Source organism: Peribacillus sp. FSL K6-5616 (genome assembly GCF_038008245.1).
Classification (GTDB): Bacteria; Bacillota; Bacilli; order Bacillales; family DSM-1321; genus Peribacillus; species Peribacillus frigoritolerans.
Genome location: NZ_JBBOYT010000002.1, coordinates 1 through 115343, shown reverse-complemented (window position 1 = coordinate 115343; position 115343 = coordinate 1). Strand labels below are relative to the sequence as shown.

Genomic DNA, 115343 nt, shown 5'->3' with positions numbered 1-115343 from the left:
CCTGATTAAGCCATAAATCGGCATGCAGAAGATCAAAATCTTCCGCGATAGCTCCATCTGCTTCAAATGGCCCTCCGACTGTACCTGTAGAAATAATCACGGGCTTTTGTTCGAAGACCCATGTACGATGACCTTCTAACATCACAAACCACCCCACTGTATAAGAATTGTTTTAATCAAGGCAATGACAAACGCCGAAAAGACGCCAAATAGAATAACCGATCCTGCGAGTTTAAACATATTACCGCCTACCCCTAATACGAACCCTTCAGTTCGGTGTTCAATCGCTGCTGAAATGACGGCATTGCCGAAACCAGTAACCGGTACAGCCGTCCCAGCCCCGCCAAATTGAGCCATACGATCATAGACCCCGAAACCTGTAAGAAGCATCGTAATAAAAACTAAAGTCCCTACGGTTGGATTTCCAGCTGTTTGGTCCGTAAAATCAAAATAATAAATATAAAAGGCAGAAATGAGCTGTCCGATCAGACAAATAAGGCCTCCTGTTAAAAATGCTTTTATGCAATTTTTAACCACTGGTCTTTTTGTTTCTCGATGTTTTTGAATCCCTTGATATTCTTGTTGAACAGGTGTCAATTGTTTCTTTTGTTTATTCGACATGGTCCGACTCCTCTTTCTCCTTAGGTTTTTTCTTTCATCAGACTTTTGATTTTATTAAAATCCTTTTCTACTTCCTTCCGATTTGTGTTATCCTTTTGGATTTTTTGTTCTAATTGATCAAGTTCCAAATACATTTTTGAATCGGTCGAAACCAAGATTTTATGATCTGGATAGTCTTTTTCCAAGTCTGATTTCACGCTCTTTTCGATTTTCTTTAATCGAAAACGATCAAAGTTTTCGACTTTGATCGCTATCAATAGCTCTTTATCCGTATTCACAGCCTTCACATCCGAAATGTCTTCCTCTGTGATAACCATCTTTTTTGCTTGATTCGCCACGGATTGATCGATTGACTTGCTTGTATGTACCTGTGAAATATTTAAATCCTCATGGCCCTCATCGGATTGAGGATTTCTATTACAACCTGAACCTAATCCGATAATAGTTAGTAATAAAAGAAAAATGATGAATTGGTTTATTTTATCTTTCATGAGATCACCCTTTGTTTATTATCATTGAAGGTAAAAAAGGTTGGTTGACACTCAACCAACCTTCCTTCTTAGCTTTTACATTATTGTTGTTTGTATTGGGGTTCTTCTTGTTCGATTTGTTGAATACGTGGTTCAATGCTGTCTATAACGGATTGAGTTTGTTTAGCAGCATCTTGGTAAAGCTGCTTTGCTTGTTCGTTGTCTGTCCCAAGAGAGAAGGTTTCAAAGCTAGCCTGAGCACTTTTTAAACCGGCAACAGTTGTCTTAACGTCATTAATTACTGTCATGAATAACACCTCCTTGTTTTATAAAAGGTTATTACTCTTTTAGAATGGTGAAAACAGAGCTTTATATACCTTCAAAATTTATCCACATTTTACATTTAAAATCCGCCATCAGAAGTAATTAAAAATAAATGACAAAATATATAAGAGCAACCGTATTCAAACGGTGCTCTATTTTATTGCTATAAACGATTCCAAACCCTCTTTAAATCTAATGGCACGAATACCTTATTACCATGTATTTCCTTATGTATGATGAGTTGTGAAAAGCATGGATCTACACTTAACCCTTCTGTTTTATGCCTAGCTGGATTTATTCCAAATAAATGTTTAAAGTCTTCGGGTAACTGCATAACATTAGCTCCTTTTTTATTTTTTATAAAGAACAATTCTTAATATATCCATCAAGAATATTTTTAGTGCAAATTTGAGTGAACAACACATCAATTTTCCCAAATAGTCAAAACCAACCAATAAGGGGGGTGAAAATTGAACAAAGTACATTTGACATTTATTGTTCCTTATGTGGGTACGTTAACCAGGACCACATGCAATATTGGAAGTATTCAGGCTAATGCCTAGTCCATGATAGTAATGGAACATAGTATAAAATTGTGGTCATTATAAATGGGGAAATCATAAAGAGGAGGTTTTTTGGAAATAGAAGAACAAAAACAATACCGGGAAGATTTGTTAGAATGGTCTAATCACATTTATTATCATTGGGAAAGTATGAAGCCGAGGTTTTCAAAACTCTTTGATATAGAAAGCTTAGAGGAATGGGAAGAGTCTTGTCGTGAATTAAAAGTAAAATTACAGGAAGATTTAAATGTGGATTTCGATGACTATCAGAAAGCTAAAAGCCTATATGAAAAGTGGGAACTGCTACATGGAGAATCACAGGGTTATGAAGAAAAAGAAGGGGTACTCGATGTGAGAAAGGTAGCTGAGCCACATGATTCTGATAAGGGAATAATAATGGTAAGTCAGGAGGTAAACGATACAGTGGAAGAACTTGATAAAGAATGGGTTGAACTTATTCAAATGGTTAATAACTTGAAAATACCGATACAAGAAATCAGAAATTTTGTATCAGACTATAAATGGGAATAAAGTTGATAAAAAAGAGAGTAACATCCAGATAACTCATGTTTTTCATATTCTTATCATTCATCTAAAACCATAACTGTTCATTTTTAGTGATTGATTGTACCAACTGATAAATACTTATCTATAAACAACAGTGAAAAGCTTTACATTTTTTCATTTTTCTAATAGTCAGTTATACTAAAATATTAAGAAGCATACATTAAAAAACCCCCGCCTGGATTTGGGGGCTGAACCCAAGATGGAATGTTTGAATAATTAATTGGGGTTGGAGAGATATTATTTACTGACCTTTCATCACCCTGTCTCAAGCCTGGAAATTTGATACAGGGTTTTATTTTTTTCCAAGGTTAGTGTGCAGGAGTGTCCTGGTCCCCCCGTAAGTATAAATAACTATTTAAATACTCGGTGGCAGGATATTTTAACATAGAACTTGGAAGTACAAGTTGGAGTTGTTATGTATATTTAAAAAAATTAAGTGTATTAAGCTAATCTTAAGTATTTACGTCCCTTTTTATGCGAGTAAACAAAAACTTAGAAATGTTTATTCTACGGACAGGATTGTGAAGGATTGTACTTAAACTAACGGGTGCGTTAGTTCATTAAAAACGGTTTTTAAACGACTTTATTATAGTTGATTTTGATAAAATTAGTATAGTATAAGGAAATATTTAACATCGTTCACAATTACTTGAACGGTGTTATTTGTGTTTAAGATCAAATTAAACAACTTTTATTGTCACTAAACAGGTGCGTTTTTCTTTGTTTATATGTGAATAAAGAATGGACAGTTATCCTATCACTCTTTTAGTTGTTTAAGATAAAGATAATTGCCTCAAAATCAGGCTTTCCTTGTTGGTCAGTTACGACAATTTCACCGTCAAGTACAGTTCCTTCCTGAATATTTACCTGAAGCAATTCAGAAAATTTAGAACTGACCTCATTGATGTGACGAGTGTACAACTTTACTCGATCATCAAACTTAGAAAGTATTAATCTGATACCATCAAGCTTGAGCTCAGTTATGAAATTATTATCGTCCTCGAAGGGTTGCTCTGTTTTGTGCAATAGCATAGGAGAAATAAACAAAGATACCACCTCTTAATAATTGTAGCATTGTTCGTTGAATAATTTTTAAGGTAGATAATGTAAAATCAAAAGACACATTTTCTAGCTAGTGATTAGCATTATTGGAAAAAGCAAGGTTCAAAATAATTCCAATCTAATGAAAAATCATCATAAATATACACTTATCTCCATTTCACTAACTATATTAACTGATTTATCATTTGACAATATTAAAACATAATCAACAAAACACAATATATAGTAGATTAAATATTTATTACATACCACATATTGTTTTTTAAGTTTCACTATGTTAAATTTAGGATAACTTGTTAAGCGAAACGGACATGTAAGACTACATATTGATTTTTGCAGCAGGAACGGATCTTGAACCATTTCTAATGAAAGGAGAAAATCGCAAATATTAGAATTGATAACGTTAGTTTATTTAGAGATAAATTAATTTAAGTTGGAGGGGTATAATGTCAATTCCCAAAGGTACTTTAGAAGCTTGGTCAAATCAAGGAGCAACAGCTACACCTAAAGCATTAAGAGAAAAAATAGAGAAAAAGTTAACAGGTGAAAAATCTAAAATTCAACGTAAAAATCAACTTGAAATATATTTACAGGGGTCCTATCGGAACAATACAAACATCTATGGTAATAGTGATGTAGATATCGTAGTTCAATGTGACTCAACTTTTTTTAGTGATTTATCTGAATTGAATACCCATGAAGTAAGTTTATATAAGAGCGCTTTTTCTGATGCTACCTATACATGGTCGGATTATAAACGTGAAATCATTGAAACATTAGAAGACGCTTTTGGGAAAGAAAGTGTAGAGATAGGAAACAAATCCATAAAAATTGACGATGGAAGCTACGAAGCTGATGTAGTGCCGTGCTTTGAATATAGAAAATATACATCATTTGGAGAGCTTGGATCTCAAAGAGAATATATCCCCGGTATTAGGTTCTTTACAACTAATGAAAACCGATCAGTTGTTAATTATCCTAAAGAACATTATTCCAAAGGTGCTAAGAAGAATCAAAGAGTAGAAAAACGATTCAAACCAACAGTTAGAATCTTTAAAAATATGAAAAGAAAGTTAATAGAAAAGGATATGATTAACAAAGAAGAAGTACCATCCTATTTTTTAGAAAATTTACTTTATAATGTACCAGATGAACTATTTGATAACAGTGAAACTAATAATAGAGTTTACAATATTCTAAAATGGCTTGGTGACAACAGATACTCACTCTCGGAATTTATCTGTCAGAATGAGCAAATTCACTTATTTGGCTCAAGCCAAGAACAATGGAATGAGGCAGATGCACAAAAGTTTATCAATCAAATCATCATACTATGGAATGAGTGGAGTTAATGCATGAGTATAGCATCGATGTAAATCATAACAAAATCATTTATTATTTAGCAGCATTATCCATTGGAATTTCTACTTTAATAACTAAAGTACTCAATTATTTTTTCCTAACCATACCATTTATTGAATTTACAGTATCACTTACTGCAATTTCTGTATTTGGTTTACTTTATACCCTTTTCGATAAATTTATTTGGAAATGGAAATGGCTTAATAAAATAGGGGTTGTGCAAACTCCTGATTTAAATGGAACTTGGAAGGGAACTTTTGTTTCCTCTTTTCACGATTGGAAAGAAAAATTTCCGGCCACTCTTATCATTGAGCAAACTTGGTCCGAAATATGTATTAGTGGAAAATTTAATGATTCTACATCTTCAAGTTATACAGCTTCAATTAAAGTGAGAAATGGGGGAGGTGTAAAGGTTTTCTATTCTTATCGAAATGATAAGAAGCCTGAGCGATCCGAATCAGTTTTTTCTGATCACAAAGGATATGGCTCTTTAGAATTAAATAAAGAGGAATTTATCCTTGAGGGGCAGTATTTTAATAATCCTTCAAATAACAAGAACCATGGAAAATTGAACTTACAGCGCATCTCTTAAAGTACGTCTTCAGTAATCCCTTTTATTATCGGGATAATTTGTAGCTATTTTATTTTATCGCTAATTACTATAAAAAAAGTAAAAACAAGTATAGGAACGTTCAAACTTTATTTCTAAGTTACACATGCCTAAAGGCACAAAGCAGGGTTAACCCTGCTAACGCCTTTAGGCTATTTATTATTCTTCAACATCCAATAATTTAATGATTTTCTTAATGACTTCCGTAGTATCTCCTTTTCTAAAGGCATCAATAAAATCCATGTAAAGGAGTTCAAGCACCCTTTCAATGGTGAAGCCATGGTTAGGATAAGTTTCCTCCATATCTGCCAGTATGATTTCACCACGAAGGGCATATTTCCGCCTCATCCTTACATGCAGGGGTTTTAGTTCCTCATGTTGTTCTTTGTGAATGAGTTTAAAAATGGAGTCCGATTTCTTTTCCAAAACAGCAGTCTTTCCAGATTCATGTTCTAATCTAGTGAGCACTTTAAAAATCTTCTTTAAATCGGGGTTTATCTTTGCCTCATAAAGAAAATCTTCGTATAGAAGCGTCAATAAAGTTCTTTGATCAAATGGTGTTTCAGTTATATCTTGAATATCTTCACAGAATACTTCGGCTCTTAAATAACTATTTAGGGGAACCTCTATGGATAATAAGATCATGGATGATTTATTCATTTTATGAAGCATTTTTCCGATAAAGTTAGTTGAACCTATAAGGGATAGTTCTTCATCTATAAGATTTACATGACTATATTTCCCCATCTGTTATGCCTCCTAATTGTTTCTTCCTTATAGCTTCCATAAAAATGCGATGTGCTGCCTGTCTGGTACTACAATTCCATTCCGTAGCATGTTCCCCTATTTTCTGAAAAGTCTCATGATCCACCTTACAATGGACGGTGGAGGGATGGTCTATATAGGTGACGTCAGGAAATACAAAAAGATTTTCAAGGCCGAATAAAATCAATTCTGTTCCTGTTTTGGTTTTAGACCCATGCCAATGTTTCCTAGATTCACGCAGTATAATTGTATTCATTGTTTCAGAAACAGGGATTTTGATATCATGCAGCTTATCAGACCGGACCTTTCTTTTTTGAGGTTCCGGGTTTCTTTTTTTGTTAGGGGAAAGGCTGGGATTCAAAGGCTTATCTCTTCTCATTGGCTTTCTCCTTTCAAAAAGCGTTTTACGTTTGGGTAGGTTGGTAAGTTGGTAACTCTATCCTCTAATAAAGAGGGGAGGGAGGTATATTATAATGGCTAAATGGCAAGGCTCTTGGTATGTGAGGTGATAGGAAATGAGTAAAGACATACCCAAGGAATTAGCTCAAGCATTAGCGAATAAAGGAGCAGCATCCCATGCTATTAAGAGTGTCAAGGAACAAAAAAATAAATAATCATCCGATAACGAGTTTAATGCCACCTTGTTCAATGATTTTGACCTGGGGCGTATCTTCTTTTTTAATATAGCTTTGTTCCTGCCAACATTTCTCTTCGTCTATCCTCCATGCTGGGCAGGGGAGAGGGACGTCACCCTTCTGATATTTTTTAAGGATATCGTTATATTCTTTTGAATGGGCGGCTATAAATAAGGCCAGACGGAAAATTTGGTTGCGATCTAATGAAGTGGCATTATGAACTTCACTTACATAGTCCTGATAAATGGACGGATATCTTACCGTAGGTCGGTATGTCATTTTGAATTACCCCCTTTATAAAAGGTATGACGTCAGTTAGTTAAAATGCTTGTAGATTAGCTATATATAAGTTTTTTCAAAACAAAAAACCAGTATCATTCGTTTGTTCGTATGTTTTTAAATTTAAAAATGGCCAGTAACAGAAATATGCTCTGTTACTGGCCAGAAGTTTAGAGATATCAAACTTTATCGAGAATATAAACAATTTTTTTATTCTTTCTTCCCTCTAAAACCTTGGAGTATTTCATATTACATGCCTTTAATGCATCTTCTAAAAAGAATTGAAGATCGAGATCTTCCAAAGGAACCGATATTCTTCTTTTCTCTTTTAGGTTATTAAAAGAATCCGCAATTACGTCAACTGTTAACATGATCAATACCCCCAGTATAGAATTTATTTATACCAATACAAAAGGTGCTTATCTGCTTTTTTACGGGAACAAATGGATTTTCACCTTCATTATCATAAGCGAAATGTTCATCTACTTCATTTCCTAAAAAGTCCCTGTCTACGTCCATATAACCGAAACAGCATAGCGTAATCAGATCAGTAGCAACCTTTCCATACAAATCATTAAGCACTTTATCTCTTGCTATCAATCAATGAATAAAGCTAGCTCCATTATGTTTATGTTTATCTCTATCTCTTAAATGAAGGTTGAAAAGTTTTTCTGGATCCTATACCCCAAATAATATTTAGACTCTTTAGAAAAATTAACACCTACATGTTTGTTACTAATTAATTCTTTATTAATCATATAAATTCCCCCCCCTATAAAATAAAGTTAATATAATCGATAAACTATACACATACGGGGTGAATAAGGGGTACGAAAAATAAAGCCTGTATCCAACGATGATCAGGCTACTTTTCTACTTATAATCAGTATTATGTAAACTGGCTTTCAGGTAGGTACAACATATGACGAGGATCTACTAAAATAAATTAAGTGACTACCGTCAGTACAATAAGAAAAGGCTATCAAAAAGTAAGTCATGTTTTTCCGCTAATGCATCCGTAAGTTTAATTCTGCCCCATTTAGTTACAATTAAAAAAACCACCGCTTGGTAGCTATATCTATACATTCTAAGATTACATTATTGAACTATTAAGGGCATTAAACTTATATTTAATTTAACAATTTCAATGAATAATATTTTTTTCCATTAACGAATACATAAGCACCAATGTTACAATCTTCAGGGGATTTGCTCCCTACAATGATTAAAATAGGTTCAGGACAATTATATGCTTTGTTTTTCGAAATTTGTTTCATTTCAGATATATCGTAACTACTTGGCGTTGGAGCACCATCTGGATGATAATGCCATTCTCCTAAGTAAAAGTCACCTTGTTTCTTCCAGACGTCATCCAACAACTGTTGCAATCCTTTTGTTCCTCTATGAAACCATGTCTTACCACCTTTTGAGTCTGTAGGTGCTCCAGTTACTATAGTAACTACAGCTCTTTTTAAGTCAGGAGAATAATTACCAATTAATATTCCACCTGTTTCTTTTGGATAGGATTGTCTACACATATTATAAATAATACTAATCAATTCTTTTTTAATTTCCGCACCGAAAGAGCCATCTTCATTTACGTACAATAATTCACTCATCCAACTCCTCCCGACTAACAAGAGAAATACCTGTGAAATATTCCCCATCCCATTGTTGTTCATAAACAATAAGCGTTGGCTTATTTACTTTTGGCATAAAAGCTAGTTCAATCGATTTAAATGCGGTGGATACCATTAGCCAGACATCATCAGCTCTGGCTGGAAATACAGGATGCCAACAACCTAATCCTTCCCGAGGAAAAACAATATTTGCTGTATCATTTTGTTCCTTCTCCAACCATGGTTGCATTAAAGTAATGTAAGCGGAGTGATTAAATTTATACCCTTTTGAGTAAAAAACAAATAAACGCTTAGCTCCATAACCTAAAGATATCGATATAAAAGTCTTTAGATGATTGAATTCATATTGTGACAAGTAAGCCATTGTTTCGTCTTCCCCAGTACAATCCAAAAACAACTCAAAATCCTCTGGATCAATTGAATCAACTATAGTGGAGAATTTATCTCGATTCCCTTTTATTATACTTTGGGATGATATACGATTTAATCTTTCCACTAGAGAATCAACCTTGAACTGCAGTGAATCTTTTAAGGTTAATGTATGACGTACTATATTGCCAGCCTTCAAAATGTCATCGTCCATGATAGTTATTTCTTTTTGTCCACCTCGTACTAGCAATTCTGAAATCATAGATCCAACAGCTCCGGCTCCCAACTGTAGAATGGATATATTTCTGATATTGCTATTAAGTCTGCCTCTGTTAAACATTTCATCCTCATGCCAATTTTCTGAACGAAGCCAGTTTATTTGTTTATTAAACCTAAATACTCTCTTTGTATCTTGAAACCAATTATGTTTCTCAATATCCCGAAAACCATTGAGATTCTTGGTTACAGTACTTAACTTAGGTACAAGGATTGGTTGCCAATAGATTAACTCAGGAATACCTTTCACTTTTTCAGAAATAGGAAAACCAATTAAAAGTACATGAGGCCTACCATCACGGAGCTTTGGAGCTATTTTAGACAACAATTTCAATAACTCTATCCCCTGCTTTTTACATATCAGATTCAGTTCTCCCCATGACATAGGTGCCTGCCAAGGTAATATAAAGGGTAATTCTTTCAAAATCAACCAAGCCCCAATCAATGTTTTTGTTGAGGATTCATCACCACTAATAACTGTGCGCAAAGAAGCTTGGGACACTACTTCTCCATCTAATGTAGAAAATTTAGTGGGCACCATAATAACAGGTTCTTCCTTTTTATATAAAAAAAGCTCTAAAAGTCCATATGTCTTTTTACTTTTCTGCCAATTTATAAACGATTCGTTATTCTCGTAAAATGCAACAGTATCTAGAGAACTTTCATTAAAGTCCGGCAATTCAAATGGATCTCCAGAAGTACTTAGTCTCCCTTTTTCAGCTTCCTGTAACCAGTTTAACGCTCTTTCAAAGTGCCAAAGTAATCGGAGATGAGAATCAAATGGCTCGTTGTCTAATCCCATACTCTTAAATTTTTTGTTAGTAGTTTCTAAACAAAGATTACCATTTCTCCATGGAGACTCCTCTTTGCCTTCCCCATTATAATTCTGGTGTGGAAAAGTTCCTTTTAGTCCCCCTCTCTTAGCAGGTAAAAATTTTATATTACCCCATGGATATGAATCATCAATATGAACATACCAATTTGTGGTTTTTGGAATTAATTTACTTGATTGATTTTTAAGTGTGAGGCTGCAAAGAAGGACCCATTTTTCAATTAATGAGTCCCATTTTAGATCATCTATAATTTCAACACTATCTAATTCTTCAACCATTCTCCTTGCCATTAGCAATTCATCTTTAGGTCTATATTGTCGTCTATTAAGCAAACCTATTTCCTCCAATAGTAGTCTTATCAATCCGTTGAGTAAATCCAGAATTTTCATTACTACCTTCAGTTTTAGGTTTCGGAGGTTCAGGAAATTTGCTTCCAAATAAGTCTCTCCAAGCAATAGCACTATCATAAACCGTTTCAGCATCTAATGCTTTACGAGCTATTTTGGCTGCTTCCTTCACGCATTCATAAAAAGATGCATATTCTTCATCTGTTAACCGATCAAATACATCATGTTCAGGGACTCCATGATCGGTCATTTCTGGTTTTGTGGGATAACTATCAACAATCATCTCAAGTGTTGATGTAACCCCATTAGCAACTGAAACAATACCGTCTGGACAACATAGGCCAATTAAGTGTTCAAAAGGATAACTTTTTGGGTGACTTCCTTCTGGATCGTCAATACGCCTCCACCATTTTAAAGCTTTCACAACATTAACGTAATGCTTATTACACTTTTTATTTTTATCCCATGTCCATTTAATTTGTGCTAAGGGATTAGTAGGTTCCCATATTTCTGCATCCCTATTTGGAATAAACAAAGGTTCTGTTTTCCACTCTGCTTCATTAGCTGCTCTTTCAAAAAGCAAAAATGATTCTGAGCGAATATCCTCTGGAAAGGTGATTGATTTTTGCAAATTCCAATCCATTAATTCAGCAATTGTGTAATCAGTAGCGACGCCTTCTTCTTCCAATATTTCTTTTTGACTTTCAGAAGGAGCTGAAGTTACCACTAAATCCAAATCAACGTAACTGAGCTCAATACCCAAAGATCGTCCTTGAATTCGATATTTATCCTTATAATATTTGTCTAAAAAAGGAATAAAAAGATCATGAGCTTGTTTCGGAGTGTATTCTTCTTTATCAAGATTCGTTACTACAACGACATCCACATCCGAACGTTTACCGTTTTTCGGTCTAACTGCAGTTGCGCGACGGTAACTCCCTTGCAAGAAGGTATTAACAATAATCTTAGAAAGATCTTCATCTTCTTTTAGTCGGTCACGCAACGTTGTGTGACCTGTGATTAGATCGTCAATTTGATTGTCTGTTAAGCGTATATTTGAAAGAAAGTCATTAAAATATGTCGGTAAAGAAGCCATTTTATTCCTCCAATAAATTTATATTTTACAGGAATGAACATAACCTGTTCCATCATACTCAAACGTTTGAATTGGACATGTAGCAGTTAACCAATGTCCAGTAATAACAGCCAAACTTAGTGGAGCATTAATAAACATTAAAACCTCTTTTATCCCTTGAGATTGTAAAGAATCGATTGTTTCTTTTACTTTAATTGCATATGCCACTGCTTGTCTTTCATTTTTTATACTTTCTTGTCCCGTGCCATTCGGTGGGAGTATGTTAACAATTTGTTTGTATTGAGTATCAGCTAATCCTGAAAGAAAATCCTTTACTTGATTTTGAATATTATTTGTAACACTTAAAATCACTACTGCTGTATTGCTTTCATCACTATTTCCAACCGAGTAATTTGGAGTAGCTTTAAATGAGGGATCTGAATCATTTCCTTTCCAAATTGCGGAATAATGTTCGACCTCTAGCTTTACACCTTTAGTCCGCGAGAATCTGCCGCCAACCAGTAAACCCCCTGTTAAGCAAAACTTACCATAAAAACGTATCTTCCCGCCTTTATGAGCCCACTTCTCATTCCACATATCCAAAGCTGGTTTAATGGTAGGAATTAAGTCTCTTTCCCATGCATTAATGTCAGGAAGTTTTCTTGGTTTTGAAGTAATATCAAAATAATCACTCCAATCGATTGTATAGTCTGCACCTTCTATTGTTCGTTTATCATAGCCATTAATTCCTAAAATCATCGTTCCTTTATCTTCATTGATAATGTTTACTAGTAACTTCTTAATATGTTTAAAAGTCGGACTTCTCTCATCACCTTTACATAAAGAAGTATGAGTATCATCCACTTCAAAAACATGCTCAGCATCAATGTGAAAAGGGTTTGAGGAATCAGGAGTTACGACTCCATCTCGTACACCTATAATGGATAATCTATGAAAATTATATTGCAGATCCAAAGAAAGTGAAGCAATACCACCTCTAGTAACATATTTTTGCCAATTCTTTCTTAAATCTAAAAGTAACTGATTATCTTTTCCTAAAGATTTTATTTGCTTGTTAAAAGGAATTTTAGCCCATTTTGACCCTTCAAAAGGAACCCCTAAAAATACAATTCCCTTAATTTTATTTAAATTTTGTTTGTCAAAAACTTCGTACCGATCTAGAATATATTGCTGTGCAGCTAAGCCTCCCATGCTATGAGTTACAAAAATTAGATTATGATTTGGAATATCTGCTTGAATTTTTGAATACAATAATCCTGCAACCGCCTTAAAGTCATATTGTTTAATAGATAAACCAGTACCGTAACCAAAAGAATAAACATCAAACCCTCTTAATTCGTTATCATGTATGACTGCTTCTATTAATCCAGTAGAATTTCTATCTTTTCTCCAAGTATCTTCATGGTGACCAGTAAACCCATGAATAAAAATAACAGCGTATTGATTTTGACTAGATGATCTTTTAAATAAATTTGCTATTGTTCTTCCCACTTTGATTACTCCTTCTATGTTTAACCCATTATAGGTAAATGGCAGTGTCGACCTATTTTTAATTGAGGATAAACGAACGTTAGTTCATACATTTTAACCTGATTAGTCAGCAATAGTCAAATATTGTATAAAATATAAATACTACAAAAACAAATCCGAAATACCTACGCTAACACAACCTTATTCACATCAATTCATAATATTTTACTAGCCTTTATCATTTTCGCATGTTTATCAAAAAGGTTTCTATATACGGCGATATAAATAAAGTTTTTGTTAACCTGTCCCTGTACACTTACTACAATAAAAAAAGGCAATCACCTACCTGAAGAATAACTTCTATAAATTTGAAAAGTGTTCGTAAATCCCATTAATTGAATACTATAGTACTATTCAATTAAATATATAATTGCTCATCAGAAACCTTTACCTCAACTCAGTAATAATGCCGAGCCACTTCTGGTACTAAAAAATACAACCGCCTCCCCTTTCTCCCGTGGAAAAAGCTACTTTTTTTGACGAGTTTCTTCTATTATATAGTGACTTTTTTAAAGTCACTTTCATATTCCTTAACCAACTTATAAAAAGTCGTCTTTTTAACACCTAATTCCGCCATGGCTTTAACGGCTGTCATCTCTCCTGCTTTCCAAAAATCATAGACTTCTTTAAACTCTTCCGTTACTTGAGCTTTCGGTCTGCCGAAAGGCACACCCTTTTGTAGAGCTACATCAATTCCTTCACGTTGCCGTTTTCGTATACGGTCCCGTTCCTCTTCCGCCATCCAGGATAGTATTTGTAAAACTAAATCAGCGATAAATGTACCTAGGCTATCCTTAAATTGTGTAGTGTCCAACAATGGCATATCCATGACCACGATATCTGCTTGGATATTTTTCGTGATGTCATTCCATTCTTGTAGAATTTCTTCCTTGTTCCGGCCAAAACGATCGAGTGAATGAATATATAGGACATCCCCTTTCCGGATCATACGTTTTAACAATTGATATTGAGCCCGGTCAAAGTTTTTCCCACTTTGTTTATCTAGGAAGATATCTCGTTCATCTAATCCTTTTTCTTTCATGGCCTGAAGTTGACGTCCTTCATTTTGATCTTTGCTACTAACTCTTATGTATCCGAATTTACGAACTTCCATCTTTTTACTCCTTTTTCTACTTACTTTCCTATTATTCTACCAAAAGTGTTCGTAAAAGTGTATGGAAAATCACGAACGTTCATAAAGTGTTTTTTAACTTTAACGAACGTGAAAATGAGTTGATTTTATAAAAAAAAGAACCGTTCGTAAAAGTGCACTTTTACGAACGGGGTATGTAACTACTTTGAACAACTCAACCGAACAACTTCAATCTGTTTTTCGAGTATTACAGGGTGTACCATATGGGATACCCTCTTTCATAAAAAACAATGAATTTTCTATCGCCAAATTATTTTCAATATAATTTATAAATTAAACTGCTTCTTCCGCTTCTTCAAAATTTATTTCAGGCGGTTGCTTTTTAAAAAATTTTGTTAAGAACAGCAAATAAATAAAACCGATAGCTGCCCAGAGACTGCCAAGTATTAAAGCGTTTTTATCCAGGTTCAAAAACAACCAAATATCAAGGGAAGCTCCGATGGCTGGTAAGAGTAAATAAAGCACAAAATGTTTCCCTCCGCGTTTTTTTCCTTTCACATAATAATGGGCAATGACAGAAAGATTTACAAATATAAAAGTAGCAAAAGCTCCAAAGTTAATAAAAGAAGTCGAGGTCGTAATATCAAAGGTCAAAGCTAATAAAGCAATACAGCCTATAAAAAATAAATTAAACACTGGTGTATGGGATGCTGGATGAATATATCCAAAAAGCTTTTTTGGAAGAACAGAATCTCTTCCCATTGCGAGCATAAGACGAGCCGCACTTGTTTGAGCTGTTAAACCGGAAGCAAATTGTGCAATGATTAATCCTGCGAGGAAAAGGGCACTAAATAAATTTCCACCAATTAGACGGGCAATCTCAAAAGCTGCGGAATCAATATTTTGAAATTCTGTATAGTGGGGGAAAACAAGATAAAGAAAGTAGGAGGAGAAGATGAAAATCCCTCCACCGATAAACGTAATGAGCAAAATCGCTTTTGGAATTGTTTTTTTCGGATTGATCGTTTCTTCTGAAAGAGTGGAAACTGCATCAAACCCTAAAAATGAGTAGCAAGCAACAGAGGCTCCTGCCAATAATAGGGAGAACGATGCATCACCGCTCATAAATGGCTCCATAGAAAACAGCGTTCCTACTCCCGTGCCTTGGATAATATTCACGGAACACAAAACCAAAAATAGGAAAAGAACAAGCAATTGAAAAGCCATCATTAAAAGGTTTACATTCTTCATCACTTTTGTTCCAATTAAATTAATCGTTGTGGTGAGCACTATAAAGGCAACGATCCATACCCAAGATGGAACAGATGGAAAAACGGCGTTCAAGTAAACGCTTCCAATCAGCCAGATTACCATCGGCAAAAATAAATAATCCAATAAAACGGACCAGCCTATAAGAAAGCCGAGTTGCGGGCTAATTGATTTCCTTGTATACGTATAAGCGGATCCTGAAACAGGATAGGCTTTCACCATTTCACCATAGCTGTAAGCAGTGAAGAGCATGGCGGTTAAAGCAATGATATAGGCAACAGGTACAATCCCTTTTGTTAGCTCAGCCATTACCCCATATGTCCCAAAGACAACCATCGGTGTCATGTAAGCAAGGCCAAATAATATAACATGCGACAATGTTAATTTTCGTTTAAATGAAACCCGTTTCTTTTCCATTTAAAATCCTCCTTTTCGTTTAAATAGCCTTGTTCTTTTAGAAGAGACTGTTTTTAAGATTGGGTAGACGTTTGATGTAAATTGGTCAATTTTGAGTAGATTTGTTTGTTCACATTGCCAATATAATTCAACCGGGGATCTTTTTTGGGTTTTACGTCAATGTTCTCGGAAACGATACCTTCCTTACCTTTTGCATCAACCATCACACGGCCTGTATGGTCAACAATCATGCTGCTACCGAAAAACTCTAACTCTTCTTCTCTTCCAATTCTGTTACAAATGGCAATAGGTATTTCATTTTCAATTGCCCGGCTTTTTAAGAAAATGGATTGGGCTTCTTCGTATGGTTTCATATTGGCTGTGGTAATAAAGAGAATTTCAGCTCCGCTTGTTCGTAAAATTCTTGCCACTTCCGGAAATTCAAGGTCATAACAGATCATCATCCCCACTTTTCCAAACTTGGTAGAAAAAACAGGGTAATCCGTTCCTCTTGAAAAATAGTCTGTTTCCGTATCGAATAAATGTGTTTTTCGATACTTTCCGAGAATGTCTCCATTTTCATCAATATAAAGAACAGATATATAGTAAAACTCCTTTTCTCTTTCAGGAAAGGAAAGAACCAGTGCGAGCGACAACTCTTTGCAAATTGCCTGTAATGATCGAATGCTTGGACCGTTCTCCTCTTCCGCAAATTTGCTAACATCATCTTTTAACAAATAACCTGTCAAAGCCAACTCTGGAAACACAATCACATCGGCCCCAGCTGTTTTGGCTTCCTTCATATAGGCTTCTATTTTTTGTGAATTCCCTTGTTTATCTTTTAGCTTTGGTTGGAACTGTGCTAATGAAATTTTAATTTTCTTTGAAAGGAGTGGGCAACTATTGGAGCAAAGGAATAGTTTTAGCTGTTTACTAAATGACCATGGGATAATTATCAAAATGTTTGGAGATATGAGTAAAGTGCTGGAAGAAAGCAGCCATCTGCTAGCAGAAGGAATTAACTTTTCCCATGTGAAATGGCAAGACCTTTTTCTTGGAGGATATGACCTAAAGCAAGACGTCCAGCTTCTTCAAACTCTGCAGGGGACAAGTGTGATCGTTCATTCCATTTCTCTTTTACTTCATGATGCTTCAAAGAAAAACAAGTTGGTTACCTTTATTAATTTATCGAACGTTAATTTGTTGGTCTCCAAGCAAAAACGACCAGTATCCGAGTTGATTATTAATTCCCCGTCCATGCAAAAAATCATCAATATCATTGAAAAGGTATCTGATGTTAATTCTACCGTTTTGCTGCTGGGAGAATCAGGAGTTGGCAAAAGTGCGATTGCCAAACTGATACATCAAAAGAGCACAAGGAATAAAGGTTCTTTCATTTCCATCAATTGCAGTACGCTGCCTGAAAATTTGGTGGAGTCTGAGCTGTTTGGATACGAAGCCGGCACATTTACAGGAGGAAAAAATAAAGGGAAAACAGGTTTGTTTCAAGCAGCTGAAAAGGGAACCATTTTTCTTGATGAAATAGCAGAATTACCGCTGAATGCTCAGTCTAAATTACTTGATGTTATTCAGGAAAATCGAATTCGGAAAGTGGGAGGGACGACGTTTCAAATGATTGATGTTCGTCTCATCGCAGCAACAAATAAAAACCTTTCCACTTTAGTCGAAAAGCAACTGTTTCGAGAAGATTTATTTTATCGATTAAACGTAATTCCATTAACTATTCCGCCTTTAAGAGAGAGGAAAGAGAGCATCCCTGAACTTGCTCAAAATTTCTTGCATAATTTCAATCGGAAATATAACCGAAACTACATGTTGGATCAGCAATTGTTGGAAGAGTTTATGGATTCTGATTGGCCAGGAAATGTCCGGGAGCTGGAGAATACAATAGAAAGGCTTGTGGTTACCAATTTGTCAGTCTTAGATACGCCATCCCATGATGGCAAGGAAAGCAACCCGCCTCCTTTCACCTACAATCCTGATCGCTATCGGAACGCCGCTTCCTTTTCTTCTTTAAAAGAAGCAAAAGAAGCGTTAGAAAAGGATCTTATTTTACAAACTTATCATGTCTTTCAAAACACATATAAAACGGCTCGGTACTTAAATGTTGATCAATCAAAAAAACTAAAAAAATATAATAGTGAAAATTGATCTGACTATAGGAGGATAGTAAAATGGCCAGGACACTTCGTATAGCACTTGCCCAATTAAAGTGTGAACTGTTGAATAAAGGATACAACTTGAAAAGATCTTTAGAAACGATAAAAGAAGCAAAACAAAAACATGCAGATTATGTGCTGTTTCCGGAATTGTTTTTAACAGGGTATATTATGAATGAACAAATTAAAGATTTTGGGGAAACAGTCGAAGGAGAGAGTATGCAAGCAATTTGTGCCTGTGCGAAGGAGTATCAAATAGGCGTCATCTTTGGATTTCCAGAAAAACAAGAAGATTGTCTATATAACTCGGCTGTTTTTATTAATAAAAACGGAGAGATTGTCGATGTGTATAGAAAAACGCACCTTTATCATGAAGAACAAAAGCACTTTACATCAGGAGATCGCTGTGAAGTGATTGAGGCTCCGGAAGGCAAGTTCGGTTTATTGATCACCTATGATCTCGAGTTTCCCGAAATGGCGCGATTGCTGGCACTGCAAGGCGCAGAGATCATCTTTATTTTGTCCGCCAATATGGTTCCCTACCAAATATATCAACATGCTTTTGTTCATTCTAGGGCTATTGAAAACCATCTATTTACTGCAGTGACAAATAAAGTCGGGTTGCATATTGATAACATCTTTTTTGGTGAAAGTCAGGTGGTTGCACCGGATGGGAAAACAGTATACAAGGCAGGTAACAATGAAATACTGCCTGTGGTTGAAATTGATTTAGAAGAGAACGAACGGTCGAAAGGAATTTTGAATTATTTGTCCAACAGAAGGCCGGAGTTTTATCGCGGTCATGGTTTATAAACCAAAGACACTTGGGTGGAGTTAATTTGGTGGGCAACCAAGTGAAAATACACTACCAGGATTTCCCTCGATAGGTACGTGTTACTTAATATAGCAATTATGATTAGCCTATTAGTGCTTTTTATGCAAGTAAAGCATGTTTCTTTTATAAAAGGGCTTTACTGATTTACTAAAAGCCCGTATTCTCCACCATCAATTTAACTTGCTTCACTACCCGTCTCCATAGCTATCTTCCGCAGATCAAGTGAAAAATCATATTTTTCCAATAATAGTCTGACGGTAACTCGTTTTTTAGTACAGCTGATACTAAACATAAAGTGATGGAAATATACGGCGGCATAGCCATGTGGTAAGGCCAAGGTCTACAAAATCTTTATCATTGGTTCGATCCCAATTGCCGCCTCTAAAATAAACCTCCTACGGTTCCAGAGGTGTCTTTTTATTTTTCGTTATACTGTGGTTTCATTCCTCCCACTCATAATCGGGATTAAATTCTTGCGGCTCCATTTCTGCTTCTTTATATGTAACGGACTTTTCATTTGGTAACGTGACAGTTATTTCGGTTTTTTCTTTATTTAGTTCTAAGGTTAGAAAAGAAGTCTTGTTCTAGATATTATACCGGTTAGTTTTGATCCAGTTGATTCTGATAACTGGCTTTAGGATTTTCCCTTTTCCCTTTTTCGGGATTTTTTCCAGTGTAAACTTGGATCTATCCTCACCACCGGCATCGTCACTTTTGATAAGTATATAAGATTCATCGTTCATCCAACCTCCATATATATGATACCTTGGTGCTTTGTAAGATGGCACATTGTCTTCTGGTGTAGTCTTTTGCACCTCTTTTTTTTCTTGTACATCTACCCTTTCAGGTTTGATGACCATTTCCTGTTCGTTGTCACAAGCAGCGAGACTCCATATAACCAGGAAAGTCCTGAGTAATCAGGTTTTACCATTCGTCGAATATCCGTAAATGGCTTCGTGCCCCCCCATCATCTGCTTAAGCTAATTACAAAAAAAGAACCATTTCATTAAGAAATGATTCTTCCTAGACGAAAATATCTAAGGGGGGAGCTTGCGTGACACACCACCATATTCTAATAATGTATATATATATAGGAGTTTTTTTAAAATTCAATTTGTTTTCTGTTACTGTAAACAATTATTAGTTTTTATCATCTTTTGATTTTTTTATAAAATGAAATCACGGATTTCAAAACAAACTTGTGCTGTGAAGTGGTTGGAGACGTGCTTTCGGATCCAAATATGCCTTTGCGTTGTTAACGGCAGTAGGTGCTTCTCCGAAACCACTTGCGATTAGCTTCACTTTGCCTTCATATGTACAAATGTCTCCAGCAGCATATATTCCCTCGATGTTTGTTTCCATTTTGCTATTTACGACAATAGAATTTTTCTCGATTTCTAGACCCCAGGTTTTGATGGGTCCTAATGAAGAAACAAATCCATAGTTCACAATAACATTATCAACATCCAATATTTCTTTACGATTTCCTTTTACTTCTTCTAAAACTACTTGCTCAATTCTTTCACCACCAGTTAATTCCTTTGGAATGAAAGGAGTACGTACGTCCACTTTTGAGTTATAAAGATTTTCAATACTATGTTCATGAGCACGGAACTTATCTCGTCTATGAACTAGTGATACTTTTTCGGCAATCGGTTCAAGCATAAGAGCCCAGTCCACTGCTGAATCTCCGCCTCCACATACCAGTACTCTTTGTCCAGCAAATGTATTCAGGTCATTTATAAAATAATGGAGGTTACTATTCTCAAAATGAGCAGCTTCCTCAAGTTCAATTTTTCGAGGTTGAAATGCACCGTTCCCAGCAGTAATCACAATCGTTTTTGAATAGTGCACTTCATTGTTTGTTGTTAATTTAAATACCCCATCTACTTGTTTTTCAACCGTTTCTACAGCTTGTTCAAGGCAGATTGTTGATTCAAACTTAGCCATTTGCTCCTTTAAATTATTAATTAATTCTTGTGCTCGGACCTTAGGGAATCCAGCAACATCATAAATGTACTTTTCAGGATATAATGCTGTAAGTTGCCCACCAAGTTGCGGCAAGCTTTCAATTATTTTCACACTCGCTTGACGCATTCCACCATAGAAAGCAGTAAACAATCCTACAGGTCCACCACCTATGATTGTTATATCGTATACTTTAGTGTCTTCTTTCACACATATCCCCCCATTTTAATAGTTATCTTGATAACAATAGTAACCGTACTCCACCAATTCAACTGTTGGATTCATAAAAGGCACCTGTTCTCAGCAGGTGCCTTTTTTTACCTCACCATTTTATAAGTATCTGTTATTCGACTACCGTACCGATTGACTCTAAAACGTAATTGTAAAATCGGGAAACATGATGTTCAATCGGAACTAAGATTCCACCATCTCTGTATGCTTTTGATCCCATGTTTTCTTGACACCATTGACAAGCTTCGAAATCCTGCTCATTTACGCGATGGAATAATTCAACTGCGTCCATTGGATCAAAATCTGGTTTGGCCATTTCATCCGGATCAAATAACCAATCACAAATCACAATCGATCGATTCGTACTAATCGGAATGATCCGGTGAGTGATCACATGATCCGGCGTTAAGTTGATGAATACATGAGGAATAATGGTCATTCCATAATAGATACGGTCATCTTCAGGAAGCAGCCCTTTTAACATTGGTCGATTTCCTTTTCCAGTTATGGAGAATGCCTCCAAATTTTCATTGAAATCTGCCCCTATACCGACTGCATTTTGTGTTCCAATACCTGTTTTGAATTCAGGAAGTGCCGCTGTCAGTTCAGGGTGAATGGCCGAACAATGGTAACATTCCTGAAAGTTTTCTACAATGATCTTCCAGTTTGCTTTCACATCATACTCTTTGCGATGTGCGACTCTTAGATTTTGAATTTGATATCTACCGAATGTCTCAAGTTCGCCGAAGCGATCAAAAATTTGTGAGTCTAATTGTTGTTCAACCGGCATTGGATTTTCAGAAAAATTCAGCCAGATCATACCGTGCCATGTTTGTAGGTTCACTTCTTCTAAACCGTAAGTATCATTATTTATTAACTCTTCACGGCATTCACTCGATTTTGGTACTCCCAGCAAGGAACCGTCAAGTCCATAACTCCACGAATGATATGGACATCGGATGATGCCTGTCTTTCCTGAAGGGTCACTGCAGAGTGTTGCTCCACGATGACGGCATACATTTAAGAAAGATCGCAGCACACGGTCTTTACCCCTAACAATCAGAATATTTTCGCCTTCAACCTTCGTTGTAATGTACTGACCTGGTTCCGCTACCTCATACTCATAGCCAACGAAAAGCCAAGATTTCGCAAAAATATTCTTTTTTTCTAGTTCAAAAACTTCCGGGGATGTATAAAATTCTCCTTTTAAGGTAGATCTGACTTTTCCTTTATCATTTAAGATACTCTGATCCATTGCCATCTATTATTCCTCCTTGGTCCTTTTGGAATCATGTAACGTCAGTCTGACACAAGGTGTTTTATCTATTGTCAAAAACTTACTGATAGGCAAAACGCTGCGGGCTGAATAAATCAATGGGATGATTTGTTTTTCCATCTATCACTAAATCTGCTAATATTTCCCCTACAACACTTGCAAACTTAAATCCATGTCCAGAAAATCCTGCTGCAACTGCCACTTGCGGATGATTGGGATGTGCAGAAATTACAAAATGTTCATCCGGTGTGTTTGTATACATACATGTTTTTCCTTGTAAAAAGCGACCGTTTAATTGTGGAATGCCTTGGGCCAGATACTCTCTCATCATGTCCACTTCATCGCTATGCACGTTTCGGTCAATGGTTTCTGGTGTACATGGTTTTCCCTTACGGAAAAAGGCGACTTTTGCTCCTTCTGCACCTATTCCTACAGAAGGGAAACCATATAATTGTACATTGTCATCTGCTTCCCATATATAAATCGGTTGATTTCCAACACGGAACGGCTCAATTCCTCTTGTTGGCTCAAAGAACATTTGAATATGACGCTCTACTTGTAAGTTTACCCCTAAGTCTTTCAAAATTTGTGGTGCCCAGGCTCCTGCAGAAATGACCACTTTTCCAGCTTCGTATGTCCCGTTATTTGTTACAACACGGACACCTTCACCAGAAGGGTGTGCTTCCCACGATTGAACAGATTCGAAGAATCGAAGGTCGGCACCATGCTTCTCTGCATGAAGAAGATGGGTGTATACACTACGTTCTGGTCTGACAAACCCAGCCTTTTCTTCGTATAATGCGATTGTGTTAGGTGATGGGTTAAACACCGGGAAACGTCCGCGAATATCAGTTGCCTCCAGCACTTCGTAAGCAAGGTCCCACTGTTTCGAACTTTTAATACTGCCGGATACAGTTAAACTATCTGGAGGCCCCATCATTAATCCTCCCGTAACCGTCATAATCTCTTCCCCGCTTTCTCTCTTAATCTCATCCCATAATTCATAGGCACGAAGTAATAATGGAACATAAGCTGGATCTTCAAAATAAGATTGTCGAATGATTCGTGACCCGCCGTGGCTGGATCCTTGATCATGTGCGGGACCAAACTGCTCAAGGCCCAGAACACGTTGACCTCTCTTTGCTAATTGATAAGCAGCTGTACTGCCCATGGCTCCTAATCCGATAACAATAACATCATAATGTGTTGACATATATAATCCTCCTGGCTGTTTTGATTTTATTGATGAGCCCTCACAGCGGATTGGGTCATTCTTGTTGCTGTATAGCGTTTTCCAAAGTATTCAATACTCAATTGGCTACTTTTATGGACAGTTTCAGGTGATAACAGGGCATACACAATCCCCTTACCAAAGTTGTATGCATAGCCAGCACTTGTTACAAAACCAGCTACCTTATCTTCATCAAATACTGGTTCATACCCCATAACAACCATTGAAGGATCATCCAGTAGTAATGGAGTTAACAATAGGTTAGGTCCATTTGCCTTGCGGTCAAGCAATGCTTGTTTCCCAATAAAAGTTGGTTTGTTAAGGTCGACCAAATGGTCGAGTCCTACTTCATAAGGATTATGTTCACTCCAAAAGTCCTTACCATTTCTTAGTGAAAGTGATTCGATTCGAAGACTTTCAAGTGCACGATCTCCTGCAGCAATGATCTGATAGGGGCGTCCTGCTTCAAATAAAACATCCCATAACTTTAATCCTTGATCGGATGTTGTGAATAGCTCCCATCTTTCTGTTCCGCCATAAGAATCGTACACTGCGAGAACTGGAACATTCCCGATAAATCCTTCTTTGGCTTGTCCAATCTCCCATTCACTTTTAACAAAAGCCTGGGAATCAAGAGAATTCATTATTTCGCTCGCCTTACCACCTATTACGCTAAGACCACACATTCCGTTCGTTAGATCTTGGATCACAACCCGGCTGGATACAGGTACTTGTTTTTTAATCCAGCTAGCTTCAACTGCTCCTGTGCAAAGAACAAAGAATGTTGAAGCTGCGGTACGAATCACTTTTATTTCATCTTTTATACCAGCTAATTCATGAAGCATCAGTGTACTCGTCACCTGTCCGATTGGAATATCAATTGTGCTTGTTGTGAGGTGTTGTAGAAACTCAAGCGCTCCTTCTCCACTTATTTCCAACCGTTTTTTGACTGCTGTCACATCATAAAGTCCAGCATATTGACGAGTATGCAGATGTTCAGCTTCGATGATTGGTGACCAATACTGGGCAGCCCACCCTTTGCGCTCCAAGATGTTTTTTTCATATGTTGCAACAAGCGAATCATTTGCTTCAAACCATTGTGGCTGTTCCCAGCCCGATTTTTCGTTAAAATAAGCCCCTAATGATTGTTGACGCATATAATATGGACTTACACGCATGTCTCGTGATGATTCCGGCTGCATGAACGGATGATGAATATCGTATACTTTTTCATAATTTTCAATGGAGCGTTTCTTATAATAAGCGGGGCTTTGTGCATAAGTGTCAAAACGATTAATATCACACAACTCCAAATCCAGGGTTGGTGCTCCATTTACAATCCATTCAGCCATTTCTTTCCCAACACCGGCAGAATGCGTTACCCATATAGCTTCTGCCGCCCAAAAACCACGAACTTTTTGTGATTCTCCTAGTAGTGGCATCCCATCTGGTGTAAAGGAGAATATCCCGTTTATTCCTCTTTTCACGCCGGCTTGTTTTAATGCAGGAATGAGTTCCTGAGCATCTTCCCATGGCTTTTCAAAATCTTCAGGTGTAAAAGGCTTTACAGATGGCATTTCTTTCGCTTCGCCATATTTTGTAATTTCACTGACCTCAACAGGCAATGCTCGATGTTGATAAGAACCAATTCCTATCCCATTGAATACTTGGCGATAATACATGGCACTATCCTGATGACGGATAATCGGCATTGATACTTCTTCGGTTTCAGCACCTAGTTCTTGTAAGTCATTCGAAAATACATATTGATGAGCGATTGGTTGAAGAGGAATGGTGACCCCTACCATTTCTCCAATGCGAGGTCCCCAGAATCCGGCACAGCAAATAATCAAGTCCGCTTCAAATCGTCCTGCACTTGTTTCCACTGACTTTACCTGGTCATCCACTACCTCGATGTCCGTAACTTCTGTGTGACCATAAAACTTAGTTCCACAAGATTTAGAGAAATGAGCCATTTGGTCAACGGCCCGAAGAGGTTTGGCAATTCCATCTGACGGTACATACAGACCACCATAAATGTTATCCGAGTTGAGTAACGGGTTTTTTTGGGCACATTCTTCTGGTGAAAGAACAAAAGTCTCCATTCCCCATGATTTTGCAACGCCTGCTTTTCGTTTCAAATCGTCTAAACGTTCCTGAGTATTTGCAACTTCAAGACTTCCTACCGAATAGAAAGAAGGTTGACCTTCATGACTTAACTCTTTGAACGCTTCTACTGTTTGAGAGGCCAAAGTTGTCAGCACTTTGGAAAAACCAAGTTGAAACACAAGCCCTGGAGCATGCGATGTGGATCCCCCTGTTTCAAATAACGGTCCTTGTTCAATAACAGTTATGTTTCGCTGCCCCATTTTATTTAAATAATAGGCTGTACTACATCCAACAACACCTGCACCTATGATGACAATTTTCTTTTGTCCCATAACTCTCCGACCCACTCCCCTCTTTTACCTTCATAGTAACTAGTTGGGTTTTTCTTAATCTGTTATAAGAATTACTATGTTCACATTCAAAACCGATCTCCTTGTACATCAAAAGGTATTGAAAATTGACCTACTAAAAACGTTGACTAATTTTTCTAATTGACCTGTTCGATTACACTAAAAAAATATTGTTGTACAATGTTCCTTCTTAAATTTTTTAATAGTGACATTGTTTACAGACTGATAGGCTAAAATTTAAGATGGGGAAGTTTGTAGTATCTTGAGGAAGTTGCAAGATGTATTCTAGGAGGATGGTAAACTACTTCACTTTGAAGATCTGCATAACGATGTACTTACACTTCTCATAAATAAGAAGGATTAGCCGCCACATTCTTAAAATAAACTGCTTCCCCATCACTTTCACCATCGAAAATAACTGTTGTCTTAGGAGAAAAGATTAAAACATCTCCAACTTCTGCTACATATTTATTCCCTTCGACATCACGCACTACCATTTTCCCTTTTGTAACTACTTTTATCTCTATGAAATTAAATTCTGCTGAATAATCTACTGAAGGTTGCAATGCAAAGTAACCCATTGTTAATACTTCTTTTTTGTCTGTGACAGGTGCATCAATAATTTGTCCCTTTAAATCCGGTGTTCCTCGCAACTCACTCAATTCATTTAAAATATAAGAACCTGCCTTAATTAACTTAATACCTGGCTTTTCATCTAAAAATTTTAACTCGTTTTGGGTCAAAGTTTTTTCGCTCATTTTAGCACCTCAAATGTTTTAGTTTTTTAAAGTTCCTAAATTTCAACCGACTTAAACGTAGGTTCATAAATCTTTCACAGGAAAGTATCTAATGGTACTGAGTGGTTTGCGGGAGTTTACTTTCCATCCTCGCTCGCCATAATAAATTTCATGAAAAGAGGAATATGGCAAATATACGCCGCACTCCTCTTTTTTTAATTTAACCGATTTCTACTGGAATTTTAGTAGTTTTAGTTTCTAATGTAGGTTTTTCCAAGTTAAAGCAACGACGGTATATCCATTCATATCCTTTTACATTAATATCTCGTGGATTACCAACCGTTTGAGGATCATTAAATGCTTCCTTGGCTAAGCGCTCAATCTCTTCAACAGGTACACCTTGTTCTGCAAGTGTTGGAATTTCAACGTCTTCAACAAGTTGATATACTGCTGTAACTGCGGCTTTTGCTGCTTCTTCCAAACTCATACCATGAATATTCACACCCATAGCCTGAGCAATACGAGCAAATTTTTCTGGCTCACCCATCCAGTTATACTCCATTACTGGTCCAAGCATGGCGGCAACACAAGGTCCATGAGCAACAGGATGAATGCCTCCAAGAGTTTGTGCCATTGCATGTGCAGCACCGGCAGACTCACTGCCATATGATAAGCCTGCAAGCATGGCTGCTTGTGCCATTCCATAACGAGCTTCAATGTCTTTACCATTTGAAACAGCACGACGTAAATATTTGGCTACGTATTCGATTGCAAGCAACGCGACTGCATCAGTTATTGGTTGTGAATAGTGACATGTATAACACTCAATTGCATGTGAAAGGGCATCAACTCCAGTGCCTGCAGTAATATGCGCTGGCATTGAGACATGGAGTTCAGGGTCAATGATTGTTAAATGTGCAGCGATTAATGGACCGCCCGTATTAAATTTAAATTCACGAACAGGATCAGTAATAACCGCCCACTGAGTTACCTCACTTCCTGTACCGGCTGTTGTTGGAATTGTTGTTAATGGCGGGATCCGTTTTTCAAGCGGTTTTTTACCTTCAGCTGCTTCATAGTTTAATACAGGCTCGCCATGAACGACCTCCACACCAATCGCTTTCGCTGTATCCATGGAACTTCCTCCACCGACAGCAACAAGCCCATCACAAGATAATGATTTATAAATAGATGTTCCTTTTTCCACTACATGAACAGAAGGGTTCGGTTCAACTTGGTCAAAAATAACAACTTCTATTTGTGCCTCTTTTAAACTTTTAACAACTGGATCTATTAATCCTACTTTTTTAACACCGGGATCCGTAACAAGCAGAACTTTGCTGACGCCAAGATTCTTGACCTCTTCACCTGTATGTTTGGCTGCACCTATCCCGTGTTTTAAAACGGTTGGAACTTCAAAGCTTTTTAATCTTCCCATTCTCTCAAATCTCATAAACATCTAGATCACTCCTTCATCTATTTTTATAAAATTAAGTATAGTAATCTTCTTATTTATACTAATTCGACTTTTGCATTTTCTTCTTTAAACCAGTGCATAGGTTCAGGATTTGTATTCATATATATATGTTTAATTTCTGTATATTCTTCAAGGCCCACATGGCTCAATTCGCGGCCAATACCGGATTGTTTATAGCCACCCCATGGCGCTTGCGGAAAGTATGGATGAAAATCGTTAATCCAAACAGTTCCCATACGTAGTTTTTTGACAATCCGTTCAGCACAATTCATATCATTTGTCCAAACCGCACCAGCTAATCCATACAAACTATCATTAGCTAGACGAACAGCTTCCTCTTCTGTTTCAAAAGTCTCCACTGTAATGACAGGACCAAAGGACTCTTCTTGCACGATCCGCATTTTCGTATGACAGTTTGTAAAAATCGTGGGTTCGATAAAATATCCCTTTTGTAATTCAGGTGCAGTCGGACGTTTTCCACCGACGACAAGTGTAGCTCCTTCTTGGATTCCAAGTTGAATATATTGTTCTATAGATTCTAAATGCTCGGCTGAGATAACAGGACCCATTTCAGTCGCCTCATTGAAACCGCTTCCAATATTTATTTTCCTTGTCCGTTCTACAATCGCTTCTACAAAGCGGTCATGAATTTTCTTTTCAACTAACAAGCGAGCTCCAGCAGAACACACTTGTCCAGCATGAAAGAACACAGCATTAAGTGCATAGTCAACAGCCGTATCAAAATCTGCATCAGCAAACACAATGTTTGGATTTTTCCCTCCAAGTTCCATCGAAATCTTTTTAAAGTTACCGCTCGCTGCTTTCATAATGTGTCGACCTGCTTCTCCTCCACCTGTAAATGAAATAAGGTCGACGAGAGGGTTTTCAGCCAACTCCGAACCGACTGTTGAGCCTGGACCCAATACAAGATTCACAACACCTTTTGGAAAGCCTACTTCTTCAAAAATCTCGCACATTTTAATCGATGTAAGAGGTGTAATTTCGGCTGGTTTTAACACAACTGTATTCCCAGCAGCCAATGCTGGAGCTAGTTTCCATGAAGCCTGAAGCAATGGGTAATTCCAAGGTGCAATCAATCCACAAACCCCAACCGGTTCACGTACCACTCGACTGACCGAGTTTGGATTAGGTGATTCGATCATCAGACCGCCGTCTTTATCAGCAAGCCCGGCATAGTATTGAAACACACCTGCAATCCCATCCATATCAGCAAGACTTTCTGTCAACGTTTTCCCTGTATTCAGTGACTCCAACTCTGCCAACTCTTGTTTATACTCTTTTATTTTTTGAGCAACTTGAAAAAGAAGATCACCTCTTTCCGCCGCCGTTAGGCTACCCCAAACCCCTTCATCAAAAGCACTTCTTGCTGCTTGAATTGCTTCTTTAGTATCTTCCCGGCTCCCCCGCGGAACCGTTTCAATGACTTCTTGATTAAAAGGATTGATAATCTCCCTTTTTTCATTACTCTTAGCCTCAACCCATTTACCATTGATGTACATTCGTTTCATTGCCAAATCAACACCCCCAAAAATTGGAATTCGTTAAAAAAATTTTTAACGTTTTTAATATATCGAAAGTATAGTACATAAAATATTGTCAGTCAATACGAAATATTCAGATTATTTTTACGTTGACATTCAAGCTTTCTCTGTTTATATTAAATTTATATTTTATGTATTATTTTGATGAAATAAGGAGGTGATATAATATGGTAGAGAGGGCGTGTGTCTATATGGAAGAACAGAAGAATCACATAGAAATTCTTGAAGAAGCGGAATCACTTGTGATTGATGCTATAGCAGAAACGATGGACCTATATGGGGTAACACATTCCATTGGAAGGCTTTACGGAGTTCTTTATTTTAGTGAAGAACCGATGACATTAAATCAGATGAGCAATAGTTTAGGAATGAGCAAACCAAGCATGAGTACAGGAATCCATTCTCTTGTTGATATAGAAATGGTCCAAAAGGTTTGGCGAAAAGGGGAACGAAAAGATTTATACAAAGCAGAGAAAGACTTTTTTGAATCGTTCCTTTCATTTTTTTGTAAAAAATGGGATCGGGAACTCTCTGTCAATATGCAAGCCATTGAAAAAGCAACTGAAAAATTAAATTCTCTATTGGACACCCCTGCTGTCCCCGATGCTATACAACAAAAAGCAAGAAAAGATCTTCAACAACTTCAAGATTCAACCCAATATTACTTGTGGTTAAAAAAATTGGTCCATGCATTTCGTTCGAAAGAATTGTTTAAAATGATTGAAGAAATTGATTGTGATTAATAGGTTCTCTACTCAAAATAGAGGAAAACAACGATGTGTAAGACATCTAATCTTTACCGATCTTTAGTGTTACTATCCAGTAATGCTTGGTCGGTAAAAAAATGCTGAAATCACCAAAAACAACTATCAAAACCACCTACTATCTATAGAAGAATGGATCCTATTTCTCCTTTGAATGTGAAGCCTAAAAGCCCCACGTTCATTAGGAAGAAAATGAAAGAGCAACTAAACAAAAAACCTCTAGTAGGTAAAACCTTACCCCTATAGAATATACTCCAATAGACAAAGAAGCTTCCACACCTTAAAGAGGCAACCTTAATTTTTTATTCCTTAAAAAGTAGTTTAGTAGTTTGATTCATAGAACTGTTTATTAGTCGAACCTTCCTGCACAAAAACAAATTCTTAATCTCAAAATTTAAATACAATTGGTGGGAAAACAGTTTTTGTGATATTAGTTGATACTATTAAAAAGATTTAGAACAAAGGGTCGAACGAAGTAACAGTTTGCAATATACATGTTCACCCCCTAAAATAAGATGTTCCTTGAGTCAGACCGTCTTATTTTAATATCAAGGTCGCACATTTTCTCCTATCCTTTCAAAAACATACTGAAAAGTAATAAGATGAAAGCGCTTGCAATATTAGGCACTATACCTAATTTTAAGAAAGCAGGGATGCATTTGAATGGAAATCAGGCCAGACAAGACCAGGAGCAGATAACTATTGATCCTTCAGTAAGTTCAAAGCGACAATTTTGGACTCCTTTAAAAACAACGATTGCCGGTTTTATTGTTTTTACAAGCTTTACGATCTTTTATTCTCTTATCGTTAAGAAAAGTATTTATTGGCCTGGTCTACTAATCATGCTGGGTTTATATTGCATTTTCTATTACATCGGTGCGACAGCAGTCGAGAAAAGGCGAGGGAAAACCGATGATATGCTTGTTGCTGGAAGGTCGATGCCGCTATGGTTATCCATGTTTACGATGACAGCGACCTGGGTTGGCGGAGGTTACATTGCCGGAACCGCTGAAACGATTCATTCTTCCGGAATTGTTTGGACACAAGGGCCATGGGCATATGGGCTTAGCTTGATTATTGGAGGGATTTTTTTCGCACGAAAGATGCGGCGTATGGAGTTTATGACCATGCTGGATCCTCTTGAGTCTCGTTTCGGATATAAGATGACTGGACTTCTCTACTTCCCTTCTCTTCTTGGTGAATTGTTTTGGAGCGCTGCGATGCTAACGGCTCTTGGGACGACATTCAGCGTTATTCTCGGTTTAAGTTTCACTGTTTCAATTATTATTTCAGCGATCGTAGCAATTGCCTATACCGTAGTCGGTGGTCTTTGGGCGATCGCTCATACTGATGTCCTACAGCTTTCTATTATGTTCTTCGGTTTGATAATAGTCTTACCCTTTGCCTTTTCCAATGTTGGAGGCTTTCAAGTGGCTTTTGATAATTACGCCGAAAACATGCAAGGAATGATGAGTCTTTTTCCTCCTCTAACAGGATGGAATGATCCTAATTGGGGAAATTCTTTCTGGTATTGGTGGGATTACACACTTTTATTAGTGTTTGGAGGGATACCTTGGCAAATTTATTTCCAACGCGTTCTATCTGCAAAAAGCGAAAGTGTGGCGATGTGGTTATCGATTTGGGCTGGAATTCTTTGCTTCTTCTGTGCGATTCCACCTGCATTAATCGGAATTGCAGGTTTTAATGCTGATTGGGCATCACTCGGGACTGCAGCTCCGGAAAACTCTTCAATGATCCTAACCTACGTATTTAAATATATGACACCTAGCCTTGTTGGTGCCATTGCCCTTGGTGGATTGGCTGCAGCAGTTTTGTCAGCAGTTGCCGCATCACTCTTGTCGGCATCAGGCATGGCAGCTTGGAATGTTTATCGTCCGCTTGTAAAACCAAAAGCAAGCCCTCGTCAACTGCAACAGATTATTAAACGCAGTATCATCTTGATTGGTATTGGTGCAACATTGATAGCTTTAAACGCTAAAAGTGTCTATGCGTTATGGTACTTATCGAGTGACCTGGTCTACTGTATCTTGTTCCCTCAACTTACCTGTGCCCTGTACTACAAATGGGCGAACTGGTACGGAGCACTCTCTGGATTTATTGTCGCCTTATTATTACGGGTCGGTGGTGGAGAACCGTTACTGGGATTACCTCCTATCATTCCGTACCCTTTGATTGAGGACGGGACAGTATATTTCCCTTTCCGTACCGCTTCCATGCTTGCGGGCTTAATTACGATTCTCGTCGTTTCTTATTTAACACGGCATAAATGCCCGCCACTACCACTGAGCAACTTACATGGAAAAAAGGATGAACAAAACCCTGCTAGTTAATATGTAGTTAATAGAGGTGACGTTTTGCCACCTCTTACTAAAATGGTAAAGGAGATTCTATCTATGTCACAAGCAATTAATGAACAACCATCTATAAGGAACGCTTCTTCTATTGAGAATCCATTCACATCTTCAGCAGTAAGCCAAGCGCAAATAGACGTGCTTAATCAATTGTTAAAACCGGAAGTACAGGAATCTTTGACTGTCCTTGTGGAGAATTTACCGAAATTGGCAGAAATGGTTCCCTATCTGACCAAATCCTATGATTTAGCGCAATCCATAATGACAGATCGCGTGCTCATTAATGATTTAGTTGGTGGTATACAGGAATGCGTAAAACCGCTGGAAGGAAAGATAAAGGAATGCGCAGCAACAGCTATAGAAGCAAATGATTGGGCCCAGGCAAATCAGGAAACTACTATCGGTGTGTTTGGTTTATTTCGAATGTTAAAAGATCCGCAAATACAAAAAGTGTTTCGATTTGCACAGGCTTACTTAGATTTAACATCTAAAAAACAGGAGAAACAGTAAAAATTTCTGAGGATAAAGTAATGAACGGAGGAAAATTATGGGTAAAGATATTTTAATTTTGGGCGGAGGTTATGGCGGTTTGCTAAGTGCCTTGACAGCACGACAACATTTAGGAACTGATGAAGCCTCCATTACACTTGTCAATCGCTTTCCAACCCACCAAATTATTACGGAATTACACCGTCTGGCTGCAGGGAATTTGTCCGAAAAAGCAGTAGCATTGCCGCTAGAAAAAATACTACGTGGTAAAAACATTGATTTAAAGATTGGAAGTGTTCAAGAGATATCCCCTGACGATCATCAAGTTTTTCTTACAGATGGAACGAAACTGACATATGACTTGCTAGTAATTGCGTTAGGTAGCGAAACGGCTTACTTTGGTATTCCGGGCCTTCAAGAGCACAGCTTTATACTAAAGTCAGTAGAAGATGCTAATCGTTTACGTGACCATGTCGAATCCTGTATTCGCACATATAGCAAAACCCATAGTAAGGAATTTGCAACGATTGTGGTAGGAGGTGGCGGACTTACTGGTATTGAATTGATTGGTGAGTTTGCTGATTTAATGCCACAATTATGTCGACAATACGGTGTAAACTCTCAAGAGATTTCCTTGCTTTGTGTCGAGGCCGCACCGACTATTTTGCCAGGATTCCCAGCTGAATTAGTGGAACGTGCACAAACTAGTCTTGCCGCACGTGGTGTAGAGTTTGTAACCGGGACACCGGTTACAAAGATGGAACAGTCCACTGTAGAGCTGAAAAATGGAAGAACGATTGAAACGAAGACGATGGTCTGGACAGGCGGCGTTCAAGGTAATTCTGTGGTTGCTAATTCGGGAATAGAAGTGAATCGCGGACGTGCGCTCGTTAGTGAATATCTTCAGTCTACCTCTCATCCAAACGTGTTTCTTTCCGGCGACAGCGCCGTTGTTATGGGACCCGAGGGACGTCCGTATCCCCCAACTGCGCAGTTAGCTTGGCAAATGGGCGAAACAGTTGGCTATAATTTGTTCGCTCACGTTACAGGCGGTGTGATGGAAGAGTTTAGTCCTGTCTTTTCCGGAACATTGGGCAGCCTTGGTCGTAAAGACGCAATCGGCACGATTGGGGAAAATAAAACCCAATTGAGAGGCTTGCCAGCATCATTAATGAAGGAATCAAGTAACATTCGTTATCTGTCCCAGATTAATGGACTATTCAGCTTAGCGTATTAATAGAGAAAATGATCTTAATCGAAGCTATGTTTACCCATCAACTAAGCTGCTTGAAAAAAAGTTAATGATGCTCTTGATACAAACATAAGCCTTATTTCTTGAATGATAAACTCAATATGCAAATTCAAGACTACAATCTCAACCCAACGTAAAGCCATCATGGAATATTTAGCAATTTCAAATTCTCATCAAACAGCTGATGAAATCTTTAATTCATTAACAAAGAAGTTGCCACATATAACAATTACAACTATATATAATAATTTGAATGCTTAAAAAAATTAGGCATTATAAATGAACTCACTTTTGGTCAGGCTTCCAGCCGTTACGAATGGGCAACCTCTCTTCATTACCATGTTGTATGTTTATCTTGTGGAAAATTACATGATTTTAACTATCCTACTCTAACAGAAGTAGAGCTATTGGCTGAAAAAAAAACGGGCTATACTATAACCCGACATCACTTTGAAATTTATGGAAACTACTCAGACTGTAATCATACAAATATAGCCCTTGAAAACAGTGAGAAAATATCGAACTAATTAATCTTAAAAAATCTTCATAGAATTCTTATGCTTACTAACTCATGCGCATTCACACATTGAGAATAGAAAAAAGTTATGCGGTTCTAGTGACTGAAGAACCAGTTGATAATTAGATCAACTTTTATCACAAGTTTGAAGAATCTAGTGGATAATGTCATTCTCTAGTTCCTAGTTGTTTCATCCAATTTCCTTTAGAAGAACATGGCCATCTATCTGTCAAACTAGCAATGTTATAAAATAAAATATATCCTTATACTAAAAAATCCATCTACCTCTTTTTAGAGGTAGAGTTTTTTCCCATTAATCAGGAAAGAGGATTATAAATTCTATGTAAGGATAAACAATATTAGAAAGAATTAACAAACAAAGCTTTAAAAAGGACATTTTTATTGCCCTGTTCCCTGTATCGGCCCCACCTACGCCAAATACTATGACGGCCACTCATGCCATCCAACCCACTTTCATTATAAAAGAAAGCGTTTACAATCGCAATGCCTAACAGGTAAAAAAAGTTATTTATTTTAAATCTTGTATGTTGCATATTGTTTTCTAGGGATATTTAAGATAGACAGTTAGAAGGCTAGTGCGTGTACTTACGGACAATTTGTGTTTATTTCTGTTGAGTAAAGCTTCTTCTTGACGAGTTTCCTCTATTATATAGTAATTCTATTTATTGGTTCATGCTGTTGGCGAAAAGGAATCCAGAAAAACTCTCCCTTTTCCGTTTACTGACTTCTTTAGTTTGTGAAGCTTGGTGTGTATTTGTTAATTGTTCATAGTAAAATCAACACTATTATTATTTGAAACTAAAAGTATATAAATTTGTATAACTGGCAATACTGATAAAGTATTCCCCCTATTCATAAAAGGCCTTTGCTCCAGTTGAGCAAAGGCCTTCTTTTGATGAGTTTCTTCTATTATATAGGTTACTTTAAACTCCCTTCCTACCATTGCCAAATAGAGTGCAACCTATTACAACTTTTCTGCCTATTGCCCAGTCAACTATTTAGAAATCCAGATGGAGAAAACCCCCATAAGAGATGATGAACATTGATAGTAAGCTACGTTTTATCGAATGTTGCCCTGTTTTACGAATTTTAGCTCTTTATTTTAGTTAGTTTATTGGATAAATCAAAAGAGTGAAAGCCCTTTTAATCCTTACTCTACTCGTAAATAAGTCATGGGAATCAGCACTGTTCGATATGACTTATTTCAACAAACGTATCACTAATTATTAAATGAATTACTGCTTAAGAAATTTTTTCTTTTTGAATCGAGGTAAAGTCTTCTTTGATCTCTTCCTTTAAAGCCTTGAATAAAGACCAACACATGACAATCATAATAATCGCAAAGGGAAATGCAGCTGCGATGGAGGCAGTTTGTAGTACCTGCAAACCACCTGCCAAAAGTAAAACAGCGGCAACCATTGACTGAATGACCCCCCACGTAATTTTAATCTTATTTGATGGGTTTAAATTACCTCTTTCGCTTAGCATACCCAACACAAAAGTTGATGTATCAGCTACCGTTATATAATAAATCATCATGACTGCAAAACCTACGATACTTAATAAAGAACTTGCAGGAAGATAATCAAAAAAACTGAACACTGATAAATCAACATTTGAAGTAATTTGTGTTGCTAATTCCTTTTGACCTAAGTTATGGATCATATTGAGAACCGATCCCCCAAAGATGGAAAGCCAAGCAAACGTACCAAGCGAAGGGACGAATAATACTCCAATGACAAACTCCTTTATCGTCCTTCCTTTAGAAATTCTGGCAATAAACATGCCTACAAAAGGTGCCCATGCAATCCACCATGCCCAGTAGAATAAAGTCCAACTCCCAATCCACTTACTGTCACCAAAGGGCTCTAAGTTTAAACTCATATCAACGAAATCACTTACATAGCCGCCCATTGTATTAAAAAACACTTTAAAAATCATAGAAGTAGGGCCCAGTACTAAAACTAAGAACATGATCAAAAACGATAGGATCATGGCCGTGTTGGATAAATATTGAATGCCCCTTTTTAATCCAGTGGATAAAGAGATTAAGAATAGAATGGTTGCAACAGCAATAACGATGATTTGAATCAGAAGAGTATTTGGGATTCCAAATAAGGCATTAAGTCCACCTGAAATTTGCTTGGCACCCAAACCGAGAGAGGTAGCAATACCGAAGATGGTTGCAAAGACTGCAAGGATATCAATGGTTTTACCAATCGGACCATGAATTTTTTCCTTTAAAAGAGGATAAAAAGCAGAACTCACTGATGCTGGCAATCCTTTGTTGAATTGGAAAAAGGCAAGGGCCAAACCAATGACCGTGTAAATAGCCCAGGGATGGAAACCCCAATGAAAAAATGTATACTCCATCGCTAAATTAGCAGCTGCTTCTGTATGTCCTTTTCCAGTAGGTGGACTCGTATAATGAAATACAGGTTCTGCAACACTCCAATAGATAATTCCTACTCCCGTACCTGCACCAAAAAGCATAGCCAACCAAGATCCTGTCTTAAATTCCGGTTTGTCAGTTTCCTTTCCCAACCTAATATGACCGTATTTAGAGAATAATAAATAAACAGAAAATAGGACAAAAAAGATGGCTGCCCCAAGATAAATCCACCCGAAGTAGTCAATGGTACCATTAAAAAAGGTAGTGGTAATAATTGAAAGGCTCTCTGTAAAAAAGATCCCCCAAATAATGAACGCGACTGTTAGTAGTACTGAAACATTAAAAACGATATTTTCGTTTTTCCTCTTTTTACTCATAATAGCTCCTCCTTTACTTCGATAAAAGTGGTTACTGAGTATTCTGGGGTGCGCTTCATCCATTAAACGTTATTGGATCCCTACAGAAGCCTATTTTGTAATTTAAACCGATTATTAGGATATAGATTTCTACCACATTATTTTTGGTTTTAGCTTTACAGTCTACAAATTTGATTGGTTTATAGCAAGCACCAGACCCATCCATGAGATAAAACGTTGGTTACATAACATCTACCAATCAGGGATGGGCCCTTGCAATTCTCCAGAAATTATTTAATCCTTGGGTCTAAATTATTTACGTTCCCTTTTAACGTCTATTTAACACTTGATTTTCATTTCTAATATTTGCAATTGCCTGACTTCGATCCTTTTGATTATATATGGCTGAACCTGCAACAAGGACATTTGCTCCTGCTTCGATACAAAGTTTTGCCGTTTCAATATTTACACCACCATCTACTTCAATTTCAACATTCAATTTTCTCTTTTCCACAATGGCAGCAATTTGTTTTATTTTTGGTAGAACAGAATGAAGGAAAGATTGTCCCCCAAACCCTGGATTTACTGTCATAAACAACACAAGGTCAACATCTTCTATCACATGCTCGATCATTGAAACCGGAGTATGAGGATTTAATACCACTCCAGCTTTCATGTCTTCAGATTTAATATGTTGAATGGTTCTGTGTAAATGATGACATGCTTCAACATGAACCGATAATAAATCGGCACCTGCTTTGGCGAACGCCCCAATATATTGATCTGGATTTTCTATCATTAAATGTACATCTAATGGTAAGTTTGTGACTGGTCTAATTGCCTCGACAATTAATGGACCAATTGTAATATTTGGCACAAAATGGCCATCCATCACATCTACATGGATGTAATCGGCTCCGCCCCGTTCAACATCTTTTATTTCTTCCCCAAGCCGTGCAAAGTTAGCTGATAGAATGGAAGGTGCAATCTTAATCATAATTTAATACCTCTACTTTCCTTTATGTGTATAGAAAAATTCAACCTAATAGAAAGAGTAGCTGTGATATTTTTTGAATATACTGATTATTTAATCTCTACTTCTCCTGAAATAAGACCCAGTAAAAATTTCCCTGTGCTTAATTTATTTATAATGCTTCATACGATGCTATTTTATTGACACGCCTCTCGTGCCTACCAGCTTCAAAGGAGGTTGTTAACCATGTTTTCACAATATTTCGAGCTAAATCCGGGCGAATGACACGCTCTCCCATTGCTAATATATTAGAATCATTATGCTCTCTTGTTACCCTAGCACTATACAAATCGTGCACAAGCGCACAGCGTATACCATTTACCTTGTTGGCTGCAATACTCATTCCAATGCCTGTACCACAAATTAGAATACCACGTTCTACCTCACCACTTGCTACCTTATTCGCTACTGGAATCGCGTAATCTGGATAGTCAACAGAGGATCTAGATTCACACCCTAAGTCTATATACTCAATATTCAGCTCTTCCATCAGGGAGATTATTTCTCTCCGAATATTCACACCACCATGATCAGATGCAATTGCTACTTTCATTTTTTCTCCTCCTATCTTATTGGGATTCCTTCTTGTAATTAAGATTGTAGTTCCCACATATCCCTCTAGAGCATTTCATAAGCAATTCTTATTTTTTCCTGATTTCCAATCATATCTTTTCTGTATTCAATATAAACAAATCATCCCTTTTATATAGAAAGACTTCTTGCTAAATGATAGATGGACAAATCAATGGTATGCTTATCTTTGGCTGCTTCCCCAAAAGATGAATGAATCAGTTTACCATTTTTCAACCCCACCATCACACCCTTTTCACCTTCAACCAGTAAATCGACGGCTTTTGCTCCCATCTGACTGCTCATCATACGATCGTAAGCGCTAGGAGATCCCCCACGTTGAAGATGACCAAGGATAGTCACCTTTGTGTCAAATCCTGTTTTTTCTCTAATCACTCTACCGATTTCTATCCCTTTTCCTACACTCCCATTAAATGCCCCTTCAGCGACCACAATAATGCTGTGTGTTTTTCCACGCTGATATCCTTGCTTTATACGGTCAATTACATCTTCCACATCATGGTCAGCTTCAGGGATAATAATCGATTCTGCCCCTGCACACATTCCTGCCCATAGAGCAATATCACCTGCATCACGGCCCATTACCTCAATGACATAGGTACGCTCATGTGAGGCTGCCGTATCACGAATTTTATCAATAGCTTCCACAGCTGTGTTCACAGCGGTATCAAATCCAATCGTATAATCTGTCCCTGCAATGTCATTGTCAATTGTTCCTGGTATACCAATGGTTGGAAATCCTTCTACAGTTAATTTTCTCGCCCCTTCAAAAGAGCCATTTCCGCCGATCACGATTAAACCACCAATGCCCTCTTTTTTTAATTGCGCTAGAGCCTGTTGCTGTCCTTCAGCTATCTTAAACTCAGAACAGCGTGTGCTTTGTAAGATGGTTCCTCCCCGGTGAATAATATCACGAACACTTCCAAGGTTCATTGAAACAAAATCCCCATCCATTAAACCTTTGTAGCCATTTTGCACACCAAAGACATCCAGTCCCTTAAAAATCCCTCTTCGAACTACCGCACGAATAGCGGTATTCATTCCTGGTGCATCCCCGCCACTAGTTAATACTGCAATCTTATTCATTAATGTTTCCTCCATATTTTTCACATCTTATATACAAGTCTCTATATGAATCTACAGTCCTACCCTGCTATTACCCTTGTAAATCAACGGGTTTAAAAACAAAAAAATAAGAGGATCTCTTCAAAATCTAGAATAAATACAGACGAAACAAATGTGTGTTTTTTTGGTTTGTTTATTTGTCCACCACTACTATAAATAATAATTTATGAAACTTTTTTAATAGCCTTCATTAATTCAAGAAAGGAAATATCCCTATTCCTTTTTTCTTCAAACAAAATTTGCTGATATTTATATAAAAGCTGATCCAATTCTTGACTACAGGTTATCGTTTTTTCATCCATATAATCTCCTGCCATAGCACTTTCAATCATTTCTTCACGCTTAGCGTCTATATTAACAAGTAATTTTGATTTTAATATTTCAATCGTCATCTTTTTCTCCTCCACAGACAATTGCTCCTTCGTTGGAAATAAACATAGTCTTTTTGAATGTGCTGCTTATTTAATGTCTTTCAGAGATTCACATGAAATAAAGTCTAAATCTATTTGAATGATTTGAATGAATAGTTCTATTTATAGATGTGATTCAATTTATATGTTAGAAAAAGGGCAGGCTCACCAACTGGTGCAGTCTGCCCGTAATCAAAAGGTGTCCATTCATAAAATAGACCGTTGAGATTAGTTACTTAACCCCCTATGTTTCAAATATATAAGGAAGCTATGTTTCTAGTAAATGTTTTTAAGCCCCACAATTTATTCGATAATAACCAGGGAACAACATTGTTTCTATTTTACAACTGAAAAAATCGATCATTTCTAAGTTAAACAAGGTAAAATTTAGAGTAGTTTTTTTAATTGAGAAATGACATTTTCAACTGTAAAGCCGTATTCCTCAATTATTTTCTCTCCTGGGGCTGAGGCTCCAAATTGATCAATGGTGAGGACGTGACCGTTATCACCAACATATTTACTCCAACCTAAGGAAGCCCCCATCTCAATACCTAGACGTGTTTTTACTTTTTTAGGCAGTACACTTTCTTTGTATTCATCCGTTTGTTTATCAAAACGATCCCAGCTTGGCATACTAACAACCGAAACAAAAATACCTTCTTTTTCAAGTGCCTTTTGTGCATCAACAGCAAGGGGAACTTCAGAACCAGAAGCTAATAACAAACCATCAAGATCATTTTTTGCTTCTGAGATCACATATCCACCTTTTTTAACACCCTCATACCCTTTTTCAGGATTTACAAGTGTTGGTAAATCTTGACGTGTAAGGACTAGAGCTGTTGGTTCGTCTTTACTCTCTAACGCCAACTTCCAAGCTGCTGCTGTCTCATTGCCATCAGCCGGACGAATTGTAGAAAGACCAGGCATTGCTCGTAATGAGGACAATTGTTCAATTGGTTCATGTGTTGGTCCATCCTCACCCACAGCAACGCTATCATGTGTAAAGACATAAATTACAGGTAGTTTCATTAATGCTGAGAGACGAATTGCCGGACGTAAATAATCAGAGAATACAAAGAATGTTGCTCCAAATACTTTCACTCCACCGTGTAGGGCCATTCCGTTTACAGCAGCACCCATTCCAAATTCACGAACCCCAAACCAAATGTTACGTCCGCCATAATTTGAACTGCTAAAGTCACCTTCACCTTTTAGCATCGTTTTATTAGAAGAGGATAAATCAGCTGAACCCCCAAATAACTGTGGAACGTTTTTCGCAAGTGCATTTAATACTTCACCGCTGGAAGAACGTGTCGCAAGTTTATCTTCACCCACACTATATTGAGGAATATCTGCATCCCAGCCTTCTGGAAGCTCGGCATTGATTGATTGCAATAATTCCTTTGCTAGTGCTGGATATGTTTTCTCATATTGGGCGAACAACTTATTCCAAGACTGTTCCTTCTGCTCTGATGCTTCTTTTAGTTCTGTAAAATGTGCTTTTACTTCTTCTGGAATATAAAAATCTTCTTCATAGTTCCAGTTGTAATGTTCTTTGACCAGTTTTATTTCCTCTTTTCCAAGTGGTGCACCGTGCGAGGCAGATTTACCCCCTTTATTCGGTGACCCATATCCAATTGTTGTTTTGACTTCAATTAATGTAGGTTGATTTTCGTTTGTCTTTGCTTTAACTAAAGCTTCCGCGACTTCATGAAGATCATTGCCGTCCTCAACACGAAGTACCTGCCAGCCATATGCTTTAAAACGATCAGCAGCGTTTTCACTAAATGACATATGGAGATCACCATCAAGAGAAATATCATTTGAATCATACAATACAATCAAACGGCCCAGTTTAAGGTGGCCTGCAAGTGAAGCTGCCTCTGCAGATACACCTTCCATAAGATCACCATCGCCACAAATGCTGTATGTGTAATGATCAATTACATTTAAATCATCACGATTGTACGTAGAAGCTAAGTGCCTTTCAGCCATTGCCATCCCAACTGCCATGGCGATCCCTTGGCCTAATGGGCCAGTTGTGGCATCAACTCCAGGTGTATGGCCGAATTCAGGATGACCAGGTGTTTTGCTTCCCCATTGACGGAAGTTTTTTAAGTCATCCAATGATAGGTCATATCCAGTTAAATGCAATAAGCTGTATAATAGCATGGATCCATGACCTGCAGATAACGTAAAACGGTCACGGTTAAACCAATTCGGATTGCTTGGATTATAGTTCATAAACTTAGACCAGAGTATGTATGCCATTGGAGCAGCGCCCATTGGCATTCCTGGATGACCTGAATTCACCTTCTCAATCGCATCGATTGATAGGGTTCTAATCGTATTAATGGCTAGCTGATCAACCTTTACTTTTTCTTCAATCATGATTTTTCCCCTTTCTAATAAATTAAGTTAAACTCTTTTCTTTTTGCTCTACCTGAGCTCTACCTGAAGAACCAAATTCGCGCATTTTACCTTTGACTGTATCTTTAATTGCTTCACGCGCTGATGCAAGGAATTTACGAGGATCGTATTCATTTGGCTTCGCTGCTAATACTTCCCGAACGGCTTTGGTAGCAGAAATTTGGCTCTCAGTATTGACGTTAATTTTCGCCGAACCAAACATAATGGCTTTTTGAATATCCTTTGTTGGAATACCTGTACCACCGTGAAGAACGAGAGGGACACCTGTTAATTCCATAACTTCCTTCATCCGATCAAATCCAAGATTTGGTTCACCTTTATATGGACCGTGGACAGAACCTAACGCAGGGGCAAAGCAGTCTACTCCTGTTTCACGAACTAATTGATCACATTCAGATGGGATCGCATAATATGCAGATTCGATATCAGCGATAATGTCATCTTCTTGTCCGCCAATACGACCAAGCTCCGCTTCAACAGATACACCAACAGCATGTGCCACTTCAACTACTCGTTTTGTTAATTCAATATTTTCTTTTAATGGATGATGGGAACCATCAATCATAACGGATGTAAATCCAGCATGTATGGCTTGTACACATTTCTCAAGGCTTGAACCATGATCAAGATGAATGGCAACTGGTACTGTCACTTTATATTCATCCATTAATTCTTTAACCATCGTGACAACCAACTTAAATCCACCCATGTAACGTGCAGCACCTTCTGATACCCCGAGAATAACAGGAGAATTCTCTTCTTGCGCTGCTTGTAAAATGGCCTGAGTAAACTCGAGATTATTGATATTAAACTGTCCTACAGCATACTTATTTTCTTTTGCTTGAATTAACATTTCTTTCATTGAAACTAATGTCATAATTTCCCATCTCTCCTTTTCCTCTTTATATAAATGCCCTTATAAAGGGCTTCTATTGACTATCTATTTAGACAATCCATTGACAGTAAACATCATTTTGTTAGTTTTAATATCGATGATACGCTTCAATGAATTGAATTTTTTCATCCATTCCTCCAACTGTAAGGAAAGAATGAGTTAGTATTGACCCATCTTCAGTTTTTCGGATACCCTTCATAAGCGTTCCATCCGTAATTCCAGTTGCTACAAAGAAGCAATCATCAGATTTTACAATGTCATCTATTGTTAATACTATTTCAGGATTTGATAATCCCATCTTAATACAGCGATCAAATTCTTCTTGGTTTTGAGGGGCAAGTTTCCCTTGGAAATCTCCTCCCAAACACTTCAATGCAGTCGCAGCAATTACTCCTTCTGGGGCACCGCCAGTTCCTACTAATATATCAACGTCTATTTCTTCGAGTGCAGTACCAATTGCTCCTGTAACGTCACCATCAGAAAACAACTTGACTTTTGCCCCCACATCGAATACTTGTTTGATCAAATGATCATGACGTGGTCTATCCTGTATCATTACCGTTAATTCTTTTATGTCTTTTCCTAAAGCATTTGCAACGGAAATCATATTATCTGTTAAAGATGCGTCTATATTGATATGGCCTTTTGCTTTTGGACCTACAGCTATCTTTTTCATATACATATCCGGTGCATGCAGTAAACTTCCTCTGGAGGAAACAGCAATGACTGTTATTGAATCATCCTGTCCTTTTGACATTAAAGTAGTTCCTTCAACAGGATCAACCGCAATATCTACATGGGGCCCATTTCCAGTTCCTAGCACCTCATCAATATAAAGCATGGGAGCTTCGTCCAGTTCCCCTTCCCCAATAACAATAACGCCAGTCATATCAATGAGGTTCATTCGATCGCGCATAGCTTTCGTTCCAGCCCCATCGGCTTCATTTTTTCTTCCTTTTCCTATCCAAGGATAGGACGCAATGGCTGCTTGCTGTGCTACAGCGAGAAAATCCATAGCTAACGACAGAACGGGCTCTTTACTAACGACTTTGGTTTTTAATTCACTCATTAGATCACCTCCTGTGTTCTTTGTACCTATACAAGCCAAACAAACTATTTTTTGTACACGTTTTACCTGTATAGAAACAATTATAATTTGTATAATATAAATTTGTAAGTATGCACTTTTTTAATACATAGTACTTAAAAGTATACTGTTTGTTTATACAAGCTATTTTCATTTGCACGCATTTTACACTTGTACGTAATAAATTATTGTGTATAATTTAAAATCATAAGTACATACCTTTTTAACATATAGTATTAAAAGTATACTGTTAATTTGACAAGCCGTATTATCTTTTATATTTGTTCTAGTATAATGCGTAAATTATTGGTACGTAAGTAAGCACTTTACAAACATATAGTATTAAAAAGTATACTTTTACATGGAGGCGAACCAATGAGGATCATTCGTGATAAGGAGTTTAGCTGTGAAAAAGAATTGTCACTTGCTGTTATTGGTGGGAAGTGGAAAATGCTTATTTTATGGCATCTAGGCAAAGAGGGCACCCAACGGTTTAACGAACTGAAGTCACTCATGCCGGGAATTAACCAAAGAATGCTGGTTAATCAACTACGGGAGCTGGAAGATGACCTAATTGTTCATCGTGAAGTCTATCCTGTTGTACCACCAAAAGTTGAATACTCACTGACCGAACATGGGGAAACTCTAATTCCTATTCTAGAATCTATGTATGAGTGGGGGAAGAACTACATGGACGTGGTCTTGAAAACTAATAAATAAAGAGACAAATGAACCAATAGTATACAAGCTACCTCAATTAGATTTGATGTTTGATCTAAATCGATTTGCGAGGATATTGCAGCTACCTTTAATGTCTTAAAAAAGGTTGCTGTTGCCTCAAAGATTGTCGAAGTTAATCATAAGATCATTGATAACCATAAAATGCCTCAACAACTAGCTCGGTAGCATACTCAATCAGATGAAGGAGCTAGTTTTTTCACCCAGGTGGATATCTGACCACCATTTCCCTTTTACGGGACCTCAATTAATTCCTTTCTTTGTGATTTTCTTTTAGTTTATATCTTTACGGTATACTTTTTTTCACTATATAACATAAAAGTGTGTACTTGTTAAAATTTATTATGTGTCTAATAATAACAATAGCCATAATCAATAAAACATGATGAAGTGAAATCTTTATAGAGTATTGATAAGAAAGGATGAGACTATGAAACTAAGGGTTTCAGCAGTGCAATACCATCTCCATACTATAAGTTCCTTTGAGGAATTTTCCAAACAAGTGGAACATTATATTAAAACCGCTGAGGAATTTGGATCAGACTTTGTCTTGTTCCCGGAATTCTTCACCACACAATTAATGTCCATTGGCAATAAACAGGGACAACCTTTGACCATTCAAGATCTACCCGATTTTACAGAACGATATCGGTCTTTATTTATAAATTTGGCGATGCAAACAAAGATGCATATTATTGGGGGAACCCATGTCATTCGTAAAGGTGATCGATTGTACAACGTCGCTCACTTATTCTATCCAGATGGTAAGGTCGCAGAACAGTCAAAACTTCATATCACTCCAACGGAAGTGAATGACTGGAAGCTGACTCCTGGTGAAAATTTGGAAGTGTTCAAGACTGACAAAGGCACAATTGCCATGTTGACTTGCTATGACATCGAATTTCCAGAAATCGTTCGGATGGCGAAGGCCAAGGGTGCTGATATAATTTTCTGTCCTTCTTGTACTGATGACCGTCATGGATTTCATCGCGTCCGTTACACGAGCCATGCGAGGACAGTAGAAAATCAGGTCTATGTCGTAACCACCGGAACAGTCGGTTCCCTTCCTACGATTGACTTTATGCGAGCGAATTTTGGGCAAGCTGCCGTCATTACACCAAACGATATTCCATTTCCTCCAAATGGGATCCAAGTAGAGGGCGAAGTTAACCAAGATATGATCGTAACCGCTGATTTGAATTTAGAGCTGTTATACCAGGTTCGTGAAAGTGGTTCCGTCACGACATGGCGGGATCGTCGTACAGACCTTTATCCAGATTGGGAAACAAATAAAGAACTCACTTCGCAAATATAAAGGAGGATCATTTTGTATCGAAAAGAGCTTTTTGTCTTCGACCATGATAAAACTGTCCCTGCCGTGATTCGAAATTATGAAGAAAAAGACTTTCCCGGCTTAATTCGCGTTCAACAGGAAAGTTTTCCACCACCATTCCCGTCTGAATTGTGGTGGAATACGGAACAAATGCATAATCATGTTACCATGTTCCCAGAAGGAGCCTTATGCATTGAAATCAATGGTGAAATTGCGGGTTCAATGACTGGATTGTTGGTTGACTTTGATCCCAAGCATCCGGAACATACATGGGAGGAAATCACGGACAATGGGTACATTCGAAACCATAATCCAAATGGTAATACGCTCTATGTCGTGGATATTGGCGTAAGTCCCTCCTATCGAAAATTAGGATTAGGAAAATGGCTGATGTTCTCGATGTATGAAGTTGTAGTTCATAAAGGATTGGAACGATTACTGGGAGGAGGAAGAATGCCTGGATATCATAAAAAAGAGTGTGAGCTGACGCCGGAACAATACCTTGAAGCTGTCGTAAAAGGCGAACTGAAAGATCCAGTCATCACCTTCCTGCTCCGCTGTGGTCGTACTCCCGTTCAAGTAGTGGCAAACTATTTAGAAGATGAAGAATCACATAATTACGGAACACTGATGGAGTGGAAAAACCCTTTTTTTCCATCAAAGTCAAAACAAAAAGGAGACTAAAATAAAAATGGAATATATCAGAATTACAAGTATAGATGATCCTTTATTTAAGCAATTGCATCAATTAATGCAAGACGTATTTCCTCCAGAAGAAGTATTAGAATTCGATCTTTGGAAAGAACCTTTAGAAGACCCAGGAATCCGTGTTTTTGTTGCCGTTCACAATAGGAAAGTAATAGGTGCTACGGAGTACCGTTATTATGAGGATTTTAATGTTGCGATGACAGATTTTACGATCATTGGTCAGGCTGGACTTGGCATCGGTCCATTTTTAGCCAATAAGAGATTAGAAGATTTAATTTACTTGGCCTCGATTAATGGCAATCGTTTATATGGTATGTTTGCTGAAATTTACGATCCATATCGAGTAGAACACTATGAGTTTGGCGGGGTTAAGCCTATGAATCCATATGTCCGCCGTGAAGTACTGTCTCATCTTGGTTACAAGCGTCTTGATTTCCCTTATGTCCACCCTTCCTGGAACAATGATGGAGAGGCTGTAACAGGACTCGATCTTTGTTTTCTTCCAATGGAAGCTAGAGTCAATGAAGTACAAACAGAGCTGATTGTAAAATTTTTAAGACGTTATTACTCTGTCTTATCTAACAAACCGGAATCCTGGCATGCAATGATTGAGAACTTAGGAGCAAACGATAAAGCAACACTATTACCCATTTAGAATAAAGGATATCTCCAAGTGATAATTATATCCCCAAAGAAACTGGAAACCCACCATTGGATTCACTCATCTAACACCTAAAGTGAAATATAACCTTTAAAGGTCTTTGAAACATCCAAAAGCTTCGGCGTAAATATGAAAACGCGTTCATATATTGGAACAATTCGAAGGTTGACCCAAGTTCCACGAGTTTGTGGTTGGATCAAATAAAACCTTAAGAAGGAGCATGGAAAAAAACATGGTAGATATTTTATTTGAGGAAAGCGGAAGCCAATCCGTCCATTATTATTGTATAGCAACGGAACATCATCGATATGACTTTTCAATCATATTTACAAATAATTTTTTTGGGAAAGCAATGGTCGTTTCTATTCAAAGTGGCACAATGGTCTTAATGTGCAATGAAGATATCGAAAACGATTGCTATTGGGCAGAAAAATTAGGCATCCATCAAATTGATGTTGATGAATGCCGAATCTTTCTTCAGATGATTTTAAATCAGAAACTTTTCGTAAATCAATATTAAACTCTACTTTGAGCGGTACCCCTTATATCAAACCGGAAGGAGATTACTTATGATTCAACATGAAATGGTTATGAGCTCTTGTTATGGAACCATCCAAGAAGTTTCCATTGAAAATCATTCACGAATATATGAATGGGAACCTTTGTTTACCATAGAAACTGGTAAAGGAAATCTTGAAACCATAAGTATTGGGATAAGTGGTGAAGTGTATTCTTTAGAAGTGCAAAAAGGGGATAAAGTAATTCCCGGAATGGTGCTTGCATTAATAAAAGAGGATTTGATTGCCAGTGGAAGCGACTAAATGATAATAGTTTGTCGATAGGTCCTTTTATTATTTATCGAGCAAGGGGTTTTGAGATTCTTGAACGGGAAATGTTCAGCGACTTGGTTTCTTCCTAATATCATTGTTTTATAATCTAAAAAGCTTAAATTATTCTAATCTGTCAACATAGACGGACCATGACTTCAAGTGAAGTGGTCATTTAAATCAATACCTTCATAACAAAGGGGGTAACCAGATGAAAGGGGGCAACACAATGATAAGGAAAATAGGCATTAGTGGCACGGGGAGAATCGGTCGGCTATTGATTAGAAAAATGTTATCCAATAAACATGACCAACTTAAGTTAGTGGCGATTAATTCCATTTATCCTGTAGAAACAGTAGCTCATCTATTAAAATACGATACCATACACAGATCTTGGAATGCAGATATTTCAATAAAAGATGGAAATCTCTTAATTAATGGTGATATTATTCAGGTCATTTCTGAACGTGAACCTGAGAGGATTCCATGGGGAACAATGGGTATAGACATTGCGATTGATGCTACAGGAAAATTCAATGACCGCCAAGGGGCACAAAAGCATTTATCAGCTGGAGCATCCACTGTCATTGTTACTGCACCTGGTAAGAATATGGATTTTACAGTGGTTATGGGAGTGAATGATCATCTGTTAGATCTTTCGAAGCACACTATTTTATCCGCAGCCTCCTGCACGACTAACTGTGTTGCCCCTCTTTTAAGTATCATGGACCAATCTTTCCAAGTTAAAAGGGGATGGATGACCACTATTCACTCTTATACTTCTGACCAAAATCATTTAGATAACCCGCATAAAGATTTACGAAGAGCCCGCTCTTGTACTCAATCCATTGTTCCGACGACAACCGGAGTGGGTAAAGCCCTTGTTGATGTTCTTCCGAATCTGGCTTCATATATTGAAGGAATATCAATACGTGTTCCTACACAGGATGTTTCATTAGTTGATCTCACTGTTCAAGTCGCCCGTGAGGTATCACTTGACGAAGTGAAATCAGTATTTCATGCAGCAGCAAATGGAAAACTGTCTCATTATGTCGGCTATATTGAAGAGCCGTTAGTATCCTCCGATTTTATAGGGAATGAAAAGTCAGCGATTGTAGATGGACTTTCAATCATGACAGTGGAAAATCAAATTAAAATATTGGCCTGGTATGATAATGAATGGGCGTATGCTTGCAGGGTCATTGAGTTGGCTCAAGCAGTAAACGAAAGGATGGATAAAAAATGGAAATCTCCAGTCGCCCTCAAGCATTAGGTACAGTTATATGTAAATACTGTGGAGAGCTCATAGACACTGTCGATACGGAAAAAGTCATGACTTATTACTCTAACTGCAAGCAAGAACAATGCCTCAATCAAGATTCAGAATTTCAACGCGAGGAATTATAGGTAGAATAAAGGTGTGTTGCAAAAAGCATAAGACGAGAACCAATGTGAATATCAAAAGATACCCTTTTATTCGAATATAAACTTTATGCCGAACTTTTCATGATAAAAACTAGGAAGTTCGGTATTTTGTTTTTTATTTGATAAAATAACTAGAGATTTGAACCAAATCTTTTTATCTATCAAAAAAACAAATAAAAATAGCCAAATCCAAAATCTTTTTAGGAGTATAATTGTAAAAATTTTCAATTTAGGGAAAGGGCTGAAACAATGAAATGTATTTCGATTGATTTAGATGGTACCTTATTGAATTCTCGACATGAAATATCCGGGGAGGATTTGAAAGCCTTAGAAGAACTGCAAGAAAAAGGACATACGGTCATTTTGAACACAGGTCGATCTTATGCAGATGTGGTAAAAATTAAACCTATACAAAACATGGAGGTTCCAATCTTTTGTTTAAATGGTTCGCTTTTATACTCGAAAACTAGAGAACTGTTGTACGAAGTTACTTTACCAATGTCTACATATAAAGAGATATTCTCCGTTTTGCAAAAATTAGGAGTTAGAATTCTCGTATATACAAATTATGGCGGTTTCCCTTCCACTTTGCCTCCATTACATCATAAAAGCAATGAGGAGCTAGACACTCTTTTTCAAACATACAATTACAATGAAATTCTAAATCAAGACAATCTTAAAATCTATAAACTAATTGCATTGGTACAGTATGATCAACTAGATAAAATTGAGGTAGTAAAAAAGACATTAGCAAATAAGTTTGATGTTTCGTTGGCTTCTTCCTTTCCTAATAACGTTGAAATCACTTCAAACGAAACACATAAAGGAAAGGCTATATTGCATTACCAACAGATGATGAATCTAGCCTTTGATGAGATTATTGCTTTCGGTGATGGGGGCAACGACCTCGCCCAATTCGAGGTAGCAACCACTTCCGTTGCGATGGGTAATGCCCCTCTGAATATTCAACAAAAGGCTGATTTAATAACACAAACAAATGATGAAGATGGATTCTCCCATGCAGTACGTCATCTTTTAGATTTACTAAATACACAAGGAGTCAAATCCGTGATTTGATTTTAAATGTTTTTCTAGTCGGCTTTTTGATAACATAACCAATCCCCCATAAAAAGTAATGTTATCTTTATTATACAAAAAAAGCTTGTAGACAAAGACCCTACAAACGGACTCTGTCTACAAACTGAAGCAGCCAAATGGCTGTTTTTTTATTATCTTTTCTTTGCCTTCCGAATCGTAAAACAGCGCAGTCCGACTAGCTCCAGCCCCTTAGTTTAATAATCTATAACCTCTTCTATTAATAGGTTCGATTAGAAAACTATACAATTAGGAAGAACCAAGACCATTAATCAACCTCTATTGAACATGCACTTGAAGCAAAGCTTTCTCCCACAAGAAAGCCATGCTCTTCTGTATAATCTATTTGTGTCTCTTCATCTAAATAGCGCTTTGTAAAACGATCGATTCGAATCTGGATATCACCATATTCAATAATCGTATCGTTTCTTCGTAGTTCTTCAAAAACAAGCGTAAACTTTATAGACATCCCACATCCACCTGCTATATTGGCATCAATCCGAGGAGATTGATCTTCTTTCAACTTCATTGTTTCCAGCTTGTTCACTGCTGATTTCGTTAGTGTTATAACCATCAAATCCCCTCCTTCTCTCCATTATCATGTTTTTAATCCTCAAACATTTTATTTTACACAAACATAAGCCTGGTAGGAGAACGATTGAGTGGATGTTGAAACCACCAAGAAGAAAACCCCAAGAAAAAACAAGTTCTCTCCTATTCATTACCGACGGACCATTACAACCTGAAATTAAATTTATTATGTCACCACTTCATTTTCTCTCACAGCTTCCTCTTCTTTTGTGTAACGCAATATAGGTTGTCTTGCTGCTTGCACTTCATCTAATCGTCCTATGATCGTTGTATGCGGTGCTTCTAGTACAACACCTGGATTTTCCTCTACTTCTTTAGCAATTTGAATCATTGTATCTGCAAAGGTATCGAGGGTTTCTTTTGACTCTGTTTCTGTCGGCTCAATCATCAAACATTCCTCTACATTTAACGGGAAGTAGATGGTCGGTGGATGGTAACCGAAATCAAGCAGCCGTTTGGCCATATCAAGGGTTCTTACACCCAGTTTTTTCTGTCTTGAACCGGATAACACAAATTCATGCTTACAAATTTGTGAATAAGGTGCTTCGAAATATGGTTCTAGCCTTTTGCGAAGATAGTTTGCATGGAGGACTGCACTTTCCGATACTTGACGTAGGCCTTCAGGTCCCATTGTACGAATATAGGTATACGCACGAACAAGAATCCCGAAGTTTCCATAATAACCTTTTACACGGCCAATGGATAATGGTTGATTATAGTTCAGTACATAGTGATCCTTATCTTTTTCAATGTGTGGCACCGGCAAATATGGAATCAGCTTGCTTTTTACACCAACAGGACCAGCACCAGGACCACCTCCACCATGAGGAGTTGTAAATGTTTTATGCAGATTTAAGTGCACGATGTCAAAGCCCATTTTTCCCGGTGTTGTTTTCCCTAAAATCGCATTGGCATTGGCCCCATCATAATACAGTAAGCCACCTGATTCATGCACCACTTTAGAAATTTCCACAATTTCTTTTTCAAAAAGTCCAAGTGTGTTTGGATTGGTCAGCATTAGGGCTGCTGTATCATTATCCATATGTTTCTTTAATTCTTCCAAATCTACTAATCCATATTCATTAGATGGAATCGTAACCGTTTTATATCCGGCCACTGATGCACTGGCAGGGTTGGTACCATGAGCTGTGTCTGGAACAAGTACTTTTGTTCTTGTTTCTCCTTTTTGTTCATGATAGTTTTTAACCATCATTAAACCGGTCCATTCTCCTTGAGCTCCTGCTGAAGGTTGTAATGTCACAGCATCCATACCTGTAATTACAGCTAAATCTTCCTGTAATTCATATAAAAGCTTTAGTGCTCCCTGCACCGTTTCGGCTGGCTGATACGGATGAATACGGCTAAAACCGTCGAAACGAGCCACATCTTCATTGATCTTCGGGTTGTATTTCATCGTACAAGAACCAAGTGGATAAAAACCATTATCAATCCCATAGTTTTTATTGGAAAGTGCTGTGTAATGGCGAACAAGCTGAAGTTCTGATACTTCTGGGAGTTCTGCTGGTATGTCACGAATCAAATGCATGGGAAGCTTATCTTTTAAATCGATTTTGTTGACGTCACTTTCTGGAAGGCTTGAACCAATTCGACCAGGTCGACTGATTTCAAAGATTATATCGTTGTATTCAACCATGTACAATCGCCTCCAATACATTTACAAATTGGTCAATCTCTTCTTTTGTCCTTTGCTCGGTTACCGCAATGAGCATTTGATGTCCCAAGCCGTAATCACGGTCTAAATCAAATCCTCCGATGATTCCTTCTTTTAGAAGCTTGTCATTGACTTCCTTAGCCGGAAGTGGGAGCTCGACAATAAATTCATTAAAAAATGGTGCTTGATTCATAATCTTACATCCTATTTCTTTAAGACGTTTTGCCATGTAATCAGCTTTATCGAAGTTTAGCTGTGCCATATGGCGAATTCCTTGCTTTCCAAGTGCGGTCATACAAATGGAGGAAGCTAGTGCATTTAACGCCTGGTTAGAACAAATATTGGAAGCTGCTTTATCACGGCGAATATGCTGCTCACGTGCTTGCAATGTTAGTACAAATCCTCTTTTGCCTTGTTCATCTGTTGTTTGACCCACGATACGTCCGGGTATTTTGCGCATAAACTTTTTATGAACCGAAAAGTAACCACAGTGCGGGCCACCAAAGCTCATTGGTATCCCTAAGGGCTGCATATCACCTATCACAATGTCTGCTCCAAGATTACCTGGTGGTTGCAAAAGCGCTAATGCCAGTGGATTAGCGCTAACGATCAACATAGCTCCTGTTGTCTCGGCAATTTTCTTAATTTCTTTCAAATCTTCAATAGAACCAAAAAAATTTGGGTATTGGACAATAACAGCTGCTGTGTATTGATCGATTTGTTCTTGCAGTTTCTCTAAGTCTGTACAGTCCGTCGCAAGATTCACCTCTTCCACTGCATACCTTTGACCATCTGCTACTGTCTGTAAGATGGCACGGGATTCCGGATGAACCGCCTTTGATACAAGTACTTTCGAACGTCTTGTCGATACAACAGCAAGGGATGCTGCTTCTGCAAGGGATGTAAAGCCATCGTACATAGAAGAATTGGCAACATCCATTCCTGTCAGCTCACAAACCATTGTTTGAAATTCAAAAATGGCTTGTAATTCACCCTGGCTAATTTCAGGTTGGTAAGGGGTATAAGCTGTATAAAATTCAGAACGGGAAATCATATGATTCACAACGCTTGGAATGTAATGATCATAGGTACCGGCACCAAGAAATATTGGGTAGTGATTGGCATGTTTGTTTTGCGAAGCAAGCTGATGCATCTTTTTCAAAAGATGTGGTTCAGGAATCGCATTAGGGATATTTAACTCCCCTTCCAAACGAATATCATCCGGTAGATCTTCAAACAGCTCCTCTGTCGAAGAAATTCCAAGAAAGGTTAGCATTTCCTCTTGATCTTGTTTTGTATCAGGAAGATAACGATAGGTCGCTGTCATCTTATTCCTCCCCTTCATTCACAAAAGTTTCGTATTGAACTTCATTTAGAAGTACTTGTAATTCTTCTGAATTTAATAGTTCCACTTCTACCAACCATCCTGCTTCATATGGCTGGTCATTGATCATTTCAGGCGCATCATCTAACTCCTCGTTTACACGAACTACCTTACCAGATACAGGGGTATAGATTTCAGAAGCTGTTTTAACCGACTCGATCGATCCTATTGATTCATTAGCCGTTACTTCATCACCCACTCCCGGATTTTCAACAAAAACGATATCACCTAATTGTTTTTGGGCAAAATCAGAAATTCCAATACGCACTCGGTTTTCGTCTAATTGTAGTACCCACTCATGTTCCTTGCTGTAAAGTAGGTTGGCTATCACTTTTGTCATTGTTTTTTCTTCCTTTCACTCATAAAATTTATTAATATTTACTGTAGGGTGCTTACTTTTTCGTGCAAGGTTAAGGGATTATCCTTTTTTATAGAACGGTGCTTTTACCACAATAGCATCAACCATCTTCTTACGAATTTCCACTTTAAGTTGTGTTCCTAGGTCAGCATTTTCTGCTGATACAAGCGCGAGACCTAAGCTTTTCTTTAAAGACGGTGAATGGGTTCCGGATGTAATAAAACCAATTTCCTCTGACCCTCCTGAAAACACTTTATAACCGTGACGAGGAATGCCCCTTCCTGTCATTTCAATTCCAACTAATATTCGTTTTACCCCTTCTTCTTTTTGTTTTGTAAGTATGGCTTTGCCGATAAAATTACTTTCTTTGTTCGTTTTTACGACAAAACCGATTCCAGCTTCAAGAGGGCTGATTTCCTTTGTGAGCTCTTGTCCGTATAGAGAAAGACGTGCTTCAAGGCGAAGAGTGTCACGTGCACCGAGTCCGCACGGCTTTAAGCCGTTTTCTTTTCCAGTTTCCAGAAGCTTTTCCCAAAGTGCTGGCGCCTTGTCCGCTGCTAAATAAAGCTCAAATCCGTCTTCCCCTGTGTAACCCGTACGGGATACAAGCACGTCCGTAATGCCATCCAGATTAATATGTTGAGTAAAGTGGAAAACGCCAATTCCCGATAAATTGATTTCCGTTAGCTTTTGTAAAATGCCTTCCGCCTTTGGACCTTGAATGGCGATCAGCGCGATGTCATTTGAAATATTACGAAGTGTCACTTCTCCTTTAACATGTTGCTTCATCCAGTCGTAATCTTTCTCAATGTTTGCTGCATTAATCACGAGAAGAAATTTATCATTTTTCAGTTTGTAGACCAATAAATCATCCACTGTCCCGCCAGATGGATAACACATCGCGGTATACTGTGCTTGATTAATGCTAAGCTTTGTTACATCGTTTGTAACAAGGTAATTAATATAGCTTTCTGCACCTTTCCCTTCAACAAGCACTTCCCCCATATGAGAGACATCAAAAAGTCCTGCTTCCTTTCGGACAGCATCATGTTCTTCTAAAATGTTAGAAAACTGGACTGGCAGTTCCCATCCACCAAAATCAATGACTTTTGCTCCGTATTTTTTATATGTTTCAAAAAGTGGTGTTCTCTTCAATCCGGTTGCTGTGCTCATTGCTACCCCTCCAATTAAGATCTCTTGCTAAATAACTGTTCTTTTACCCTTTTACCTGTTTCGGTCATTGCAAGACCACCAAGTGCTGTTTCTCTAAGTGTTCGAGGCATTTCCTTTCCAATCTTGTACATGGCTTCAATGACTTCATCACATGGTATACGACTTTCAACACCTGCAAGAGATAAATCTGCAGCTGAAAAGGCAATGGATGTTCCAATCACATTTCGCTTAATGCAAGGCACTTCAACAAGCCCAGCAACTGGATCACAAACGAGGCCCAACAGTGATTTTAAAGCAATGGCTGTTGCATTAACCGCTTGTTTAGGTGTGCCACCTTTTAATTCAACAATGGTCCCTGCCGCCATTGCCGTTGCAGAACCGACCTCTGCTTGGCATCCTCCTGCTGCTCCGGATATAAAGGACCGGTTAGCAATGACATACCCAAGGGCACTTGCGGTGAACAGCCCCATGACTAAGTCTCTGTAGGAAGTTCCGTCATTTTTGTGAAGCGAAAACAATACTCCGGGTAATATACCGGCTGCTCCGGCTGTCGGAGTTGCCACAATGACTCCCATTCTCGCATTACTTTCAGATGTCGCCAGTGAGAAAGTCATGGCATCGCTAATATAACTTCCTGAAAGAGAGTTACCTTGATTCACATAATCGTACATCTTAACAGCATCACCACCAGAAATGCCACTTGGTGCAGTAGAGGTGTCTTTTTTACCGCTCTCAACAGCTTCCTGCATTTTAAATAACCGTTCTTCCATCATGCTGATGATCGTCTTTTGATCTCTCCCCGATTTTTCTATTTCCATCATCAACATGACTTCACCAATCGTTTTCTGTTTGTGTGTACAAAATTCAATTAGCTCGTTCATTGACCGAATTTCCATCATGCACCCTCTAACGACGTTTTTTTCAAAACATATGAATGGTAATGTGTAGCAAGTACCGAAAAGTCATCGCTAGTGCTTAAACGAATATCAACCATTTTATCGCCAATCATAAAGATTTTTGATAAACCGCCTCCAAGGGATGCACCACCTACCTTTACCAGCCATTCCCCACGTTTTGCCGTAACGACTGTTGTATTCGGATGTTTAAAATAAGGGCAACTGCCTTCAAATTGAAATTCGTAATCTAGACCATGTTCTTTAGTCAGCTCCATGGCATTTTTAATCCTGGAATCATCTGTATCCATGCCAAGTAATCCGCCAAGTAGGGCTTTATCTGTTCCGTGACCTTGGTGCGTTTCAGCAAATGAATCGTAGAAAATAATGTTCGCCTCTTCCGGACAACCACCTAATAGTTCATGAATGAACTTCCCCATTGATACAACACCAGCAGTATGAGAACTAGATGGTCCTACCATGATAGGGCCGATAATGTCAAAACAACTTTGGAATTCCATGTTGTTTCTCCCTTCTTAGACCGTTATAGGCTGTTGAAACAAATGATATCCTTCACAAATCTCTTTTGTTGTTTCTTTTGCTTTTTCTAGAACAACTGTATCTCCATTGCTCTTTAAAACAGCCGCAATCACTTCTCCGATTTTAACCATTTCTTCCTGCTTCATACCACGTGTCGTTAAAGCCGCTGTTCCCATTCGAATGCCACTTGTGACAAATGGGCTTTCAGTATCATAGGGGATCGTGTTTTTGTTAACTGTTATTCCCGCCTCTTCTAGTAATCGTTCTGCTTCTTTTCCGGTTAAATTCCATTGGCGAACGTCTAAAAGTACGATATGGTTGTCCGTTCCACCTGAAACAAGAATTGCGCCTGCTTTCTTTAATGTTTCGCCAAGTGTTGCTGCGTTTTCAATGATTTGTTTGGCATAGATCTTAAAGCTCGGATGCAATGCTTCTTTAAAGGAAACCGCCTTTGCCGCAATAATGTGCATGAGTGGCCCTCCTTGAATCCCTGGGAATATAGCTTTATTTATTTTCTTTATCATGTCTTCATCATTTGTTAAAATGATGCCGCCACGTGGACCGCGTAAAGTTTTGTGCGTTGTGCTTGTCACCACATCCGCATATGGGATTGGCGATGGATGAAAACCTGCTGCCACGAGCCCTGCAATATGGGCCATATCCACCATCAGTTTTGCTCCAACTAGATCGGCGATTTCTTTAAAACGTGCAAAATCAATTGTTCTTGGGAAGGCACTTGTCCCCGCAATAATCAATTTTGGTTTTTCTTTTTTCGCGATTGCTTCAAGATCATCATAGTCGATCAAGTGAGTATCTTCTCTCACCCCATAAGACACAATATCAAACCATTTCCCCGAGATGCTGACGGGACTACCATGAGTTAAGTGTCCTCCATGCGAAAGGTTCATCCCCATCACTTTATCGCCCGGCTGAAGCAACGCATAAAAAACAGCTAGATTTGCTTGTGCACCTGAGTGTGGTTGTACATTTGCATACTTAGCACCAAACAGCTTGGTTAGGCGTTCAATACCTGTTTGTTCCACCACATCTACATATTCACAGCCTCCATAGTAACGCTTCCCTGGATATCCTTCTGCATACTTATTAGTGAGGACAGACCCCATGGCTTCCATCACTTCTTTACTTACGAAGTTTTCTGATGCGATTAATTCTAACGTATTATGTTGTCTTTCCCTTTCATTTTCCATGGCATTATAAATCTCTGAATCATAGTTTTGTAGACTCATATTCAAATATCCTCCTCGATTTTCTTCCAAGCTACCTTTCCTCACAAAAAAGACAGAGGAAAGGCAGGATAAATATCCCACCTTTCCTCTGTCCTTTTTACCTGAGAGATTACCTTGGGTATGAAACATATTACAAAACAATCTGTCTTATAATATTCTTTTCATCAAAAGGATTCCCCTTTGGTGGCTTTTCAGCTCTCTCCAGAGGTGCGTCCAATTGTAGTCTTTTTACCTGAGAGTTTCTATCCCAAGGTTTTTTTGGGAATTGCTCCTTCGGTGCCGAATCGATTTCTTCGGTCTCTCCCACAATTATCATCCGCTTATATAAATTTTCATTAATAATTGTATGTTAACGGGTTTAAATGAAAATTTCAATAATTATCTGAAAAAACTTTATTTTCAGAATTTTATACATGGACGGTATAGATCTTTCTTACAGTTCATAAAATTAGAAGTTATTTGTTATGCAAAATCAAAATTGTTAACTGCTTTTCTGAATCCCAATAAGTTTCTATATCTTGGCTTAAGCCGATCCACTTTTGAACGGTTGCTAAGAAAAGCGAAAGGACATAAAGTCTATATTTTTAACACAATTGATGTATGGAAAAAGAGAAAATTAAGGTATTGTGAGATTTGCGAGAATCCTTGCAGCAATAGAGATTGTTTAGGAGTTTCCTCCTTCTCTTCTTTCTTTTCCTCCTTAGGTTCAGCGATGGTTTCATTAGTCTTCTCTTCTTTAGCAACTTCCTCTTTGTCCCAACCATTTGCTATATTAGCTATGACAATAAATGCTAAAACCCATACCCACCACTTCTTTGGCTTCTTTAGATTGATTTTCTTTTCCTTACTCATTTTGGATTCTTCCCCTTTACCTTACAATTTTAGTATCTACGACTATGTTACCATCGCCTCTTCCCTGTATTAATAGTAAGGTAATTACTTTCCATCTCCTTGATTTGATTTCCTTTTTTATCAATATCCCTATTTAAATCTTGGAGATTTTTATATATGTAGGGATGAATCGCATCGTACAGGGAATTGGTTATTTTCCATTCCCTGTACGCCAGATGCATATTGAATGAGATAAATATGTTTGAGTAAGTAAAACCCTTCTTTATTCGTTTAATATGACTCTCAGTTCACCAATTTAAGTATTCATGTAATGGACCATAAGTCTACTATCAATCAAGTAATCATTTCTTTGTAGCTATTTGGATTCACTTTACTTACAGTAAAATCAGCTATATCAACTTGATAGTAATTTGATAATTTATTTAACATTATTTCTAATTCTTTATTGCTATATAAACCTACTATTACTTCATTTAAAATAACTGTATTATTTCTTTCCATTCTATTTTCCTCCTTTTGATTGAATAATTTTTCATCTTTCATTTGCATTTTAGATCTGACGGAAATGAACATAATATGTTCTTACATTAGGAGCCTCTAATTGGATTTACTTAAACCCAGTGACTTCTCACTTCATACTTTCCTCACAGCATGCCCCACCAAATTCGTTGCATAGTGGGCTACTCTTTTCCTGTGAATTTCTAATGAACGATAGCGCATCAACGACATGGCGATGACGGGAGTGGCTGTTTGTAAATCAAAAGCAGTCTCGGCCGCCCATTTTCCTTCTCAAGAAGATTTCCTTATCTATTCTATTTAGTTTCTTCTAATTTTCATCTTTAGAAAATGCTCTTTCCGTTAAATCCATAGGCCCTGGACGAATAACCGAATCGCTTTTTCCATACTCTTGCTACATTCTCATTATCATACTCAAGTTCCCTTTTTTCTAATATTTCCAATCCTTCCCCGATATCATCCATTTCGTAATCAATCTCATTGGGGGTCATTTTCAAGAAGTGACCACTCCCTGCTTTTCCTGCATATAAATATCCATTTTCTACAGATATATCTCTGAAAATGGGCTCTACTATGCGCCAAGCTTCAAGGTCTCCTCCAATCTTGAAACAAGCACCTTTTCGAGCACCTTCCTTTCCTTCAGAGGTCACGACATCCATAAAGCTCACACCATATCTCTTTAGCCTGTTGTACCGGCGAATGGTATCCTTATAGTAGGAATTTCCAGATTGAATTAAAATATCGCCAATATTTATAAACGGTGTCACTTCACTAATTACTACATCAACTGAATCTGGAGGAACCATAAGCCAAATAATTCGGGGTTGCTCTAATGATTTAATGAGTTCTACTATATTAGTGGTTCCCTTCGCTCCGTATCTTTCCATTTCTTCTATAGCACCGGAATCTAAATCATAGGCCACAACGTCGTGGCTTTCTTCAATTAGGTTTTGACCTAAGTTTAATCCCATTTTTCCTAAACCGATTAATCCAACTTTCATCGTGATGGCCTCCTTTTTAGAATAGAGTACTTCTAATTTGTGCTTCTTTCCTTTTACATATTGGTAACTTCGTTAGATTTAATTAGTATTAAAATTCACCTTATTTTCTAAAGCCCCTGTTGCTTTAAATAAGGGTCACAGTATGCACTTCCGACGTTTTAGGATATTTAAACGCATTCCTGTCTAAAAATTTATTACGTAGAAAAGTCATTTAATCCCCCCTGCATTCTTCCTTGATTGTAAAATTGTGGTGTAGTAAGATTCTAATGGATGTACCAAGTAATAGTTCTTGTGGTGATGATCCTCTATGTATATAAAAGTATAATATCTATATTTTTTAATTGTAAGTACGCACTTTTTTATTATATAGTATTATAAAGTACACTATTATTTTATGACCTGGGGGGAAAATAAATGGGACATCTGCGTGACAAGACGTTTTACTGTGAAAAAGAATTGACACTTTCTATTATTGGCGGTAAATGGAAAATGCTTATTATGTGGCATCTGGGCAAAGAAGGAACCAAGCGATTTGGGGAACTAAAATCTATGATTCCTGAAATTACGCAGAGAATGCTCGCCAGTCAATTGCGAGAGCTCGAAGATGACCTAATTGTTCACCGTGAAGTCTATCCTGTTGTTCCACCAAAAGTTGAATATTCTCTGACCAAAAGAGGAGAAAGTTTGATGCCAATTCTTGAATCCATGTATGACTGGGGCAGTGAGTATATGGAGACAGTCTTGAATAACCAAGCAGATAGAAAAGAAGAATCCCTCTAGGAGAAAAAAGCTTCCCTCATGAAGGATTAGAAAATAATCCTTTATGCCTCCTTTTCTGAAAGCGAATCTTTGTTATGGACAGATTAAGAAAAAAACTTTAATTAATAAATTGGACACTAAAAACCACATGGAGAAACCTTTATAAAGGTTTCTCCATGTGGTTTTTTTAGCCTGTTAACCCATATCGGCGGACGGTATACGAACTCTATTGTATTAGATTTGTTGCTTACTACTCACTTTACGGTCTATTTAATTACCGGCAAGAAGAAGTACCACGATTTTCTTTTTGAATCACATTACCCTTTAACAACTTCTACATAAATAGGGCTTCAAACACAATTCTTCAACGAATTTTCCTAAAAGCAACTCTTGGTATATTTCACTTATCTTCCTTTCTTCACCTTACACACAGTATACTTTTAAACACTATATGATATAAAAGTGGGTACTTCTCATTTAAATAATTAGAGAATACAATAAATGTAGTATCAAACAAAAAATTATTTAAGGAGTGAAGTATTTATGAAACTTCAATTAGCATTAGACCTTGTAAACATCCCACAGGCAATAGAAGTAGTTCGAGAAGTAGAGCAATTTGTCGATGTAGTAGAAATTGGAACTCCTGTTGTCATTAATGAAGGTCTTAGAGCAGTAAAAGAAGTTAGTGCAGCATTTCCTAATTTAACCGTATTGGCTGATTTGAAAATTATGGATGCTGGCGGATATGAAGTTATGAAAGCATCTGAAGCTGGTGCTTCAATCATCACAGTTCTTGGTGCGACGGATGATGCAACAATCAAGGGTGCAGTGGAGGAAGCTAAAAAACAAGGAACACAAATTCTTGTTGATATGATCAATGTAAAAGATATCGAAAAACGTGCGTACGAAATTGATGCACTGGGCGTTGATTATATTTGTGTGCATACAGGGTACGATCTTCAGGCTAAAGGAGAAAACTCATTTGAACAGCTTCAAACAATCAAACGCGTTGTTAAGAATGCGAAAACTGCTGTAGCAGGGGGAATTAAATTAGATACATTGCCGGAAGTCATTGAAGCACAGCCTGATCTTGTCATTGTAGGTGGTGGTATTACTGGACAAGATAATAAAAAAGCAGTAGCTGCGAAAATGCAAGAATTAATTAAACAAGCGACTTTTGCTTAAGAAAGGTATGTGAATTATGAAGACTACTCAATACTTAGCTGAAATTGAAAACGAATTAAATCGGACAATCGAATTAATATCTGAAGATGAAGCTGAAAAATTGGTGGATCACATACTTAAATCCAAGAAAATCTTTGTGGCTGGTGCAGGTCGTTCTGGGTTTATGGCCAAATCTTTTGTTATGCGCATGATGCACATGGGGTTAGATGCATTTGTAGTAGGAGAAACGGTAACCCCTGGTTTAGAAAAAGATGATATTTTAATTATCGCTTCTGGTTCAGGAGAGACAAAAAGTTTAGTGTCAATGGCCGAGAAGGCTAAAGGTTTAGAAGCATCTGTTGCAGTTGTCACGATTTCCCCTGATTCGACCATTGGAAAAATAAGCGACTTAGCTATTAAAATACCTGCCAAGCCTAAGGCTGGTGCAGACAGTGACTACAAAACTATACAGCCTATGGGGTCCTTATTCGAGCAAAGTCTCTTGTTATTATTCGACTCTATCATATTAAGCGTGATGGAGCAAAAGGAATTAGCCGGCCAAACTATGTTTGGAAGACATGCAAATTTAGAGTAGGTTAGGCTTAGTTATGCTTATACTCCTAAATGAATGACTAGTAAATTATAAAAAATTGAACATACTAAATCAGGTTTTGGTAAAAAAATCTTTAGACAGAAACATATAACTTAAAAAGAGCTGTCGAATTAGAGACTTTAATGCCTTCCCAAATTTATGTATGAATCAATATCATTCCGGGCAGATTTCACCATTAGGTGAGGCTGCCTTTTTTTGTATAAAGGTGAAATGTTTGTTTTTCTATTATTTTATTATACATTGCCCATATTTACCATTATTGTTTGCTAATACAAATCACCTTGAAAAATAACAAATTGATAGAGCATGTTTTGAAAAAAAATTATTAAAACATGCTTTTAACATATTCATTTGAATCGTTCTTTTATAAAAAAGTTTGGATCATTTTCCATACTTCTTATCCAACTTCCCGTTAGCTCAATAAGAAAAAAGAGAATAATAGAATAAAGTGGTTAAACTTTTTTCAAAACGGTGCAATATTTTTCAACTTAATTTCAAACACATTTACCTTCTTTTCAGTCTGGTACGGACATTGTTCAACTGAAAGAATTCTTTTAAGTAGGTTTTTACTATTTCGACTGCTGTCCGTTCGGCAAAGTGACTTTTCCTCTTTTCTGATCGACGGGCTTATGCCAAAAACCCCTGTCCTATAATTAAGACAGGGGTTTTGGTCTATAATATTAATTAAATTGCTTTTGAAACCATTCTGTATGGAAAATGCCTTCCTTATCTACACGCTGGTATGTGTGCGCACCAAAGTAATCGCGTTGTGCTTGTATCAGATTTGCTGGCAACGTATCTGTACGATAACTGTCATAGTAAGATAATGCGCTGGAGAATGATGGCACCGCTATGCCTCGCTCAATTGCCATAGCGAGTACTTGACGTAATGCAGATTGATAGCTTTCTACAATTTCTTTAAAGTACGAATCCAATAATAAGTTTGGTAAGTTAGGATCACGATCATAAGCATCTTTAATTTTTTGTAAGAATTGGGCACGAATGATACAACCGCCACGAAAAATCATTGCAATATCACCATAGCAAAGGTTCCAGTCATACTCTTCTGACGCAGAACGCATTTGTGCAAATCCTTGTGCATATGAACAAATTTTACTCATATATAAAGCTTTACGTACTGCCTCTATTAATTCTTCTCCATTTCCTTCATACGTCTTCTCCTCAGGGCCTTTTAATAGCTTACTTGCCTTAACTCGCTCTTCTTTCAAGGCAGATATAAAGCGAGCAAACACAGATTCTGTGACGATTGGAAGTGAAACTCCTAAATCTAAAGCACTTTGACTTGTCCATTTACCTGTACCTTTTTGGCCTGCTGTATCTAAAATTAGGTCAACAAGAGGTTTACCTGTTTCTTTATCCACTTTTGTAAAGATGTCAGCTGTAATCTCAATTAGATAACTATCTAATTCCCCTTTATTCCATTCTGCAAATACTTCATGAAGTTCTTGTGCACTTAAACCAAGCACCTGTTTCAGAATGAAATACGCTTCTGAAATTAACTGCATATCTCCGTACTCGATACCATTATGGACCATTTTTACGTAATGGCCTGCACCATTGGGACCGATATATGTACAACAAGAATCTCCTTCTACTTTTGCTGAAATCTCTTTCAAAATTGGCTCTACAAGTTCATACGCTTCTTTTTGGCCACCAGGCATAATAGATGGACCTTTCAATGCCCCTTCTTCCCCACCTGAAACACCTGTACCAATAAAGTGGATACCTGTGTCTTCTAATTCTTTATTACGTCTAATCGTGTCTTGGAAAAATGTATTTCCGCCATCGATGAGGATGTCACCCTTTTCAAGATATGGTTTTAACGAATCAATCGTTGCATCTGTTGGTCCACCCGCTTTAACCATTAATAAAATTTTGCGTGGTTTTTCTAATGAATGAACAAATTCTTCGGTGCTTTTCGCACCAAAAAAATTTTTCCCATTTGCTTCGTTCTTTAAAAACTCTTCTGTTTTTTCAGACGAACGGTTGTAAACAGAAACAGAATAACCTCGACTTTCAATATTTAACGCGAGATTTTTACCCATTACGGCTAAACCGATCACACCGATTTTTTGTTTTACCATGGTCAATTCGTCCCTTCTTCATTTTAAGAATCAATCTTAGCCACTTTGAGGTCAAACTTTAAATCTATATCAAGTTATACAATAAATCTAAATCCTTGGATAAACGCTGATTCCAGTTCTTTCTTCTCTTTTCCAAAGCTTTAATGCTTATGATTTACTTATTTTCATATTATGATCATGAATCCATTTTTCTTTTAATTTTCCTATTTTTGTGACCTATAGGAATGCATGAATTTATGTTTTCAATAGAGGGAGTCAATTTCCATACTAGCATCAAAACCTATAACCACTTAAATCCGTCCTCTTCCAATAATTGATCAGAAGCGTCCGGTCCCATCGAACCTGAACGATAAGGATACAAAGTAAGGGCATTTTCCTCAAATACCTCCAAAATAGGTTGAACCCAATTCCAAGATAATTCAACTTCATTCCAATGAGCAAAGAAAGTTGGATCGCCACGCAAAGCATCGAACAGTAAAAGCTCATAGGCTTCCGGTACTTCTTTTGCATTAGCTGAAAAAGTCACCGTAACAGGCTCTATTTTACCGTTTAACGGGTTTTTTCTATTTAATTGTAATGAAACACCTTCGTTAGGACTAATCTCGATGATTAATAGATTGGGGGCTGTTTGCTCTTTTTGGGACATGTATAAATCCTTTAACGGATTTTTGAACTCAATCACAATACGTGTGGACTTTTCCCTCATTCTTTTTCCAGTACGGATATAGAATGGCACCCCACTCCAATTAGAATCATCAATCCACAAACGGGCAGAAACAAAGGTATCATTTGTTGAAGAAGCATCAATTCCGGATTCCTCTTTATATCCAACAACTGGTTCACCTTGAATTTCCCCTGGACCATATTGACCACGAACCACGTGCAAAGCTACATCTTCTTTCTTCAATGGTCTTAGAAATTCCATGACTTTCCTCTTCTCTTGACGAATATCTTTTGCGCTTATTCGTTTTGGAAGATGCATAGCAGTCATCATCAGTATTTGCAGCATATGATTTTGGACCATATCTCGAATTGCCCCTGCTTGGTCATAATAACTTGCTCTTTCTTCTACCCCAACCGTTTCACTCGCCGTGATTTGTATATTGGCAATATATTGGTTATTCCATAGCGCTTGAAACATAGGATTCGCAAATTCTAATGCTTCAAGGTTTTGAATCATCGGCTTTCCAAGGTAATGATCTATACGATAAATTTCGTCCTCTTCAAAAGTTTCACTTAATAATTCGTTCAGATTTTGGGCGGATTTCAAATCGTTTCCAAAGGGCTTTTCGATAATGAGTCGTCTCCATCCTATTGTAGAGCCTAATCCACTTTTTTGGATGTTTGAAGTAATCACATCCACAAACTCAGGCGCAACAGATAGATAAAACAGGCGATTTTCTGGAATACTCAATTCTTCTTCACGAGTTTTAATCAATTCGAGTAAGTTCTTATACCCTTCTTTATTTGTTACATCCAAAAGGCTATAGCGAAATGCATTGAGAAACTCTTCCATTTTGGATGACTCATTTATCATACGTCTAGAAAATGTTTGTAACGATTCTTTCACGTGTTTTTGAAAAGATTCATCAGACCAATTTCTTCTACCTAAACCAATAACCGAAAACGAGTTAGGAATTTTTTTATCTAAAAATAAATTATATAGAGCAGGAAAAATTTTTCTCTTAGCTAAATCCCCTGTCGCTCCAAATAGGACAAAAGTCACAGAATCCATTTTCAACGTTTTTAAGACATCGAGAACATTCTCATCTAAATTAATGTCACGTGGAATAGTTAAGTCATTCACTTGATCCCCTCCTATGAACGTATCACCTATACAGAAATTAGTATAACGTGTATAATATTTATGCGTAAGTACGCACTTCATATTCATATAGTGACAAATTGTATACCATTACGCTGGAAATGGAGGTGAAATTAATGGGACATCTTCGTGATAAGCCGTTTGACTGTGAAAAAGAATTGACACTTTCTGTCATAGGTGGTAAATGGAAAATGCTTATATTGTGGCATCTAGGTAAAGAGGGAACAAAGCGATTTAATGAACTAAAGTCTCTCATGCCCGGTATTACCCAAAGAATGCTAGTTAACCAATTGCGAGAATTGGAAGATGACCTCATTGTTCATCGTGAAGTCTATCCCGTTGTTCCACCCAAAGTAGAGTATTCACTGACAGAACAGGGAAAAAGTCTAATGCCGATACTAGAGTCTATGTATGAGTGGGGTAAAAACTATATGAAAAATATAGCTGTGAAAAACGATGGAGAAATCAAGGAGTCTATCGAGTAGAAAAATCCTTTTTGCAAAAACAGAAGAGATTGGTTAGGTCCGAGCAATGTCGAAAGAAGAGATTGTTCCAGACAGCACTCTGATAGAAAAATACTGGCTACTTCATTAGTTGCTTTATATGAAGGATATGAAATCCACAGATATGTTAACCCGAATGTGAATTTGTGTGATCAAATTTTAATGTATGAATGGTTATTTTCAGAGTAAATATAAAATCTATATGTTAAAACCCTATAATTGGTTAGATGCCAAAAGAGCCTTAGGATTTGTTGACTCCATTCCAATAGCAACAAACTCATATTCTTGAAGACTAAAAAGCCTAGAGATTTTATCTCTAGGCTTTTTACATCATTTATTCAATAAAGTACATCTTCCCATTCACTTCAAGAGACACTGATGATTGTTTCATCTCTTCCTTTAGAGATTTGGCATAGGTAACTACTTTATTGATTTTTTTCTTGTCCAAATCTTCTGCATAGCTATAGACAATCGTTACTTTCTCTTTAATCAGCTGATTATCATCAGATAGCCATGATCCTGTCCCATCGATGGCTGTTGCTCCTCCAAACATTTTTGAGAATTCCTCCAACGACTTGTTAACATATGGAGTATTATCAATTGGTTGATCAACATTATATGTAGATGGTATATAAATTTTTACTACGTCTTCAAGGTAGAATTGCCCCTTTAATGCAGAAGATTGTTTCTCTTTAGTTTCTTGTTGTTCTGCAGCGTACACAGCATTACCTAAAAAGACAATTAACAGAATGGGGATGATCCAATAGAAGATTTTTTTCCTTTCCAATATTGCCACTCCTTCATATTCAACAGTATTGCTGACAAAACAATGGTGAATTTTCTATCCTCATTATACATGCAACAATCAGATTTATGGGAAATTTTTACTTACTTTTTCTATAGTGAGTGATGAACGAGTGCATTAATTCAAGAACCCACATAAAAGGATCTTCGATTGAAGATCCTTTTTCAGTACCTAAAACATCACATTATGTAAAATAGGTAGACAAAGGAATATGTTATCCTTATTCCGTAATCGGGCGCTTTAGTGAAAGAAGAGATTGCATAAAACCCCACTTTTTTATACAGCAGGCTAGGCTTCTTCAGAAGCCCAAAATGTTGATAAATCAACGATGTTTAATATTGTGCTTAATCGATAAAAATCAAATAAACGCCAATCCCTTGAATAGATATGGGATTGGCGTTTTGGCGGAATTCTTAAAATTACGATTATGTTAAGTTCATTTCAAAATCATCTCGATATATAATACAACATTTTAAGAAATGTTTTTTAATTCCTCTGTTAATCGTAGGAATTCTTCTTTGTTTTGATCCTGTAATGACTGGTCAATCTCTTTTCGGATTTGCTCTTTTCTGAAATTACGAAGGGCTTTGTTTAACACCATTTCAGCAAATTCAGAATCCGCGACGTTTACTTCAGGTTGTGGTGGTGTATTAACTAAATTCCTTTCCATAGGAAACCAACTCCTTGACCTTTTTTCTATTATACTAAAAATTTTCAGACTATTCAAACATTTTACTTAGTAGTTCCATGGTATTTTTAGCCAATGAGTTTACATCTGAAAGTGTAAACTCATTGAAACCTTCAGTTATGGTCTTTAAACAAGAATTTTTTAATTCATCGCAAATACTATTATTCTTTCAGTTTATTTAATCGTTAATCTACACCATTCTATCTTTAGACTGATTCAGATCATTATCATAAAATTGATGGATCAAATAGGTAAGATAAGAGTTTAGTTCAAATCGATCTTTATTAACAAAATCAGATAACGTTAATTTGCTTTCCCTTAACACTATTTTACCCCCTTTATTTAACTTCTTTATCTTTATGATTCCCAAGCTATTATTCTTTTATACATATAAATTAAAAAAATATTTATTTTTGAGTATAAATTTTTCTCACATATATTAAAAAGTTATAGACCTTTTCTGGAGTAATAAATGTTTAAATTCGCCAATCGTGTTCCATTAAAGGGCCATTTAATGGAATAAGACTTGGATATTATTTTATTAAATAATTGTGAAGTAATGTACTTAAAATCACGGGAGGTTAATTATAGAAGGATTTATTTTAGGGTTTATAAAAAGTCATATTAGGGGGGAGTTGTTTGTGTCAAACCTTGAAAACGAAGAAATGCTAACAGGAGGGAATGTCACTAACGTTTATCGTTCGGGAGATACTGTGCGACGAGAATTAAAGCCAGACAGTACCAAAATTCATAAGATATTAAAGCATTGGGAGAACAAATATTTCAGTTATGCACCAAAGTTATTGATGAAAAAGGAACATTTATTGAGGGAGAAGCTGGTAATGATCCTTTAAAAGGGGTCCCGCCAACCAAATGACATAAAACCCACGCTAAGACATTTTTCGGAAGATAAAAAGCCGATTTTCCCACGTTAAGGGATTTCGGCTTTTATGTTTTACTTTCGGAGTGGTCTAACGATTATATAGTAGTTGATTGCTTAATGGCGGAGAACACTAAGTATTTAAGGTCAATTCCTCATATGCCATTTTACAGTGATATATTGGAACAGATTGATCCAGAATCTATGGAATACATACACTCGAGACTACAGCATTCCAATATTAAAGATGGTGAGGGAGAAGAATTAAAAGTGGTACGCCCATTTTTACAAGATACTGCTTTCAAAATTAATATATATGTTTTTTAGATACCCAACCTTTTGTTACCATAATGGTTTAACTTTGCTGTATTGGATAATAATTTTACTTACCATGGTAATGGCAGCTTGCAAAGCCTTTTGTTTAGATGAAAATGTTCCTGCAAACTCTTGGAAATCAACACCTATTTTTTCACAAAGATCTCGATTATTATTAGCGCTAAAACGAAATTCTTCAGGAATTAGATTGTCATTGATATTAAATTGAAATGCATAAGCTTCATCATCCAAGAAATACATTAATTCTATGTTAGCTTTTTCCACTCCTTGATAACGAAATTTATAGTTTTCCACTTGATATAAAATATCTCCTTGGTGTTCGTAAGCAAACTTCATAAAAACCCCCCTTTTTAAAATCGCACACTTCACAACTAATTCTAGCACTTATTCAGAAATTCCCCATTTACAAATGCTTTATTTGTAGTTTACCAGTAATAAAAATGGCCGCCTAGGCACCCTGTACAATAAAGCCACCTTCTCCTTGAAATATGAAGGAATTACAAACTTAGAAACTTAACTGGATTATTTAAGGCATGTATTTTACAGCATGCTCCTAATTTTCGGATTTACTCAAACCATTCAAACTGCTGTTTTCTATTGAAGTGGAAAAGACGGTTAATAGGCATTTATGTAAACGCCATAATAATCCTCTTTTATTTCCCGCCCGTTAATTGCCCGATAAATTCAACATCATCAACTTTCCAGCCTTGCTCCTTCACATAAATAAGCGACGTTTTGACGATAACCGTGTCGGTAGCAGCCACATTGTTAAATTCAGTAGTGAGTTTAAATTCATTAAAAAATTCAGCTTCCGTTTTAGAGGTCTGATATTCAAATGGCTTCAGGCCCACCATGGACGACTTCACCGATTCTTCCGAATCTGGAAGTTCTGTTCCGGAAGGATGGGTCGCTTTAAATCCTTGATTGGTCATGAATGGTTCAACTTTTTTATACCGTTCGGCAGTGGTTTGATAGGTGAAAAAACTCTCCAGAAACTGGCGGTTCACCTTTAAAGCATCCGTGTTTTGGATAGAGGATAGAGACTGAATCTGCTCTTCATAGTTCCCCTGGTTGGCTCTGACTTCCTGCAGCTGTGAACGCAAACTGAGAACGTACATGATAACCAAAGCAGCAATTATGAATACTATCATTAAAAACAAGAAATTTTTCTTTTGGGTTGGCTCCATGCCCTGCACCTCCATTTCTAGATTCGTCTAAAACCTAGGAAGGGATATAAGTTTTTCCATTCTTCAACGGACGAATAAGAAGTACCACCACTGCTATTGGCATTGATAAATTGACCGTTCCCCACATACATGCCAACGTGCGAAGCCCCTGGCTTATAGGTGGAGAAAAAAACGAAGTCACCTGGCTTTATATGTTCCTCTGAAACCGGCTTTGTTTTGTTGTACTGCGATTGAGCTGTCCCGTACATATCCACGCCGACCTGTGCAAAAGCATATTCCAGCAGCCCACTGCAGTCAAACCCTCCTGCTGCTGGTTTCCTTCCTCCCCATACATAGGGTCGACCGAGGTATTGTTTCATAATGTTGTGAACTTCCTCTACATCAAAAGATTGCGAACCGTCCCCCATGACAACCACGCTGCCATTTCCACCGTTGTAATATTGCATGACATGGTCCACATAATTCACATCACCATAACGGCTCCACCCTTCCCTAGCAGCCATCCTATGACTAAACTGGGTGGCTACTTCCTTGGAATAGCCTCCACGCTCCAATGCGTATCCGATAAATCCATCTCCAAAGTTGTAGCTTTGCAAAGCTAGGTTTACATCACCTTTGGCTTGCTTCATCACTTCTGCAAAATGTTTCACGCCTACCTGAATGGAATACTCCGGGTCGGTAATGGCACCGGGTGGGAGCCCGATCGATTCGGAAGATTGCATAACATCCAATTCACGTCCACCTGATTCCTGTTGGATCATGGCCAGGATAAGTCCGACATATTCTCCAACCCCATTTTGTTCCGCATATTTCCGGATTAACGGCTCGTATCGCATGACTTCAGAAGACACCTGCGCTGTTCCTACTGTTCCTTCACCGGACATACCTGATTCAAGCTGGTTCTCACCGCCCAAGCTGATTGAAATGAACAAGGCAAATCCGAAGAGCGATGTAAGGATTAGAAGGGTGCCTACAATGATCCAAGAGAAAGGGTTTTTGAGAATGGCAATGGTTCCTGCGGCCTTTGCACCTTTCTTTAAAACCCCTTGCATAGGAACTCCTTTCTAAAAAGAGATTCTGACAAAACAATGAGTGTGTATGTTCACAAACATACCTGTCATGATAACTACTTACTTCTCTCGAATTATCATTTTCGATCCTTTTCAGTCTCCTTGGCTTTGGGTTTCCTGCCCTCCGAACGTTTGACGGATACGGAAGGTGATACTTTAGCTTTTCTAGCATCAATCTTCTTTTGGACTTGTTTGACTGGTTCTCTTGAAGCTGCTGCTTCTTGTTTGCTTTCCATTTTTGTGGCTGGATTACGATGCGGGGAAGTTTGCTTTTCAGGCTCATGTAATCCCTCTGTCCGTTGCCTGGAAGGCTTAGGTTGTTCTGCCTTTCTATTCTCTTTTCTAGTTGAATTCGGCGGGTTCACACCCGGCTTCCGGGCTCCCGAAACTGTACGTTCAGAACTTCGTGAAGGGTGTCCACTAACTGGTCCTTTGCCTGTTGCCCCTTCATCCTTTTCACTTTTATAATCCTTTAAATCCACAATCGCTGCTCCTGCATTTCGTGAAGCTGATCGGTTGGCCATTCCTGTATTCAAACCCGTTGTTGTATGGATTGACCCTTTTCCGATTGCTTGTTGCCCTTGATTTCTCCCTACACCTGGTTTTTGAGGTGTATTCTCACCAACCGCTTTTCGGTGTTCTGACCTTCCACTGTTTGCTATGCGTGGATGGGTAAATGTCTTTCGGCCCGAGCCTTCTTTTCTCGACTGATATTCTTCTTGACGCTTTTTATTTTGATGGCTTCTATAAGCTTTGGCGACCATTCTTTTGGCTCCCTTGAATCCTGATTCACCAGTATCCCCCATCTTATCAAGTGTATGGGTTGTCGCTCTCTCCACAACTTGCTGACCTTGAACCATGCCTGCAGAAGCAACCTCAAAGATTTCGGAACGATACTTGAACAATCCCCAAATGGTCATGCAGATAAGAAAGACTACAAAGACATACCCTTCTACACCATTCGTTACTTTTACGGATTCGTAAAGCAAGGTGACAAGTCCAGTAATGACGGCAATCAACAGGACTAATCCTGCTTTCATAAGTAATACGCCCACAAGCTTCTTCCCGTGATTCAAGGCAGTTTCACTATAAGAAGGGATAACGGAAAGAACTAATGGAATGGCTGTGAAAATGACTAATGCCAGGAACCATACCTGAAGCAAAAACTTAAAGATCCCTAATAACAAGATTGGAATGCTGAGTGCAATGGTCGATAGGATTGTGACAATCAAGTATCCGAACCGTTCACCGCTAAAACTGGCAGACATTTGTTTGTTGTCATAATTGGAAACTTCTTTTTTAACAATCCTTTTTCTTTCCTCTTTGCCTTCTTCAGTATGAGGTTTAATTTTCAAAAGACTATTAACCCGATTAGGATTTTCACTTACAACTTCAGATTCTTTTGTTGATCCATAATTCAAGAGTAAATATGGACGCTTCACCATTAAGTTAAATAGTTGATTTTCCAACACCGCAATTCCTTCTTTGGAATCATAGGCAGCGTTGCTGTCGAACTCATCAGAACTGACCAAAACGTTTGCAGAGCTTGCAATCCCTTCGAGCTCCGCCCCCCGATCATTCAGCCATTTAATGTTTCCGATTGTATCTGCATAAAACCAAAAAGTAATAACCATGATAGACATAGCGCCAAGGATTGATTTCACCGCATGGCCGACTTGTTGATTGACAAGGTAACGCCAGGCAGCTGTTCCCCCAACTAAAATGACAAACAAGGATAAAAACGTTCCAGACATAACCTCATAGATTCGTTCACTCATAATTCCAGCTTCATCCACAATGCTGCCAATTAAATCAAAGGACATCAGCTGATTAACGGAATATAAAGTAAAACTAGCAATCGTTTTATTAAATCCCCACATTCCTTGATTAATGGCATGTAATGCATTATCACCAGCTTCCGTAATACCGTCACCGATATCTGCTTCCATCTGATAATGATAGAGAGGATATTCCTTACTTTCCAAAGTCACACGGCCCACTGTTTCCTCTTTTTTCGGAACAGTAGGGGCCGCATCTTCTGCATTGGACGACGTTGGCAAGAGAAGAACCAACAGCACTAAACAAAAGCCTAGGCCTTGTTTAAGGGTTTGCATCCAATCCCTCCTTATTTGCAGTTAATGCACGCTTCCCGGTCAAGCTTCTCTGATATATCTTCACGGACGATATCCAAACTTTCGCTGGTATCAACTTTCCATTCATCATCTTTTTTACGAAGGACTATATTATCCTCTACTGAATTTTCACCATTCGGATTTTTAAAATCGGTAAAAACATAATATTGTTCTAAATCTTCATCGAAATAGATTTCATAGCGAATATCTTCATACTTTAATCCCGAATTGATCTTTTTATCTCCTTTATAGGCTTCATAGGACCCCTTTTTATAAATATATTTTTGCTGTAAATCATAATCCCGATTGAAATTTGCTTTTTCCCACTCATAAGCTAGTTTCGAAATATCTTCAGAAGTTGATGCGCTTTGATTACAACCGGTTAAAAGTGCCAATATGGCAATAAAAGAGATGAATAATCTTTTCACATGAACGCCTCCTCGGTCTCAGCTCTACCACGATCACTTTCTTTTGTATTGAAGGCGCTGATCCACTCATCAAACAAGACATCCGTCTGAATCTTGGCAGTTCGCCCGTACATATCCTCAATAATGCATTGGCCTTCCGAAAGGTTTTTCAGCATATCCCGGTTGGCCTTGTTATCTTCCATCCCAAGAAATTCAATGATGTTTCCAGCTTCCTCGGTTGTTTTCGCTTTAAAAGCAAACTTCGTGCCTATATTTTCTTTGATTTGCGGCTTATTGTATTCATACGTGGACTGTGTGACGATATAAACGGCAGAACGTAAGGAACGTCCTGTACGAAGCAATTCATTGATTAGGCGATCCCCGGCACCCGTATTCATGAGCATCCATGCTTCCTCAAACACCGTCATCTTGACGACCGAATCATCGCGCGCGAATTTCGTTGCGAACTTGGCCAGTGGCTGCATGAGGGCAACGGCAATGTGTTCATCCCTCGTCGCCGCCCTTTCGCCTTCGTCCGGAAGATTTAAGTTTTGAATCTGCAGGATATTCACTTGTTCATCAAGGCTGATTCCGACAACATCCCCTTCAGAAAACATCAGTTTTGCAACCCCGTTTGTTCCGATCTCATAAAGTAAATCTCCCACATTTTTAATGTCTTGATCCTCAGCTGCCTGCAAATAACGAACGACTTTCAGAAGGCCTGGCTTCTCTTCCTGTTGAAGGACATGACGAACCCCTTTATAAATGGCCGTTTTCACATTCCTTTCATTCGATTGAAGCTCCGATAAGTATTCAAGCACGCTAACGGCTGCATCCTGCGCCTCTTCCCCTTCAAGGAAGGTAAGTGGATCAAGCTTTCCAGCATCCTTCTTCCCGCTTGATAGAGTGATATAGTTGAAACTCTCAATTAATTCTTGAAAGAAGGGGGCGGTACGCTTCATTTCAGGCGTAAGGGCTTGCTTGAATTTCTTTTCCACCTCGTCCTTCGGGTCTGTCATCAGGACTTTCGCTCCGAAAAAGACGGCATTCAACAAAATATCTTTCAGGAGATATGATTTCCCCATCCCTGTCGGTCCCGAGATGGTCACATGCGGGGAGGAATACTTGGATCCCTTTAAGCCCAAGTGGGCTAGGAACGGATGGTAAAAGACGAGAGAAGGAGAGCTTTCCATGCTTTCCCCATCATGCGATAAATTCTTACCCAGATAGAATCCTACGGTATTTCCGGTTTTTCGTGTAAGGGAGAATAGGGATTCGGCAAAGGATTCAGGCGTAAGGATCTGCTCCCAATCCTCTGCTATAACTTTGGCTGCTGGTAACGATTGATGGAATAAAAGGAGTTGGTCAGCAAGTGGCTGCACTAGTTCAATTTGCTGATCTTTAAAATCTGATTTGAGCCTTCTGGCTCGTTTTCTGACTTCTTCTTTGGTTGGACCATATACAACAAAATTGATGTGCGTTCTAAGAAGTGGTTTTCCTTGGTTTTTAATTTCATTTTCTAGTTCATGCAGGAGCTCACGTCCTGTATTGATTAAACTGTCATCATCCTCATTCGCTTCGATCAATTGAGCGTCCTGATCGCGAAATCTCTTTTTTATGGTATTGGTTTGGTTCTCATCCTCTTTTTTCCTTTTGTAAATGGTCCTCATATTGACTTCTACTGGGAAATGATAGGACTGAAAAAAGTAAGCCCACTCCTTATGGCTTAGATCAACAGGAAATTCTGAAACAGGAAGGAAAGCACACCATGATTCATCATCCAGTTGACTGATATGGAGATACCCGGCTTTCCCTGGATCGAGAATGCCTTCTGTAAGGCTGTAGACACTTCCGTCACCGTCAGGCTGTTTCTGGCCCCTTACGAACTGATGACGGATGATATAACGTAATTCCTTCTCTTTCACCCTGAAGGCCCCTAGATAATGATTCAAGGTCCTAAAGGCATCTTCCTCGGATTCCTCAAACATACTGGCTGTAAGGTCGTCCACCTCATGCCCTCCAAAACCGGCAAGCTTTTGCAAATAACGGTTCATGCTCTTAAAGGATGAAGTAAACGTGCGGATGATACTTTCATCCAGCTCCCTTTTCTTTAACTTCACGCCTACAAAAAATTTGTATTCAACGACATTTCTAGCTTCTTCACGCAAGATTTCTTTTGCCCGTTCCGCATAGTATTTTCCTGTTTCTGCATATTTTCCTTCATATTGTTGTTGCAGGCTTTCCATACGCTTATCAATATCCACAGGTATCGGCACGATTTTATAGTCAATTTCCTCAAAGGCAGCCATTTGCCAAGCGAGCCTTTGAAGTCGGTTCACCAGATTATTTTCCGCTTCCTGCTCATTCACGCCTACTGTATTCTCATGTACCCGATAATAAGACCAAGCCTCCATCTCATGCGTATAGATCACATTGTCTTTATAAGAATGAATCGGAAATTGGATCACGGGATCACCCCCTTATTGGAATCGCTCGTATGACTGTGCTTTCTTCATCTGTGGTTGGTAAACGGGTTTATGGCTGCTGTAACTAAATCGTTTAGTATACAAATATCGGAAGTACCCAATAAAGAAACGATCAAGTCGTTTACCATCCAATTTGCTTCGACAGATTGCGCCTGCGATCATCCAAGGCAACACGGCATAAAAAGCCAGCTGCAACGTCGTTGGAAGGACTCGGTTAATGCTCCCTCTGAAAAGAAAGAAGACACTGAAAAGCACGAGGGCAACCATGATTTGCCTAATCTCAATCCCTTTGGAAAAGACGAGGGATTTTTCATTTTTTCCAATTTTCCAAATTTTTAAGGGATATTTAAAGAATTTCCGGTAGCTATAAGCAGCTGACCTCATGAAAGCCCTCCACTTTTCACTTGATTCCAAATGGCATTGGCCATGCTTTCGAATTCACCCGGATTAGAGACAATCACATAGCAAACGACTGCAAAGATAAAACTAGAGAAGAACATGCCCCAACGTTGGGATATGAAAGCTCGAACAATCATGACAACCATAACAATGAACAAGACCGCCGCGACCTGGGACGACACGTAATCTGTAAGACCTGTAATATCTGGCATGAAAATCATCCTCCTTTAGTGTGTTTTAATTCATGAACATAAAATTTATTATTTTGCTTGCTCACAACAAGGGTAAACGGGTGTTTTGATTGTAGCCCCGTATTCGCCTCTTGTAAGAGGACCAGCGTCTTCACGATGTATTGCCCTTTTTTCTTCCCGTCATAGACCACAAAGCCTTCCAGGCCCTTATACTCGTATAGCTCTCTAAGAGATTCAGGGGTTTCCATGAGATACGACATTTCATCAGTAGAATTCGTCGTATAAGAAGTGAAAAATTGTGTCGCGAACTGCTGAAGTTCACTCTCTATCTCAGTATTCTTGTCTGCCTGTTCGGTTTTATCGGCAATGGCCGTCAATCGAGTATCATTCGGAAGAGCTTGATAGTATGGTTGTTCCATTACGTTAAAGGAATTCCCGTCTGTCCCAAGCCGAACGACAATCATTTGCTGTTTCTTTCCTAGCGATTCATCTTTCCTAGTGGTCTTTTCTTCTTTCACGACCTCTACTTTGCCGTTTTTATTTTTCTTCTTCACTTCCACCTGTTCTTTTTTCTCGACGATCTTGAAAAGTTCATATTCTATACGATACACATAACTGGCCGCTGCTTCCGAAACATCTTTCACATCATATAAACTAGCACTCTTCAAAACTCGTTTCCCTTTAAACTCTGAAAGGTTTTCCAACTGTCCAACTTCTAACCCTTCTGCAAGAAAGCTTTGGAGTGCCTTGAATCGTTCTTCTCGCTGCTTTTCGTCATCGGGTACGTTGATATAAGTATCAATAAACTGTCTGGAATAATCTTCACCAGCTGGTGAATTGGCGAAACCCACTTCATTCAAGTTCGCGATCTGCGCCGCAGCCTTATCTTGGTATCCATTCACCTTCTCGTTCAGGAAACCTGTTCGAGACCATGATAGGAAGGTCAAAAGGATCACCCCTAAAAGTACAACCCAAAATAAAAAGCTAAAGGCCATTCGTCCATTAAATCGCGACGACTTGAGTCGTCTTTCATCTTTCATCACTTTCTTGCGCCCTCGGTCTGCATTGTTCTTCACCCCATGCTTGAGCGTGTCAAGAAACTTCATTTGGTGGAATCCCCCCTAATTCTAGTGCGTTTCGAACATAGACTCGTCGGAAATAGGTATCACCCATATCTTCTTCCACCATTTTACGATTGATGAAAATTTCACCGATTTGCAAATTCTTGATTTCGCTCGGATTCGCCTTAAACCGTTCTACATCCCGAACAGTCCCCATGGTTGCTTCATAACGGATCCGGGGATATTTTTTTTCAATCTGCTGCGTGATTTCCTGGTCGGAATACGTACCAAAAACTTGGGCGATCCGTTCGGCGTCTTTGGAAGAATTGACACGGCCTGTTGCGATAATATTGCAGTTAGAAATGATTTGCTCCGTCATGATCGGGTCAATGGCGTCAATATCAGACAACGTTTGGGTGGAGATAATGCATTCAAAGCCAGCAGAACGTGATTTATTGACGATATCAACGATCCTCCGATCACCATAGGCAGAAAACTCATCATACACACCAAAAATCGATTTACGCCCTTGGGCTTGTCTATAAGCTACCAAACTATTTACATCCAAAATGATCATTTTTCCAATCTTTTTAATGTATTCGGCATATCGGCTTCCGGAAATGCTGAAAATGACGACGTCGTTATGATCCGTAATTTTTTGAAGATCAATGCCGTTCTCCCTTTCCACAAATAAATGACCAAGATCGGATTCAAGGAGCTCACCCAACTGCATTTTCAATCGTATCAGGCACTCCTCCACAATTTCTTCCGGAAATTCATTATCTAACACCTTTTTTATACGCTGCATGCCCTCTTCAAGCTTTGTGACATATCGCTTCCGTTTCTCTACCACCATTTTTTTGACCGTTTCCTTCTTTGGTTCCGCATTGGCTATAAAACCGCTTAAATCGTCATCCATTGTAGGTGGCGCCTGTCCTTCGACGATGACTTCTTCCTCTACTTCCACCTCGAACTCTTCCTCGATTTCTACTTGGCTGCTATGTTCCCTGAAAAATTCGCTCATGTATTTATAATTGGTTAATTTCTCAATCGTCTTGATGTCTCTTGGAACCCCTGCCTCATCAATCAACTTGACCACCAATTGCAAATAACGGGAAGCAATATCGGTATAGTAAGCCCCATCCCCTTCATTCGAAAAGCTAAAAAGCGACATGAGCTTATCCCGTGTTTCAGTTGGGGTACCATTCTTGATTGGATTGTACGAGAAATTGTCCATTTCGGAAAATAGATACACCTTCCTGCCATAGGCTTCGCACAAGGCCTTAAATTCCAGCATCGACTTCCTTTCGCCCTTCCCATCCATGAAAATTACCGGTTTTTCCTGTTGCAAAGCTGCTTCCATTAGGGAGGCAATCAACGTAGTCTTTCCAGTACCGGTTCCTCCTGTTGCTAGCATGTGATAATTGAGCTCTTTTGACTGAAGCGTTACACGCTCTTTAAAATCGGAGTACCCGACAAACACTTCTTTGGACGGTTTATGTCGATACTGTTTCTGCTTCCTATTCAAAAACTTCACTCGTTTTTTGCGGAAATCCTTATATTTCTGCTCTTCTTTTTGCTTCTTCACCTCATCAGATTTGGTGGTCACTCGCTTTTTCCAAAAGTATTTGGCGAAGATAAAAAATCCAAATGAGAATAGAAAGGCTAAACCGAGTAAAACAAGATAGGAAGTACTGGTCACGGCAATGGTATCCCCCTGATTGAGGAATCTTTCCAAAGCATCTGACATATAAGGAATGTTCATGTCTGAAATCAATCCAAAATAACTGAGGAGTAGCCCTGTTTGAAATTGCCAAAACAAAAGGATGACCCCGGCTGCAAGGATAACGTAGGATATCCAATCCCGCTTAAATAGGGTAAGAATCGCAAAGATCAGCATTCCAAGAATGGCCGGAAGAAAAAACAAGACTCCAATTATGCCGATTAATCCATAAATCACTAGATCTCCAACGATCTGATCGGTTTCAGTCTGCTTCGGCTCTCCCTGGCTTTCCATCGGTTCCAACCGGCAACACCTCTTCCCAACGTTCTTCCAAAATGATAGAAGGTACATTACGCACAGTAATCTTGCTGGCATTAATTAACCGCTGTTTGGCCTGATTGATCACATTATGAATTTTTACGTCATTCGCAAAATAGATCACCTGATCGTAGGAGTAAAGCTGATGGTCCTGTCGTCCACCGGAAAGCATGTCATCAAACATCTTAAACTTGTAATCATAACGCTTACGATCTTTCTTGTTCAATTCCAGCTCAACCCAAGTGGTAGTCACATTCCCATCAGTTCCTTTAAAAAAGAAAACGGCATCTGGTATGCGGTCTCGATTATCATTGTATGCCTTTAATTTACTTCGATTATCTCCTTCTCCTATCATAGAAAAACGAATTTCTCTCTCTGTCCGATATTTAAAGTCAACGACCTGCTTTTCCGATTGTAGTTCGTAAAAAAGGATCAAGTCGGTAATAAGAAGATCATGCTGCATGGTGTAGATCGTTGCCTTATTTGGAACGGTTACATTGACATTCGTTAATTTCCTGGCCTCAATCGTTCCGAGATAAACCCCTACTTTATGTGCAATGCGTTCATGCTTGACAAACTTTTGGCCTTCTAATTTTCGTAGCCTGCGATAAACACGGTGAATGTTCGGCTCCCTGAATTTCAACATGATTTGTTTGGCCGTCACCATACCATTCCTCAAAATAAACGATAAATACTCCAAATCTTTCTCTTTCAACGAAGTGTACTTTAGCATTACCAAAAATATCATCCTCTTCTAGAAAATATAGGAACCACTCTCCCTCTTAAAGTTTACCAAAATAGTTATTATTTTCATAAATAAAACCGCAAGTAAAACCACAACTAATAAAATAAATGATTGAAGTATTTTCAGGCCCAGCCAAAACAATACATCTAAGAAAAATCCATAACACAGTTAAGCTCTTATTTAGTCAACAACCACAATAAGAATGGATTAAAAATGTATGTTTATACAATCCTGTAAAATAATATTACCCTTGTTAAACCCTCTACATTAATCTCCCATACCTACCATTTCTCCACTTTCTTATTCCCTTGACCTTGAACTAGATCCTGAACTTTTTTATTTTTGAACTTGATATTTGACCTTGAACTAAATCACTTGAACTTAATTCTTATCTCTTTAACTACCTAACTATCACTCCTCCCCATTATCTAAAATCTAACCTGACCACCCCAATCACACTTTGAATACCCCCGCCTTTATTTGAGTAGCAGAAGACCTCGGCTATGTTTACGTAGTATAGGCGAGGTCTTCTGCAAGAACCGAGAATAAACAAAGGGTATTCAGCCCTTGTGTGATTGGGGTGGTCGTCAATTTAAGACCGCAAATAATAAAGACATTCATTACCCTTCCATTTACGTATATGAATCTATAGCATTTGCTATTTTTTTACTTATTTTTAGTCTACTAGACGTACATTTGTTTGGCAATGATTGTAAAGAGAATTGATTAAAAATTACCATATTTTTGGATGGTAACTTGTGTATTATCACCTACACAGACTTAAAATCTAATACTAAAATCACCTACTCATAAAATACAATAAGGACTAAAGATACCGAGTTTAAGTTTCATAATGAAAGCAATTAAAAATTACTGAAGATCTAAGATCACCTTTTGAAATCCAAAAAACCCACAAACTAAAATTCCCTATATGTATTAAACAATGAATAAAAATAAATAACTAACAGTTAACCTGACGTCTACTACTATCCCCACAAAATTCACTTTTAACCATGCAAACACCATGACATTCCCTGAATAAAATTAAGTAAACAAGAGTGATCATCAGCTTAAACACCCAAGCCCCCGTAAAAACACTAAGTATAAGGAGCAGCAGTAATTCTTAAAGACCCCACAGGAAGGATACTATAGATATGTATTGGCAGACTGGCTTATTATTTTCAAGAAGTCATCTTATCCGGCGGAGAAGCTCCGGAACTATATATTATGTCCACTTCATGAGTCAACAATTCGGCTTCCAATGTGGGTAATGGAAGGGCAGCAGTAAATTGTTTCGGAACGGGCAGCAATTCGGCAAACGTCAACTGGGCTTGGCGAATGTGATTCCTACGCAATAGCAACAAGCTTTGGAATAGCATGGAACGGCTGGCCAGTTTGGTGACTGCCCCGCGTCCGCGGCCTATCGTAAACTTTTTGAGTTTACTAGATTGCTTGCAGACCTCTTTAAGCGTGGATAGGGACATCCCAAAGGTTTCAGCAAGGCTTTTCAAAGAAGCCTCCAAAAACGGGGTTTCAGGGCTTGTATGGGAATCCAGATAGGCAATGATATCCTCTTCCCACTCATTATAATGGGAACGCACTCGTTCTTCCCGAGGCTTTTTGAATTTATACCACCCTTCCCTTCCCTTGAATTTAGCTTGTCCATCTGTCCAAAGCTCGAGTAAGTCTTCCACATATGAACGCTTTACGCCCTTATATTTTCCTGAATAAGCACTCTTCAGGATTCGTTCAAATTCTCTTTTCTTAAGGGGTTGTTCCAGGTTGCTGTTGAATTGATCAAGTTCATCATAAGCTTCCTCGATTGGCCGTTCACTCGCATAATTGGCAAGTGCAAGTGTCATGAGCGCATTATTGCGGCTGGAGCCGTAATGCCCCTTCTCGATGTGTGTAGCCCTAATAAGCGTACGATACCAGTCCGAGGACGTTTGATCGATTGCTGGTGCATTCTTGTTGTAGACCACACGCAGGAAGTTCCTATTCTCCTGCTCTTCATACTGTTTGGACCAGGTAAGCAATAGACTTGTATTGGCAGGCTGGTCATTGAAATCCAGTACATTGTCTTCTCTTGGGATGCGGTAGAAGCCGAAAGGGATACACCCGGTATCGACCGGTACATATTTCTTAAGCGCTTTTCGAATATTTTCCGACAGGCGTTCGGCCACTCTTAAAGCCTTGTAATCTTGTTTTCTGTTTATATGAAAGGGAGTTTCCAGGACAAAGAAGACCTGGAATCCCCTTGGTGTTTCCAGCAGGAGATTTGGCCTTGGCAATCCCAATTCTTCACATCCAAGATAAAGGGCGTACAGATCCACTTCCTTCGAATCTATATCAAGCCCTATGACATGGATTTGTTTTAGGTTTTCACGCTGATGCCCCTTGATGATGCGGTTTTTGAAATCATAGTATGTACCACCTCGGTAGGTATTGGGTGTCCAGTGTGACAGGTTTTGATACTTTTCCTGAAGCGTTTCGTAAGAGGTCACGACGTAGCCTTTTCCCTCCACAAGTTCGGCCTTGGATGGCGATACAAAGACCACGCCTTTATGATTCTTGGATTCGCTCATAGCTTTCTCGTATGCAACCACCCTGCTTATAGGTTGGCGGGTACCCTTTTTTTTGTATAGAAGCAAGCCATCATGGGTCATAAATTGCATGATTTCAACGATTGAATGAAGGCCTCTTTTACGATTTTCTGCCAATGGAGTTCCCATGATTTGCACCTTCCTCAAATAAATTGGACCGATTTCCACTTCTTGCATGGAACTTTTTGTTGAATAAAGTATATCGAACTCGACTTTTGAAAAAGGGTGCTCTCTAAGAGAAATGCACCAAAAATAAAAAGGCCCCTGAAGCTTACAGCCCCAAGGGATAGAAAAAAACATTAAATTTTTTTATTATGCAGGTTCCGCTCGCTTTTTGCACCAAAAAGGCCAATAATGAACTAATTGTGCACATATATCAAATTGAATGGGTTACTGAAAAAACCTGTCATATTAAGCATAGTGAACTTAAAACCAAAAATTTTGCCAAACAGGTTCCGCTCAACTTTATGGTCATGTGGTGCACTTTTGGTATACAGGTTACGCTCAACCTCTAAATATTCCTTCAAAAGTTGAATACAATTTTAAGGTAAAGAAAAGTAAATCGCTGCTGAATGGTTGTTTCACCAACGTTTACCCCTCCTACACAGGTTACGCTCACTTCGTCTTCGAAAATATAAGTTTGGTGCATTTCTTTCATAGGATAACACACAGGTTCCGCTCGAATTCAGTGTATTGGTGCATATTATACTCAATATCACCAAAAGGATTTCAAAGTGGCATTTTCTAAGAATCCATGATCACTAAAAAATGTGCCACATATAGTGTATATGTGGTGCATTTCATCTATGAATTGGTACACAGGTTCCGCTCACAACTAGAATGATGGTGCATTTTGAAAGCTCGATTCCAAAGAAATAGTGCTAATAGTGAAGTGACTGACTATTCCTCCTTGTTTTTAAGCGTTTAGCTAGTGCAGGATTCCTTATTATTAGAGGTATGGTAGGAATTAGACTGTAACTGGTGCATTTGCACCATTATTTCGAAACCTGTGTGGTAAATGGTGCATTTACTCTTCGAAATGTGGTCCACTCTTGTTATAATGATAAAAAAGTGGTGCATTTTAGATGAAAAGGTTCTAATCTTTCCACCCAAGGATTCCCTGCAATAGAGAGGATGGGGTTGTTGTTGAGGTATCAGGATATACATGATCGTATGATTTTGAACTATGAGTTTCTGAAAATTTCTATTTTCGAAGAAACGAAGATTTTGTTTGAAGATCGTCCTTATATTTTGGATAAATGGAAACAGGAAGCCTATCGTATGACGGAGGAAGAGGTAAAAAATCAGGTTCCGGGCTTTACAATGGGACCAAGCTTTCGGGCCTTATTTTCCTTATTCACTCAAACGTTATACTTTGAAAAACTTATAACAAAAGAAATGATAAAAAAGGCCGTGGACAGTTATCAGGATACAATCAAGGTCATATTGGCCGGACATTTCATACACGAATTCCCGATGGATGAGATAAAACGCAGTGCGAACGAAGAGAAAATAAGTGAGGCCTTGAGCCGCAACTATATCTATTCAAGCATGGATATTGACTATCATTTAATGAGAGACATCGTAACAAAGAAAAAGGACTTTAAAAAAGGAGAGGCTGGTCTCTTGGCAACCGAGATTATAGACAACCGTGGACACGTTAGAGGCTTAGCTGAAATACGGCCCCCAGAATCACAGAAAGCGGAACTAGCCTCCGATCAACATGAAATGTGGCTTGAACTAATAGAATCTACTATAAATTCATTGGATGAAATGACCGCCGACCTCTTTGACTTAATTACATATTTATGGATGGTCTCGCCCAAGTCCATTGATGGTTATATTGAGTTTCATAGCAATGATGCCTTACAGCTTAGGAACTTGAAGAAACGGACAGCACAAGGACGGGAACTGGACTTCCGTGAGGAAGATCGCTTCAATATCATGAAAAGGGTTGCTGCACTATCAAGCATTTGGATCTCTCTGGGCAATCAACAGGTAAAAGTGATCAACACCCAGGATATCCAGGACAATGAACTTTATGAATTCAAGGATTTCCAGAGAATGTTCGAAATCGGAAAAATCCGTGTTGCTTATGATAAAAAGACCGGGGAAGCGAAAGGGATATATGCCGTACAGGTAAAGCCGTCCCCTGTTCTTACCCCTTACTTAGATGGACCAAATCGCACACTGGGCTTGTTGGATTTAAAAGTGTTTCAGTATAGCCACTACACACAGCGTGAACACAAGCGATTGACCCGCTACCTGAATCTACAGTGGAAAATCAGGACCATTAGAAGGTCCTTGCATCAACCGTTTAAGGTCTCTACCTTGTTGAAAACAATGGACATATCCAGTCGATATAACGGGGTGCAAAAAAGGGATAAGTTTGAAAACGTTTTGGATGAATTGCAAAAGGACAGCGTGATCAGCAGCTGGAGCTACACCGAGGAGATCGATGAGGAACAAGTTGGGAAAAAAGGATGGTTCCAAGGCTATTGGACCAAGTTGAATGTGCTTATTCTACCAACAGACATTGTCGTTAAAGAGAACCAGAAAAAAATGATGATAGATTCAAACCGCTTGGTGAATGAGGAAATTATTGAACGGATGAATCAGATAAGTCACGAAAATTCGATTTCAGAAGACCTTTTTTTCTCCCAGGACTTTTCACTAAATGAGTTGGCTCCTACACTTGAAATAGAAGACTCCATTGAGATTCCATCCAAAGTGACATCCGAGATCACCAGTAGTCTTCCGAAAACAGAGCAGCAGGCATTTCATTTTGGACCGGAAAAGGAATTGGCGCTTTCTCCTGAGACGATGAGAGAGATGATGGACTCCCAAAATATGAGTATCCGACAGACGGCAGAGGAAATCGGCATTTCCCACTCTACCCTTTCGCGATACCTAAGAAAGGAAAATAAGCGTCAAAACAACAAGAACGATGAAAAAATGCTCAATTGGATAAAAGAAAAATCCAAAAGACAAAACTCTAACTCTAATTGATTATCGTTAGAGTTTTGTCTTTTTGTTTACTCCCTACATTCGGACAGGGGAATTCTCAATTGCATGCAATTTGCATTCAAGTTTGACAGTTGCATACAAAAAGCATACAATTAGATTATATTTCAATGAAAAATAAATGAAACCAAGGAGGAATCTATTAAAAATGGCTAGATTTGTATCAGTTGATGTTGGTAATGATGCGGTGAAAGGATTCTTGGGAAGTATTGAAAATCGTGTATACATACCGAACGTTATAGCAGAAGTGCAAGATCGGGAAATTGTGGAGATGGAAAAAAACATATTGAATGGATTACATGTGGAGATTACTTCATCCGCCTTAAAAAATAAAAACGGAAGTTTTGCAGTCGGAAAGTTAGCATCCAAGTATCCAAATAATGACGAATTAACACCTGACCAGGATAAATCCGAGAGTGACCAACCTGTCATCATGCTATTGACAACCCTTGCTTATGATGCAGTGGAACAATTTCCTGAAGAAGATGGTGTGATTGAAGCCACATATTACTTATCAACAGGATTGCCCCTGGATGAAACTAAACAAGGAAAAGCTAAAGACTTCCGAAAAAAGTTGAAAAACTCCCAACATGAAGTAAAATTCTTAAAAACACCTTCCCTAGAAGGTAAAATAGTTCGGATTAAATTCGAGCAAATCCTTGTGAATACGGAAGGATTTGCAGCATTTGTGGATTTAACAACAAATAATGACGGTTCTACCAAAAACGAAGAACTCATGGGAAAAACAATCCTTATCAACGATATTGGTGGCTTATCCACGGACTCAGCGATCATAACCGATGAAGCTGAAGTGGATAATGAATACAGCAATGGAATAAAAAGAGGTGTTTCCACCTATTTGGATAATATTATCAAGAAAGTGTATTCCAAATACAAATACACCATTAAAAGTAGACGCACACTCGTAGAAATCATCACAAATGAACAGCCTGATGAACAATATCATATCTGGGTTAATGGGAATAGAGTGTCCATAAAGGATATCATTGATGAAGAATTATCCGTTTTGGCCAAAGAAGAATATAAATTAATTAAAGATATGTGGCGGAATGTTCCTGACATTAGACTGGCATATCAAATTGGTGGCGGATCCTTGGTGTTAAAACCTTACTTGAATGCACTGAATCAAGCCGACAAAAACTACCCTCTCCGTTTCGTTTCGGAAGATGATAGCGTATGGATGATTACACGAGCCTATTTTAAAATTTTGCTTATGTATTTACAAAGTAAAGGGATATCTACACAAAACGTGGCAGCTACAAAAGAGTGATATAAATCCATGGAACAATTTGAACCTGGAAAAACCATCTCTTTTCGCTTACCCTCTGACACCCCTTTACATGTCAGTGAGTATTTAATAAGCAGGAAAAAGGAATTAGGCAGGAAATTCAGTAGTGAAATAGCTCCGATCTTTGTTAAGGCGGTTTCGCAAAAAGCCTTGGGGAATACAGATAGTGATCAAATCACCATTAGTCTGCCCGAAGGTTTGACAGCTGAACAAAAAGAATGGATGAACCACCCTAATACCAGGGCATTGATAGGTCAACTACTATATCAGGTAGTGACCAAGCCTACTAAAGCTTTTGAATTTAATCAGACTCTTGAAAATAAGCAAGAAGAAAAATCCGCATTTAAAGCAAATGCAGCCATTCAAAAATTTGCGCAAAAAACATTCTTAGATTTTGACGACGACGACTAACCCTATCCTTTGATGGGGTTTTTCCTGTTATAGACAAAATCAGTCAAAATCAGAGAAAGGACATTGCTTATAAAAAGTCAAATACATATAGAAAGCTTTATAGAGCACAAACAACCTGTATTCTACATTTGATTCATAAATTTTTTACTCAATCGGTTAAAATGTTTCCCCTCCTCCAAGGTTGCACCAAACGAATCACTTTATATAGACCACTTGTGTTCTGTAAACTATATATATGCTATAAATTTAACTGGAAATTAAGCTACAGATGGTCGATTTAAAGGAACTATCTACCCTCTGCTCCCTAACTGGCTATGACTTTCTCCTTAAATAAGATCAAATGAAAAATAATAATTCAAAGTTGGCCATCTTATAATTCATTTTTATTTTGTTATTCGTTACTAGTCTTGTATAATATTATTATTCATGTGGTCCATTTGTATTTTGTGTTCCACATATAGGCTATAATTTAGAGGCTCCATCTACTCCATATATTTACTAAATCTAGATAGGTAGTTTTCAAGTTTCAAAACAATGTATCTTATCTAACTTAAGAAAAGGAATTTATAGAGCACATATACTCTATAATCTATAAATGGTCTATAAACTATTACTATATATAGCCTACATAAATCCGGATCCATAACTAGACCGTTTTTTTAAATCATATTCTTTTTACCATTTAACTGTTACTGCAAATATAACAGTTACTGATGTAGACCATTTGTATTTTGTATTCTACATATAGACCATAATATAGAGGCAATATCTACACCATATATTCCTTGTTGCTAACTTAAGAAAAGAAACTTAGCGGGCACATATACTCTATAATCCATAAATGGTCTATAAACTATTACTATATATAGCCTACATAAACCTGGAACTATAGCTAGACAATTATATTAACCTTTTTCTTTCTACTATTTAACTGTTACTAATGTAGACCATTTATGTTTTGTATTCTACATATAGACTATAATACAGAGGCTACATTTCAATACTGAAAACCCATTTCTAGGTAAGAGTTTTCAAGTCTACGATCAACGATCATTTTCTTACTTAATTAGAAAAAGGGTATAGAGCACATATACTCTATAATCCATAAATAGTCTACATAAACTGAGTCTATAACTAGAGCATCTTATTATTCTTTCTGTTATTTTATCTGTTACTGCTGGTAAAACCGTTATACATGTAGACCATTTGTGTTTTGTGTGCTACATATAGTTTATTATTTAGAGACTTTTAATAGCAAAGTAAGACAAAAAAACAATTTAGGGGGTTCAAAAATGTCTGAAGAAACCTTTTGGAAAATTAGCGATTTTGTAGAAACGTTAAAAACTCATCTGAACAATCAAAATATACATATTAATACAGTGGACGGTTGGTTTAAACGGTTAGAGAAAGAACGCCTTCATTATATTAATCGTACTCTAGAAACCAATGAAAAGGTGTACGATGAATTAGATTTAAAAATTGCAATGTTTATAAAGAAGAGAAGGGAAGACAAGTGGGCCCTATCAGCAATTTCAAATGATCTCTCAAACTTTTTTGAGTTAAGACCATTCCCTGTAAAAAAAGAGAAACCTGCTCCATATGTAGACAATATGGAGACTTTGAAAAAACAGATAACAGAAGAAGTAAAGAAAACTTTTGAAGAAATGGCTACCGCAAAAGTCGAAGAGCTGAAAAGCCAATATGAACAGTTACTAAATGGCTTACCCAAACCACCATCTATAGAAGAAAGAAAGAACCAAAGCTTTCAAGCCATGGTGATCCAGAGAAAGATTGAAAGTTCACTGGAAGAGGAGGCTAACCAGGCATGGTCCAACTTGCCTGAGGATCAACGCCTTAAGAGGGTGGGGTTTTTTAGAAAAGACATCGATTTGGAGAAAAAGGATAAATTTGTCCGGGATTATATCAATGAGAATTTTGTGGATCGGTTGAAAAAAGAGATGGAACTTGATAAGTAAGTTAGGAATCTCAATAAAGAGGAAATATTATAGTCCTAAAAGTAACCTTGAATTTGACCAATTTCGGTCGAATTCAGGGAGCCACGTTGGCTAAAAAGGATCGACCATGCAAATCCTAATCATTTGCCGTTGAAAAAGAAGAAGCAATAACAGCAGCATTCATCCATCAAATTCTCCTATTAGTTAAGAGGAAATCAAATAAAGACAGAAAAAATCCACATGAATTTGGATATACACGAATAGCCTCCAAGTCTAGTACACCGGGATTATGTCCTAGACTTGGAGGCTATTTTTTAAAAAAATCATATATTCATAAAGTTATTTGATAGTACCTTTTACACTCTTATAAAATGAAATAGCTCATTGATAATGAGATCGCTATCTGAATTTCCCAGTGATTCTGACCTCTATAGATTACAGAACGGCTTGAAGTTCTAATAACTCAATTTCAGTATTTAAGAACGTTTGGAAAGCTTTCAAGGATCTTTCAATGGACTGAGGATCGATAGAACGTAGTATGAATACAAGATGTGAATTCTTCTCATCTAAGGGCCATTCCTCTAAATGTTGCGGTGGGTGGATAATGTGTTGTACGCCATTTAATACAATGGGTCCTTTTTCACCAACATCAAGTAATCCTTTAACCCTCAAAACATCTTCACCTTTAGCATGAAGAAGCATGCTCAACCAAAGCCCGAAGGCAGTCCAATCAAGGGGTTTTTTTATTGTGAAAGAAATGGAGCGAATATCGGATGAGTAATGATTGTCACGAGAAATATTACTTTGTTTAAGTGGTGAAGGATAAGATGCTTTATTTCCTATAATGATGGATTTTTCTACTTGCCCATGAATGGCTCTGTGTAATTCACAAGAAGGAGAGATATCAGTTATAAGTTTTAATAGTTCTCCGATTTCTTCTTCAGGTGTAATATCCGTTTTTGTAATAACGATTTTATCAGCAACTGTTATTTGTTTAATTAGTTCAGGATTATTTTCAAATTGTAACAAGCCATTTTTTGCGTCTACAGTAGCAATAACGCAATCAATGACGTAACGGTGTTGCAAGAGTGGATTGGTTAGTACTGTGAATAAAATAGGGGAGGGGTCTGCCATTCCCGTTGTTTCAATGATGACTCGATCGAAAGTAGATACGCCCATTTCATCCATGTTTAATAATGATTTTAGTTCTTCCGCTAAATCTTCTCTGGAATTGCAACAAATACATCCGTTGTTTAATAGGATGGTTCTTTCAACTGATTTTCTTAACAAATGGTGGTCCAGTCCCACTTTACCGAATTCATTGACAATAACTGCCGTATTTTTTTTGATTTCGTCATCTTTTAATATTTCTTGAAGTATGGTTGTCTTACCACTTCCTAAACAACCAGTTACAATCGTAATTGGTTTTTTACCTTTATATTTATCCATAATAATCACCCTTCACTTATTTTCTTGATGTACAAGTCTCTCTAAAAGATCATCATTTAATGGATCTATCGGATATCTCAACATGCGTTCCACATTACTCCATATTGCCGCTAAATCATCCACGACAACTGTATTCCCTTTTGCGTCACGCAAGACAAATTTACTTCCTTGCCAATCATCTAATTTCAACTTGAAATGCTGTAGGATTTTGTTACATAATTCCGCTCGATGTATGCGCGATCTTTTTCGGAGCCTTTGATTATCACCAACTGTTATTTCCTCCTGTTCTTTTGAAGTGTGGTCCGTCCAATGAACTTGATGAACAAATTCTCCACAAAGTACACACATCCTGTTTCCCTCCTTAATAAATGGATCAATCCGCCCTGAAATAGGGCGGATTTACAATAATCGAGATTAAGAATTCAATTGATATTTTTCCCTTGGTTGACGTTTAGCAAAATCATCCGCGATTTCATCGAATGTAACCCAACGTATATTATCGTGTGAATTAATATGTTGAATGATGCGTTCATGCATTTTTAACACTTGTGGTCTTCCACTTACATCAGGATGGATGGTCATGGTGAATACTGCATAATCCATATTTTCATAAACCCAATCAAATTGATCAAGCCACATTTGTTCTATATCTCGTGGGTTGACGAAACCATGACTATTAGGTGATTTTTTGATAAACATCATAGGGGGAAGGTCATCTAAATACCAGTTTGCAGGAATTTCAATTAGATCTGTTTCTTTACCACGCTTTAGGGGTTGCATCCATTCTTTTGCTGTTTTTGCATAATCGATTTTTGTCCAGCTATCGCCGATTCTTACGTAATAAGGAGAAAAATCATTGTGCATCAAACTATGATCATACTTAATTCCATGATTATGTAAAAGTTCGTTAGTAACGTTAGAAAATTCCCACCAAGGGGCCACATAACCAGTAGGTTTTTTACCTGATAATTCTTCAATTAGATCAATTGATTTTAATAAGACTTCTTCTTCTTGTTGAGGAGTCATGGCGATTGGATTCTCATGTGAATATCCGTGAGCCCCCACTTCATGCCCTCTTTTAACAACTTCTTTCATTTGTTCAGGGAAAGTTTCGATGGAATGCCCAGGTATAAACCAAGTCGTCTTCAGATTGTACTTATCAAACAAATCAAGTAACCTAATAGAGCCAATTTCTCCTGCAAAAAGTCCTCTTGAAATATCATCTGGTGAATCTTCTCCGCCGTATGAACCTAACCAACCAGCAACAGCATCAACATCTACTCCATAAGCTACTAAAATTTCTTTCTTCTTCATTTTCATCCACTCCTCTTAATAGATTATTAGATTACCTCTACACCTTAAATACAAAGCAAGAATCATGCCGAAATTCACAAAACGAAATAATTGCAAAAGAATGCTACAATAAGCGTTTTTCAAACGAAATGTAAGATTCATAAATTGGAAAGGATATGCGGTAGTGCATAAATCATCTTGCAAGAATGCATTGCAGAAGAAAAAGCAACATGCTACGATGTATATTATCATAATTTTCAAAAAAATAAAAAAATTATTTGTAAGAATTTTCAAATGCAATGGAGGAGGAAATTTATGAACGATATCAATACGTACGAAGATGTTCCTACAAATTTGAAAAAAATCATAGATTCACTGCCGTTCGCTACCCTTTTATATCATACATCTAAAAATGATAAATTTATGAATGAGGCTGCCAAGAAAATAACGGGGGGAGATTCCTTTTATTTTGAAAATGAAGAGATTAAAAGTTTTGTAAATAAAGTGATGACCACTCAATGTCCTCTACATAACAAAAAAATAAATATCCAGTCCAAAGATTTCATTTTCCACTTTTCTTCACTAAACGATGAAGCAGAAGATTTTCAAGGAGTCCTGGCAACCATCCAGCCTGATGTAACTGTCCCTGAAGAATACGAAACTTATAAGGATGAAAGCATCGATTTAAAAGCTCTCTTTGATTCTTCCTATGATGTCTTATATGTTTCTGACGCAAAAGGAAATACACTTCGGGTAAGTTCAGCATGCACGAAGATATGGGGGAAAAATGAAAGTGAATTAGTCGGTAAAAATGTTAACGAATTAGAAAAGGAAGGCATTTATAAACCGTCCATCACTCGTCTGGTATTAGAAAAAGGAGAAAAAATATCGGCTATTCAAACGACTAAAAATGGCAGGCGACTTATGGTAATTGGAACCCCTATAAAGGACGAAAATGGAAATGTCATAAGAGTTGTTAATGCTTCCAGGGATATTACTGAAATAAGTCAGCTTCAAGCCGAAATAGATGAAATGAAAAAGCTGATACATGGGTATAAGCATGAATTGATGGAATTTAGAAAAGAAAAAGTTGAGGAATGGAAGTTAATCTTTAATAGTAAAGTGATGGAAGAGAGGTTAGAATTGGCAAAACTAATTGCACATGTAGATTCGACAGTTTTAATATTAGGAGAATCAGGTGTAGGAAAAGAAGTTTTCGCAAATTACATTCACAATGCCAGTCTAAGAAAAAGTAAGCCTTATATAAAAATCAATTGCGGAGCCATCCCAGAAAATCTATTAGAATCAGAACTCTTTGGTTATGATAGTGGAGCTTTTACAGGCGCTAAAAAAGAAGGCAAGATGGGATTATTCGAATTAGCCACTGAAGGTACACTTTTTCTGGATGAGATTGCAGAAATGCCCATTTCTCTACAAGTAAAACTATTAAGAGTGATTCAAGAGCAAGAAATCAGGCGTATTGGTGGTAAAAAGACGATTAATGTAAATGTCCGGATTATTGCAGCAACCAACCGAAACTTGCCCGAAGAAATTAAGCAAGGGAGGTTTAGAGAAGATCTATATTATCGATTGAATGTTATCCCTTTAAAAATTCCGCCTTTAAGAGAGCGGAGGGAAGACATTTTACCATTAATTCATCATTTCATAGAACAATTCAACAATAAATATGACACAAATAAAACACTCTCCATAGATATAATCGAAGGGCTTCAAGCCTATAATTGGCCAGGAAATGTAAGGGAATTGCAAAATCTCGTTGAACGGTTGATTGTCATTTCCGATGGAAGAAAAATAAATGAAAGCTTTCTTCCCGAGGGCTTTATGAACCAATCCCTCAATCGTGATAAAGTTCAAGTTTTGGATATATTGCCTCTTAAAGAATGTATAGAATTGGCTGAACGTCAGTTATTAAAATTGGCTCAATCAAAGTTTAATTCCACTGTGAAAATAGCCGATGTTTTAGAAGTAAATCAATCAACAATCAGTAGGAAGCTTAAAAAGATAAACGAGGGGAACTTCAATTGAAAGAATCACCTTGTTTGTAATGAATTTAACGATGAATGGTAAAGCGGCAAGGACTATCCTGCTGCTTTACCATTTTTATTTATCTTCATTTATAAAATCAACAATTTTCATGTAGTTATTATGCTTTTCTGCATTTTTCACTATGTTAAAAAGCATAAAGCGGATCTAAGTATTTCTTCTAAAAAGACTAAAGGGCGTATTTTATCGGTTTTTAACATGTTGGCACATTTTTTGCTTCTGTAAATTAGTAATTGGCAAGGGGGGAATTGGATTTTGATAATACTAAAATTAAGGAGTTTTAAAATAATTCCTAAAAGGAGGGCTATTTCATGCCGTTGAAAATTGAAAATGTAAAAAAAGGAATCCCAGCACCTGAAGGTTATATGAAAGCGGCAGTTTTTAAAGAGATTGGAAAGCTGGAACTTCAATATAAGTCCATTCCTAAAGCTGGACCGGGAGAGGTAGTCATTAGAACGACATCCACTACAATATGTGGAACCGATATCCACATTTTACACGGAGAACACCCTGTAGAGGAAAATCGAACACTCGGCCATGAACATGTTGGGGTTGTTCATGAAATAGGGACAGGCGTACAAGGTCTCAGCATTGGAGAAAGAGTCATGTGTGGTTCTTGTACACCGTGTGGCTCATGTTATTACTGTCAAAAGAATTTATCATCACAATGCATTGGTCCAGAAAATGATTTTACTACTCCTGGAGGCTGGCGTTTAGGGAATACGATTGATGGTACACATGCCAAATATTTTAAAATGCCCTTTCCTAAACATAACCTGACTAAAGTTCCAGATGTATTGTCAGATGAAGAGGTTCTATTATTGACTGATATTGGATCAACAGGGATTGCAGCAGCTGAAAACGCAGAAATACAAATTGGAGACATGGTAGTAGTTTTTGCTTGTGGACCAGTTGGACTATGCGCCATTGCAGGGGCTCGTTTAAAGGGGGCGAGTTTAATCATTGGAGTGGACGGAAACTCTGAAAGATTACGAATCGCAAAGGAAATGGGCGCTGATATTACATTGAATTTTAATGATGTGGACGTTGTAAAAGAGATTTTGAACCTATCTGATGGAAGAGGTGTTGATGTTGCCATCGAAGCATTAGGAAAAGAAGAAACTTTCCAAAGTTGCTTAAAGGTGATTCGAAGAGGTGGATGCATTTCAAGTGTCGGGATTTTTTCGGGACATGTACAAATACCAATTGAACACTTTGCAGGTGGAATGGGGGATCATCGTATCATTACCACTTTGTGTCCTGGTGGCAGAGAGAGAATGAATCAATTAATTAGTTTGGTTTCACAGAAGCGAATTGATCTAACTCCAATGATTACTCACCGTTTTCATATTGATGAGGTGGTCGAAGCATATGAAATATTTGAGAAAGCAAAGGATAACATTATTAAAGCAGTGATTACTTTTTAAACTACTACCAAAATTTCAGGAGGGAATCCATTGTCGAATAGAAAAGTCAAAGTAGCCTCTATACAGATGAATTGTGAAATGGGAAACAAAAAAGCGAATCTGGAAAGGGCTTATCAGCTAATGAGGGAAGCTGCGGAAAGAGGAGCGAAAATTAGTGTATTACCTGAACTTTTTAATACAGCTTATCGAGTCGAAGATCAAGATGCTAGTTTAGCAGAAACCATTCCTGGAGAAACGAGTGATTGGTTGATAGTTAGAGCCCAGGAATTTAACATGACCATCATAGCTTGCATATTGGAAAAAGAGAATAATCAAATCTATGATACAAGTTTGGTCGTGGATAAAGAGGGGTTAAAGGGCAAATATCAAAAAATTCATTTATGGGATCAAGAAGTAAAAAGATTTGTAAGCGGAGAGAAATATCCAGTATTCAAGCTAGAATGGGCCACTATGGGAATGCAAATATGCTATGAGGTGGGCTTTCCAGAAGGGGCAAGAATTTTAGCTCTTAAAGGGGCAGATTTAATCATTTATCCTTCAGCCTTTGGTGAAGAAAGGTATTATGCATGGGATATTGCCACTAAAGCAAGAGCATTGGAAAATGGTTGCTATGTTATAGCGGCTAATCGTACTGGAATTGAAAAGGGTGAGACCATTTTTGGGGGCCATAGCCGTATCTTGGATCCTAAAGGAAACATTCTAGCGGAAGCAACAAAAGAAAATGAAGTAATTGTGACGGAAATTGATATGAATAAAGTTAGTGAGCAAAGAAAGACGATTCCCTATCTTCGCGATTTAAATAATGAAATAGTCATTCGTGAGCTAAAAAACCTAAACGAAAACAAATCAAATGGAGTTTTACACAAATTATAGTTAATAGGGAGGACCTTAATGAAAAAGAATAATTTAATTTCAAAAGATATATTACCAATAACAAGTAAGGACCGAGTCATATCCGGATTTGGATTCTTTAATATTTGGGTGGGGATGGCCGTTATCATTGCCACCTTTCAAATTGGGGCCAATGGAATAGATTCCATGTCGGTGTGGGAAGTAGCAGGAGCCATATTTATCGCTAATATTGTTATTGCTATTATTGCTAGTTTAACTGCTGATATTGGTGTGGAACATGGATTATCCTTCTCAGCTTATTTAAGGGCTCCATTTGGTACGATGGGTGTTCATATTCCCTCTATAAGTAAAGGGATTGTTGCATCGATTTGGTTTGGGATTCAGACTTATTTAGGAGCCACCGCAATCAACTACATTTTTCACGATATAACAGGATTTGACTCATGGTTCCTTTGGTATGTTATATTTGCTGCTGTTCAAATTATCCAGGCATCCTTGGGAATAAAAGCGGTTGACCGCTTTGCAGTCATTGCAGCCCCATCTATTATTTTAATATCAATCTGGATCTTTTTCCAAATTTCCGGGATTGCTGCGGACAATGGAACGAACATCCTTACGTACGAAGGAACTAGTAATAATACAACTTGGTTATTAGTGATGGCAACAAACATGGGCTTTTGGTCTGCGTTAGCTGTTGATATCCCTAATATCACACGATACTTAAAGGCACCAAAAAATGAACGAAATTGGTTTAAACGGAACAAGAATAATATCATTCCCCATCTGACTGCATTACCAACGGTTCAAACCTTCATGGGAGTCATCGGGGCCGTAAGTTTCTTAGCTACGGGTAATTGGAATCCTATAGAAGTTGTACAAGAAATATCAACGGGTTGGATCATGGTAGTTATTCTTTTAATGGTAGTTCTTGCTCAGTGGTCAACTAACTCGGCAGCTAACCTAATCCCTGCTTCACTAACTTTTGTAAATGCGGGAGCTAAGATTAATTTATCTTATTCTACAGGGATTATACTTGCAGGTATTATCGGGACCTTATTCCAACCATGGGCAATATTAGACCAATTATCCATCTTTCTTGGCTATTACGGAGCCGTTCTATCATCGCTTGCTGGAATTATGATTTGTGACTATTACATTATCAGAAAAAGACGACTTAACGTAATAGACCTTTACGATACAGAAGGTCAATATAAATTTTACAAAGGAATAAATTGGGCAGGGATGATTTCTTGGGTTTTTGCAGGAGGATTAGCCATCTACTTTTTAGAGTATATGTATATTGTTGGCTTCCCTACAGGAATGATCACTTATTATATTTTGACTAAATTTTGGTATTTCAAAAAACATCCTCAAAAAGAAATCGAATCAAATTACTCTGATGAATTTTTAGGGACGACAGTCGGTCGTGATTGGTATATTTCAATTGATGAATTACCACTAAAAGATGCAGAAATAACAGGTATCAAAGAAGCACAATAAAAGCTAAAGAAATAATTCCTATAGGGGTAATAAAGGAGAAATGATATGAAGTTGAAAGATAAGGTGGCCATTGTAACTGGAGCAGGACGAGGTATTGGAAAAGGGATAGCCCTTGCTTTTGCTAAAGAGGGTGCCCATTTATCACTTAATCTCTATGGAATGCAAAAGGAAGAAGTCCAAAAGTTACTAGAAGAATTATACGAGTATGGTAGTATGGTAATCGTAACCGAAGGAGATATTTCTCAAGAAAAAGTAGTATCTGAACTAGTTGAAAAGACATTAGTTGAATATGGTCATATTGATATTTTGGTTAACAATGCCGGTATCCTGACGCAAAGCCTGATTAAGGACATGACTGTCGAAACTTGGGATCAAATGATAAACATCGATCTAAAATCTGTCTTTTTAACTACAAGATCTGTAGTAAACCATATGATAAATCAAAAGTATGGTCGTATCATAAATATCGCTTCTCAAACCGCACAAAAAGGTGGAATTGAGTTAAGTCATTATGCTGCAGCAAAGGCAGGAGTAATTGGATTTACTAAATCAATTGCATTAGAATTAGGTGCTTATAATATTACCGCTAACTGCATTGCTCCTGGTCCCATAGAAACAGAATTATTCTATGCCATCGAAGAAGAGTGGAAACGGCAAAAAAGAAGCGAACTTGCCATTCCAAGATTTGGGAAAGTAGAAGAGGTCGCTCCTACTGCAGTGTTATTAGCTTCTGATCCAGACGGGAATATCTATACCGGTCAAACATTAGGACCTAATTGCGGGGATGTAATGTTTTAATAGATCACTCACATTTTCAGGGATTCAAATGCTTAATTAAAGTATAGATAATGAGAGATGACATTAGTGAGCGTCCACATCAAGCGTTTTTCTTATTTCAAATTCAATTCAATAGTAGTTGATGTATAAGATAATGCCATTTAATTTTGATAAAAAATCAAACGGAATCCTACACTAATAAGGGTGTTTAATTCTTTGTTGAATCTTTCACGAATGTCCCCTTATCCTGACCACTTATTATATAAGCAACCATTCCTTTAATAGCGCCAATCCTATAAATCCAGGACGATGAGACACCGTCCTGGATTTATAGGGTGGTTTAATTCATTTATATTCTACCGAGTTATTGTTTAAAGACGAGACAGTAGGGATATATAATGCCTGCTCTTAGAGTAACTGGAGAAGGAGGTTTAAAGTCGGCGTTAAGGTATCTAGCTGCTCAAAAGCTTGAACTTACTGGGGTTCGAATAGCTTAGAAGCATTGAAGGAATTTAAAAACCTATACGGGTTATATGCGAAGTACATCATGGTTTCCAAGATCCTAATAATATTTATATGACCTACCAAAAGGGAATGCATCTGGAAAGAGTTTATGATGGAAAATTGGATGCTAAAAAAAAGATTGAAGATAGGTTGAATCATTCATTCGTAAAAATTGTATTATACGAATAGTTATATTACCTAAGAACAACAACTTGTAAGATTCAGAGTATATATAATAGAGTAGGTGTAGAAGGTCATAAAAGCAAGAACATTTAAGGTATCTATAATTGCTTATTAATCAACCATTTCACAAATTAATGTACTCACTTTTGTGTCTAATCAGTAGAACCAAAAGTGAGTACATTCTTTATATGGAAGGCAAAAGTGTGATCATTATAAGCAGTATGGAAATCTTTTCATGTTAAATGGCCCGATTGCGGAACAAAATCTAAAAAGCGCTCTTTATCAAAATAATAATATGCTAATATTTTAAAACTGAATATATGTTACAAAACTCGTCCTTTTCTGAACACATCATTGTTCGATTAGAAAAAGACGTTTTTTATTACCTTTATTGCAACAAAACTCTGTTCATTATTCTATGTTCAATAACTTATCTATTTTTATCTTATGTTACAATAAATATAATAGAAAAATAAGAAAGAGTGATTTGAGTGTTAATTGGATATGCACGAGTGTCGACGGGATTACAAAATTTAGATTTACAGATAGACGCTCTTACCCAATATGGCTGTTCCAAAATTTTTCACGATAAAATGAGTGGGGCAAAAAGACAGCGCCCTGGTTTAGAGGAAGCACTTCAGTATGCACGTGAAGGCGATACGATTGTTGTTTGGCGATTGGATCGATTAGGACGCAATATGCAGGATTTAATTCAAATTGTGAATAACTTAAATGAACGTGGTGTGGGCTTCCACAGTCTACAAGAAAATTTAACAATGGACAAAAGCAATGCCACAGGCCAATTGATGTTTCATCTATTTGCGGCATTTGCGGAATTTGAACGTAATTTAATTGAGGAACGCTCGGCTGCCGGACGAGCTGCAGCTAGAGCACGTGGTCGTCTTGGTGGACGTCCTGAAAAATTTGGACCGAAAGATATTGAAATGATGAAGTCCCTAATTAAAAATGGTACACCGATTAAAGACGTCGCAGAAAAATGGGGCGTATCTCGAACAACGATTTATCGCTATTTAGAAAAGCAGTAAAAATGAAGAAACCCAGCTAATCTTCTCTTATGAAGGTAGCTGGTTTTAAAGTTGCATGTGCAAAATAGCACTTAAAATAAGTGCAAATTATAGTCTAAAGTGACATCCTTTCAATCTACTTATCTAATTCATTTATACAACTTAAATTTCAAACACAAAATCCACTTAAAATAGCATTTTTAATTGTCTACTATGAGTGTACTCATAATTTACATTATACATTTGTGTTATTGTAACATTGTGTTATTGAATTGTTAAATGACTCTAGGTTAGATTTTTAGTTGTTCAACTAACGGGGTAGATTAATGAAAGTTGGAAGAGGACATTCCAATAAATAAATAGAATAAATTTGATATGCAGAGAACTCTAATGACGGTGGTGGACTTATTGAAAATAAATCCAAATAAAATACATATTATAGGTTCAGTTGGTAGTGGAAAAACAACCTTAGCAAGAGAGTTATCCTCTAAGTTAAATATCCCACTTTATGAATTGGATAATGTTATTTGGAAAAGGTATGAATCTGGAGATATTAGAAGAACTGAAGAAGAACGAGAAGAACATTTTAATACTATTATTCATTCTGAAACATGGATTGTAGAGGGGGTTCATAATGAAGAATGGGTGTCTAATAGTTTTCGTAATGCGGAATTAATTATTTTCTTAGATACAAATTATTCAGTGAGAACCTATCGAATAATAAAAAGATTTATCTTACAAAAGATTGGATTAGAAAGGTCAAACTATAAACCCACCTTAAATATATTTTTTAAAATGTTTAAGTGGAATAGATACTTTGAAGAAGTAGGGAAACCGAATTTCTATAATAAATTTGGGATATACAAAAATAAGATATTAGTTGTGACAAATACGAAAGAAATTAAAAATTACTTCAACTAACATGTGCATTAGCTGAAGATCGGAGCTGTCTCTAAGGCAGCTCTTTTCTTATGGAACTATCGGGGCAGGTTAGTTGAAGAAGGAAAACACCCAAATCAAATTGTATAATCTAGACAAAGGGGTGATTTGGTTGAAAAGTGTTCCGAAGGTAAGGGAAATATTGCTTGACGAAGAAATAGATGAACAGGAGTTTGTTGGTATAATCAATGGCATTTATAAGCAAGACTGTTATATCTATGCCGTTATTCCTGAATGGGAAGAAGAATTATTTAACGAACTTTCAAATGATTTTATTATAATTAATAAATTTCCGTTCCCTCTAACACGCATTTTTCCAAGAACAATAGGGTTTTTAGGATATGTAAAGGATAGAAAGAAACAAAATATATATAAATTTTACTTACGGTCTACAACAATGGATTTGTTAGTGTTTTCAGAGACTGATGTATCTCAACATTTAAATAGACTAAACAAGAAAAACATTGATATTTACAACATATTTGAATCAAATAAAATCCCTCACATAACCATTGGTCCTGATGGTCAATGGCTAAATATAGTTGAATATTGAATCATTCCTTAATGAACTAACGGGTGCGTTAGTTCATTAAGGATCACAAAAATAATCAATCTTTTTATAAAGTAATCAAGAAGATTAAAAATATATGTTGTTCGAAAAAGGGAGGGTATAGATATTTCCTTCCCTTTTGTGTTTACAGATAAATTTGTATGACTGTATTGTTTGTAATGTACTCGATTTTGTATCTCAAAACAGTTTAGTGATTGAATTGGTGCGGTTTTGAGTGGATTAATAACTCTATGTACTCAAATTCATGTCCCCAATGTACTTAACTTTGTGTCTTCGTACATATAACATGAAAGGAAAGGATCATTTTTATTAAATATTTTTTCTAGTTTACATAACATATATTATAGGAAGACATATAAATACACAAAATCATATCTCGAAATACCAAGTAGTCTTGTGATAGTGAGACGGTTTATATAATTTCAAGAAAGTTTCACTTTTTAATTAATCAATTTATAATCTTCACATTATATATTATACATAAAGGCCATCCCATTTAATTCTCTGTTTACGGATACTAATAACTAAAATCTGTTAAATATTAAAGTACTAAAAATGGCCTTTTATAATTTTATGGACCAAGACAACCATTTTAAATCTCGTCTTAACATTGTTATTTACCATGGATTTGAAAAATTTAAAAGTAAATAACAATGTTAATTTTAAACAAACTAAGTTTAAACCGCATCCTCGTGTCTATATAGAGTATCCCCCAATTAATGGAACAAAATAATTGGTCCTATAATGGTTATTTATTAGTAATATTTCCTCATTAATGAGACTCTTTCATCAAGGATAATCTCTATTCTCTTCATTAGATGCTCAATGTTTCTAATTTTATAGCTATTCTCAACTGCTATAAGATTCATTGGGAAAGCTACCTCTGTTCCTTTTTTATAAATCAACCAAAAAAGTGCAAAGCTTCTACCCTCATTATCATTTAAGTTAAATTCTAATAACTCGTTAATACCTAGAGGTTTTTCCACTATTTCAACAGTCTCAATGCTCTGAATTTTTTGGTAATAATCTTTAAAATCATGGAGCAACAACCTTGGTTTAAAAAGGTCCTCAAATAAAGGTTCATCTTCTCCCTTAATTATCTTGACTTTCCACGTTTTCCTTTTTCTGATTAATCTATATTTTGACCTTTTACGCTTATAAGAAGAAACTGCTTTTATCTTCTTTTTATCTTCCATTTTTTCACCACTTTTTCAGATATTTTAAATCTAATAGGCAAATGATCAGAATACTTTTTTTCAGGCCTTCCACCTTTCCCAATTAAACTAAATTCTTTTCCTGAGAACTTATACTCTGTTACTATTTTAAAACTTGCTAGATTAAAATGTTCTATTAGCTTTTTACTCATTATTACTTGGTCAAGCATGTGGTAAAAAACCCTATTCTCCGAGTCATTCTTATAAAATGTTCCTTGTGACTTATTATGAATATTACCATGTAGATGCCAAGAAGGGTTGTAAAAATAAGGATGCTTATATGTGGTAATGCCATAAGTCCGTTTAATTGGTTTTCTACCAGCTACATCTTTTGAAAAACTGGCATTGAAGCCCTCTTTTGAAATCATCCCTTCTTCAAACGGATCTAAATTAAAGTCCCCTGCAATTATAATACCATCGGTTTTTTTAGATGCTCCCAAATCAACAATTTTCCTCTTAATATATTCAGCTTCTTTATAAAGATCCTTTGACGTCGTGCCCTGCCCCCTTGCCAACAGATGTACCCCTACTAGTAGTAAATTATTTATCACCATGTAACTATACCTTGGTTCATCCTTGACCTGAATCTTTGTTATTTTATTCTGCCCTTTCTTTAGTTTATGTATTACCATTACCTTTGAACCCGCAACAGATTGATTTTTATAAACAGGATTAAGGTGTTTTAACCTCTTCTCAATTTTTCTTCTTATTAATTCATCTTCACACTCAGCCAGCATTATCACATCGAACTGTTTATCTCTTGTGAGTTTTAAAAGAGCTCGAATTGCTAATTTATAATCATGATTTTTTTTATGTCCATCTATATTCCAAAATAAAACATTTAAGTTTAACAAGTCTCTTACCTCTCGTTTATAGAAATTTTATATAACCTTAATATTTATTTATAGAAATACTCTTAATTTTTTGTCTCAGTCCTATCTTAAGAGCAGTTTCTACCTATGTATAAACTCCCTCTCCTTAATTACCCTATTATTACTATTTTACCAGGTAAATTGACTTAATAAAGTGTTATTATTGAGTTATTAAAAATCTTGGACAAGAAAGAGTCCCACATTTTTTTATGACTGTAAAAAGTAAAATCTGAAGGGTATTGTGAAAAGCTACGCGAACAGTTGTCATATATTTACACCCGCTGTACCGTAGCAATTTTTTCAAATACATAAAGGTAAACATGAGACTAATCAATACGCATCAAAAGTTTATGTAATTACTCAATTAGTAAAAGAACTGCCGATACCATATCAATCAACAGAATTTAGTGACTAGAAACGTTTCTAATAAAAATACTTAATAAATTAATATAATGATGATTCTTAAGGAAAGAAAGTAAATTCAGGTATTTTTGGCTCTATATCCTTTCGTGAATACTTATCTGGGATTGGAGTCCCAAAACTTCGTCCTCCTGATTTTAGACACCTGGGAAAAGCTGCATCAATCATTAAAGGATAATGATTGTATAGTAGTAAGGTCAGGTATCAAATGGATATATTCCCCATTTTATCATAGTGAAAATGAAGGGATGCTTAATTATTATTTTCTTTTTGATAGTGAGGTCTTTTCATCTTTTGTTGAGGAATACCACCTAAAGTTTGATGAAGAGCAGTTAATTACCTATAAAATGTTGCCTACTTTGTCAAAGAATTCAGTAGTAGACCTTGGATTTGCCTCAGGGTTGATTAGTGAGGCATTAAAGTTAGATGAGATTACTCCCACCTGCGAGCTTATGTAAAAGATGGTTTCAATTAGGAAGTAACTCTAACAAAAGGAAACGATCTTATATTTATAGAGACCACTTTTAACATTATATATTCTATCGAGGTGTATGGTCTTGAATATGGCCTTCTTTTTCGGGTGATAAATCAATAAAGAGAACTGATGTCGATATATCAGTTCTCTAGTAATAATTTTTTCTATATTCTTTATTTGTTATATGAGAAGAAGTTTATAGTGGAATCAAAAAAGATCAGTCCCTACTGAACCTTCCCATTATTCTTTCTTATCATTATTCTCTTGGTTATTCTTTTCTGAAATTCGTCTTTGATTGGCTTTCGTCTCAGCATTCACATGGTTTGCATCATTTGGTTTATTTTTTTTAGAACCTCTTGCATCATTACTCATACTTATTCACCTCCCATGGCAGCTTATATACGTATGTTAGCTTACTCTTGCCTCCAAATTTTATACGCCTCACCTGGATGTAGCACATCGCTAACTAGCAAAAAGACAGACCGTACAGACCGCGGACAACATTATTTCAATCACACAAAAAGAGTAAACCCGTTTAGAGTCCTCTCTTGTAATGATTCAAAAATATCCCCATCAAAACTTATATCCCTTCGATGTTCAAATTCAATTGCACCCTATTCACTACGTGAAAACCGAAAGAGGTCCTTATAAATGAATTCAGAAGTAGTAGCGTTACAAATGCTCGCTTAATCGCAGGATTTCATCACCCTTGAACCTCAGTGCAAAAGATTTTTAATAAAAGGTTGGTTGTGAGATATCCTTTCTGTGCCTAGTTTTTTGACCGCTTATCAAAAGTAATCCTCAAAGTTCAATAAAATGGCCTTCATGGCTTGGCTTGAGTTTCCCTTTTCTTTAATCCTTTTCAGAAAGTCCATGAACAAAATCACCAGTAAATCCTCGACCTTCAACTCTTCATCCATCAAGTATGGGGAAATGTCGTGCAGGAATACCTCCCCCCGGTAAATCTCCGACTCCTTTATTCGAAGGGTGATCTCTGCTCGTTTTTCTTCTGAGGTCACCTCGATTTCCTCTTCCCTTTGCTCGAAAGAGAAAAGGTTGCTCGTCACCTGCTTCAATACCCTTTTTTCAATCATCGGCCGTTCCAGGAATTTTTTCTTGGAAGAAATCAAAAAGGGACAGAGCTGTTCATATTTGGCCCCTTTTTTTACTTGTTCCAGAAAATCGAAGTATAAGAGGGCAATAAGGTGATACAAACTTAGGTTTTGCGGAGCCTCTTCAAACAAATCCTTCATGTCTTCGACGAATACCTCCCCCCTTAAAAATTCATAATAGGGTATCTCAATCTGAAGATATCGATATTTTGGCAAGAAGTAATCAAAAAAACTCTTTTTTTCCTTTGTCCCATAAAGCAGCTTGTTCGATAAAAGACTGAATTGACTATAGGATTTCTTCAATGGAACCCCCTCTTTCTAACCAGGTAACCGTATGATGGATCATGCAAAAGGCAACCCTCCGATCGGACAGGTCCTTCAAGATGGCGACTTCATGCAATCCTCCCCTTTCGCCGTATTCCGTTTCCAGCAAGTAGGTATGCATATATTCCTTCGTGTCCGTATAGTCCATTGCATAATTCACATCCTTCCATTTAGTCAAACCGAACCTTAGCAATAAGGTATTGCAGGCCGTTTGCGTCAAGGATTTTCCCGTTTTTTGCTTATATATCGGATTTAACGTTTTGCACAGCGTCCGGAGCTTGACCTTCATGACATAATCGACAGGGAACTTAATGTCGTGCTGCTTGTCTTTCCTGACTTTCCTCACCGACGTTATTTGGTACGAAGAACCTTCGGAAGATGTTTTTTGAATAGCTTTTGGTTTTGGATCCTTTTTCTTCATTTCCTCGAAAAAAGGGTTTAATGATGTCATCCCTTCCCTCCTCTCTCCTCTCATTCTGAAAAATGGGAACATACCTTAGGGTCACTTTGCCAGTTTTCCACTTTACTAACAATATAGTGGGGAAGAGGTCACTTTAGAACCGGGGAATGTATGAGCTTCCTTTACCATGGCGATACTATTTAGCAAGAATATTAAATTGCGAGGGATATATATGATGAAAAAGAACAAAAAGGATACGGAGATAAAGAAGCAGTTTGCGAAACTAATGGAACAGGCGGGTAAAAAGGCCGGAGGAAAAATTGTAAAGATAAAGATAAAGTAAGAAGAAAGCGAAGGAATAACATTCTGACTTTTATTACGTGTAGAATATTTGCTCAGCAAACTGTTCCTTCTACCTGAAGGGGCTACTGTAAGTTTTAGAGGTTGCATCAAGCAACCGTCAAGCAGGCTCGATGCCTGCTCTAAATCGAGAAAAAACGGAGGTTTTTTCACCATGCGTGAACGCACCAGCTGACGATCCAGCCGGTGTGCCTCCTTTTATTGGTTGTTTCCTTCAGTGCTTTCCAAAGGTACTCAGTCCCTAGAATACAAAAGGGAGAATCATCCCCCTCTTGCTCGTCTTTTTTCTTATTATAAATACCCCTTTTCTTTTAAGCTAACATACTTACCCGTATGGGAAACAATCAAATGGTCTAAAACTTCAATCCCAATAATTTTCCCTGCTTCCGCCAATCGCTTTGTGACTTCAATGTCTTCCATACTCGGGGTTGGGTCACCCGATGGTGCTGATGACTGACAATAAGGGAAGCCGCGTTGTTTAAAATGGCGCATTTCAGCACATCTCTAGGATGGACGACACTCGCATTTAGGCTTCCCACATGCGCCCGATGAAGACCTACAACATGATTTTTCGTGTTGAGCATCATGACAAGAAAAACTTCCCTGTCCTCGTTTGCGATTTGCGCTGCGGCTAATTCTCGGGCATCTTCTGGATTGCGAATTTGAAAGGCCGCAAATGGCTCAACCATTTCCCTGATTTCCTGCTTAATTCGTACCACTTCAAAAATTGGGGTTAATTCCATTTTCAAAACTCCTTTTCATTTTAATTTTTTATTTGTTGCCCTTTTGGTTTTTCTCTGGTGGGTTTTTCTTTCCTATTTTCATTTGCCTTGCGAAGCGAATTAGTTCCCCAAAGGGGGATTATTTTTCCCCTTTGACATGTAGAACGAAAGACACGCATAGGTAATCGGTCAAGGGATTAAGCACAAAAAGTTTTTGATGTTGCGATAGCGCCCCTAATCAAAAAGTTTTTTGCCCCTTGATCGATTGACTGGCCGCCTTAGCTTCCTGCCGGAAAGGTTCGGGTGTCCTACCGGCTGGGAGGTTAGCCGGCCTGCGCTGTTTTACGATTCGGAAGGCAAAGGGAAAAAATAAAAAAAAGCAGCCGCACGGCTGCTATCCTTGTGACCTTTTATTCTATTAATCCTTTAATCCCTTATTCTTACGGTTTCCGGCTCGTTCGGTCTGGCGGCAGTAGCCGTAATTGGTACAGGTACCTACGGAATTTAGGCGAAGCAAGAGTCGTACAGTTCATCGTTATCGAATATTTAATGCCGAAGCGACATGTACAGAATGTTGTAGAAACGCTCCATTTATTTGAAATGGTCAACAAATAAAATAAACTCATCGATCAAGTCGTAATTTATGAAAATATTTATTCCATCATATTTCTCATATTCTGTATCTCTAGATTAATCTTCCGTATTTGCTTGTCAATTTCATCAATTTGAAGCTCAGTGGCTCCTTGTTTTCTTTTTTCCAACAGCTCTTCTCGTAATCTTTTTAAAAATACCACCCTACCTAACAACCCCATCTTAAACCCACCTTTGTTTATCATTTTCTTTAACCAAAGAGGACTAATTTTTAAATGTTAAACTTTCTGGATCATTGGCTCCTCAAATAAATGTTTATTTCCCCATTTATTTTTCTTTTTTTTAACCAAACACTTCAATAAAATTCCTCTCTTTTCTAGGATTTAGACAGACTTAAGTGAAGGTATTTTATAAATATAATTGGTAATGGAAAAAAAATCAAATGACATGTTAGGTTAAATAACATGGTTTTATTATTCATCTTAATCAACTAATATATTTTCTGGTTTAAACCAATACGACGTGCAATTGCTGACTTAGGTTTCTCAATATAAAAATTCCATTTCCCTACAAATATAAAAATAACTACCAGGGTAATGCCTAATTTGTTCATGGCTTGCTTGGAACATAAAAACGCCTACCCAATGGATAGACGCTTATAATATATATTCAACGAAAGATGGAATGCGTAGCAAACCATTCTTTGTATAGTTTCTAAACTTAACTCTACATTTAATCTTTGGATCCAAGTAAATGAATTTATTGTTTTCATCTACAATAAAATCTTGATATCGATTATAGAACTGCTTCCTTGCTACAGGAGTGACAAATTCCATTATTCCAGCAGGCTTTATTCGGTTATCTACTTTAATCCCCAGCAGCAATCCAAATTCATCTTTTCGTAATCCGGTTATGACTGCATCAGTGTATTGATAATTAATAACCTTATCAAGACCTAATTTATAAAAAACCTTAATATATAAAGGAGAGTACATATTAGCCATGTATAATATGTACTCTCCTTTTTTCTTTTAGTGAACTAAAGCGCCTGTCAGTTCTATAAGACTTATTGTAGAGTTGACACAAACTGTGTGGTAATTTATTTAATGGAATTTGCGATTTCTACCAATATTTCCGATGTTACTTTATTAGAAATTCTTTTATCAACACTTAACATATATTGCCATCCATCTTTTTCGAAAATTAAAAGGTTAACCACTCCAGAAGCCTTGGTACTATATATGGCAGTATTACTATCATTTAATATGAAGGTTTTGTCAATATTACCTTTTTTAAATTTAATTTTATTTTCAACCGGTCTAACTCGAATCGCATAGTGGTTTTCAGATAGGTCTTTATTAAAATATTCTGCCTCAAAGCCATCATTGATATTACCTTCAAGGTTATTAAACCTGCCGTAATTATGAGTGAACGGTACTGGAGGTAATTGAATAGGCAAAGAAATAATATGATTAAAATGCTTATTGCTATCTTGTAAAGCATGATGTACTGAAGTGTAACCAACTTCAGAAAGCGACTTTTCAAATTCTTTACTTTCATTACTTGCGTAAGTTGTTCCAGTGAATATGAAGGAAAAAGGAATACATAGGACAAATAATCTTAATAACCTAATAACAATCACGCCCTTTCTTATTATTAAATAAGATACCCTGAAGAATTTAAGATATGAGTTATTAAGTAGTGTTTATATTTATTACCGTACAGTACCACTAAACCGTGAACTACTTCATATTACGATCGGGCTATGGTTGATTAATGTCTACACTTCTATTTAGGGTAAGGATGCTTTACTTCAATGGGTGGTTGCTGAGGTTGCCTTTTTCTTATGGCACTAACGGGGCAGGATAGTTTGATAAGAAAGTCGAATTATATATAAACAGCAACATATTATAATAAGCAATTTATAGATCTCAGTCGGTAAGCCCTAATTATTTTAATACTAAATGACATCGTGTAACAAAAATTAATGGTATGAAGAAACTCACCATCCACTTTGTAAATAAAAAGGAGTGTAAAATAATTCATATGCGTTTACAAAACCAGATTATTATTGAATGGACAATACGGAATTATTATAGCGATTTCTCTTTTGAAAAACATATTGCAGACGTAATAAAAGAATCTCATACACTTAAAGAAGGGGAAGCACTGGAAATTCATCAAGTAGTCTATGTGGGTGAATTTAATAATGAAAAATTATATTTAATTATTTTAAATATTGTACCCGAAAAATTGAGTAAATAGATTGGAGCATAATAAATGGAGGTCTTACTGTATGAATAATATTATTGAAATAATTGTGATTTTTTTATCATTTACATGTGCAGTATTATTTCTACGGGAGATTATCCAAAAGGATAGAAAGAGTGAGAAATGAAAAAAAACAGTCTAATGACTGTTTTTCTTTTTATTGATGAAATCTTTAACAAATAATCCAATACAGAGAAGAAGCATGAGCATAGCGAAAACCTCAACATAGATGATAGTTGTTCCCCCCTTATTGTGGCTTCACATTAAACGATTTGTAATTATTTTATGATAACCACCAGCAAAAAATGTTACAAAACCAACAGTAGGTAAATCTAAAGCTATAACGTTCTTTGAACCAAGTAGGAGCAAAGGGATCAAGTATAAACCTACCTGAAGTATAAAAAATATTAACTCTGCTTAATGAACTAACGGGTGCTTTACTTCATTACCAGGAGCTGATCAGCAGCTCCTTTTCTTATGGAACTAAT

104 protein-coding genes, 1 tRNA gene, 5 pseudogenes and 2 riboswitches (1 of these 112 running past the window's edge) are annotated in these 115343 nt (G+C 37.3%); of the genes and pseudogenes, 38 read left to right on the top strand and 72 right to left on the bottom strand.

The features are described 5' to 3' along the window. From spoVAD to MHB45_RS27250, 4 genes are all read right to left on the bottom strand, one after another. Positions 1-142 carry the beginning of a stage V sporulation protein AD gene (gene spoVAD / locus MHB45_RS27265; RefSeq protein WP_048690131.1) on the bottom strand. Its footprint begins 872 nt before the window's first position, so only the first 142 of its 1014 coding nucleotides appear in the window; it begins with the start codon at positions 140-142; its stop codon lies off the left edge, out of view. Next, the gene (spoVAC, locus tag MHB45_RS27260) at positions 142-621 is read right to left on the bottom strand and encodes a stage V sporulation protein AC (protein WP_048683806.1); all 480 of its coding nucleotides are present in this window, start codon (positions 619-621) and stop codon (positions 142-144) included. Before spoVAC ends, spoVAD begins: the two co-directional genes overlap by 1 nt. Positions 622-641: 20 nt before the next feature. Then, positions 642-1112, bottom strand: a complete 471-nt coding sequence (locus tag MHB45_RS27255) for a YhcN/YlaJ family sporulation lipoprotein (protein ID WP_048683802.1) — start codon at positions 1110-1112, stop codon at positions 642-644. 80 nt (positions 1113-1192) lie between these two features. Further along, entirely contained in the window at positions 1193-1399 is a 207-nt protein-coding gene (locus MHB45_RS27250) for a DUF1657 domain-containing protein (protein WP_048683800.1), read from the bottom strand. Positions 1400-2050: 651 nt separating this feature from the next. Here MHB45_RS27250 and MHB45_RS27245 point away from each other — a divergent pair. After that, positions 2051-2509: a hypothetical protein gene (locus tag MHB45_RS27245; RefSeq protein ID WP_048683791.1), complete on the top strand. Its 459-nt coding sequence runs from the start codon at positions 2051-2053 to the stop codon at positions 2507-2509. 819 nt (positions 2510-3328) lie between these two features. Here the strand turns inward: MHB45_RS27245 and MHB45_RS27240 are convergent. Continuing rightward, a pseudogene (locus MHB45_RS27240) lies at positions 3329-3592 on the bottom strand (ATP-dependent DNA ligase); the annotation flags it as partial. 461 nt (positions 3593-4053) lie between these two features. Here MHB45_RS27240 and MHB45_RS27235 point away from each other — a divergent pair. Together MHB45_RS27235 and MHB45_RS27230 are read left to right on the top strand one after the other, a co-directional pair. Continuing rightward, the gene (locus MHB45_RS27235) at positions 4054-4959 is read left to right on the top strand and encodes a nucleotidyltransferase domain-containing protein (protein ID WP_340908193.1); all 906 of its coding nucleotides are present in this window, start codon (positions 4054-4056) and stop codon (positions 4957-4959) included. Continuing rightward, positions 4959-5561 carry a Cap15 family cyclic dinucleotide receptor domain-containing protein gene (locus tag MHB45_RS27230; protein ID WP_340908192.1) on the top strand — a complete coding sequence of 201 codons (603 nt, stop codon included), beginning with the start codon at positions 4959-4961 and terminating at the stop codon, positions 5559-5561. Before MHB45_RS27235 ends, MHB45_RS27230 begins: the two co-directional genes overlap by 1 nt. Positions 5562-5738: 177 nt before the next feature. On the opposite strand, the gene MHB45_RS27225 is transcribed toward MHB45_RS27230, so the two are convergent. From MHB45_RS27225 to MHB45_RS27175, 11 genes are all read right to left on the bottom strand, one after another. Next, positions 5739-6326 (bottom strand): hypothetical protein, encoded by a 588-nt coding sequence (locus MHB45_RS27225; RefSeq protein ID WP_340908191.1) that lies wholly within the window; start codon positions 6324-6326, stop codon positions 5739-5741. Beyond that, the gene (locus tag MHB45_RS27220) at positions 6313-6723 is read right to left on the bottom strand and encodes a hypothetical protein (protein WP_340908190.1); all 411 of its coding nucleotides are present in this window, start codon (positions 6721-6723) and stop codon (positions 6313-6315) included. The genes MHB45_RS27225 and MHB45_RS27220 overlap by 14 nt, the downstream gene beginning before the upstream one ends. A 235-nt stretch (positions 6724-6958) precedes the next feature. Further along, positions 6959-7258, bottom strand: coding sequence for a hypothetical protein (locus MHB45_RS27215; RefSeq protein ID WP_340908189.1), 300 nt, complete (start codon positions 7256-7258; stop codon positions 6959-6961). Positions 7259-7437: 179 nt separating this feature from the next. Further along, positions 7438-7629, bottom strand: a complete 192-nt coding sequence (locus MHB45_RS27210) for a hypothetical protein (protein ID WP_340908188.1) — start codon at positions 7627-7629, stop codon at positions 7438-7440. Positions 7630-8388: 759 nt separating this feature from the next. Continuing rightward, the gene (locus MHB45_RS27205) at positions 8389-8877 is read right to left on the bottom strand and encodes a Mov34/MPN/PAD-1 family protein (protein ID WP_340908187.1); all 489 of its coding nucleotides are present in this window, start codon (positions 8875-8877) and stop codon (positions 8389-8391) included. Continuing rightward, positions 8870-10708, bottom strand: a complete 1839-nt coding sequence (locus MHB45_RS27200) for a ThiF family adenylyltransferase (RefSeq protein WP_340908186.1) — start codon at positions 10706-10708, stop codon at positions 8870-8872. Before MHB45_RS27200 ends, MHB45_RS27205 begins: the two co-directional genes overlap by 8 nt. After that, positions 10701-11819 carry an SMODS domain-containing nucleotidyltransferase gene (locus MHB45_RS27195; protein WP_340908185.1) on the bottom strand — a complete coding sequence of 373 codons (1119 nt, stop codon included), beginning with the start codon at positions 11817-11819 and terminating at the stop codon, positions 10701-10703. The genes MHB45_RS27200 and MHB45_RS27195 overlap by 8 nt, the downstream gene beginning before the upstream one ends. An 18-nt stretch (positions 11820-11837) precedes the next feature. Beyond that, on the bottom strand, positions 11838-13310 hold the full coding sequence (locus MHB45_RS27190) for an alpha/beta fold hydrolase (RefSeq protein ID WP_340908184.1): 1473 nt from the start codon (positions 13308-13310) through the stop codon (positions 11838-11840). 532 nt (positions 13311-13842) lie between these two features. Further along, a complete protein-coding gene (locus tag MHB45_RS27185; RefSeq protein WP_340908183.1) occupies positions 13843-14463 on the bottom strand; it encodes a recombinase family protein in 621 nt (206 codons plus the stop codon). Between the two features lie 312 nt (positions 14464-14775). Next, positions 14776-16128, bottom strand: a complete 1353-nt coding sequence (locus tag MHB45_RS27180) for an APC family permease (RefSeq protein WP_340908182.1) — start codon at positions 16126-16128, stop codon at positions 14776-14778. A 53-nt stretch (positions 16129-16181) separates the two neighbouring features. Then, positions 16182-17066: a carbon-nitrogen hydrolase family protein gene (locus MHB45_RS27175; RefSeq protein ID WP_161802093.1), complete on the bottom strand. Its 885-nt coding sequence runs from the start codon at positions 17064-17066 to the stop codon at positions 16182-16184. Here MHB45_RS27175 and MHB45_RS27170 point away from each other — a divergent pair. From MHB45_RS27170 to MHB45_RS27160, 3 genes are all read left to right on the top strand, one after another. Then, complete coding sequence (locus MHB45_RS27170) at positions 17011-18279, top strand: sigma-54 interaction domain-containing protein (protein ID WP_053111032.1); 1269 nt, start codon at positions 17011-17013, stop codon at positions 18277-18279. The genes MHB45_RS27175 and MHB45_RS27170 overlap by 56 nt on opposite strands. Before the next feature lie 23 nt (positions 18280-18302). Then, positions 18303-19100 (top strand): carbon-nitrogen hydrolase family protein, encoded by a 798-nt coding sequence (locus MHB45_RS27165; RefSeq protein WP_048883401.1) that lies wholly within the window; start codon positions 18303-18305, stop codon positions 19098-19100. 332 nt (positions 19101-19432) lie between these two features. Further along, positions 19433-19503 (top strand) — tRNA-Cys (locus tag MHB45_RS27160). A 203-nt stretch (positions 19504-19706) separates the two neighbouring features. Here the strand turns inward: MHB45_RS27160 and MHB45_RS27155 are convergent. The 8 genes from MHB45_RS27155 to betB form a co-directional block, all read right to left on the bottom strand. Beyond that, on the bottom strand, positions 19707-19865 hold the full coding sequence (locus MHB45_RS27155) for a hypothetical protein (protein WP_161802095.1): 159 nt from the start codon (positions 19863-19865) through the stop codon (positions 19707-19709). A 445-nt stretch (positions 19866-20310) separates the two neighbouring features. After that, positions 20311-21300: a ferredoxin--NADP reductase 2 gene (yumC, locus tag MHB45_RS27150; RefSeq protein ID WP_048883407.1), complete on the bottom strand. Its 990-nt coding sequence runs from the start codon at positions 21298-21300 to the stop codon at positions 20311-20313. A gap of 133 nt (positions 21301-21433) precedes the next feature. Continuing rightward, a complete protein-coding gene (locus tag MHB45_RS27145) occupies positions 21434-22582 on the bottom strand; it encodes an aromatic ring-hydroxylating oxygenase subunit alpha (protein ID WP_048883409.1) in 1149 nt (382 codons plus the stop codon). Positions 22583-22658: 76 nt separating this feature from the next. Beyond that, positions 22659-23810 carry an N-methyl-L-tryptophan oxidase gene (solA, locus tag MHB45_RS27140; RefSeq protein ID WP_048883410.1) on the bottom strand — a complete coding sequence of 384 codons (1152 nt, stop codon included), beginning with the start codon at positions 23808-23810 and terminating at the stop codon, positions 22659-22661. A 26-nt stretch (positions 23811-23836) separates the two neighbouring features. After that, entirely contained in the window at positions 23837-26269 is a 2433-nt protein-coding gene (locus MHB45_RS27135) for a GcvT family protein (protein ID WP_048883412.1), read from the bottom strand. A 362-nt stretch (positions 26270-26631) separates the two neighbouring features. Continuing rightward, positions 26632-27045, bottom strand: a complete 414-nt coding sequence (locus MHB45_RS27130; protein ID WP_048883413.1) for a hypothetical protein — start codon at positions 27043-27045, stop codon at positions 26632-26634. 199 nt (positions 27046-27244) lie between these two features. Then, complete coding sequence (locus tag MHB45_RS27125; RefSeq protein WP_048883415.1) at positions 27245-28483, bottom strand: iron-containing alcohol dehydrogenase; 1239 nt, start codon at positions 28481-28483, stop codon at positions 27245-27247. A gap of 53 nt (positions 28484-28536) precedes the next feature. Then, positions 28537-30030 carry a betaine-aldehyde dehydrogenase gene (gene betB, locus MHB45_RS27120; protein ID WP_048883483.1) on the bottom strand — a complete coding sequence of 498 codons (1494 nt, stop codon included), beginning with the start codon at positions 30028-30030 and terminating at the stop codon, positions 28537-28539. 200 nt (positions 30031-30230) lie between these two features. On the opposite strand from betB, the gene cudC reads away from it, so the two are divergent. From cudC to MHB45_RS28410, 5 genes and pseudogenes are all read left to right on the top strand, one after another. Further along, positions 30231-30806: a choline uptake/conversion transcriptional regulator CudC gene (cudC, locus tag MHB45_RS27115; protein WP_237766663.1), complete on the top strand. Its 576-nt coding sequence runs from the start codon at positions 30231-30233 to the stop codon at positions 30804-30806. 623 nt (positions 30807-31429) lie between these two features. Beyond that, positions 31430-33178 (top strand): sodium:solute symporter family protein, encoded by a 1749-nt coding sequence (locus MHB45_RS27110; RefSeq protein ID WP_340908181.1) that lies wholly within the window; start codon positions 31430-31432, stop codon positions 33176-33178. Between the two features lie 63 nt (positions 33179-33241). Then, positions 33242-33709: a DUF1641 domain-containing protein gene (locus tag MHB45_RS27105; RefSeq protein ID WP_048883416.1), complete on the top strand. Its 468-nt coding sequence runs from the start codon at positions 33242-33244 to the stop codon at positions 33707-33709. 37 nt (positions 33710-33746) lie between these two features. Then, entirely contained in the window at positions 33747-34925 is a 1179-nt protein-coding gene (locus MHB45_RS27100; RefSeq protein ID WP_048883418.1) for an NAD(P)/FAD-dependent oxidoreductase, read from the top strand. 102 nt (positions 34926-35027) lie between these two features. Then, a pseudogene (locus MHB45_RS28410) lies at positions 35028-35467 on the top strand (Fur family transcriptional regulator). 768 nt (positions 35468-36235) lie between these two features. Here MHB45_RS28410 and MHB45_RS27085 read toward each other — a convergent pair. The 9 genes from MHB45_RS27085 to glpX form a co-directional block, all read right to left on the bottom strand. Next, positions 36236-36427 carry a hypothetical protein gene (locus MHB45_RS27085; RefSeq protein ID WP_048883420.1) on the bottom strand — a complete coding sequence of 64 codons (192 nt, stop codon included), beginning with the start codon at positions 36425-36427 and terminating at the stop codon, positions 36236-36238. A 293-nt stretch (positions 36428-36720) separates the two neighbouring features. Next, on the bottom strand, positions 36721-38310 hold the full coding sequence (locus MHB45_RS27080; RefSeq protein ID WP_340908179.1) for a glycine betaine uptake BCCT transporter: 1590 nt from the start codon (positions 38308-38310) through the stop codon (positions 36721-36723). Between the two features lie 244 nt (positions 38311-38554). Continuing rightward, the gene (gene rpe, locus MHB45_RS27075) at positions 38555-39223 is read right to left on the bottom strand and encodes a ribulose-phosphate 3-epimerase (RefSeq protein ID WP_055348396.1); all 669 of its coding nucleotides are present in this window, start codon (positions 39221-39223) and stop codon (positions 38555-38557) included. A 148-nt stretch (positions 39224-39371) separates the two neighbouring features. Beyond that, a complete protein-coding gene (rpiB, locus tag MHB45_RS27070) occupies positions 39372-39812 on the bottom strand; it encodes a ribose 5-phosphate isomerase B (protein ID WP_048883426.1) in 441 nt (146 codons plus the stop codon). A gap of 149 nt (positions 39813-39961) precedes the next feature. Next, entirely contained in the window at positions 39962-40936 is a 975-nt protein-coding gene (pfkA, locus tag MHB45_RS27065) for a 6-phosphofructokinase (protein ID WP_048883428.1), read from the bottom strand. Between the two features lie 203 nt (positions 40937-41139). After that, positions 41140-41367 (bottom strand): aspartyl-phosphate phosphatase Spo0E family protein, encoded by a 228-nt coding sequence (locus MHB45_RS27060; RefSeq protein ID WP_048883430.1) that lies wholly within the window; start codon positions 41365-41367, stop codon positions 41140-41142. Between the two features lie 405 nt (positions 41368-41772). After that, complete coding sequence (gene tkt, locus MHB45_RS27055) at positions 41773-43776, bottom strand: transketolase (protein WP_048883432.1); 2004 nt, start codon at positions 43774-43776, stop codon at positions 41773-41775. Positions 43777-43798: 22 nt separating this feature from the next. Beyond that, the gene (fba, locus tag MHB45_RS27050) at positions 43799-44692 is read right to left on the bottom strand and encodes a class II fructose-1,6-bisphosphate aldolase (RefSeq protein WP_340908178.1); all 894 of its coding nucleotides are present in this window, start codon (positions 44690-44692) and stop codon (positions 43799-43801) included. 106 nt (positions 44693-44798) lie between these two features. Continuing rightward, positions 44799-45779, bottom strand: a complete 981-nt coding sequence (glpX, locus tag MHB45_RS27045; protein WP_048883436.1) for a class II fructose-bisphosphatase — start codon at positions 45777-45779, stop codon at positions 44799-44801. 393 nt (positions 45780-46172) lie between these two features. On the opposite strand from glpX, the gene MHB45_RS27040 reads away from it, so the two are divergent. The 9 genes from MHB45_RS27040 (at position 46173) to MHB45_RS27000 (ending at position 52566) form a co-directional block, all read left to right on the top strand. Beyond that, positions 46173-46517 carry a winged helix-turn-helix transcriptional regulator gene (locus MHB45_RS27040; RefSeq protein WP_048883438.1) on the top strand — a complete coding sequence of 115 codons (345 nt, stop codon included), beginning with the start codon at positions 46173-46175 and terminating at the stop codon, positions 46515-46517. 448 nt (positions 46518-46965) lie between these two features. Continuing rightward, positions 46966-47850: a carbon-nitrogen hydrolase family protein gene (locus MHB45_RS27035; protein ID WP_048883439.1), complete on the top strand. Its 885-nt coding sequence runs from the start codon at positions 46966-46968 to the stop codon at positions 47848-47850. A 12-nt stretch (positions 47851-47862) separates the two neighbouring features. Beyond that, positions 47863-48552: a GNAT family N-acetyltransferase gene (locus MHB45_RS27030; RefSeq protein ID WP_048883441.1), complete on the top strand. Its 690-nt coding sequence runs from the start codon at positions 47863-47865 to the stop codon at positions 48550-48552. Between the two features lie 7 nt (positions 48553-48559). Further along, positions 48560-49231: a hypothetical protein gene (locus MHB45_RS27025; protein WP_048883443.1), complete on the top strand. Its 672-nt coding sequence runs from the start codon at positions 48560-48562 to the stop codon at positions 49229-49231. A 238-nt stretch (positions 49232-49469) separates the two neighbouring features. Beyond that, positions 49470-49757: an SAV0927 family protein gene (locus MHB45_RS27020; protein WP_065451362.1), complete on the top strand. Its 288-nt coding sequence runs from the start codon at positions 49470-49472 to the stop codon at positions 49755-49757. 49 nt (positions 49758-49806) lie between these two features. Continuing rightward, a complete protein-coding gene (locus MHB45_RS27015) occupies positions 49807-50058 on the top strand; it encodes a hypothetical protein (protein ID WP_207117766.1) in 252 nt (83 codons plus the stop codon). Positions 50059-50293: 235 nt separating this feature from the next. Beyond that, entirely contained in the window at positions 50294-51337 is a 1044-nt protein-coding gene (gene gap, locus MHB45_RS27010) for a type I glyceraldehyde-3-phosphate dehydrogenase (protein WP_048883489.1), read from the top strand. After that, complete coding sequence (locus MHB45_RS27005; protein ID WP_081088821.1) at positions 51307-51471, top strand: GapA-binding peptide SR1P; 165 nt, start codon at positions 51307-51309, stop codon at positions 51469-51471. The genes gap and MHB45_RS27005 overlap by 31 nt, the downstream gene beginning before the upstream one ends. Positions 51472-51738: 267 nt before the next feature. Next, entirely contained in the window at positions 51739-52566 is an 828-nt protein-coding gene (locus MHB45_RS27000) for an HAD family hydrolase (RefSeq protein WP_048883446.1), read from the top strand. 286 nt (positions 52567-52852) lie between these two features. Here MHB45_RS27000 and MHB45_RS26995 read toward each other — a convergent pair whose 3' ends face one another. The 11 genes and pseudogenes from MHB45_RS26995 to gnd all read right to left on the bottom strand — a co-directional run bounded on the left by MHB45_RS26995 (position 52853) and on the right by gnd (position 62811). After that, positions 52853-53158: an iron-sulfur cluster biosynthesis family protein gene (locus MHB45_RS26995; protein ID WP_048883448.1), complete on the bottom strand. Its 306-nt coding sequence runs from the start codon at positions 53156-53158 to the stop codon at positions 52853-52855. A gap of 183 nt (positions 53159-53341) precedes the next feature. After that, positions 53342-54829 carry an aminomethyl-transferring glycine dehydrogenase subunit GcvPB gene (gene gcvPB, locus MHB45_RS26990; RefSeq protein ID WP_048883450.1) on the bottom strand — a complete coding sequence of 496 codons (1488 nt, stop codon included), beginning with the start codon at positions 54827-54829 and terminating at the stop codon, positions 53342-53344. Next, on the bottom strand, positions 54822-56174 hold the full coding sequence (gcvPA, locus tag MHB45_RS26985) for an aminomethyl-transferring glycine dehydrogenase subunit GcvPA (protein WP_048883452.1): 1353 nt from the start codon (positions 56172-56174) through the stop codon (positions 54822-54824). Before gcvPA ends, gcvPB begins: the two co-directional genes overlap by 8 nt. Before the next feature lies 1 nt (position 56175). Further along, complete coding sequence (gcvH, locus tag MHB45_RS26980; RefSeq protein WP_048883453.1) at positions 56176-56571, bottom strand: glycine cleavage system protein GcvH; 396 nt, start codon at positions 56569-56571, stop codon at positions 56176-56178. 78 nt (positions 56572-56649) lie between these two features. Continuing rightward, positions 56650-57762 carry a glycine cleavage system aminomethyltransferase GcvT gene (gene gcvT, locus MHB45_RS26975; RefSeq protein ID WP_048883455.1) on the bottom strand — a complete coding sequence of 371 codons (1113 nt, stop codon included), beginning with the start codon at positions 57760-57762 and terminating at the stop codon, positions 56650-56652. A gap of 14 nt (positions 57763-57776) precedes the next feature. Beyond that, positions 57777-58658 carry an L-serine ammonia-lyase, iron-sulfur-dependent, subunit alpha gene (sdaAA, locus tag MHB45_RS26970; RefSeq protein ID WP_048883457.1) on the bottom strand — a complete coding sequence of 294 codons (882 nt, stop codon included), beginning with the start codon at positions 58656-58658 and terminating at the stop codon, positions 57777-57779. After that, positions 58658-59176: a serine dehydratase beta chain gene (locus MHB45_RS26965; RefSeq protein ID WP_048883459.1), complete on the bottom strand. Its 519-nt coding sequence runs from the start codon at positions 59174-59176 to the stop codon at positions 58658-58660. The genes sdaAA and MHB45_RS26965 overlap by 1 nt, the downstream gene beginning before the upstream one ends. Before the next feature lie 15 nt (positions 59177-59191). Further along, entirely contained in the window at positions 59192-60442 is a 1251-nt protein-coding gene (gene glyA / locus MHB45_RS26960; protein WP_340908177.1) for a serine hydroxymethyltransferase, read from the bottom strand. A gap of 85 nt (positions 60443-60527) precedes the next feature. Beyond that, positions 60528-60650: riboswitch (glycine riboswitch) on the bottom strand. 2 nt (positions 60651-60652) lie between these two features. After that, a riboswitch (glycine riboswitch) is annotated at positions 60653-60758 on the bottom strand. Between the two features lie 260 nt (positions 60759-61018). Continuing rightward, on the bottom strand, positions 61019-61294 hold the full coding sequence (locus MHB45_RS26955) for a hypothetical protein (protein ID WP_048883462.1): 276 nt from the start codon (positions 61292-61294) through the stop codon (positions 61019-61021). 333 nt (positions 61295-61627) lie between these two features. Next, a complete protein-coding gene (locus MHB45_RS26950; protein WP_161802096.1) occupies positions 61628-61795 on the bottom strand; it encodes a hypothetical protein in 168 nt (55 codons plus the stop codon). A gap of 132 nt (positions 61796-61927) precedes the next feature. Continuing rightward, positions 61928-62811: pseudogene (gene gnd / locus MHB45_RS26945) on the bottom strand (phosphogluconate dehydrogenase (NAD(+)-dependent, decarboxylating)). A gap of 414 nt (positions 62812-63225) precedes the next feature. On the opposite strand from gnd, the gene MHB45_RS26940 reads away from it, so the two are divergent. The 3 genes from MHB45_RS26940 to hxlB all read left to right on the top strand — a co-directional run bounded on the left by MHB45_RS26940 (position 63226) and on the right by hxlB (position 65329). Beyond that, positions 63226-63591 (top strand): winged helix-turn-helix transcriptional regulator, encoded by a 366-nt coding sequence (locus MHB45_RS26940; RefSeq protein ID WP_048883465.1) that lies wholly within the window; start codon positions 63226-63228, stop codon positions 63589-63591. Between the two features lie 522 nt (positions 63592-64113). Further along, positions 64114-64755 (top strand): 3-hexulose-6-phosphate synthase, encoded by a 642-nt coding sequence (gene hxlA / locus MHB45_RS26935; RefSeq protein WP_048883467.1) that lies wholly within the window; start codon positions 64114-64116, stop codon positions 64753-64755. A gap of 16 nt (positions 64756-64771) precedes the next feature. Beyond that, complete coding sequence (gene hxlB, locus MHB45_RS26930; RefSeq protein WP_048883468.1) at positions 64772-65329, top strand: 6-phospho-3-hexuloisomerase; 558 nt, start codon at positions 64772-64774, stop codon at positions 65327-65329. Between the two features lie 698 nt (positions 65330-66027). Here hxlB and gndA read toward each other — a convergent pair. Together gndA and zwf are read right to left on the bottom strand one after the other, a co-directional pair. Continuing rightward, entirely contained in the window at positions 66028-67452 is a 1425-nt protein-coding gene (gndA, locus tag MHB45_RS26925) for an NADP-dependent phosphogluconate dehydrogenase (protein ID WP_048883491.1), read from the bottom strand. Between the two features lie 280 nt (positions 67453-67732). Then, positions 67733-69187 (bottom strand): glucose-6-phosphate dehydrogenase, encoded by a 1455-nt coding sequence (gene zwf, locus MHB45_RS26920; protein ID WP_048883493.1) that lies wholly within the window; start codon positions 69185-69187, stop codon positions 67733-67735. A 206-nt stretch (positions 69188-69393) separates the two neighbouring features. On the opposite strand from zwf, the gene MHB45_RS26915 reads away from it, so the two are divergent. Then, positions 69394-69762: a winged helix-turn-helix transcriptional regulator gene (locus MHB45_RS26915; RefSeq protein ID WP_048883469.1), complete on the top strand. Its 369-nt coding sequence runs from the start codon at positions 69394-69396 to the stop codon at positions 69760-69762. Between the two features lie 352 nt (positions 69763-70114). On the opposite strand, the gene MHB45_RS26910 is transcribed toward MHB45_RS26915, so the two are convergent. Beyond that, entirely contained in the window at positions 70115-70576 is a 462-nt protein-coding gene (locus tag MHB45_RS26910) for a DUF3574 domain-containing protein (RefSeq protein ID WP_340908176.1), read from the bottom strand. 481 nt (positions 70577-71057) lie between these two features. Then, positions 71058-71255: an IDEAL domain-containing protein gene (locus MHB45_RS26905; protein ID WP_048883473.1), complete on the bottom strand. Its 198-nt coding sequence runs from the start codon at positions 71253-71255 to the stop codon at positions 71058-71060. A gap of 659 nt (positions 71256-71914) precedes the next feature. Here MHB45_RS26905 and MHB45_RS26900 point away from each other — a divergent pair. After that, positions 71915-72129, top strand: a pseudogene (locus tag MHB45_RS26900) (aminoglycoside phosphotransferase); the annotation flags it as partial. 366 nt (positions 72130-72495) lie between these two features. Here the strand turns inward: MHB45_RS26900 and MHB45_RS26895 are convergent. The 12 genes from MHB45_RS26895 to MHB45_RS26840 all read right to left on the bottom strand — a co-directional run bounded on the left by MHB45_RS26895 (position 72496) and on the right by MHB45_RS26840 (position 86940). Continuing rightward, on the bottom strand, positions 72496-72825 hold the full coding sequence (locus MHB45_RS26895; RefSeq protein ID WP_048883478.1) for a hypothetical protein: 330 nt from the start codon (positions 72823-72825) through the stop codon (positions 72496-72498). A 317-nt stretch (positions 72826-73142) separates the two neighbouring features. Continuing rightward, on the bottom strand, positions 73143-73676 hold the full coding sequence (locus MHB45_RS26890; protein WP_048883479.1) for a hypothetical protein: 534 nt from the start codon (positions 73674-73676) through the stop codon (positions 73143-73145). Positions 73677-73693: 17 nt separating this feature from the next. Beyond that, positions 73694-74728, bottom strand: coding sequence for a bifunctional lytic transglycosylase/C40 family peptidase (locus MHB45_RS26885; protein WP_340908175.1), 1035 nt, complete (start codon positions 74726-74728; stop codon positions 73694-73696). A gap of 95 nt (positions 74729-74823) precedes the next feature. Then, positions 74824-76860 carry a CD3337/EF1877 family mobilome membrane protein gene (locus tag MHB45_RS26880; protein WP_048883081.1) on the bottom strand — a complete coding sequence of 679 codons (2037 nt, stop codon included), beginning with the start codon at positions 76858-76860 and terminating at the stop codon, positions 74824-74826. Positions 76861-76871: 11 nt separating this feature from the next. After that, entirely contained in the window at positions 76872-77306 is a 435-nt protein-coding gene (locus MHB45_RS26875; RefSeq protein WP_048883079.1) for a hypothetical protein, read from the bottom strand. Beyond that, positions 77303-79753 carry an ATP-binding protein gene (locus tag MHB45_RS26870; protein WP_048883075.1) on the bottom strand — a complete coding sequence of 817 codons (2451 nt, stop codon included), beginning with the start codon at positions 79751-79753 and terminating at the stop codon, positions 77303-77305. The genes MHB45_RS26875 and MHB45_RS26870 overlap by 4 nt, the downstream gene beginning before the upstream one ends. Positions 79754-79765: 12 nt before the next feature. After that, positions 79766-80155, bottom strand: coding sequence for a TcpE family conjugal transfer membrane protein (locus MHB45_RS28405; protein WP_048883074.1), 390 nt, complete (start codon positions 80153-80155; stop codon positions 79766-79768). Next, a complete protein-coding gene (locus tag MHB45_RS26860) occupies positions 80152-80382 on the bottom strand; it encodes a TcpD family membrane protein (protein WP_016236199.1) in 231 nt (76 codons plus the stop codon). The genes MHB45_RS28405 and MHB45_RS26860 overlap by 4 nt, the downstream gene beginning before the upstream one ends. Positions 80383-80387: 5 nt before the next feature. Beyond that, positions 80388-81467 (bottom strand): conjugal transfer protein, encoded by a 1080-nt coding sequence (locus MHB45_RS26855; protein ID WP_072274001.1) that lies wholly within the window; start codon positions 81465-81467, stop codon positions 80388-80390. After that, on the bottom strand, positions 81454-83439 hold the full coding sequence (locus MHB45_RS26850) for a type IV secretion system DNA-binding domain-containing protein (RefSeq protein WP_239687153.1): 1986 nt from the start codon (positions 83437-83439) through the stop codon (positions 81454-81456). Before MHB45_RS26850 ends, MHB45_RS26855 begins: the two co-directional genes overlap by 14 nt. After that, the gene (locus MHB45_RS26845) at positions 83408-84196 is read right to left on the bottom strand and encodes a hypothetical protein (RefSeq protein ID WP_152908342.1); all 789 of its coding nucleotides are present in this window, start codon (positions 84194-84196) and stop codon (positions 83408-83410) included. The genes MHB45_RS26850 and MHB45_RS26845 overlap by 32 nt, the downstream gene beginning before the upstream one ends. A gap of 1193 nt (positions 84197-85389) precedes the next feature. Then, positions 85390-86940 (bottom strand): primase C-terminal domain-containing protein, encoded by a 1551-nt coding sequence (locus MHB45_RS26840; RefSeq protein ID WP_048883066.1) that lies wholly within the window; start codon positions 86938-86940, stop codon positions 85390-85392. A gap of 1014 nt (positions 86941-87954) precedes the next feature. On the opposite strand from MHB45_RS26840, the gene MHB45_RS26835 reads away from it, so the two are divergent. From MHB45_RS26835 to MHB45_RS26820, 4 genes are all read left to right on the top strand, one after another. Further along, positions 87955-89820: a helix-turn-helix domain-containing protein gene (locus MHB45_RS26835; protein WP_239687151.1), complete on the top strand. Its 1866-nt coding sequence runs from the start codon at positions 87955-87957 to the stop codon at positions 89818-89820. 163 nt (positions 89821-89983) lie between these two features. Continuing rightward, positions 89984-91126: a ParM/StbA family protein gene (locus tag MHB45_RS26830; RefSeq protein WP_048883064.1), complete on the top strand. Its 1143-nt coding sequence runs from the start codon at positions 89984-89986 to the stop codon at positions 91124-91126. Between the two features lie 9 nt (positions 91127-91135). After that, on the top strand, positions 91136-91555 hold the full coding sequence (locus MHB45_RS26825) for a hypothetical protein (protein ID WP_048883063.1): 420 nt from the start codon (positions 91136-91138) through the stop codon (positions 91553-91555). A gap of 1292 nt (positions 91556-92847) precedes the next feature. Beyond that, positions 92848-93531 (top strand): hypothetical protein, encoded by a 684-nt coding sequence (locus MHB45_RS26820; protein ID WP_048883061.1) that lies wholly within the window; start codon positions 92848-92850, stop codon positions 93529-93531. 414 nt (positions 93532-93945) lie between these two features. Here MHB45_RS26820 and MHB45_RS26815 read toward each other — a convergent pair whose 3' ends face one another. The 3 genes from MHB45_RS26815 to MHB45_RS26805 form a co-directional block, all read right to left on the bottom strand. Then, positions 93946-94959, bottom strand: coding sequence for a CobW family GTP-binding protein (locus MHB45_RS26815; protein ID WP_048883059.1), 1014 nt, complete (start codon positions 94957-94959; stop codon positions 93946-93948). Positions 94960-94971: 12 nt separating this feature from the next. After that, on the bottom strand, positions 94972-95307 hold the full coding sequence (locus MHB45_RS26810; RefSeq protein ID WP_048883058.1) for a hypothetical protein: 336 nt from the start codon (positions 95305-95307) through the stop codon (positions 94972-94974). A gap of 66 nt (positions 95308-95373) precedes the next feature. Continuing rightward, positions 95374-96273 (bottom strand): polysaccharide deacetylase family protein, encoded by a 900-nt coding sequence (locus MHB45_RS26805; protein WP_048883057.1) that lies wholly within the window; start codon positions 96271-96273, stop codon positions 95374-95376. Between the two features lie 177 nt (positions 96274-96450). Between MHB45_RS26805 and MHB45_RS26800 the strand changes: the two genes are divergently transcribed. From MHB45_RS26800 to MHB45_RS26765, 8 genes are all read left to right on the top strand, one after another. After that, the gene (locus MHB45_RS26800) at positions 96451-98298 is read left to right on the top strand and encodes a sigma-54 interaction domain-containing protein (RefSeq protein ID WP_340908173.1); all 1848 of its coding nucleotides are present in this window, start codon (positions 96451-96453) and stop codon (positions 98296-98298) included. Positions 98299-98627: 329 nt separating this feature from the next. Then, positions 98628-99743: a zinc-binding dehydrogenase gene (locus tag MHB45_RS26795; RefSeq protein WP_202815386.1), complete on the top strand. Its 1116-nt coding sequence runs from the start codon at positions 98628-98630 to the stop codon at positions 99741-99743. Positions 99744-99773: 30 nt separating this feature from the next. Further along, positions 99774-100616, top strand: coding sequence for a carbon-nitrogen hydrolase family protein (locus MHB45_RS26790; RefSeq protein WP_237766667.1), 843 nt, complete (start codon positions 99774-99776; stop codon positions 100614-100616). A gap of 18 nt (positions 100617-100634) precedes the next feature. Continuing rightward, complete coding sequence (locus tag MHB45_RS26785) at positions 100635-102095, top strand: NCS1 family transporter (RefSeq protein WP_048883056.1); 1461 nt, start codon at positions 100635-100637, stop codon at positions 102093-102095. 45 nt (positions 102096-102140) lie between these two features. Then, complete coding sequence (locus MHB45_RS26780) at positions 102141-102893, top strand: 3-oxoacyl-ACP reductase family protein (RefSeq protein ID WP_048883055.1); 753 nt, start codon at positions 102141-102143, stop codon at positions 102891-102893. Between the two features lie 1157 nt (positions 102894-104050). Then, on the top strand, positions 104051-104605 hold the full coding sequence (locus MHB45_RS26775; protein ID WP_340908172.1) for a recombinase family protein: 555 nt from the start codon (positions 104051-104053) through the stop codon (positions 104603-104605). Positions 104606-104974: 369 nt separating this feature from the next. Beyond that, positions 104975-105505: an AAA family ATPase gene (locus MHB45_RS26770; RefSeq protein WP_289352812.1), complete on the top strand. Its 531-nt coding sequence runs from the start codon at positions 104975-104977 to the stop codon at positions 105503-105505. 130 nt (positions 105506-105635) lie between these two features. Then, positions 105636-106076 carry a hypothetical protein gene (locus MHB45_RS26765; RefSeq protein ID WP_340908171.1) on the top strand — a complete coding sequence of 147 codons (441 nt, stop codon included), beginning with the start codon at positions 105636-105638 and terminating at the stop codon, positions 106074-106076. A gap of 773 nt (positions 106077-106849) precedes the next feature. On the opposite strand, the gene MHB45_RS26760 is transcribed toward MHB45_RS26765, so the two are convergent. The 9 genes and pseudogenes from MHB45_RS26760 to MHB45_RS26720 form a co-directional block, all read right to left on the bottom strand. Further along, the gene (locus tag MHB45_RS26760) at positions 106850-107290 is read right to left on the bottom strand and encodes a hypothetical protein (RefSeq protein ID WP_048883209.1); all 441 of its coding nucleotides are present in this window, start codon (positions 107288-107290) and stop codon (positions 106850-106852) included. Next, positions 107269-108162 (bottom strand): endonuclease/exonuclease/phosphatase family protein, encoded by an 894-nt coding sequence (locus MHB45_RS26755; RefSeq protein ID WP_048883211.1) that lies wholly within the window; start codon positions 108160-108162, stop codon positions 107269-107271. The genes MHB45_RS26760 and MHB45_RS26755 overlap by 22 nt, the downstream gene beginning before the upstream one ends. 1153 nt (positions 108163-109315) lie before the next feature. Then, positions 109316-109447, bottom strand: coding sequence for a hypothetical protein (locus MHB45_RS26750; RefSeq protein ID WP_094246567.1), 132 nt, complete (start codon positions 109445-109447; stop codon positions 109316-109318). A gap of 416 nt (positions 109448-109863) precedes the next feature. Beyond that, a complete protein-coding gene (locus MHB45_RS26745) occupies positions 109864-110490 on the bottom strand; it encodes a hypothetical protein (RefSeq protein ID WP_048883304.1) in 627 nt (208 codons plus the stop codon). Continuing rightward, complete coding sequence (locus MHB45_RS26740) at positions 110474-110962, bottom strand: hypothetical protein (protein ID WP_048883297.1); 489 nt, start codon at positions 110960-110962, stop codon at positions 110474-110476. The genes MHB45_RS26745 and MHB45_RS26740 overlap by 17 nt, the downstream gene beginning before the upstream one ends. A 600-nt stretch (positions 110963-111562) precedes the next feature. Beyond that, positions 111563-112014 (bottom strand): annotated as a pseudogene (locus MHB45_RS26735) (JAB domain-containing protein). Positions 112015-112646: 632 nt separating this feature from the next. Continuing rightward, positions 112647-112805: a hypothetical protein gene (locus MHB45_RS26730; RefSeq protein WP_161802092.1), complete on the bottom strand. Its 159-nt coding sequence runs from the start codon at positions 112803-112805 to the stop codon at positions 112647-112649. A gap of 435 nt (positions 112806-113240) precedes the next feature. Next, complete coding sequence (locus MHB45_RS26725) at positions 113241-113588, bottom strand: hypothetical protein (protein ID WP_340908170.1); 348 nt, start codon at positions 113586-113588, stop codon at positions 113241-113243. Between the two features lie 95 nt (positions 113589-113683). Further along, positions 113684-114226, bottom strand: coding sequence for a hypothetical protein (locus MHB45_RS26720; protein WP_340908169.1), 543 nt, complete (start codon positions 114224-114226; stop codon positions 113684-113686). A 404-nt stretch (positions 114227-114630) separates the two neighbouring features. Here MHB45_RS26720 and MHB45_RS26715 point away from each other — a divergent pair, with 404 nt between their 5' ends. Beyond that, positions 114631-114849, top strand: coding sequence for a hypothetical protein (locus MHB45_RS26715; RefSeq protein ID WP_340908168.1), 219 nt, complete (start codon positions 114631-114633; stop codon positions 114847-114849). Positions 114850-115343: the final 494 nt, after the last annotated feature.

What these genes read in the sequence shown, in the direction of transcription:
- spoVAC (WP_048683806.1), bottom strand. Translation starts at nt 621, where the DNA reads ATGTCGAATAAACAAAAGAAACAATTGACACCTGTTCAACAAGAATAT.
- MHB45_RS27255 (WP_048683802.1), bottom strand. Translation starts at nt 1,112, where the DNA reads ATGAAAGATAAAATAAACCAATTCATCATTTTTCTTTTATTACTAACT.
- MHB45_RS27250 (WP_048683800.1), bottom strand. Translation starts at nt 1,399, where the DNA reads ATGACAGTAATTAATGACGTTAAGACAACTGTTGCCGGTTTAAAAAGT.
- MHB45_RS27235 (WP_340908193.1), top strand. Translation starts at nt 4,054, where the DNA reads ATGTCAATTCCCAAAGGTACTTTAGAAGCTTGGTCAAATCAAGGAGCA.
- MHB45_RS27230 (WP_340908192.1), top strand. Translation starts at nt 4,959, where the DNA reads ATGCATGAGTATAGCATCGATGTAAATCATAACAAAATCATTTATTAT.
- MHB45_RS27225 (WP_340908191.1), bottom strand. Translation starts at nt 6,326, where the DNA reads ATGGGGAAATATAGTCATGTAAATCTTATAGATGAAGAACTATCCCTT.
- MHB45_RS27220 (WP_340908190.1), bottom strand. Translation starts at nt 6,723, where the DNA reads ATGAGAAGAGATAAGCCTTTGAATCCCAGCCTTTCCCCTAACAAAAAA.
- MHB45_RS27215 (WP_340908189.1), bottom strand. Translation starts at nt 7,258, where the DNA reads ATGACATACCGACCTACGGTAAGATATCCGTCCATTTATCAGGACTAT.
- MHB45_RS27210 (WP_340908188.1), bottom strand. Translation starts at nt 7,629, where the DNA reads ATGTTAACAGTTGACGTAATTGCGGATTCTTTTAATAACCTAAAAGAG.
- MHB45_RS27205 (WP_340908187.1), bottom strand. Translation starts at nt 8,877, where the DNA reads ATGAGTGAATTATTGTACGTAAATGAAGATGGCTCTTTCGGTGCGGAA.
- MHB45_RS27195 (WP_340908185.1), bottom strand. Translation starts at nt 11,819, where the DNA reads ATGGCTTCTTTACCGACATATTTTAATGACTTTCTTTCAAATATACGC.
- MHB45_RS27185 (WP_340908183.1), bottom strand. Translation starts at nt 14,463, where the DNA reads ATGGAAGTTCGTAAATTCGGATACATAAGAGTTAGTAGCAAAGATCAA.
- MHB45_RS27180 (WP_340908182.1), bottom strand. Translation starts at nt 16,128, where the DNA reads ATGGAAAAGAAACGGGTTTCATTTAAACGAAAATTAACATTGTCGCAT.
- MHB45_RS27165 (WP_048883401.1), top strand. Translation starts at nt 18,303, where the DNA reads ATGGCCAGGACACTTCGTATAGCACTTGCCCAATTAAAGTGTGAACTG.
- MHB45_RS27155 (WP_161802095.1), bottom strand. Translation starts at nt 19,865, where the DNA reads ATGAACGATGAATCTTATATACTTATCAAAAGTGACGATGCCGGTGGT.
- MHB45_RS27145 (WP_048883409.1), bottom strand. Translation starts at nt 22,582, where the DNA reads ATGGCAATGGATCAGAGTATCTTAAATGATAAAGGAAAAGTCAGATCT.
- solA (WP_048883410.1), bottom strand. Translation starts at nt 23,810, where the DNA reads ATGTCAACACATTATGATGTTATTGTTATCGGATTAGGAGCCATGGGC.
- MHB45_RS27135 (WP_048883412.1), bottom strand. Translation starts at nt 26,269, where the DNA reads ATGGGACAAAAGAAAATTGTCATCATAGGTGCAGGTGTTGTTGGATGT.
- MHB45_RS27130 (WP_048883413.1), bottom strand. Translation starts at nt 27,045, where the DNA reads ATGAGCGAAAAAACTTTGACCCAAAACGAGTTAAAATTTTTAGATGAA.
- MHB45_RS27125 (WP_048883415.1), bottom strand. Translation starts at nt 28,483, where the DNA reads ATGTTTATGAGATTTGAGAGAATGGGAAGATTAAAAAGCTTTGAAGTT.
- betB (WP_048883483.1), bottom strand. Translation starts at nt 30,030, where the DNA reads ATGAAACGAATGTACATCAATGGTAAATGGGTTGAGGCTAAGAGTAAT.
- cudC (WP_237766663.1), top strand. Translation starts at nt 30,231, where the DNA reads ATGGTAGAGAGGGCGTGTGTCTATATGGAAGAACAGAAGAATCACATA.
- MHB45_RS27110 (WP_340908181.1), top strand. Translation starts at nt 31,430, where the DNA reads ATGAAAGCGCTTGCAATATTAGGCACTATACCTAATTTTAAGAAAGCA.
- MHB45_RS27105 (WP_048883416.1), top strand. Translation starts at nt 33,242, where the DNA reads ATGTCACAAGCAATTAATGAACAACCATCTATAAGGAACGCTTCTTCT.
- MHB45_RS27100 (WP_048883418.1), top strand. Translation starts at nt 33,747, where the DNA reads ATGGGTAAAGATATTTTAATTTTGGGCGGAGGTTATGGCGGTTTGCTA.
- MHB45_RS27080 (WP_340908179.1), bottom strand. Translation starts at nt 38,310, where the DNA reads ATGGATGAAGCGCACCCCAGAATACTCAGTAACCACTTTTATCGAAGT.
- rpe (WP_055348396.1), bottom strand. Translation starts at nt 39,223, where the DNA reads ATGATTAAGATTGCACCTTCCATTCTATCAGCTAACTTTGCACGGCTT.
- rpiB (WP_048883426.1), bottom strand. Translation starts at nt 39,812, where the DNA reads ATGAAAGTAGCAATTGCATCTGATCATGGTGGTGTGAATATTCGGAGA.
- pfkA (WP_048883428.1), bottom strand. Translation starts at nt 40,936, where the DNA reads ATGAATAAGATTGCAGTATTAACTAGTGGCGGGGATGCACCAGGAATG.
- MHB45_RS27060 (WP_048883430.1), bottom strand. Translation starts at nt 41,367, where the DNA reads ATGACGATTGAAATATTAAAATCAAAATTACTTGTTAATATAGACGCT.
- tkt (WP_048883432.1), bottom strand. Translation starts at nt 43,776, where the DNA reads ATGATTGAAGAAAAAGTAAAGGTTGATCAGCTAGCCATTAATACGATT.
- fba (WP_340908178.1), bottom strand. Translation starts at nt 44,692, where the DNA reads ATGACATTAGTTTCAATGAAAGAAATGTTAATTCAAGCAAAAGAAAAT.
- glpX (WP_048883436.1), bottom strand. Translation starts at nt 45,779, where the DNA reads ATGAGTGAATTAAAAACCAAAGTCGTTAGTAAAGAGCCCGTTCTGTCG.
- MHB45_RS27040 (WP_048883438.1), top strand. Translation starts at nt 46,173, where the DNA reads ATGAGGATCATTCGTGATAAGGAGTTTAGCTGTGAAAAAGAATTGTCA.
- MHB45_RS27035 (WP_048883439.1), top strand. Translation starts at nt 46,966, where the DNA reads ATGAAACTAAGGGTTTCAGCAGTGCAATACCATCTCCATACTATAAGT.
- MHB45_RS27025 (WP_048883443.1), top strand. Translation starts at nt 48,560, where the DNA reads ATGGAATATATCAGAATTACAAGTATAGATGATCCTTTATTTAAGCAA.
- MHB45_RS27020 (WP_065451362.1), top strand. Translation starts at nt 49,470, where the DNA reads ATGGTAGATATTTTATTTGAGGAAAGCGGAAGCCAATCCGTCCATTAT.
- MHB45_RS27015 (WP_207117766.1), top strand. Translation starts at nt 49,807, where the DNA reads ATGATTCAACATGAAATGGTTATGAGCTCTTGTTATGGAACCATCCAA.
- gap (WP_048883489.1), top strand. Translation starts at nt 50,294, where the DNA reads ATGATAAGGAAAATAGGCATTAGTGGCACGGGGAGAATCGGTCGGCTA.
- MHB45_RS27005 (WP_081088821.1), top strand. Translation starts at nt 51,307, where the DNA reads ATGGAAATCTCCAGTCGCCCTCAAGCATTAGGTACAGTTATATGTAAA.
- MHB45_RS27000 (WP_048883446.1), top strand. Translation starts at nt 51,739, where the DNA reads ATGAAATGTATTTCGATTGATTTAGATGGTACCTTATTGAATTCTCGA.
- MHB45_RS26995 (WP_048883448.1), bottom strand. Translation starts at nt 53,158, where the DNA reads ATGGTTATAACACTAACGAAATCAGCAGTGAACAAGCTGGAAACAATG.
- gcvPB (WP_048883450.1), bottom strand. Translation starts at nt 54,829, where the DNA reads ATGGTTGAATACAACGATATAATCTTTGAAATCAGTCGACCTGGTCGA.
- gcvPA (WP_048883452.1), bottom strand. Translation starts at nt 56,174, where the DNA reads ATGACAGCGACCTATCGTTATCTTCCTGATACAAAACAAGATCAAGAG.
- gcvH (WP_048883453.1), bottom strand. Translation starts at nt 56,571, where the DNA reads ATGACAAAAGTGATAGCCAACCTACTTTACAGCAAGGAACATGAGTGG.
- gcvT (WP_048883455.1), bottom strand. Translation starts at nt 57,762, where the DNA reads ATGAGCACAGCAACCGGATTGAAGAGAACACCACTTTTTGAAACATAT.
- sdaAA (WP_048883457.1), bottom strand. Translation starts at nt 58,658, where the DNA reads ATGGAAATTCGGTCAATGAACGAGCTAATTGAATTTTGTACACACAAA.
- MHB45_RS26965 (WP_048883459.1), bottom strand. Translation starts at nt 59,176, where the DNA reads ATGGAATTCCAAAGTTGTTTTGACATTATCGGCCCTATCATGGTAGGA.
- glyA (WP_340908177.1), bottom strand. Translation starts at nt 60,442, where the DNA reads ATGAGTCTACAAAACTATGATTCAGAGATTTATAATGCCATGGAAAAT.
- MHB45_RS26955 (WP_048883462.1), bottom strand. Translation starts at nt 61,294, where the DNA reads ATGAGTAAGGAAAAGAAAATCAATCTAAAGAAGCCAAAGAAGTGGTGG.
- MHB45_RS26950 (WP_161802096.1), bottom strand. Translation starts at nt 61,795, where the DNA reads ATGGAAAGAAATAATACAGTTATTTTAAATGAAGTAATAGTAGGTTTA.
- MHB45_RS26940 (WP_048883465.1), top strand. Translation starts at nt 63,226, where the DNA reads ATGGGACATCTGCGTGACAAGACGTTTTACTGTGAAAAAGAATTGACA.
- hxlA (WP_048883467.1), top strand. Translation starts at nt 64,114, where the DNA reads ATGAAACTTCAATTAGCATTAGACCTTGTAAACATCCCACAGGCAATA.
- hxlB (WP_048883468.1), top strand. Translation starts at nt 64,772, where the DNA reads ATGAAGACTACTCAATACTTAGCTGAAATTGAAAACGAATTAAATCGG.
- gndA (WP_048883491.1), bottom strand. Translation starts at nt 67,452, where the DNA reads ATGGTAAAACAAAAAATCGGTGTGATCGGTTTAGCCGTAATGGGTAAA.
- zwf (WP_048883493.1), bottom strand. Translation starts at nt 69,187, where the DNA reads ATGGATTCTGTGACTTTTGTCCTATTTGGAGCGACAGGGGATTTAGCT.
- MHB45_RS26915 (WP_048883469.1), top strand. Translation starts at nt 69,394, where the DNA reads ATGGGACATCTTCGTGATAAGCCGTTTGACTGTGAAAAAGAATTGACA.
- MHB45_RS26905 (WP_048883473.1), bottom strand. Translation starts at nt 71,255, where the DNA reads ATGGAAAGGAATTTAGTTAATACACCACCACAACCTGAAGTAAACGTC.
- MHB45_RS26895 (WP_048883478.1), bottom strand. Translation starts at nt 72,825, where the DNA reads ATGAAGTTTGCTTACGAACACCAAGGAGATATTTTATATCAAGTGGAA.
- MHB45_RS26890 (WP_048883479.1), bottom strand. Translation starts at nt 73,676, where the DNA reads ATGGAGCCAACCCAAAAGAAAAATTTCTTGTTTTTAATGATAGTATTC.
- MHB45_RS26885 (WP_340908175.1), bottom strand. Translation starts at nt 74,728, where the DNA reads ATGCAAGGGGTTTTAAAGAAAGGTGCAAAGGCCGCAGGAACCATTGCC.
- MHB45_RS26880 (WP_048883081.1), bottom strand. Translation starts at nt 76,860, where the DNA reads ATGCAAACCCTTAAACAAGGCCTAGGCTTTTGTTTAGTGCTGTTGGTT.
- MHB45_RS28405 (WP_048883074.1), bottom strand. Translation starts at nt 80,155, where the DNA reads ATGAGGTCAGCTGCTTATAGCTACCGGAAATTCTTTAAATATCCCTTA.
- MHB45_RS26860 (WP_016236199.1), bottom strand. Translation starts at nt 80,382, where the DNA reads ATGCCAGATATTACAGGTCTTACAGATTACGTGTCGTCCCAGGTCGCG.
- MHB45_RS26855 (WP_072274001.1), bottom strand. Translation starts at nt 81,467, where the DNA reads ATGAAGTTTCTTGACACGCTCAAGCATGGGGTGAAGAACAATGCAGAC.
- MHB45_RS26850 (WP_239687153.1), bottom strand. Translation starts at nt 83,439, where the DNA reads ATGGAAAGCCAGGGAGAGCCGAAGCAGACTGAAACCGATCAGATCGTT.
- MHB45_RS26845 (WP_152908342.1), bottom strand. Translation starts at nt 84,196, where the DNA reads ATGCTAAAGTACACTTCGTTGAAAGAGAAAGATTTGGAGTATTTATCG.
- MHB45_RS26840 (WP_048883066.1), bottom strand. Translation starts at nt 86,940, where the DNA reads ATGGGAACTCCATTGGCAGAAAATCGTAAAAGAGGCCTTCATTCAATC.
- MHB45_RS26830 (WP_048883064.1), top strand. Translation starts at nt 89,984, where the DNA reads ATGGCTAGATTTGTATCAGTTGATGTTGGTAATGATGCGGTGAAAGGA.
- MHB45_RS26825 (WP_048883063.1), top strand. Translation starts at nt 91,136, where the DNA reads ATGGAACAATTTGAACCTGGAAAAACCATCTCTTTTCGCTTACCCTCT.
- MHB45_RS26820 (WP_048883061.1), top strand. Translation starts at nt 92,848, where the DNA reads ATGTCTGAAGAAACCTTTTGGAAAATTAGCGATTTTGTAGAAACGTTA.
- MHB45_RS26815 (WP_048883059.1), bottom strand. Translation starts at nt 94,959, where the DNA reads ATGGATAAATATAAAGGTAAAAAACCAATTACGATTGTAACTGGTTGT.
- MHB45_RS26810 (WP_048883058.1), bottom strand. Translation starts at nt 95,307, where the DNA reads ATGTGTGTACTTTGTGGAGAATTTGTTCATCAAGTTCATTGGACGGAC.
- MHB45_RS26805 (WP_048883057.1), bottom strand. Translation starts at nt 96,273, where the DNA reads ATGAAGAAGAAAGAAATTTTAGTAGCTTATGGAGTAGATGTTGATGCT.
- MHB45_RS26795 (WP_202815386.1), top strand. Translation starts at nt 98,628, where the DNA reads ATGCCGTTGAAAATTGAAAATGTAAAAAAAGGAATCCCAGCACCTGAA.
- MHB45_RS26785 (WP_048883056.1), top strand. Translation starts at nt 100,635, where the DNA reads ATGAAAAAGAATAATTTAATTTCAAAAGATATATTACCAATAACAAGT.
- MHB45_RS26780 (WP_048883055.1), top strand. Translation starts at nt 102,141, where the DNA reads ATGAAGTTGAAAGATAAGGTGGCCATTGTAACTGGAGCAGGACGAGGT.
- MHB45_RS26770 (WP_289352812.1), top strand. Translation starts at nt 104,975, where the DNA reads ATGACGGTGGTGGACTTATTGAAAATAAATCCAAATAAAATACATATT.
- MHB45_RS26760 (WP_048883209.1), bottom strand. Translation starts at nt 107,290, where the DNA reads ATGGAAGATAAAAAGAAGATAAAAGCAGTTTCTTCTTATAAGCGTAAA.
- MHB45_RS26750 (WP_094246567.1), bottom strand. Translation starts at nt 109,447, where the DNA reads ATGAGTAATGATGCAAGAGGTTCTAAAAAAAATAAACCAAATGATGCA.
- MHB45_RS26740 (WP_048883297.1), bottom strand. Translation starts at nt 110,962, where the DNA reads ATGACATCATTAAACCCTTTTTTCGAGGAAATGAAGAAAAAGGATCCA.
- MHB45_RS26730 (WP_161802092.1), bottom strand. Translation starts at nt 112,805, where the DNA reads ATGGGGTTGTTAGGTAGGGTGGTATTTTTAAAAAGATTACGAGAAGAG.
- MHB45_RS26725 (WP_340908170.1), bottom strand. Translation starts at nt 113,588, where the DNA reads ATGGCTAATATGTACTCTCCTTTATATATTAAGGTTTTTTATAAATTA.
- MHB45_RS26715 (WP_340908168.1), top strand. Translation starts at nt 114,631, where the DNA reads ATGCGTTTACAAAACCAGATTATTATTGAATGGACAATACGGAATTAT.